Annotated in this window: 88 protein-coding genes, 2 tRNA genes and 1 pseudogene (2 of these 91 only partly in view); 38 read left to right on the forward strand and 53 right to left on the reverse strand. The window is 40.0% G+C overall.

Annotated elements, in window-relative coordinates; genetic code table 11:
• Positions 1-371 carry the 5' portion of a cation:proton antiporter gene (locus ABD769_RS06735; protein WP_344850501.1) on the reverse strand. Its footprint begins 808 nt before the window's first position, so 371 of the gene's 1,179 nt are visible here — the first part of the coding sequence; the start codon lies at positions 369-371; its stop codon lies beyond the left edge, outside the window.
• A gap of 68 nt (positions 372-439) precedes the next feature.
• Positions 440-961 carry an acyl-CoA thioesterase gene (locus ABD769_RS06740; RefSeq protein ID WP_344850503.1) on the reverse strand — a complete coding sequence of 174 codons (522 nt, stop codon included), beginning with the start codon at positions 959-961 and terminating at the stop codon, positions 440-442.
• 188 nt (positions 962-1,149) lie between these two features.
• Between ABD769_RS06740 and ABD769_RS06745 the strand changes: the two genes are divergently transcribed.
• The gene (locus tag ABD769_RS06745; protein ID WP_344850504.1) at positions 1,150-2,637 is read left to right on the forward strand and encodes an alpha-amylase; all 1,488 of its coding nucleotides are present in this window, start codon (positions 1,150-1,152) and stop codon (positions 2,635-2,637) included.
• A gap of 564 nt (positions 2,638-3,201) precedes the next feature.
• On the opposite strand, the gene ABD769_RS06750 is transcribed toward ABD769_RS06745, so the two are convergent.
• From ABD769_RS06750 to ABD769_RS06775, 6 genes are all read right to left on the reverse strand, one after another.
• Complete coding sequence (locus ABD769_RS06750; protein WP_344850506.1) at positions 3,202-4,128, reverse strand: hydroxypyruvate isomerase family protein; 927 nt, start codon at positions 4,126-4,128, stop codon at positions 3,202-3,204.
• A 20-nt stretch (positions 4,129-4,148) separates the two neighbouring features.
• On the reverse strand, positions 4,149-5,144 hold the full coding sequence (locus ABD769_RS06755) for an FAD:protein FMN transferase (RefSeq protein ID WP_344850507.1): 996 nt from the start codon (positions 5,142-5,144) through the stop codon (positions 4,149-4,151).
• Positions 5,145-5,153: 9 nt separating this feature from the next.
• A complete protein-coding gene (locus ABD769_RS06760) occupies positions 5,154-6,473 on the reverse strand; it encodes a Gfo/Idh/MocA family oxidoreductase (RefSeq protein WP_344850509.1) in 1,320 nt (439 codons plus the stop codon).
• Between the two features lie 33 nt (positions 6,474-6,506).
• The gene (locus tag ABD769_RS06765) at positions 6,507-7,466 is read right to left on the reverse strand and encodes a formylglycine-generating enzyme family protein (RefSeq protein ID WP_344850511.1); all 960 of its coding nucleotides are present in this window, start codon (positions 7,464-7,466) and stop codon (positions 6,507-6,509) included.
• 163 nt (positions 7,467-7,629) lie between these two features.
• On the reverse strand, positions 7,630-8,907 hold the full coding sequence (locus tag ABD769_RS06770; protein WP_344850512.1) for a type IX secretion system plug protein: 1,278 nt from the start codon (positions 8,905-8,907) through the stop codon (positions 7,630-7,632).
• Positions 8,908-9,267: 360 nt separating this feature from the next.
• Positions 9,268-11,175, reverse strand: coding sequence for an ABC-F family ATP-binding cassette domain-containing protein (locus ABD769_RS06775; protein ID WP_344850513.1), 1,908 nt, complete (start codon positions 11,173-11,175; stop codon positions 9,268-9,270).
• A gap of 180 nt (positions 11,176-11,355) precedes the next feature.
• Between ABD769_RS06775 and ABD769_RS06780 the strand changes: the two genes are divergently transcribed.
• The 3 genes from ABD769_RS06780 to ABD769_RS06790 all read left to right on the forward strand — a co-directional run bounded on the left by ABD769_RS06780 (position 11,356) and on the right by ABD769_RS06790 (position 13,846).
• Positions 11,356-11,766 carry an Rrf2 family transcriptional regulator gene (locus ABD769_RS06780; protein WP_344850515.1) on the forward strand — a complete coding sequence of 137 codons (411 nt, stop codon included), beginning with the start codon at positions 11,356-11,358 and terminating at the stop codon, positions 11,764-11,766.
• Positions 11,767-11,840: 74 nt separating this feature from the next.
• The gene (locus tag ABD769_RS06785) at positions 11,841-12,491 is read left to right on the forward strand and encodes an NAD(P)-dependent oxidoreductase (RefSeq protein WP_344850516.1); all 651 of its coding nucleotides are present in this window, start codon (positions 11,841-11,843) and stop codon (positions 12,489-12,491) included.
• Positions 12,492-12,817: 326 nt separating this feature from the next.
• Entirely contained in the window at positions 12,818-13,846 is a 1,029-nt protein-coding gene (locus ABD769_RS06790) for a quinone-dependent dihydroorotate dehydrogenase (RefSeq protein WP_344850518.1), read from the forward strand.
• Between the two features lie 166 nt (positions 13,847-14,012).
• Here ABD769_RS06790 and ABD769_RS06795 read toward each other — a convergent pair whose 3' ends face one another.
• The 5 genes from ABD769_RS06795 to ABD769_RS06815 form a co-directional block, all read right to left on the reverse strand.
• Complete coding sequence (locus ABD769_RS06795) at positions 14,013-14,363, reverse strand: peptidase associated/transthyretin-like domain-containing protein (protein WP_344850521.1); 351 nt, start codon at positions 14,361-14,363, stop codon at positions 14,013-14,015.
• Between the two features lie 65 nt (positions 14,364-14,428).
• A complete protein-coding gene (locus tag ABD769_RS06800; protein ID WP_344850523.1) occupies positions 14,429-14,812 on the reverse strand; it encodes a hypothetical protein in 384 nt (127 codons plus the stop codon).
• Positions 14,813-15,321: 509 nt separating this feature from the next.
• Positions 15,322-15,492 carry a hypothetical protein gene (locus ABD769_RS06805; RefSeq protein ID WP_010602219.1) on the reverse strand — a complete coding sequence of 57 codons (171 nt, stop codon included), beginning with the start codon at positions 15,490-15,492 and terminating at the stop codon, positions 15,322-15,324.
• A gap of 35 nt (positions 15,493-15,527) precedes the next feature.
• Positions 15,528-15,601: transfer RNA gene (locus tag ABD769_RS06810), tRNA-Cys, on the reverse strand.
• 59 nt (positions 15,602-15,660) lie between these two features.
• Positions 15,661-16,407, reverse strand: a complete 747-nt coding sequence (locus ABD769_RS06815; protein ID WP_344850529.1) for a TrmH family RNA methyltransferase — start codon at positions 16,405-16,407, stop codon at positions 15,661-15,663.
• On the opposite strand from ABD769_RS06815, the gene tamL reads away from it, so the two are divergent.
• Positions 16,392-18,824, forward strand: a complete 2,433-nt coding sequence (gene tamL, locus ABD769_RS06820) for a translocation and assembly module lipoprotein TamL (RefSeq protein WP_344850531.1) — start codon at positions 16,392-16,394, stop codon at positions 18,822-18,824. The genes ABD769_RS06815 and tamL overlap by 16 nt on opposite strands.
• Here tamL and ABD769_RS06825 read toward each other — a convergent pair whose 3' ends face one another.
• From ABD769_RS06825 to ABD769_RS06855, 7 genes and pseudogenes are all read right to left on the reverse strand, one after another.
• Positions 18,825-19,391 carry a 2'-5' RNA ligase family protein gene (locus ABD769_RS06825; RefSeq protein ID WP_344850532.1) on the reverse strand — a complete coding sequence of 189 codons (567 nt, stop codon included), beginning with the start codon at positions 19,389-19,391 and terminating at the stop codon, positions 18,825-18,827.
• Positions 19,392-19,522: 131 nt separating this feature from the next.
• Positions 19,523-19,918, reverse strand: coding sequence for a hypothetical protein (locus ABD769_RS06830; protein ID WP_344850535.1), 396 nt, complete (start codon positions 19,916-19,918; stop codon positions 19,523-19,525).
• 363 nt (positions 19,919-20,281) lie between these two features.
• Positions 20,282-20,812 (reverse strand): hypothetical protein, encoded by a 531-nt coding sequence (locus ABD769_RS06835; RefSeq protein WP_344850536.1) that lies wholly within the window; start codon positions 20,810-20,812, stop codon positions 20,282-20,284.
• A complete protein-coding gene (locus ABD769_RS06840; RefSeq protein ID WP_344850538.1) occupies positions 20,809-23,241 on the reverse strand; it encodes a patatin-like phospholipase family protein in 2,433 nt (810 codons plus the stop codon). The genes ABD769_RS06835 and ABD769_RS06840 overlap by 4 nt, the downstream gene beginning before the upstream one ends.
• A pseudogene (locus ABD769_RS06845) lies at positions 23,157-23,630 on the reverse strand (TspO/MBR family protein). Before ABD769_RS06845 ends, ABD769_RS06840 begins: the two are co-directional and overlap by 85 nt.
• 43 nt (positions 23,631-23,673) lie before the next feature.
• Positions 23,674-25,023, reverse strand: coding sequence for a M28 family metallopeptidase (locus tag ABD769_RS06850; protein ID WP_344850539.1), 1,350 nt, complete (start codon positions 25,021-25,023; stop codon positions 23,674-23,676).
• Between the two features lie 145 nt (positions 25,024-25,168).
• Entirely contained in the window at positions 25,169-25,789 is a 621-nt protein-coding gene (locus ABD769_RS06855) for a peptidase M16 family protein (RefSeq protein WP_344850540.1), read from the reverse strand.
• Between the two features lie 249 nt (positions 25,790-26,038).
• Here ABD769_RS06855 and ABD769_RS06860 point away from each other — a divergent pair, with 249 nt between their 5' ends.
• Positions 26,039-26,734 (forward strand): LytR/AlgR family response regulator transcription factor, encoded by a 696-nt coding sequence (locus ABD769_RS06860; RefSeq protein WP_344850542.1) that lies wholly within the window; start codon positions 26,039-26,041, stop codon positions 26,732-26,734.
• Between the two features lie 6 nt (positions 26,735-26,740).
• A complete protein-coding gene (locus tag ABD769_RS06865; protein WP_344850544.1) occupies positions 26,741-27,115 on the forward strand; it encodes an Hpt domain-containing protein in 375 nt (124 codons plus the stop codon).
• 44 nt (positions 27,116-27,159) lie between these two features.
• Here the strand turns inward: ABD769_RS06865 and ABD769_RS06870 are convergent, their stop codons facing one another.
• Positions 27,160-27,996, reverse strand: coding sequence for an alpha/beta fold hydrolase (locus tag ABD769_RS06870; RefSeq protein ID WP_344850546.1), 837 nt, complete (start codon positions 27,994-27,996; stop codon positions 27,160-27,162).
• 368 nt (positions 27,997-28,364) lie between these two features.
• On the opposite strand from ABD769_RS06870, the gene ABD769_RS06875 reads away from it, so the two are divergent.
• On the forward strand, positions 28,365-30,443 hold the full coding sequence (locus ABD769_RS06875; protein WP_344850548.1) for a CehA/McbA family metallohydrolase domain-containing protein: 2,079 nt from the start codon (positions 28,365-28,367) through the stop codon (positions 30,441-30,443).
• A 916-nt stretch (positions 30,444-31,359) separates the two neighbouring features.
• On the opposite strand, the gene ABD769_RS06880 is transcribed toward ABD769_RS06875, so the two are convergent.
• From ABD769_RS06880 to ABD769_RS06920, 9 genes are all read right to left on the reverse strand, one after another.
• Complete coding sequence (locus ABD769_RS06880) at positions 31,360-31,869, reverse strand: hypothetical protein (protein ID WP_344850549.1); 510 nt, start codon at positions 31,867-31,869, stop codon at positions 31,360-31,362.
• A complete protein-coding gene (locus ABD769_RS06885) occupies positions 31,862-33,130 on the reverse strand; it encodes a hypothetical protein (protein WP_344850550.1) in 1,269 nt (422 codons plus the stop codon). The genes ABD769_RS06880 and ABD769_RS06885 overlap by 8 nt, the downstream gene beginning before the upstream one ends.
• A complete protein-coding gene (locus tag ABD769_RS06890) occupies positions 33,127-34,416 on the reverse strand; it encodes a condensation domain-containing protein (RefSeq protein WP_344850552.1) in 1,290 nt (429 codons plus the stop codon). The genes ABD769_RS06885 and ABD769_RS06890 overlap by 4 nt, the downstream gene beginning before the upstream one ends.
• A 253-nt stretch (positions 34,417-34,669) precedes the next feature.
• Positions 34,670-35,884 (reverse strand): glycosyltransferase, encoded by a 1,215-nt coding sequence (locus ABD769_RS06895; protein WP_344850554.1) that lies wholly within the window; start codon positions 35,882-35,884, stop codon positions 34,670-34,672.
• A 10-nt stretch (positions 35,885-35,894) separates the two neighbouring features.
• On the reverse strand, positions 35,895-37,094 hold the full coding sequence (locus ABD769_RS06900; protein WP_344850556.1) for a glycosyltransferase: 1,200 nt from the start codon (positions 37,092-37,094) through the stop codon (positions 35,895-35,897).
• A 12-nt stretch (positions 37,095-37,106) separates the two neighbouring features.
• Positions 37,107-37,871 (reverse strand): alpha/beta fold hydrolase, encoded by a 765-nt coding sequence (locus ABD769_RS06905; protein WP_344850558.1) that lies wholly within the window; start codon positions 37,869-37,871, stop codon positions 37,107-37,109.
• A complete protein-coding gene (locus ABD769_RS06910; RefSeq protein ID WP_344850561.1) occupies positions 37,859-38,158 on the reverse strand; it encodes an acyl carrier protein in 300 nt (99 codons plus the stop codon). The genes ABD769_RS06905 and ABD769_RS06910 overlap by 13 nt, the downstream gene beginning before the upstream one ends.
• The gene (locus ABD769_RS06915) at positions 38,146-42,387 is read right to left on the reverse strand and encodes a beta-ketoacyl synthase N-terminal-like domain-containing protein (RefSeq protein ID WP_344850563.1); all 4,242 of its coding nucleotides are present in this window, start codon (positions 42,385-42,387) and stop codon (positions 38,146-38,148) included. The genes ABD769_RS06910 and ABD769_RS06915 overlap by 13 nt, the downstream gene beginning before the upstream one ends.
• 195 nt (positions 42,388-42,582) lie before the next feature.
• Complete coding sequence (locus tag ABD769_RS06920; protein WP_344850566.1) at positions 42,583-49,620, reverse strand: SDR family NAD(P)-dependent oxidoreductase; 7,038 nt, start codon at positions 49,618-49,620, stop codon at positions 42,583-42,585.
• Between the two features lie 909 nt (positions 49,621-50,529).
• On the opposite strand from ABD769_RS06920, the gene ABD769_RS06925 reads away from it, so the two are divergent.
• The 6 genes from ABD769_RS06925 (at position 50,530) to ABD769_RS06950 (ending at position 65,978) form a co-directional block, all read left to right on the forward strand.
• Entirely contained in the window at positions 50,530-51,234 is a 705-nt protein-coding gene (locus tag ABD769_RS06925; protein ID WP_344850568.1) for an RraA family protein, read from the forward strand.
• Positions 51,235-51,267: 33 nt separating this feature from the next.
• A complete protein-coding gene (locus ABD769_RS06930) occupies positions 51,268-54,186 on the forward strand; it encodes a glycoside hydrolase family 2 TIM barrel-domain containing protein (protein ID WP_344850570.1) in 2,919 nt (972 codons plus the stop codon).
• 130 nt (positions 54,187-54,316) lie between these two features.
• Entirely contained in the window at positions 54,317-55,594 is a 1,278-nt protein-coding gene (locus tag ABD769_RS06935) for a glycoside hydrolase family 2 protein (RefSeq protein WP_344850572.1), read from the forward strand.
• 197 nt (positions 55,595-55,791) lie between these two features.
• Positions 55,792-57,231 (forward strand): beta-galactosidase small subunit-related protein, encoded by a 1,440-nt coding sequence (locus tag ABD769_RS06940; RefSeq protein ID WP_344850574.1) that lies wholly within the window; start codon positions 55,792-55,794, stop codon positions 57,229-57,231.
• A 153-nt stretch (positions 57,232-57,384) separates the two neighbouring features.
• A complete protein-coding gene (locus tag ABD769_RS06945; RefSeq protein ID WP_344850576.1) occupies positions 57,385-64,947 on the forward strand; it encodes a tandem-95 repeat protein in 7,563 nt (2,520 codons plus the stop codon).
• A 59-nt stretch (positions 64,948-65,006) separates the two neighbouring features.
• Positions 65,007-65,978 (forward strand): PorP/SprF family type IX secretion system membrane protein, encoded by a 972-nt coding sequence (locus tag ABD769_RS06950; RefSeq protein WP_344850578.1) that lies wholly within the window; start codon positions 65,007-65,009, stop codon positions 65,976-65,978.
• A gap of 95 nt (positions 65,979-66,073) precedes the next feature.
• Here the strand turns inward: ABD769_RS06950 and ABD769_RS06955 are convergent.
• From ABD769_RS06955 to ABD769_RS06975, 5 genes are all read right to left on the reverse strand, one after another.
• A tRNA-Arg gene (locus ABD769_RS06955) sits at positions 66,074-66,145 on the reverse strand.
• A 287-nt stretch (positions 66,146-66,432) separates the two neighbouring features.
• Complete coding sequence (locus ABD769_RS06960) at positions 66,433-67,524, reverse strand: sensor histidine kinase (protein ID WP_344850580.1); 1,092 nt, start codon at positions 67,522-67,524, stop codon at positions 66,433-66,435.
• A gap of 233 nt (positions 67,525-67,757) precedes the next feature.
• Positions 67,758-68,492, reverse strand: a complete 735-nt coding sequence (locus ABD769_RS06965) for a LytR/AlgR family response regulator transcription factor (RefSeq protein WP_344850582.1) — start codon at positions 68,490-68,492, stop codon at positions 67,758-67,760.
• Between the two features lie 87 nt (positions 68,493-68,579).
• A complete protein-coding gene (locus ABD769_RS06970; RefSeq protein WP_344850584.1) occupies positions 68,580-70,253 on the reverse strand; it encodes a MutS-related protein in 1,674 nt (557 codons plus the stop codon).
• A gap of 76 nt (positions 70,254-70,329) precedes the next feature.
• Positions 70,330-70,470 (reverse strand): hypothetical protein, encoded by a 141-nt coding sequence (locus tag ABD769_RS06975; protein WP_344850586.1) that lies wholly within the window; start codon positions 70,468-70,470, stop codon positions 70,330-70,332.
• Between the two features lie 940 nt (positions 70,471-71,410).
• On the opposite strand from ABD769_RS06975, the gene mgtE reads away from it, so the two are divergent.
• On the forward strand, positions 71,411-72,787 hold the full coding sequence (gene mgtE / locus ABD769_RS06980; RefSeq protein WP_344850588.1) for a magnesium transporter: 1,377 nt from the start codon (positions 71,411-71,413) through the stop codon (positions 72,785-72,787).
• Between the two features lie 9 nt (positions 72,788-72,796).
• Complete coding sequence (locus ABD769_RS06985; protein ID WP_344850590.1) at positions 72,797-73,411, forward strand: HAD hydrolase-like protein; 615 nt, start codon at positions 72,797-72,799, stop codon at positions 73,409-73,411.
• Positions 73,412-73,814: 403 nt separating this feature from the next.
• Here the strand turns inward: ABD769_RS06985 and ychF are convergent, their stop codons facing one another.
• A complete protein-coding gene (ychF, locus tag ABD769_RS06990; protein ID WP_344850591.1) occupies positions 73,815-74,915 on the reverse strand; it encodes a redox-regulated ATPase YchF in 1,101 nt (366 codons plus the stop codon).
• 200 nt (positions 74,916-75,115) lie between these two features.
• Between ychF and ABD769_RS06995 the strand changes: the two genes are divergently transcribed.
• Positions 75,116-75,577 carry a hypothetical protein gene (locus tag ABD769_RS06995; RefSeq protein ID WP_344850593.1) on the forward strand — a complete coding sequence of 154 codons (462 nt, stop codon included), beginning with the start codon at positions 75,116-75,118 and terminating at the stop codon, positions 75,575-75,577.
• A gap of 71 nt (positions 75,578-75,648) precedes the next feature.
• Here ABD769_RS06995 and ABD769_RS07000 read toward each other — a convergent pair whose 3' ends face one another.
• Both ABD769_RS07000 and ABD769_RS07005 read right to left on the reverse strand, forming a co-directional pair.
• Entirely contained in the window at positions 75,649-75,972 is a 324-nt protein-coding gene (locus tag ABD769_RS07000; protein ID WP_344850595.1) for a DUF3276 family protein, read from the reverse strand.
• Positions 75,973-76,051: 79 nt separating this feature from the next.
• A complete protein-coding gene (locus ABD769_RS07005) occupies positions 76,052-77,842 on the reverse strand; it encodes an ABC transporter ATP-binding protein (RefSeq protein WP_344850597.1) in 1,791 nt (596 codons plus the stop codon).
• 525 nt (positions 77,843-78,367) lie between these two features.
• On the opposite strand from ABD769_RS07005, the gene ABD769_RS07010 reads away from it, so the two are divergent.
• The 4 genes from ABD769_RS07010 (at position 78,368) to yajC (ending at position 81,313) form a co-directional block, all read left to right on the forward strand.
• The gene (locus tag ABD769_RS07010; protein ID WP_344850599.1) at positions 78,368-79,456 is read left to right on the forward strand and encodes a Glu/Leu/Phe/Val family dehydrogenase; all 1,089 of its coding nucleotides are present in this window, start codon (positions 78,368-78,370) and stop codon (positions 79,454-79,456) included.
• Positions 79,457-79,506: 50 nt separating this feature from the next.
• Positions 79,507-80,457: a transcription antitermination factor NusB gene (gene nusB, locus ABD769_RS07015; protein WP_025143849.1), complete on the forward strand. Its 951-nt coding sequence runs from the start codon at positions 79,507-79,509 to the stop codon at positions 80,455-80,457.
• A gap of 1 nt (position 80,458) precedes the next feature.
• Positions 80,459-80,917, forward strand: a complete 459-nt coding sequence (locus tag ABD769_RS07020) for a DUF1573 domain-containing protein (protein ID WP_344850602.1) — start codon at positions 80,459-80,461, stop codon at positions 80,915-80,917.
• A gap of 69 nt (positions 80,918-80,986) precedes the next feature.
• Positions 80,987-81,313: a preprotein translocase subunit YajC gene (yajC, locus tag ABD769_RS07025; RefSeq protein ID WP_344850603.1), complete on the forward strand. Its 327-nt coding sequence runs from the start codon at positions 80,987-80,989 to the stop codon at positions 81,311-81,313.
• A gap of 51 nt (positions 81,314-81,364) precedes the next feature.
• Here the strand turns inward: yajC and ABD769_RS07030 are convergent, their stop codons facing one another.
• A complete protein-coding gene (locus ABD769_RS07030; RefSeq protein WP_344850605.1) occupies positions 81,365-82,309 on the reverse strand; it encodes an energy transducer TonB in 945 nt (314 codons plus the stop codon).
• Positions 82,310-82,478: 169 nt separating this feature from the next.
• Between ABD769_RS07030 and ABD769_RS07035 the strand changes: the two genes are divergently transcribed.
• The 4 genes from ABD769_RS07035 to ABD769_RS07050 all read left to right on the forward strand — a co-directional run bounded on the left by ABD769_RS07035 (position 82,479) and on the right by ABD769_RS07050 (position 85,412).
• Positions 82,479-83,426 carry a CdaR family protein gene (locus ABD769_RS07035; RefSeq protein WP_344850607.1) on the forward strand — a complete coding sequence of 316 codons (948 nt, stop codon included), beginning with the start codon at positions 82,479-82,481 and terminating at the stop codon, positions 83,424-83,426.
• Positions 83,426-84,043: a dephospho-CoA kinase gene (coaE, locus tag ABD769_RS07040; RefSeq protein WP_344850609.1), complete on the forward strand. Its 618-nt coding sequence runs from the start codon at positions 83,426-83,428 to the stop codon at positions 84,041-84,043. The genes ABD769_RS07035 and coaE overlap by 1 nt, the downstream gene beginning before the upstream one ends.
• Before the next feature lie 43 nt (positions 84,044-84,086).
• Positions 84,087-85,028, forward strand: a complete 942-nt coding sequence (locus ABD769_RS07045; protein WP_344850611.1) for an exonuclease — start codon at positions 84,087-84,089, stop codon at positions 85,026-85,028.
• Positions 85,029-85,268: 240 nt separating this feature from the next.
• Complete coding sequence (locus ABD769_RS07050) at positions 85,269-85,412, forward strand: C1orf53 family protein (RefSeq protein WP_158674084.1); 144 nt, start codon at positions 85,269-85,271, stop codon at positions 85,410-85,412.
• 80 nt (positions 85,413-85,492) lie between these two features.
• Here the strand turns inward: ABD769_RS07050 and ABD769_RS07055 are convergent, their stop codons facing one another.
• The 5 genes from ABD769_RS07055 to ABD769_RS07075 all read right to left on the reverse strand — a co-directional run bounded on the left by ABD769_RS07055 (position 85,493) and on the right by ABD769_RS07075 (position 88,869).
• The gene (locus ABD769_RS07055; protein WP_344850614.1) at positions 85,493-86,095 is read right to left on the reverse strand and encodes a Uma2 family endonuclease; all 603 of its coding nucleotides are present in this window, start codon (positions 86,093-86,095) and stop codon (positions 85,493-85,495) included.
• A gap of 5 nt (positions 86,096-86,100) precedes the next feature.
• Positions 86,101-86,700, reverse strand: a complete 600-nt coding sequence (locus tag ABD769_RS07060; protein WP_344850616.1) for a Uma2 family endonuclease — start codon at positions 86,698-86,700, stop codon at positions 86,101-86,103.
• 157 nt (positions 86,701-86,857) lie between these two features.
• Complete coding sequence (locus ABD769_RS07065; protein ID WP_344850618.1) at positions 86,858-87,574, reverse strand: ZIP family metal transporter; 717 nt, start codon at positions 87,572-87,574, stop codon at positions 86,858-86,860.
• Positions 87,575-87,577: 3 nt separating this feature from the next.
• Positions 87,578-88,141, reverse strand: a complete 564-nt coding sequence (locus tag ABD769_RS07070; protein WP_344850620.1) for a phosphatase PAP2 family protein — start codon at positions 88,139-88,141, stop codon at positions 87,578-87,580.
• On the reverse strand, positions 88,138-88,869 hold the full coding sequence (locus ABD769_RS07075) for a class I SAM-dependent methyltransferase (protein WP_344850622.1): 732 nt from the start codon (positions 88,867-88,869) through the stop codon (positions 88,138-88,140). The genes ABD769_RS07070 and ABD769_RS07075 overlap by 4 nt, the downstream gene beginning before the upstream one ends.
• A 314-nt stretch (positions 88,870-89,183) precedes the next feature.
• On the opposite strand from ABD769_RS07075, the gene glmM reads away from it, so the two are divergent.
• The 6 genes from glmM to ABD769_RS07105 all read left to right on the forward strand — a co-directional run bounded on the left by glmM (position 89,184) and on the right by ABD769_RS07105 (position 96,682).
• Positions 89,184-90,569: a phosphoglucosamine mutase gene (gene glmM, locus ABD769_RS07080; RefSeq protein ID WP_344850624.1), complete on the forward strand. Its 1,386-nt coding sequence runs from the start codon at positions 89,184-89,186 to the stop codon at positions 90,567-90,569.
• Positions 90,570-90,700: 131 nt separating this feature from the next.
• Positions 90,701-91,849 carry a cysteine desulfurase family protein gene (locus tag ABD769_RS07085; RefSeq protein WP_344850627.1) on the forward strand — a complete coding sequence of 383 codons (1,149 nt, stop codon included), beginning with the start codon at positions 90,701-90,703 and terminating at the stop codon, positions 91,847-91,849.
• A gap of 947 nt (positions 91,850-92,796) precedes the next feature.
• Positions 92,797-93,000, forward strand: a complete 204-nt coding sequence (locus ABD769_RS07090; protein WP_344850630.1) for a hypothetical protein — start codon at positions 92,797-92,799, stop codon at positions 92,998-93,000.
• A gap of 76 nt (positions 93,001-93,076) precedes the next feature.
• On the forward strand, positions 93,077-93,976 hold the full coding sequence (locus tag ABD769_RS07095; RefSeq protein WP_344850633.1) for an MBL fold metallo-hydrolase: 900 nt from the start codon (positions 93,077-93,079) through the stop codon (positions 93,974-93,976).
• 272 nt (positions 93,977-94,248) lie between these two features.
• Positions 94,249-95,571, forward strand: a complete 1,323-nt coding sequence (locus ABD769_RS07100) for a cytochrome ubiquinol oxidase subunit I (RefSeq protein ID WP_344850635.1) — start codon at positions 94,249-94,251, stop codon at positions 95,569-95,571.
• A gap of 106 nt (positions 95,572-95,677) precedes the next feature.
• Positions 95,678-96,682, forward strand: coding sequence for a cytochrome d ubiquinol oxidase subunit II (locus ABD769_RS07105; RefSeq protein WP_344850637.1), 1,005 nt, complete (start codon positions 95,678-95,680; stop codon positions 96,680-96,682).
• A 202-nt stretch (positions 96,683-96,884) separates the two neighbouring features.
• Here ABD769_RS07105 and ABD769_RS07110 read toward each other — a convergent pair whose 3' ends face one another.
• Positions 96,885-98,432, reverse strand: a complete 1,548-nt coding sequence (locus ABD769_RS07110) for a M20/M25/M40 family metallo-hydrolase (protein ID WP_344850639.1) — start codon at positions 98,430-98,432, stop codon at positions 96,885-96,887.
• Between the two features lie 438 nt (positions 98,433-98,870).
• On the reverse strand, positions 98,871-99,716 hold the full coding sequence (gene accD / locus ABD769_RS07115) for an acetyl-CoA carboxylase, carboxyltransferase subunit beta (RefSeq protein ID WP_131532007.1): 846 nt from the start codon (positions 99,714-99,716) through the stop codon (positions 98,871-98,873).
• Between the two features lie 311 nt (positions 99,717-100,027).
• Here accD and fbaA point away from each other — a divergent pair, with 311 nt between their 5' ends.
• From fbaA to ABD769_RS07130, 3 genes are all read left to right on the forward strand, one after another.
• Positions 100,028-101,107 (forward strand): class II fructose-bisphosphate aldolase, encoded by a 1,080-nt coding sequence (gene fbaA, locus ABD769_RS07120; protein ID WP_113947070.1) that lies wholly within the window; start codon positions 100,028-100,030, stop codon positions 101,105-101,107.
• A 140-nt stretch (positions 101,108-101,247) separates the two neighbouring features.
• The gene (locus ABD769_RS07125; RefSeq protein ID WP_344850647.1) at positions 101,248-101,754 is read left to right on the forward strand and encodes a low affinity iron permease family protein; all 507 of its coding nucleotides are present in this window, start codon (positions 101,248-101,250) and stop codon (positions 101,752-101,754) included.
• Positions 101,729-102,151 carry a GNAT family N-acetyltransferase gene (locus ABD769_RS07130; protein ID WP_344850649.1) on the forward strand — a complete coding sequence of 141 codons (423 nt, stop codon included), beginning with the start codon at positions 101,729-101,731 and terminating at the stop codon, positions 102,149-102,151. The genes ABD769_RS07125 and ABD769_RS07130 overlap by 26 nt, the downstream gene beginning before the upstream one ends.
• A 160-nt stretch (positions 102,152-102,311) precedes the next feature.
• Here ABD769_RS07130 and ABD769_RS07135 read toward each other — a convergent pair whose 3' ends face one another.
• From ABD769_RS07135 to ABD769_RS07160, 6 genes are all read right to left on the reverse strand, one after another.
• Positions 102,312-103,172, reverse strand: coding sequence for a hydroxymethylglutaryl-CoA lyase (locus ABD769_RS07135; RefSeq protein WP_344850651.1), 861 nt, complete (start codon positions 103,170-103,172; stop codon positions 102,312-102,314).
• Between the two features lie 274 nt (positions 103,173-103,446).
• Positions 103,447-104,766 (reverse strand): NAD(P)/FAD-dependent oxidoreductase, encoded by a 1,320-nt coding sequence (locus tag ABD769_RS07140; protein ID WP_344850653.1) that lies wholly within the window; start codon positions 104,764-104,766, stop codon positions 103,447-103,449.
• 450 nt (positions 104,767-105,216) lie between these two features.
• Entirely contained in the window at positions 105,217-108,198 is a 2,982-nt protein-coding gene (gene secDF, locus ABD769_RS07145; protein WP_344850655.1) for a protein translocase subunit SecDF, read from the reverse strand.
• Between the two features lie 424 nt (positions 108,199-108,622).
• The gene (locus ABD769_RS07150) at positions 108,623-109,126 is read right to left on the reverse strand and encodes a dihydrofolate reductase (RefSeq protein WP_344850656.1); all 504 of its coding nucleotides are present in this window, start codon (positions 109,124-109,126) and stop codon (positions 108,623-108,625) included.
• A 76-nt stretch (positions 109,127-109,202) separates the two neighbouring features.
• Positions 109,203-109,574, reverse strand: coding sequence for a four helix bundle protein (locus ABD769_RS07155; protein WP_344850658.1), 372 nt, complete (start codon positions 109,572-109,574; stop codon positions 109,203-109,205).
• A gap of 102 nt (positions 109,575-109,676) precedes the next feature.
• Positions 109,677-110,471, reverse strand: coding sequence for a thymidylate synthase (locus tag ABD769_RS07160; protein WP_187591051.1), 795 nt, complete (start codon positions 110,469-110,471; stop codon positions 109,677-109,679).
• Between the two features lie 221 nt (positions 110,472-110,692).
• On the opposite strand from ABD769_RS07160, the gene ispE reads away from it, so the two are divergent.
• The 3 genes from ispE (at position 110,693) to ABD769_RS07175 (ending at position 113,540) form a co-directional block, all read left to right on the forward strand.
• Positions 110,693-111,496, forward strand: a complete 804-nt coding sequence (gene ispE / locus ABD769_RS07165; RefSeq protein WP_344850660.1) for a 4-(cytidine 5'-diphospho)-2-C-methyl-D-erythritol kinase — start codon at positions 110,693-110,695, stop codon at positions 111,494-111,496.
• 307 nt (positions 111,497-111,803) lie between these two features.
• Positions 111,804-112,223: an OsmC family protein gene (locus ABD769_RS07170; protein ID WP_344850662.1), complete on the forward strand. Its 420-nt coding sequence runs from the start codon at positions 111,804-111,806 to the stop codon at positions 112,221-112,223.
• Positions 112,224-112,373: 150 nt separating this feature from the next.
• Positions 112,374-113,540 (forward strand): trans-sulfuration enzyme family protein, encoded by a 1,167-nt coding sequence (locus ABD769_RS07175; RefSeq protein WP_344850664.1) that lies wholly within the window; start codon positions 112,374-112,376, stop codon positions 113,538-113,540.
• Positions 113,541-113,576: 36 nt separating this feature from the next.
• Here ABD769_RS07175 and ABD769_RS07180 read toward each other — a convergent pair whose 3' ends face one another.
• Positions 113,577-114,863: a hypothetical protein gene (locus ABD769_RS07180; RefSeq protein WP_344850666.1), complete on the reverse strand. Its 1,287-nt coding sequence runs from the start codon at positions 114,861-114,863 to the stop codon at positions 113,577-113,579.
• A 310-nt stretch (positions 114,864-115,173) separates the two neighbouring features.
• Here ABD769_RS07180 and ABD769_RS07185 point away from each other — a divergent pair, with 310 nt between their 5' ends.
• Positions 115,174-115,343, forward strand: partial view of a DNA alkylation repair protein gene (locus ABD769_RS07185; RefSeq protein WP_344850668.1) — the beginning only. It continues 511 nt past the right edge of the window; 170 of the gene's 681 nt are visible here — the first part of the coding sequence; the start codon lies at positions 115,174-115,176; its stop codon lies beyond the right edge, outside the window.

Genomic DNA, 115,343 nt, shown 5'->3' on the forward strand with positions numbered 1-115,343 from the left:
GCAATACAGGTATATAAATCGTGGTGGGTAATCTGATAAATAATGGTGGTAATTACACTAATGGTACCCAGCAAAATGGTTAAGGCCGATAAGAATGCACTTTTGATGATCTTGTTTTTCTGCTGATCGTACTTGAGTTCGAGCGAGCCTTCAAAAACAATCAGAATTAAACCCACTGTACCTAAAGTAGGCAGGATGGATAGAAAATTAAAGGTCTGTATTTTAAGATAATCGACAAGGAAACGTAAACCGATACCCAATAAAAGCAGCAATAAAACCGACGGCACTTTGGTTTTACTGGCCACTAAATCAAACAGATAAGAAAAAATTACTAATCCGCTTAAAATAATAAGAATGGTATAAGTTGTCATATTTTTCAGCGTAGGTAAGCCGCTAAAATAAAACAATCAAGGCAAGCAAACAGAATTTAATGTAAAAATTATGCTTTAAAAAAAAGAGCTTTTAATTCGCTGGCATCATCCGGACTCATTTTTCCACCTAAAACCAGTCGCAACTGCCTGCGGCGCAGGGCTCCGTCAAATAATTCAATTTCCTCTGCAGATTCGGGGATCACTTCTGGCACCGGAATGGTCCGCGCACTCTGATCTACCGCAACAAAAGTATAATAGGCTTCGTTACTTTTCTGGCGGGCACCGCTCGGGATATTCTCCGCCCACACATCCAGACGCACCTCTACAGAAGTATTAAATGCCCTGGTCACTTTAGCTTCAATGGTTATTACATCGCCTAATTTAATGGGATGTTTAAATGATACATTATCAACGGAAGCCGTAACTACAATGCGGTTACAATGTTTCTGAGCAGAAATAGCCGCCGCAATATCCATCCAGTGCAGCAAGCGGCCGCCCATCAGGTTATTTAAAGTATTGGTATCATTTGGCAGTACCAACTCGTTCATGATGGTAAAACTTTCTCTCGCGAATTTCTTTTTTAAGCTCATTTAAGCGCAAAAGTAACAAAAATGCGTGTTAAATCTTACTCAAAATAGATTCCGGCAGATTTAAATGGGATTTTTCTGAGGATTACATACCGCTGTAGAAATTATAATCTTCATCAGGGCGTAAAGTCAGCGGCGGGTAATCAAAAAACAATTCAATCCCAATCCTGTTATCATAAAAAATCAAATTAATGCAAAACCAAACCCTGCTCCAGTTTTTTCATTGGTACTATAACGAAGAACAAAATTTGTGGACTAAAGTAGCTTCCGAAGCCGCACACTTAAAAGAAACAGGGATTACTGCTGTCTGGCTTCCACCGGCTTATAAATCAAACAATGCCGCTTACGATGTAGGCTATGCCACTTATGATTTATTTGATTTGGGTGAGTTTGACCAAAAGGGCGGGGTGAATACCAGGTACGGATCAAAAGACGAATATATAAAGGCCGTGGGCGCGCTGCATGATCATGGCATAAACGCTTTAGCGGATGCCGTTTTTAACCATAAGGCCAGTGGCGATGAAGTGGAAAAAGTTAAGGTAAGAACGGTAAATCCTGATAACAGAAACGAATTTACCAGCGATGTTTTTGAAATAGAAGCCTGGACAAAGTTTACCTTCCCGGGGCGAAAAGGCAAGTATTCTGAATTTATATGGGACCACAATTGTTTTAGCGGGGTAGATTGGGCAGAAGATCTTCAAAAACCAGCCATTTACTCCATTCAGAATGAGGTAGGCGAAGGTTTTGAAGAAGTACCGTCAACCGAGCTGGGCAATTACGATTACCTGATGTTTAACGACATTGATTACCGCAACCGTGCTGTGGTAGAAGAACTGAAATACTGGGGCGAATGGATAGTAGAAACAACTAAAGTGGATGGCTTTAGGTTAGATGCGGTGAAACACATTAACCCGGGTTTTATAACCGAATGGATTGATCATCTGAACCAGAAATTTAACCGTGAGTTTTTCATCGTTGCCGAAGACTGGAACGTGGTGGATATAGAAGGACAGCTGGCATACATTGAGCTTACGGGCGGCCGCACGCAGATATTTGATTCGCTTTTGCACCATAATTTTTTTGTGGCCAGTAAGGACGAAAGTTTCGATATGCGAAACATTTTTAAGGATACTTTGGTTGAGGTGAAGCCCGAACTGGCGGTTACTTTTGTGGATAACCACGATTCGCAACCTTTACAGGCACTGGAATCTTATGTCGATTTTTGGTTCAGGCCGTTGGCTTACGCCATGATTTTATTGCGTTTGCAAGGCATTCCCTGTTTGTTTTTCCCTGATTTATATGGCGGTATTTATGATGATAAAGATAAAAATGGAGATGAGGTACATGTAGAACTGGTTGCCATCCCTGCGGTAGAAACGATGAGTAAAATCCGCACCGCTTTAGCTTATGGAGAACAGCGCGATTATTTTGATCACGGCAATTGTGTAGGCTGGACAAGGGCAGGGGATGAGGAGCACGAAAACAGCGGACTCGCGGTATTATTAAGCACAGGTGAAGAAGGTTTTAAGGAAATGGAAGTAGGTAAGCATTTTGCCGGAAAAACTTTTGTGGATGCGCTAGGTTATAGGGAGCAGGGGGTGGTGATTGATGAAAACGGCCGGGCGGAATTTCATTGCAATGCAGGTAGTGTATCGGTTTGGGTGTTGAAGGTGGGGTAGGAGGTTCTAAGAGATTTATGAGTGGTTTGTGGAGACACAGACCACGGACTTTTTAAACTATCTCCATGGTTTGCTTCTTCGATAAATCGTAATTTCGACCGCAGTGGAGAAATCTTTTAGCATAGTTCAGAGATCTCTCTCCCGAATATTCGGGATTGTACTTCTGTCGAGATGACGATTTTTCTCATGATAATATTATTTCGGATCGGAGTAAATGATTTTACAGGGCTATTGGCGTCTGCAAAGAAACCCCTAATCACAGCACTGCCCTGAATTAAATAAACCTGATCGGAACGAACATCCCGGTTTTTGATCCGATCAAATTGGCAGTGCACTTACATCGGGATAAAGTGTAGCGCAGGACTGCCGGAACCGAATCTGTAGAAACCTGCTTTCCAAATCATTTTAGTTTTGAACCTTTGTTAAGCCCATGGTCCATGTCCTCAAAGAATATTTATCAAACGGATCGGATTGAAATTATAATTAGATAGAGGTCTGTGGGGACACAGACCTTGGCAAAGGTGATCTTAATTAGTTTTATAAACAATATAAATTCCTAACATACTACAAAAAATTATCCTCAGCCCGATATGCCGAAATTACTGCCAGTTCGCCTTCTTTTCCGGTTTTAGAATTACCATGCTCCATACCCATCACGCCCTTATAGCCTTTCTGGTGTAAATGTTTAAACAGGTTTTTATAATTAATTTCCCCGGTTGTTGGTTCTTTCCGGCCCGGGTTATCACCAATCTGGATGTAGGCAATTTCATCCCAGCAGCGGTCGATGGTTTTAATTAAATCGCCTTCGGTGCGCTGCATGTGGTAAATATCGTAAAGGATTTTACACGAAGGACTTTTAACCGCCTTGCAAACCGCATACGTTTCGTTGGTTTTCTGCAGGAAAAGTTCCGGGGTATCGCTCAATGTTTCCAGCACCATAATCAATCCATGCGGTTCGAAAATTTCGGCACCGGCACGCATGGCATCAATTACATTGGCAAACTGGTTGCCGTAGGGTAAATTCCTTTCATAAAAGCCAGGAACCACGGTAAGCCATTTGGCATTGCAGCGTTTAGCCGCTTCGACCGATTTTTTGCAGGTCTCGATAAATTTATCCTTGAATTCCTTTTTGCCTGTAGTTAAAGAGGTTTTCCAGTTATCGCCGCCATCTACCACGAAAACACCCATGCGCATGCCCAGTTTCGCCAGTAAATTGCCGATTTTTTCCTGTTCTTCAACAGAACGACCAAGGTAGCCATTATCTTCAATAGAACGGAAACCTTTATCGTACATAAACTGGATCTGATCTAAAAAACTCTTGCCCGCATGGTTCTCGAACATGCCCTGGTGCGGTGCATAATCAAGGTTGAACGTTTTGTCACTTAGGCTTGTATCTTGTTTTTCAACAGCAAAGGTGTTGGTAAATCCTGTTCCTGTGGTAATGGCACCGGCAGTAAGCAGGCTATTTCTTATAAATTCACTTCTTTTCATCGGTTTGATTTTAACAGATATCAGCGTGTAATTAATTTTTTAAATCCTGTTGTTAGCGTATCGGCTACTTTGCCATCTTTTTGGTGATATACAAAATAAGCTTCAAGATTTTTTCTGCTTTCTACAAAAGCCATGGCATCTTTAAGGTGCATGGCCATTAAGGCATTATCGTAGCCATCGGCAGTAATGGCATCATTGGCATAAACCGTAACACTGATCATTTCATTATCTAAAGGATAACCGGTTTTAGGATCAATCAGGTGCGAAATTTTTTTCCTTCCGCTCTGGTGGAATTTCCGGTAATTGCCCGAAGTAGTGATGGCTCCGGAATTAATTGCCGCAATGTACCTGATCACCGGCGTTCCGTCTTTATCAGGTCCTTCGATACCAATTTTCATGGTTTCACCATTGGGTTTCGGACCTGAAATCCTGATTTCGCCACCCAGTTCGGCAACATATTGTTTAATTCCTTTTTGCTCGAGATAAGCGGCAATTAAATCGACGCTGTAACCCTGTGCAATTCCATTTAAATCGATGTGTATGCAAGGTTTTGATTTGCTGAGCCATCCATCCTTTAATTTCAGGTTTTTCATGCCCACACAATTCAGGATCGATTTAATGGTAGCGGGATCAGGTTCTGATTTTTCCTCTTTCGGTCCGAAGCCCCATGCCTGTACCAGGGGAGCTACCGTAATATCGAAAATGCCTTTGGTATCTTCATTGATCTCAAAACTTCTTTTGAGCACATCGTTCATGAAACGATCGGCTTTGAGCTGCTTTTCGGTGGCGTTAAACTGATTTATCAATGATCCCTTTTTGTAAAGCGACATCGATAAATCAATTTCATTTAATAAACTGTCGATACCCTGTTTTGTCGCCAAACTATCATTGGCATAATACATTATAGCATAATCGGTTCCCTGAGCATAACCATTGATTTTATACTGCCTGATTTCTTCCTTCCAGGAAAAAGCCAGCATCAACGGTAGCAGGAGAAACAAAAATCTATAACGCATCTTTTAGAATTAAAGCACTTTTGCCTGTCCTGGCATAGCGATAGGGTATAAACCATTTGCATCAGGCATTAACCTTGGGTTGGCATCCCAGGCAAAACGCTCAGGCAATAAACTGTTGTTGGCGGCTAATGCTTCGTCCCACTTAATGGTTTGACCAGAGTAGGTAGCATAACGGCCAATAATGGCAGAGAACGTGCTGGTTGCAGCGTAATCTACATTGCTGAATTTATATTCTCCTTTAGAAACTGCATCGAACAGCTCGTCGTGTTCGGTTTGGTAAGGATTGGCGTTGCCTTTGGTATTGTGGTTATACAATTCCTTGCCTTTATAATCTTTCATAATGGCCTGGTTACTTCCCGACAGGTAAATTTTACCTTTTGTGCCCTGGAAACTTTCATCCACACGGTTGCTGATGCCTTCAAAATGCCTGCACTGGCTGTTGATTACGGCACCATCGGCATAAGTTAACTCGATGGAGTGGTTATCATAAATTTCGCCATAATCTTTGCCGGTTCTCCAGGCACGGCTTCCTGTTCCCTGTACTGAAACCGGGTGTGCATTTTTGATCCAGTTGGCAATATCGATATTGTGTACGTGCTGCTCTACAATGTGATCGCCGCATAACCAGTTGAAATAATACCAGTTTCGCATCTGGTATTCCATTTCGGTTTGGTTTGCCGTGCGTGGACGAACCCAAACCCCACCGCTGTTCCAATACACCTGGCCCGACATGATATCGCCAATAGCGCCATCGTTAATGCGTTTCATCGACTCGCGGTAATTGGTTTGATAACGGCGCTGTAAACCCACTACCACGTTTAATTTTTTCTTTTTGGCCTCTTCGGCAGCGGCTAAAACCTTTCTGATTCCCGGTGCATCAACTGCAACCGGTTTTTCCATAAAGATCTGTTTATTCTGTTTTACCGCTTCTTCGAAATGGATAGGACGGAAACCCGGAGGGGTGGTTAACAGCACCACATCGGCCAATGGAATGGCTTTTAAATAAGCATCGAAACCTACAAACTGGCGTTCTTTAGGAACATCTATTTTTGCCCCGAATTTCGAGCTTAATGATTGATAACTGCTATCCAAACGATCCTGAAAGGCATCGGCCATGGCTACCAGTTTAATGTTGAATTTGGTGCTCAATGCCTGAAAAGCTGCTCCGGTACCACGATCGCCACAACCAATTAGGGCTATTTTAATGGTATCTGATCCTGATGCGTAAGCGCCGGCCAGTGGGATGCTGCTTAACATGGCTCCGCCGGCAAGCATGGCGGTTGCTTTTAAAAAATCTCGACGATCTTGTTGGTTGATTGGTTTTTTCATGTGTTTAGTTTTTTGTTTTGGTTAGATGGTTGGTTAAAAGTCTTTTATAGGTTGTTTGTTATAATAAGCATCGATTTCTTCTTTTGATGGCGTTTTAGCTGGTCGTACTAAACGCATGCCTACAAATGGCGCTTCAGGGAACCACCAGTTGCTTTTAGGAATTTGTGGATCAAGTTGTTTCCATGATGGATCGGAAGCCAGTCTTGCTGTTGAGGTCAGATTTTCTGGTTTTTCATCATAAGAACCACCACGAACCGCATTTGGATAAAGTTTTTCGGGCTTGGCTACCGGGTTTTCAGTGGTTTTGTCTTTGCTATAAAAATCGGCAATGTACTGGTCGTAAGTCCATTCGCTAACATTTCCGTGCATATCGAACAAACCCCACGCATTTGGTTTTTTCAATCCTACCTGATGGGTTTTATTATTGCTGTTATCCTTAAACCAGGCATAATCATCCAGTTTGGAAGCATCGTTCCCAAAAGAATAAGCGGTTTCGCTTCCCGCTTTGCAGGCATATTCCCATTCGGCCTCGGTTGGTAAACGGTAAAATACACCGGTGCGCACATACAGCCATTTACAAAACTGGATGGCGTTGTATTGGGTCATGGCTACTGCCGGCTGATGCTCTTTGCCCATGCCAAAGGTCATGTCCAGATAAGGTTTGGTTGGGCGGGTTACGGCATCAACTTCAGCTGGTATAGCGCCTTCACTGGCTTTTTTTTCGTAATCGCGGTAAAGAAAAGGTTCGAAAATATCCCAGGTTACTTCATGTTTCCCGATCCAGAAAGCATCGAGTTTAACTTCGTGTACTGGTTGTTCATCAGCTTTACCTGCTTTACTTCCCATTTTAAATTTACCTGCCGGAATGGCCTGCATATCGAATTTTAATTTGGTTCCGTTAATGGATTGGGTGTACGAACCGGTTGAGTTTTGCGCAAAAATTTGCACACAGGGACTGATGATTAATGCAGCGGCAATTAACTTCTTAAACATAATTATTGGTTAGAAACAATACTTTCTTAGTATTTATCTGGTTAATTCTGAAATACTAAAGTAAATAACCACATTTAAAACAAAGAAAATTAATGTAACAATAAAGGTAAGTATTGTAACATTAAAAGTCAAGTTGACAATTAATATGCGCTGTAGAAATTGCTTATCTTCTGTCGGTTACCTTATTGCTTAAATTGGCGAAGCCGATTAGTGTATCCCAACGGGCACCGGGGCGGCGGTAGTAAACAAATATCTGGTAGCTGTTTTCCGTCTGGAAGAATGCACCTTCGAAAAACCTGGTTTCCATTACTTTGGTGTCTTTGTTAAACCAGGCGTATTCATAATCGTATAATCCTTGTTTAAGCAGGATATTGCCATAAAACTGCTTTCTGTTGGCATCGTAAAGGAGCTTGTTTTCGCTGCTCATGGTGTAATTGTTAAAGCGGCCCACCACATAAGCATCTCCGTTTGCGCTGGGGGCAGGAGTATTTAAAGTAAACAGCACGCCCATATATTCTGATTCTGTTTTATCGTCACGTCCATCGGTATTGCGGATAAAAAAGTTTCCGTTTTCATCGTACTGGTTGGCGAAAGCACCTGCCGTTCTTGGTGCATCCTGAAAAAGCATCACGTTTACCGATTCGTTATCGCGATAAATATCTTTAACATTATCAGCTTTATACCTTAAGCTCCGGGTATCAAATTTCCTGAATTCATTATCTCCCCAGAAATCGTTCGTATTAAGGTCGTTATAAACCAGTTGATTGGGCCTTACAAAAGAAGGCTTTGTATTCAGCTGACTGGTATTGGGGTTAAAATTCTGCATCACCACAGCTTTTAAATCCTGATAGGGGTTTTGGATCGGGAAGGTATGGTTAATGGTAAAATTGATTTTCTGCTTGTAATTCCTGTTTTCTACCTGCAGCGAGTTGGTTACCTCTGCAGCTACAGCCACCTGACTATCGAGCACATAAAAACGCTGCGAAATTACGGGTTTATTTTTGTCGCCATCCAGGTACACTTTTAACACATAATTCCCCCCAATTTTAGGCTGGATCTGCGTATTGGGCAAGCTGATTTCGTAATGGGTATATTTTCGGGTGGTGTTGGATGAATAACGGTAATTTATGATGCGATCGTCGTTAAAACTGCCTAAATAATCAATGCTCGAAATCTGCGAAGGTTGCCATTCTGCACTGCAGTGCTCAATGGTGTACCAGTAGTTTTGGGTTCCGGCAAGCAGATCGTCGAAAGAAAAAGTGATGGTTTCTGACGAATTAAGCATAATTACCGGTATGCTTTGTTCTTTATTACTGTTGTAGCAAAGCACGGTTTTAATATTTGGAAGATAAATTTTATTCTCGCTGGTAAACTTCTGATCGTTTTGCGCAAAAGCCAAAGTAGAGAGGAAAAATAAAACCGGAATTATTAATTTTTGCATGGTTAAAAGTAAAGTTTTATTGGGAAGTGGCAAAATATCTGCGTGGTGTCGGATATTTCTATCTGACACATAGTTATTATGTTTTTTGAAATAGGCCACGGATGCGCGGATTAACACGGAGGATTTGTTTTTTGAGCACGCCTTCCCTCAATACATCATTTCGAGCAGAGCGCAGCTTAGCCGAGAAATCTGTCTCGAAGTAGATCTCTCTGTTCCGCTGCGCTTCAATCGAGATGAAGAAACGAAGGGTTTATTCTTTCCGTGCCAATCCGTGTCTCCGTGGCAAAAAAAAATGCAAAAAAAAAACCGTCCCGATGTAAATCGGGACGGCTGTGTATCTGAACAAAACTTCAGGTTAGACTAACCCTCCAGCTCCATAATTTCGGCGGCCAGGGTTTCCCATTTAGTTTGATTGTTATCTAAATCGTCTTTAACTGCTAAATAACGTTTATTGGTTTCTGCCAGTTTATCTGCTTTGCTATAAACTTGCTCATCAGCTAGTTCTGCTTCAATGTCTTTAACATTTTGTTCCAGCTCAGCAATCAGTTTTTCTGTTTTTTGTAGCTCATCATTCAGTTTTTTTAACTGATTAATGGTATTTGGTGTTGCAGGTTTTGGTGCTTCCTTTTGTTTTTCAGGCATTTTAACCGGAATAGGTTTAGCCACAGGAATAATGCGTTTGCTGTTCCACTCTTCATATTCGGCGTAAGTACCAGGATATTGTTTAATTTTTTCGCCTTCAATAAACCAGATTTTATTGGCTACATTATCAAGGAAATACCTATCGTGAGATACGGCAATAAAAGTACCTTCAAACTGTTGCAAAGCCTGGATCAGGATGTTAACCGACTGGATATCCAGGTGGTTGGTAGGCTCATCCAGAATCAGGAAGTTCGAATCGGTTGTTAATGATTTCGCCAGTGCCACACGCGATTTTTCACCTCCTGAAAGCACTTTTATTTTTTTGAAAACATCATCACCAGTAAACAGGAAACAGCCTAAAATGCTCCGTAATTCGGTATCGGTATGTTTTGGTGCAAAAGCCTGTAATTCTTCTAAAATAGAATTTTCGAGGTGTAGCGATTCTAACTGGTGCTGCGCAAAGAAAGTAGTCGTTACATTATGACCTGTTTCACAGAAACCCTCAAATTTTTCGGCACCTGCAATCATTCTCAACAGGGTAGATTTACCTTTACCGTTTGCTCCGATCAGGGCAATTTTATCGCCTTTTTCGATTACACCCTCTGCATCGTCTAAAATATGTACATTCGGATAGCTTTTATTGGCGTGCTCAATGCGCACCACGTGCCTGCCCGAGGGTTTAGAAAATTTAAACGCAAAGTTTACCGTTGGGTTATCATCATCCACATCATCAATGCGCTCCATTTTATCCAAAGCCTTCATCCGCGACTGCGCCATTTTTGCTTTAGAAGCTTTAGCCTTGAAACGTTCAATTAAACGCTCTTCCTGCTTAATTTTAGCCTGCTGGTTTTTAAATTCACCTTTCTGGATTTCGCCGCGTAAAGCCTTTTCCTCTACATAAAAGCTATAATTACCCGCATACACGGTTAATTTCCCCTTACGCGATTCTACCGTACGGTTTACAATTTTATCCAGAAAATACCTGTCGTGAGATACAATTACAATCGCTCCTTCAAAACCCATTAAATAATTTTCCAGCCATTTAATGGAAGGTAAATCCATGTGGTTGGTCGGCTCATCCAGTAAAAGGATATCAGGTGTTTGCAATAAAATTTTGGCCAGCATTACACGCATCCGCCAACCTCCCGAGAAGGTATTTAACGGACGCAACTGATCAGCCGTGCTGAAACCTAAACCGGCCAGGATTTCATTTGCACGATATTCGATATTATAACCGTCTAAAGCTTCAAATTCCTGTTGTTTATCGCTCAGTTTAAATAAAACCTCTTCGCTATAATCGGTTTCGATTTTTTTAAGCAGTTCTTCAATTTCATCGTGCAGCTGGTTCTGGCGCTCAAAAGCTTCCATGGCCACGTGCAAAATGCTATGGTGTGATTCGTAAGAAAGTAAATCCTGATTTAAGTAACCGATTTTCAAGTCTTTCGACATAGAAACGGTACCCGAAGTCGGAGCATATTCGCCTACAATTATTTTTAAAAGTGTTGATTTTCCTGTTCCGTTGGCACCAATTAAGCCTGCTCTATCGCCGGGTTTAATGTGCCAGTTCGCGTCATCGTACAAGGCCCTTGAGCCAATCAGGAATGTTAAATTATTTATTGAAATCATTTCGGCTGCAAAAGTACGAAATTTAAAGGCTTTTTTTAGGGGGAAACTTAAATAGGGGATACCGCTCCTTTTTCCTGTAATTCTGAATGCAATGAAAATCTTTGATCGCGGAATTACAAAATAAATTTTGATTTCAATAAAACCTTCTTACCTTTGTACTGTAATAAAAATAATTACAGAATGAGCAGCAGCCGGTTTCCCATTTCCTTACACATTTTAACTTTGCTAAATGAGGCGAAAGGTGGTGTGGTGAGTTCCGAATATCTGGCAGGAAGTATCAATATAAATCCTGTTTTAGTGCGCAAAGAAATTATGAATTTGCGTAAACATGGTTTCGTTGATAGTAAAGAAGGAAAGGGTGGAGGTTCATTTCTGGCTAAAAATGCTTCAGATATCAATTTGGGCGATGTTTATAAAGCAGTAAGAAGCAATCATGTTTTGGGCCAGAGCAAAAATGAGCCAAATCCGAAATGCCCGGTTGGAAGACAGATCAACCAACATTTAGACTCGCTTTACAGCGACGCAGAGAATGCATTAATTGATAATTTATCGAAACAGACACTGGCAGATTTTGCATTAAAATTTGAATAAAAATTTTTTGTTAATAACTGTAATAAAAAATATTACAATTTAAAAACAGATTTATAAATTAAAAATTGAATAACATGAAAGTAGCATTAATTGGAGCATCAGGCTTTGTAGGTAAAGCCATCTTAAACGAATTGGTAAGCCGTGGAAACGAAGTAACCGCCATTGCACGTGATACTGCAAAAATTGAAAATAGTGATGCCAAAGTAAGTAAAGTTGCCGCTGATGTTCTGGATACAGAAAAACTGGCTGAGGCTTTAAAAGGTGCAGATGCCGTGGTAAGTGCATTCAATGCCGGCTGGACTAATCCCAATTTGTATAATGATACCGTAGAGGGCGCAGAAGCCATCCAGAAAGCAGTAAAAGTAGCTGGTGTTAAGCGTTACATTTTTATCGGCGGTGCAGGTACTTTACAAATCGATGGACACCAGATTGTGGATGGACCAGATTTCCCTGCAGAATATAAACCAGGCGCAACTGCAGTAAGAGATTACTTTAATACCTTAAAACAGGAAACCGAATTAGATTGGTTGTTTTTTAGTCCGGCGATTGAAATGCACCAGGGAATTACCACCGGTCGTACAGGGAAATACCGTTTAGGTAAAACCAGTCCCGTTTTTAACGACGAAGGCCGCTCTATTCTTTCGGTTGAAGATTTAGCGATCGTTATTGCTGATGAATTGGAAAGTAAGGCCCACCACAGGGAGCAGTTTACGGCAGCATATTAGGAGGATTGGTCATTGGTTTATTAGTAAGTAGGTAGGGTGCCTGGGTTCATGGTTTGATGGTTCATAGTTGATGGCACAAATACCTGTCGCAAGTGGGGCGTTGGTAATTGAAAATTGATTATCGGTGATTATCTTTTATGAAAGTCAAGCCATCACCAAACGTTGGATATTATACTAATATTTATCCACCCTGACCAATAAACGAATGGCCATTGAACTAATGAACCTTTTATAATTACTATTAAACTTACGTGTTATGAAAGGTTCATCATCCATTTTCCATTTTCAATCTTCCATAATTTGTATTAAGTTCTTATCTTCGTGGCATGTATCGCCTTATTAAACCACTATTCTTTAAATTTGACCCTGAAAACGTACATTATTTTGTCGTAAAGCGGTTAAAATGGTTTAATGATAAGTTTCCATTGGGTAAAACCATTATCAGAAGCAGCTTTGATGTTCACATTAAAGGTTTAGAACGCGAAGTTTTTGGCATAAAGTTTAGAAACCCTGTGGGCCTGGCTGCCGGATTTGATAAAAATGGCGAATATGTGGAGCCACTCAGCAATTTAGGTTTCGGTTTTATCGAAGTAGGCACGGTTACCCCAATGCCTCAGCCTGGTAATGATAAACCCCGTATGTTTCGCTTACCTAACGATGAAGCGCTGATTAACCGGATGGGTTTTAACAATAAAGGCGTGGATGTAATGGCCGAGCGTTTACGCTTGCTAAAAGATAAACATCCCGATATTGTTGTGGGTGGAAACATCGGCAAAAACAAGGCTACCCCAAATGAAGATGCGGTAAGCGATTACATTAAATGTTTCGACCGTTTGTTTGATGTGGTAGATTATTTTGTGGTAAATGTAAGTTCGCCAAATACCCCGGGCCTGCGTGAGCTGCAGGAAAAAGAACCACTTAAAAAGATTCTGAATACTTTACAGCAGCGCAACCGTAAAAATGATATTTCACGCCCGATTTTATTAAAAATAGCACCGGATTTAACTGATGCACAACTGGATGACATCATCGAAATTGTTGCTGAAACCAAAATTGCAGGCATTATTGCAACCAATACCACCATTAGCAGGGAGAATTTAGCTACAGCTCAGGAAATAAAAACCGAAACAGGTGGTTTGAGTGGTAAACCTGTTAAAGAACGCTCTACCGAAGTAATCCGCTACCTTTCAGAAAAATCCAATAAAGCTTTTCCTATTATCGGTGTGGGTGGTATCCATTCGGCTAAAGATGCCAAAGAAAAGTTAGATGCCGGCGCTTCTTTGGTGCAGTTATATACCGGTTTTATCTACGAAGGACCAGGATTGATTAAAAGTATCTGTAAAGAATTGGTTTAGTAGCTTGTTCTATGCAATCAGGTTAAATTTTAGAAAAAAGCATACCTTATGGCCCTGTTAATCGATTACAAGTTTACTTGATTTCATTGATATTACCACGCCAGTTAAAATATTTAATTTTCTTTTTAGATTATTATACTTTTATTTTGAGGTATCCTTTGTTAATTTATTGACTAATTATTTTTTCTTCTTTTAGGCTTATAAATAATGTATCGTTTCTTCCTTCTATAAAAGCATAATTCACGCCTTTTTCTGGATGTATTCTTGCAATATAAACTGAACCTATTTTTTTGCTTTTAATAATTACATCAAGGTATCGTCCATTTATCATTTGATTTATTCTGAAGTATCCTTGATCATTGGTAATAGAAAATACAGTTTTGTTATTAGGATCTACAACTTTAATTCCTTTTAACGGATTTCTCCCTTCATTGTATATGTATCCCTGTATATATGATGGTGATTTTGATGAACACGCAAACAAAATCACGATAAAAAATATCATTATTGATCTCATACTAAAATAACCCGAATTTAAGTTTAACCAATAAGCCCTAATATATTTTTAAGGTTACCATAGATTTACTGAGTTTGATTGTTTACTTTTAAATAAATTGTACCAATATCGATTGTATCCTTATTCGTATCATAGGTTTTTAAGTTAATTTTTTTTGTATCATATCCTTTTTTCTTTATGATAATCATTGAATTAATTTCTTTAATAGATTTGATAAAATTTTGATAGTTTTTCATTTCAATTTTTGGTAATATAAATTGACCTTTATTATTGGTTGTCACATTTCTCGGACTTAATACATCCAGTGAATCATAAACTATAGAAACATTAGGCAATGGTGTTTTATCATCACGTATTAGGCCTATCACTGATTTTCTATAGATATAAGATGCAGTATTGCACGATGAGAATAGCCCTAATAAAATTGTCAGGTAAAATTTTATTTTCATATAATTTTAATTTTGGTTAACCAGGTACGCCCAAGTGAATCTTCAGGTGCTATGATTTACCCTGTGATAATAATCTTCAACATATTTCATCCATGCTTTAGTGGAAAATCATTTCCTGAAATTGATTGCTATTTAAAAAAAAACGCTATCGATTTTTATTGTGTCATTACCACCATCAGAAATGAGCGTATCAGATATTAATCTAAGTTTTATCTTCTGACGTTAATGCCTGGTTACGATTGCTTAAACAGCTGCTTTCTGTTATCAAGATAAACAAATTCCCTGATTATTGGCTTAATAAATGAGAGATTGTTTGCCTTGGGAAGTACAGAAATCTTAAATAATGGGAGGCAATTGTTAATAGGTGGGATAAAGAATTACGACCATTAAAAAGTTAAGGATAAAGCATGATGAGTCTTAATCTTTTTAGTTGCAAGTAAATTTTAAGGCATAAAAAAAGCATCCTTTGATCAGAAGGATGCTTTAAGTTTTTTTAGATTCTCTAAAAACTATTTTGCTAAACCAGCTAAAACAGCATTGTTTTTAGCTAACTGATCGTTTTTAGGTTGTGCAGAACGGCTACCTAACTCAATGTTAGTTGCTCTCTTTAAAAATGCTACCTCCTGGTGAGCTGTATTTTTATTTCTTCTGTCTTTTCTTTTTAATCTGGTAACTGCCATGGTAATAACCTTTTATTATATTTTATTTGTACAAATGGAGGTCGAGAGCGGATTCGAACCGCTGTAGAAGGTTTTGCAGACCTCTGCCTAGCCACTCGGCCACTCGACCTTTAAATTCAAGGCTGCAAAAATAGCAATTATTAGTTAGCCCGCAAATAATATCTCAATTTAATTTCGAACTCGCACTAACTCAGCACAAAAGATTGCAGCACTTACTGCCACATTTAGCGATTCGGCTTCACCAATCCTGGGAATGGTAACCGGTTTATTTATTTTTTTAATCACTTCCGGCGAAATTCCCTTCCCTTCATTACCTAAAATTACCAATCCCTCGTTGCCCCATTGGGTTTTATAAATTGATTCGCCATCTAACAGCGCTCCGAATACAGGCAGCGAATTATCACTTAGAAAAGCAGGTAAATCTGCCTCAAAAATATTTACCCTCGCTAATGAGCCCATGGTAGCCTGTACTGTTTTGGGATTAAATACTTCTACACAATCTGCAGAACAAATGATGTTTTTAAAACCAAACCAATCTGCGGTGCGTATAATAGTGCCCATGTTGCCCGGATCCTGCACGCCATCTAAAACCAAAGTGAACTGATTTTTCAATTCTTTCTGATCTAATTTCTTGTTTTTAGTGATATGAACCAATGCTAAAAAGCCCTGTGGCGTTTGCAGCGTACTAATCTTGTCTAATTCAACGTTGTTTACTTCAAATAAGTTTATATTTGCGGGCAATTTGGGTAACAAATTGTATTGTTCGCTGTTGTAAAATATGGTATGAATGTGGTAACTTGACTGAATAAATTCTTTTATGGATTTTATGCCTTCAACAATAAATAAACCATGCTCTTTACGGTATTTTTTTTGATGTAACGACTTTATAAAACTAATCTGTGATTTTGAAAGCATACCAATACTTAATAAATATTAAACTGAAAAGCACTGCAATATTACTATTTATTATTGTTTTAATTCAGGCCTGTTCATCAACAAAATACATTGCCGACTACCAATCGATCGTAAAAAAGGTTACAATAGATAGTGTTGACAAGAAATTTGAGGAGCAAGCTTATAATTATGTTCAGAAAGATCTCAGGCCTGCTTCTAAACTGAGTATTCAGGTGCCATTGTATAACCTGTTTAATACTAAAGACGGTAGGTATAAAACAACTGATATTAAGCCTTTTGGTACACCTCCAGCCATTTTGGACAGTACTTTGGTCGAGATTTCAAGAACCCAGATACAGAAATTTTTAAAAAGTAAAGGATATCGTCAGGCAGAGGTAACATCAGCGATCAAGGTAGAGAATAAGAAAGCAGAAGTAATTTTTAGTGCCAAACCAGGCCCGGCTTACTTTATTGATAAACTTACTGATTCCATTCCAAATACAAATATTAAAAACCTTTACGAATCCAATAAGGCAAGCGTAACGCATTTACATAAGGGCATGCAATATGATGAGGACTCTCTAACCTACGAAAGGGAACAGATTTACCGCATCATGAAAGAGAATGGTTATTTCTATTTTTTAAGGCCTTATGTAAATTTCGACGTTTATGGTGCAGAAGCTACTTCTAAAACCAATAAAATTGATTTGAACCTGAATGTAACTGATCCGAATGATGGTCCGCATAAGCAGTTTAATATAGGCTATACCCACATGATTATCGCACCAAACCCTGATGGTTTTCCTGATTCTGTGCGTTATAAATTAAATAAGGATACTATTAACGGGATCATCTTTACCGATTTCTCCAAACGTTACCGTAGAAACCCGATTGTGAGGTACGATTTTTTAAAACAAGGCGAACTTTACGATATCCGCAATGAAAACCTGACTTATGATCGCTTATATGAGCTGAATATTTTTAAAAATGTAAAAATCGATTATTTCAGAAGGGATAGTACGTCAAATAAAGTTAATACTGTAATCCAGCTTATTCCGCAAAAGGTAATGAGTAACCGGGTAGAGGGGGAGGTACCATTTAATGGTGGTACAGTAGGCTTTAACTTAAGTAATACTTATACCAATAACAATATTTTCAGGGGTGCTGAACGGTTCGAACTTCAGGTAAAAGGTGGTTTACAATCCAGGATAGGCAATGGAGCTAAACCATTCAGTGATATTTACCAGCGCGATTTTTCGATCAGTGCAAGTATTACGGTGCCAAGATTGATGATTCCTTTCTACAATCCGGTGCTGGGCGGTAATGGAATGCCACACACTACTTTTGCATCAAGCTACATTTATGCGCTACAAAAAGATGTTTCGGTAAGGAGGATATTTATAAACTCAGTTACTTATGATTGGTTTGAAACCAAATCAAAGTTACACTCTTTTACACCATTAAACTTTGAATACCGTTTTGGTAACTTGGATACTGCAAATATCGATTTAGCTACCAGGCTTAATAATCTTTATTACTCTGCACTGCTCGATCGAAAGGATTTAACACTAGGTATGAAATATACTTATACTTTAAACGCTGACAAATTAAATCAGCTTAGAACTTTTGTGTATTTACGGGCAGGAATGGATATTGCAGGTAATATGCTACAGGGGATATCCAGATTAGCGGGCTCTAAACATGATCCTGCCAATGATGATCCAGCCAAGATTTTGGGGTTGCCATTTAATCAATATATGCGACCGGAAGTTGATTTAAGATGGTACAAGCATTTAGGGGGCGAAAGGCAGTTTATTGCACGTTTAAATGCAGGCGTGGCTTATGCTTACGGAAATTCGGTGTTAACTGGTATTCCTTTTGAGAAACAGTTTTTTGCAGGTGGATCTAGTGGCGTAAGGGCCTGGCAGGCTAGAACGATTGGACCAGGTAATTACAATCGTGAAGTGATCGCAAGTGATGCATATCGAAAAGCATTTTTTGGATTAGACCAATTGGGTACCATGCGGATTGAAACAAATTTTGAATATCGTTTCACTGTTGCCAAGAATTTTTTGGGTGCTACATTAAAGGGGGCAGCATTTGTTGATGCAGGCAATGTTTGGAATATTCGCAAAAACGAATCGGTTAGTTCCGGCTTTGATGAATTAGATGAACTAACAATATTTAGGGTGAGTAAATTGGCTAAGCAACTGGCTGTAGGTACCGGCTTAGGCTTAAGGTACGATGTGCAATATTTTGTATTTAGATTTGACGTTGGCCTGAAACTTAAAGATCCTCAGTTTTCGGGATCCGATCAGTGGGTGATTAGTAAGTTTTTCACCGGTGCAAGAGATTTCAAAAATAATTATAATGCAACACACGGCCCCGATACCTATCGTTTCATTCAGTATAACTTTGGTATTGGTATGCCGTTTTAATTAACCGAAAAGACTTAATGCTTTAGGTTTGGTAGCCGGATCTTTAAAAGAAAATTCTTTAAAAGGTTGCCACCTTTTATTCTGGTGTTTATAAACAGAAAAAGAAGAAACGGAGAATTCGCGCTTAAATTTCCGGTCTTTAAAATCATCTGCGATTTGTTTAAAAACTGCTTTTATATCTCTGAAAGCCAAAGTTAAATGCGGATTAAACTTTTCTTTTTTCTCAATTAGTTTTAAGGGCTGTAATTCTTTTGAAATCTGCTTTTCCAAGGTCATAATGCCTTCGTTGCGTTCTACATCAAGGTAAAATGTATGTTCGGGAAAGGAATTGAAGTTTTTAAGCACTTGTGTAAACGGAACATTAAAAGAAGCATCTTCCAGGGCTTTGAAAAAACGTTTTTCGGCTTCCTGGGATGATAACATAACCGGTGGATATAGAGTAATGTGTGCCGGCCGCTTTAGCGATTCGTGTACGTTAAATTTCTCTGAAATGTAGTGTCTGATCTCATCAATATCTTCTATAATAGAAACCGGAGGAACCAAACATACTAAATATAGATTTTCCATGGAACAAATTTACTAAAAATATTAGCATAAATTAGGGTGCGTAATAATTATTTTATAGATTTCTCCACTGCGGTCGAAATGACGGAACTATGTAGCTTTGATTTGTGTATCCGCGAGCCTATTTTTATTGATTACTTAAATTCATTTGCCACAGATGCACAGATTAACACGGACAGTTTCTCAAGCGCCATGGTCTGTTTCTCAAGCGCCATGGTCTGTTTCTCAAGCGCCATGGTCTGTTTCTCAAGCGCCATGGTCTGTTTCTCAAGCGCCATGGTCTGTTTCTCAAGCGCCATGGTCTGTTTCTTAAGCGCCATGGTCTGTTTCTCAAGCGCCATGGTCTGTTTCTCAAGCGCCATGGTCTGTTTCCCAAGCGCCATGGTCTGTTTCTCAAGCGCCATGGTCTGTTTCCCAAGCGCCATGGTCTGTTTCTCAAGCGCCATGGTCTGTTTCTTAAGCGCCATGGTCTGTTTCTCAAGCGCCATGGTCTGTTTCTCAAGCGCCATGGTCTGTTTCTCAAACGCCATGGTCTGTGTCCCCACAGACCATTTTAAATTCTATCGCCGTGGTTCGTGTCCCCACAGACCATTTTAAATTGGGATTCCTCGTAACGGACTGATGTTTAATAAACCCGACCGGCAGCGTTACCCCGATTGAAGTTCAATTTAATTTATCGGTTATTTATCGGGGTTAAGCCAAGGGCGGGACTGGCGGAACTGAAGCACTACAAGCACTGCTTTTCTAAAAAAAAATAAATAAAATCTGCACTACAAATCAACTTTCGTTTCTCTTTTTTACACTTGCTTAATTCTCAAACCTTGCAGTAAAGATTGCTTAGCCGCTGAAAAAGCCGTCTCGCAATGACAATTTACGCTGATCATTGAAAAACATCAGACCAGATTCTTCAATCCATCAAAAATACTTTCGAAAAAGGTAGAAAGATTGAGTCCGTTGCTGTGGTTAAAATAAACAAATACCAAAAATACAATTACCACAAATATAATGAGTTTGCGGAAGGCAAAGGCAATAATGATCAGTGCTATCGGGATGATAAAAAGCCATAAACTGTTAATTGCATAAGGACTTAAATCGGTATCTTTTTTATACACGTAAACCAGCTTGCTGTGCGTACCGGTATCGTTCTGGTGTTTGATGTAGACAAATGTAGATTTATCGATTGGTAATGGCAGTACTGCAATACCATCATTAAACTTTAAGATTTGTGTAAAACCACTTACGCTAAAGGTGTAGGTGCCATTAATATTCTCATTTGGGGTATTTAATGAATCGGCTGCAATAATGGCGAGTTTATTATTTTTGAGCAGATTTTCTTTTACCAGAAAATTGTTGATGGCTGCATTTTGGGCAAAGCCAAAAAAACCGATTAAACACAAGGATAATAAAAGTAAGATTCGTTTCATTCGATAGAACGTTTATTGTAAATTAAATAACCGATGTGCAATAATACACCATTTCTTTTAATCGCATCATTATATAAATTATAACTTAAGCTTACGGGGCCAAGCGGTGAATGATAAACTAAACCTGCCGTACCTGCATAACGTAATTTGGTAATGGCTTTTGCATAATCTACATTCTGGAAACCATTCAGCTCAAACTCTTTATGAGGCAAAAATAAATATCCTTCTAATCTAAAATCGAGATTTTTTTTAACATTATAAATGTTTTTTATTCCACCGGCCGCATAAGTAGTCGCCCTGAATTTATCGAGGAAGAGCGATCTGCTGTCTTGCAATGGATAAAAAGCCGGAGCGGTTAACAAGGTAGCATAATAATTACTAAATAGTGGCTGATTGGAAATAACTCCCTCTACGATATAACCTAATGTATATTTTTTAAGGTGTAAAAAATAATTTTCCTGGGTGAGTTTTATACTGCCCCAATGGTGCAAACGACTAAATTCAGCGACTTTAACAAAGCCAGGGGTATTGCGGAAAATATTGCCGGGATCGTAATTTTCGCGACCGGTAGTATAATTAATACTTAACGAAAAACTCTGCCCGTTTGTGGCATATTGTTTTCGGTTGAGCGAGTTTTTCTCAAAATTTAATGTGCCCCTGAAACCGTTAAAAATGGTTTCATCTAATACATCGCCCACGTTAAAGGTATTGTTTGGACTATAGTGGTCGCTATTGTTGATAAAGGTAGAGTGAAGGACAATTTTGGTGTTGTAATTTAATGGCATACCCACCATCAGATCAATTTTCCGGTCGGATTGTTCGATATAAATGGGGCGGGGGTTTTCGATAAAAATCTGACTGGTGTTATAGTAATTCCAGTGGTTATAAGTTAGTTCTGCAGCGAGAAATAAGGGGAGTTTTGTTGGATAATCTACCCGGCCGTTAACCTGAACAGATTCGTAAAAACGGCCTGAATAAAAGCTGGTGCCAAAGGTGTAAGATTTTCTGTTGAGGTAATTGTATTGTGCACCTAGAAAAACATTGCTGATGGGCCTGGTCGAAATATTACCGCCCAGATCGAGTTTAAAACTTTTCTTGGGTTGTGCCACTACTTCAAAGGTATAGCTATCAGTTGCGGCCTGGTAGGATATTTTAGGATACACAGTTTCAAAAGTCTGGTCGGCAACCAGTTTATAATAACCACGCCTGATATCTTTGAGATCGAAAGTGCTCTGGTCGCTTTTAAAAAGCCTTTCCACATACTTTTTTTGCTGTGCGTTAACACCTGATACGGTAACATTGCTAAACTTTAACTCAGGTTTTCCTGCATTAAATTTTGCTCTTCTTTTTGCCAGTTCTTCGTCGCTTACCCGTTTGCTGATCAGAGCTTTAATTCTCGGCATATCGGCCATGGTTGCATCGTATCCCTTTTTAATCAGCTCTGCCACCGGTGCGAAATTGGTTACACTGTAACTGGCCAGATCGGGCTGGATGTACACCCCGTTTTTGCCGATCATGGTAGAATCTGATTTAGAAAGAAACATATACACCAAAAAGCGGTTCATTAAACGGTCGTCGATATTTTTAGGGTATTCGTTATAGGTTTTAGAAGAAACGTTGGCTCCGATTACGAAATCGGGTTTAAAATCCCTCTCCATTACATCTGCAGGAAAATTATTGTACAGGCCACCATCAAAAACATATTTTCCGTCGAGTTTAATGGGGCGGTACACAATGGGAACAGTCATGGTAGCCCTTACGGCTTCGGCCAAACTGCCTTTACTTACGGTGATGCTTTTTTGCGACAATACATCGGCCACCATACAGCGGTAGGGTACAAAAAGGTTATCGAAGTTATCTTTAGAAACGGCAGAGGCCTGAGAAAAAAGCTCTAAAAAAGCAAAATTTAGGGGGATATCGTTAATGAGGTTAGAGCGGAAACTAAAATGGAAGCCGGTATCGATAGCCACTTTTGCAGTAAGCATAGAGGCATTTGGTGCATTTTTCTGAAAATAATAGGTATAATCGCTGGTGTACCGTCCGTTAACCCAATTTTGAAAGTCGTTACTGAGCGCAATTTCTTCAATTTGTTTCGGGCTATAACCTGCCGCATACATGGCCCCCACAATACCGCCCATTGAGGTTCCGGTAATGTAATCGATGGGGATATGGTTCTCTTCAAGGGCTTTTAAGGTACCGATGTGCGACAATCCTTTTGCGCCTCCACCACTAAACACAAGGCCAACTTTTTGCGCCTGCAAATGGTTACAGTACAAAACGAAAAGGATCAGCAAAAATCTTTTAAAAGTTACCACCCCTAAAAATAAGGGTTTTTCTTTTAAAATCAGTTCAATATGAAAATGTTGTAGGTTAAAAATGTTGCAAAACTTACCCAGATAAAATATGGAATAAATATTAATCCTGCCCATTTATTGATTTTATAAAAGGTGATGGCATTGATTACAATAAACAGCAGCAGTAAAATGATTTCGGCGAGGGCAAAACCCACTTCGTGCAGGTAAAAGAAAATGAACTACCAGGCTAAATTTAAAATTAACTGGATGAGGTAGATGGCTACCGTACGTGGAAAATGCACTATTTTATCACGTTTAACCCAAACCAGGTAAGCTGCAATGCCGATTAGTAGGTAAAGTGTTGTCCAAACCGGGGCAAAAAGCGAGTTTGGAGGATTAAAAGAAGGTTTGTTGAGCGTTGGGTACCAGGTTTTAACAGATTGAGCGGTTGCCCACCCACCAAGGGCACCTACGCCCAAAGTAATGGCTATATTAACAATAAAAGCTACCGGTTTAAATTTCATGCTGTAAATTTGAGTTTAAACATTGGTAAAACCTAAAATGTTTTTACCTGCCAATGCCCGGAACAACGGGTAAACTTTCATTGTCTTCGTTTCCAACACTTTGTACGGCAAATAAATAATTGTCTTTACTGTAAGGCAATCTTAATTCGGTGGCAGTGGTGAAAAACTTCTTCTCCCAAACCGGGCTGCTGGTTTCGCGCATTAATACATAATAGCCTTTTACAGTACCATTTACAGGCGCTTTCCAGTACAGATATGTAGAATTGCTCAGGTTTTTAACATCTACTTTTACCTCGGCAGGTACAGATGGTGCTTTCGCCAGATTGGCCAGAACGGCAATATTTACGCCGGTGTTTTTGCGCAGGTACTCAAAATCCATAAATTCCTGTAAATCGCCATACCTGATTCCTTTTTCTGTTCTCAGATCCTGGTGCTGGTGGTCGAAATTTTCGTTCATTTCGGTAATGCGCACGGCGGTAAAGCCATTTTCTACAAATGGCGTATGGTCGCCGCCCCGTAAAAACCTGTCGTTCCTGTAAATCAGTTTTACTTCGAGCTGATCTACATAACGCTCGCCGATTTCTTTAACATAACGTGCCAGCTGACGGCTTTTTCCGTCATTTTCCAAACCAAACTGGCGGATGCTTTTTGCATTTTTATCTAACTCGTAACCTGGTAAGCCTTCACTAAAAACCCGTAACCTGGTATTGTCTATAATCTGGGTTTCGCTGCTGTTGTTACTGCCAATCATGTCGTTGTTCAGCATGGCATCTACATTCCAGTTTTCTTTTTTTGCCTTTGCAGCCATAAAACCCGATCCCAATAAAGACTGTTCTTCGCCACTTACGGCTACAAAAATAATGGTAGCAGCAAATTTATACTGGCTCATAATCCTTGCGGCCTCAATTACGCCGGCCACACCGCTGCCATCATCGTTAGCGCCCGGTGCATCGCTGGTTCTGTTCATTACATCGGTAACCCGGCTATCGAGGTGACCGCTTACCACATATACGCGTTTATCGTTTACATCGGTACCTTTTAATACGGCAACAGCGTTACCCAATAAAGTGGGCTGATCTACTCTTTTGCCATCGGGTTTAAAGGTGGTGGTATCTAAATAGGCAGTTAGCCGGCCATCGCCCTGTTTTGCAAACTGGTTAAATTTGCTTACTACCCAGTTTCTTGCTGCACCAATGCCTTTGGTTTTGCTTTTAATATCGCTTAAGGTGTTCCTTGTGCCGAATGCAACCATTTTTGAGATATACGACTTTAAAGAATCCTGATTAACCGCTTTAACCATTTTATCGATATCCTGATTGCGGATAACCACAGTTTGTGCTTTGATAGATAAACTTATTGAAGCAAAAAGTATAATTGAGTAGATTTTTTTCATCTGTATTACCAAAAAAATAATTAGTTAGCTAATATATTGAATGATAACTTAAAAAATCGGGTATAAATATGTTTTTCTGTAACATTTTAAGCATAAAAAAGCCCCTTGAAATTAATCAAGGGGCCTATATTTGTTTGGTTTATTATTATTTAGCTACTGTTGAAGCAATTTCATGTGTTTTGCTCCAGTTGCCGAAAGCTTTTTTAGCTGATGATTTAGCTGTGCTTAATTCTACATCACCTGCAATGGTTAAAAACGTTTTTTCAGGAGAAATCTGGCTGTAAAAGCTTTTTACGTCAGCAAGGGTTAAAGCGTTGATAGAAGCTTCATTTACAGATTGATCGTAATCATAATCGTGTGCTTTAAGGCTGGTGATCAATTTAGCTTTTGCTGTATTGAAAGTTGTCTGATCGATTGTTGCATTTTGGATTAAAGCAGCCATTTCAGTTAAATCTTTGTCAAGATCGGCACTAGCGGTAGCCAGTTTGCCGCTGTTATCATTAAAACTGATGTTCGTGTTTTTGTTCACGTTTTCGTTTAATACTGCATTTAATAACTCCACTACGCCATCTTTTTTATTGTCGAATGCTTTGGCATCTAATGTAAAACTCGAGTAAGCTTTTGGCGATCTGTCATTTTCAGAAATGATGATGTTCATGCCATTTTTGAGTTTGTAGCTTACCGGCTCTTTAAAGGTTTGTGCTTTAGCAGTATAAACCGAAATAATTGAGAGGGTTGAAAGTGCAATTGTTTTAATGGTGTTCATTTTATTTTTTTTAAATAATAGGGTTAACTTTTGTTGGATGATGTTGAACAAATCTAGGGCTGATTAGCTTCCGGGCCAATATTATGGCGTTAGAAAGGCAGGAATCATAGACGAACGGGCGTATATACGTGACGAAAGCAGGAACGGATTTCTGCAAATATAGATTTTATTCATTTTGTTCATTATTTATTCATCAGAAATATTCCTGCTGGTTATGCTTAGTTTTATTTGTGACGTTAATCTGATACTATGAACTGCTTAATCGTTGATGACCATGTAATTGCAAGAAATACGATCAGCCATTTTTTAAAGATTGACCCGTCTTTGAAATTAATTGCCGAGTGCGAAAATGCGGAAGATGCCTATCAAAATCTTGCCATCCATAAAATAGACCTTTTGTTACTGGATATAGAGATGCCGGGAATATCTGGGATAGAACTGGTTAAAGGACTGGGAGAAAAAAGACCGTTAATTGTATTTATCAGCTCGAAAAAGGATTATGCTGCAACAGCATTCGACCTTAATGTTGTCGATTTTATTTCCAAACCAATTACACCCGACCGGTTTTTAATGGCGGTTAAAAAGGCAAAGGAAATTTATCACCTGAGCAACCTGTTTGTAGGCAATAATCCTGATGATTTTGTTTTTATCAGGGATTCTGGAGTGATCAGGCGGATTAAGCTGGATGATATTAATTACCTGGAGGCGCAGGGCGATTATGTGAAAATTTATATGGCCGAAAAAACCTATTCTATCCATTCCTCTTTAAAATCAATCGAAGATAAACTGCCTGTTAAAAATTTTGTCCGGGTTCACCGTTCGTTTATTATCAATATTGGTAAAATAGATACCATAGAAGGCAATACTTTAATTATACATAAGCAGTTTGTTCCGGTATCGGATGCCTATAAATCTGTTTTAAATAAACGGATGCACATTTTATAACGGTTTATGAAATTAAGTGAAAAAAAGCATACTCAAACTAAAGCCTGCCAAACCATCAATTTAAGCTATTTGAAAGAGATTAGCAGGGGTGATGCTGGTTTTGAGCGCGAAATGGCCGAAAAGTTTATCTCGATTATAGCTGATGAGTTAATTCATTTAACCAATAGCCTTGAAAAGAAAAATTATGAAGCATTAAAGCGTACAGTGCATAAAATGAAATCAACAGTTTATTTAATGGGTTTAAAACCAAAATTAAATGCTGCGCTTGAAGCTGTTGAATATGATAACCTCACTCACAATCAGTTTAAACAGCATGTAAATCAGATTGTATCGGTATGTGAAATGGCCAAAGAAGAAGTCAGGATGTTTTTGATTGATTGATGATCACATTAACCCTTCTCTGGCTTTATTATTTTTAGCCTGGATTATGAGGCAAAAAGGTGACCGGATGTAGGGATCGGTTTTGAATCGCCAATAAATTCTTTTATCTCTTTGATGGTTTCTTCCGGTGCGCTAATGTGCGGAAAATGACCGGTAGCTTTCATAACTACTAAAAAGTTTTCGGGTGTATTTTTGTAGATGAATTCGCCTGCTGATAAAGGGGCTATGATATCGTTTGAGCTTTGTAGCGTAAGACTTGGCACTTCGAGATTTTTTAACTTATCCCTGTAATCGGCTTTAAAAGTAGCCATTGCAAAAGCCAGCGCCACGCTTGGATCGGTAGCTTCGAAACACTCCTGTAAAAAATCGGAGAGTTCTGGTTTCGATGGGGTATCCATTACCACGGGAGCCAGTTGTTTGCTCCAGCCCACATAATCTTCAGCTATATGTTCAAAAATGGTTTCAAGGTCTCCCACATTAAAGCCGCCAATATAATCATGATCATTTAAATACCGCGGCGATGGTCCGATAAATACTAATTTTTTAAATGCTTCAGGAATCTGCAGAGCCGCAATCATGCCAATCATGCTGCTTACCGAGTGGCCGATAAAGATTACGTTACTTAACTCCAGGGCCTCAATAATATCAATCACATCGCAGGCATAACCTTCTAAGGTAGCATACTTGTGTTTATCATACTGGCTGAGGTCTGAGTCGCCTGAACCTACATAATCAAACAGGATCACTTTATAGTCATCCATAAAAGCATCGATGATGAATTTCCAGGCACTTTGTGCACAGCCAAAGCCATGCGCAAACATGATTACCTGACTACCTTCGCCAAGTATTTTTACATTATTTCTGATGAGTATAGGATGCAAGATGTTTGATTTTTAAATTCTGATTCAAGTTAAACATTGTAACTGTTTTTTTATAAAAAAAATAAAAATGAACAAAAGTAACGGGCATTTTTGTGAACAGGTTTTTTTAGTCCTAAGTCTGGAGTCTATAGTCCTCAGTCGGGCCGATCTATGTGTTAACCACAAGGAGAAAATAATCAATAATCATTCACTATTGCTTAATGAATAATCGCCGGGCGAATGGCGCTGAGCGGATTAGAACTATTGACCAATTAAGTAAATCTCCTCAGTTAACCGATTAACCAATTTATGCAGTTAACCAATTTATTAATCTTAACAACTTAACAATATTAATCCTTATCTTGCTTTAGTAAAACGTTTAACCAAATATGAAGAATTCCATTGCATTACTGCTTATTATCTGTTTTTCAGCTTTTTATGCTAAAGGTCAGGTGAATTTAAAATCATTTAAAAATAATGGGGCTACCGTCTCTTCCAATAAAAAAGAACTGGTGCTAAACTGGCCCGTGGGTGATGGTGCTTTTGGTAAAATGATTTTAAACCTCGATCAGGCGAAGCCTTTATTCAGCAGTTTGCAACTGGGGAAAAAAGGTGCTTTAAAAGAAATTGCTGCCAACCTCGATCCTGCATTTGTTTTACGGGTAGGCAAACGTACTTTAAGTCCCGAAAGTGGCGGTTGGGATGTATTTTTCGATCGGGTACCTACGAGGCCGTACACTACGAATGCATTAAAATTTGAAAAGGGAGCGGCCAGCGTTTCGAGCAATGGCTCGCAAACGGTGATAAAGATAAACGGCATTGAAAGCGAAAACTTTAGGGGTGCTTTAGAGATAACGCTTTATAATGGCAGCCCTTTATTTAACATAGCGGCTGTGGTATCTACCCAAAAAGATTCTACAGCAATTTTATACGATGCCGGATTGGTGAATAAAAAAGAGATATGGAACAATGTTGTTTGGAGTGATGTAAAAGGAAATCTGCAGACGGAAAAAGGTGTTAAAACCGACGCCGCTAAAAACCTCGAAGTAAAATACCGTACCGTAATCGGCGAAAATGCTGGTGGAAGTTTAGCGGTGTTTCCGGCACCGCATCAATATTTTTATCCGTTAGACGAAGCCTTTAACCTCAAATTTACCTGGAAAGGCAGCAATTATTTAAACCTGATCCCTGATTATGGTATCGGCATCCGCCAGGATCCTTTGGGCGATAAACGTTATGTGCCCTGGTTTAATGCGCCGCCAAATACCCAGCAAAGACTCAATTTTTTCTGTTTATTGAGTACGGGCAAAGCAAATGCCGTTTTAACAGAAGTTAAAAAGTTTACCCATAACGATTCTTATGTTGCATTGCCCGGTTATAAAACGATGGCCAGTCATTTTCATAATGAATTTATTTCTGATGTGGTGTTAAGCGGAAAAGCCGTTCCGGAAAAGCCCGAATTTGTTGAAGTGCTTAAAAAAACGGGCTTAAATATTGTGAAGCTTGCCGAGTTTCATGGTCCGGGGCACCCGAAAGGACCAGATTCGGTTCGTTTAAAGGAATTAGATGCCTTGTTTAAACAAACCAAAAGGTTATCTGACCCAAATTTTTTATTACTACCGGGAGAAGAAGCCAATAATTTTTATGGCGGGCACTGGCTGGCCTTTTTTCCTAAACCGGTTTATTGGGTGATGTCGCGGAAGGGCGATCTTCCTTTCGAAAGCAACGATCCGAAGTATGGAAAAGTGTACCGCATAAATGATAAAGCCGAAATGCTTAAATTACTGGAGCAGGAGCATGGTTTGGCCTGGACGGCACATGCGCGTACCAAAGCCTCAACAGGTTACCCCGATAAATATAAGGAAGAGGATTTTTTTAAATCGGAAACCTTTATGGGGGCTGCGTGGAAAGCTATTCCGGCAGATCTTTCATTGCCTACCTTAAGTAAAAGGGTGCTGAACCTGATGGATGATATGGCGAACTGGGGTTTGAAAAAACATGTGATTTCGGAAGCAGATATTTTTACGATTACAGAGCAGAATGAAATGTATGCACACTTAAACGTAAACTATTTACAGTTAGATAAGGTGCCAGATTATGCTGATGGCTGGCAACCTGTACTGGATGTAATAAGGAAAGGAAAGTTTTTTGTATCTACCGGAGAAGTATTGATTCCTGCGTTCAGTATTAATGGAAAAGGTGCGGGAGAAACATTGAAAATTGATCAGAGTGGCAAAGCAACAGTAAATATGCAGTTAAACTGGACGTTTCCTTTAAGTTTTGCAGAAATTGTGTCAGGTGATGGAGCGAAGGTTTACCGCAAACGCATTAATTTAAATACAACGCAGGCTTTTGGTAAAAAGGATTTCAGCTGGCCGGTTGATTTGAAAGGACGTAAATGGGTGAGGGTAGAAGCCTGGGATATTGCCAGTAATGGTGCTTTTACGCAGATGGTGTGGTTAGAGTAACAGTTTTTTAGGTATTTTAACCACAGATGAAAAGGATGCACACAGATAAGAAAATGTTGAAATATTTATTTATACAAGGTAAGGAATTTAAGGACACAAGCGCTTAAATGTTCTGATATGTCTTATATGGTAAAACAGAATGCAGTTAAAAATATCATTGATTAACTAATTGCTGCTGTCATTCTCAACGCAGCGAAGAATCTCTGACCAACGAAGGACAGGTTGTGACCTTCCCGCTAAGTAAAGTTCGTATGTTAATTAAACAGTAGTGCTGGTAGGAAACATATTCTTCACTGCGCTCAGAATGACAAAAGTAGTCTATTACATCATCCTTGTTTGATAGGAAGATGGATGAGAAAGTCGATTTTATCGCCATTAATGTATTACTTTGTGTATTACAAATGCACACCTCATTCATCAATGTTACAAATGAAGACTATTTTATGTAATGGTTGTTTTTAATTGCTGCTGTCATTCTGAGCGCAGCGAAGAATCCCTGACCAACGAAGGACAGGTTGTGACCTTCCCGCTAAGTAAAGTTCGTATGTTCATTAAACAGTAGTGCTGATAGGAAACAGATTCTTCACTGCGCTCAGAATGACAAAAGTAGTCTATTTACATCATCCTTGTTTGATAGGAAGATGGATGAGAAAGTCGATTTTATCGCCATTAATGTATTACTTTGTGTATTACAAATGCACACCTCATTAATCAATGTTACAAATGAAGACTATTTTATGTAATGGTTGTTTTTAATTGCTGCTGTCATTCTGAGCGCAGCGAAGAATCCCTGACCGACGAAGGAAAGGTTGTGACCTTCCCGCTAAGTAAAGTTCGTATGTTCATTACAGAGTAGTGCTGATAGGAAACAGATTCTTCGCTGCGCTCAGAATGACAAAAATTATTTAAAATAATACTAAGTTGTCTCAATCTTAAACTTCCTGATGGCCAGGTAGAAAAAAGTAATAGAATATAAGCCGGCCAATAAACCTGCGCAAATAGCGGATAGAGTAACCCCGAAATCGTGATTGGGCGGAAAAGAGAAATGCAGGGTAAGCATCAAGGTAAATACAATCAAAATGCTATACAAACCATTCAGTCCTGCTTTTTTCAAAATAAAGGGATAGCCTGAAATTTTTACATTTTCTTTGTAATAGATGGCACCTGTGTGTTGCAGTTCCTTTATTTTCTTTAAAATATCAAGCGTAATCATAAAAGGAAGTAATAAAGACATGGGCAGTAAAAACCTGGCCAGATTTTGCTCGCCGCTAAATAAATGTACCGAGTTCTGCGCTTTAAAAGCAAAATAAGGTATTATGGTGTTCAATACCATATTCGGGATGAGGTGGATAAGCAGGTTTTTTCGCACAAATTTCTTCCAGTTGGATGCTTTGGCCTCCTCGTCGTATTCTACAGAATCAGACATTTGCAAACTCATTTAAATTTTCCTTAATCAGTTCCATCGCCCGGTCTTTAATCTTCCAGGCCTCAAATTCCCTTAAAAATGACTCGTTGGACATGAAAGAGAAATCCAATTGTCCGTTAAAGGTACTGCAGACCAAAGTATTGGCATTTTTCCACGGAAAAGCAACCGTTGGACTGTAAATGGTTTCGATAGAAAAATTTTGGTAATCCTTTGGTATGTTTAAAAGCCCCATGTTACTTAAAGTTACATCATGAGTGCCTTTGGTGGTTTTTAAAAAACCGATCATTTTATTTACGGATGAATGGAAATATTCGCTCATGCTTAACAGGTCGTACACTTTCATTTCAGCTATTTTTGCATCGAGATCGCTTTTTAATAACTGTGCTTTTGCCCAAAAACCATTTTCTATCGGGTCGAGTTTAAGTTCTGCAATAGGCGCAAAAGCAAACATGGTATCCTGTTTTATGGCTGCTACAAAACGCCTGATATCAACCGGACAGATGACTTTGCCATGCGCTTTGGTACCTTGAACTTCTTTAAAAGCTTCCATAAAAGCCACACAGATGGCGGCGTGTACCGTAGTGTTTTTTTCTTTGCATTTCTGCAATAGTTTTTTGGTATTTTCGGCACTGAATTTCCAGTGAACGGTGTAATTACTCCGGTCTACATGGGTATTGGAAGTAGCCTTGAAAAAGAAAAATAAACGGCCAAGCGCTGCAAAAACCTTTCCTTTAAAATGACCAAGTTTAGTGATGGAAAAATCTTCGGGTAAAAGATCTTTTACGGTATGAAATGAGGGATAGGGGATAAGATCCTGTTCGGGATTATCGGTCAATGTCATTAGTTCGCGCAGCAGATTTAAAATGGTGGTTCCATCGCAGATACAATGCGGAAGCACGAGCAGAAGATCAGATACTGTTTCGCCTTTTAACCAAACCAGCCTCGCCAATGGCTGGTTTTGGGCGTCAAAAAGTTTGTACCATTCGGTTTTGGATTGGGTGAGCCAATCATTTTCGGTTAAACGTTCTGTAATCCTAACTGGTATTTTACCAATGTTCTCGTTCAGTACAAAGTAAGGCTCTTTGCCTGTAGCATCAATGTTCATCTGCAGCAGCGGATGTTTTTGCTGGATTTTATGCAATGCACGGTGCAGGTTTTCTTCGCTGATGGTTCCGGATATTTTAGCCGTAAAAACACAGTTTAAAGGTGTTTTCGCATCCACATGCATAATCCGTTCTCCTAAAATTAATCTTCTTTTCATGCGGTTGCGCTTAAAATTTCGAGGGGTTGAACTACCTCGGTTTTGAGAATTTGGATTACTTTGTCTTTAATTGCTTCTGCTTCGTTAAAAGGAAGATAACCTTCGCTGGCCACAAAAGTAAAGTCCATCAGGTTGCGGTAGGTAGATGCAATCATGGTGGTGGTATTGCCCAAAGGCCCCATTACGGAAGGACTGAATATACTTTCTACTTCAAAGTTTTGATATTGATGTTGGATATCGATTTTACCAAGGTTAGAAAACATACAGTCGTTGCTCGATTTGCCATATTTTAAGAAATTGGTGAAATTTTTAAGCGCAGGGTGGCAGGATTCCATCATCATCATCAGGCTATACGGGTTAAGTTTGGCCGATTTATCGTTCACCTCTTTTTGTAAAGCTTTCACATTTTCCAAAAAGTCTTTTTCAGGCGACAGGGAAAGCACGATCATTAAACCAAAGGCAAAAATGTGGTCTTTTTTAATGATCGGATTAAAGTTTCTGATATCAACGGGAAGAGATATTTTGTTGAATGCTTTTTCTTTCCTTACCGCTTTAAATGCGGTTAAAACAGCAGCACTTAACAATGTGTTTACGGTAAACTGATTGGTTTTGCAGAAAGTGATAATTTCTTTGGTAAATTCCTGATCAAATCTCCAGCGGAGCATAAAATCCTTTTTACGCTCAACGGCTACTTTTTTTATGGGGATCATCCACAGGGCGAGCGTGGCAATTTTACCGATCAAACCGTTTTTGGTGCGGTTGCGGTAACTGTTCAACACTTTTGCCGGAATCACATCTTTCACGCCCATAATCGGGATTTCCCTGCCAATATCGGTATCCGGATCATCTAAAAGCTGAAGCAGTTCGGTTAAAATTGAAAGGGTAGCAGTGCCATCGCAAAGGCAATGGTGATACACCATTAAAATTTCGGAAACATTTTCCCCTTTTACCCAGGTAATGCGGCAAAGCGGCGCGGTTGTGGCATCAAAAAGGGTTTTCCACTCGTAAGTAGATTCCTGCTCCCAATGCTCATCATTTAATCTGTCCACAATCCGAACAGGAATCCTAAAATTTTCGGTAAGATTGGTTACAAACCAGGGTTTTTTATCTTCATCAAATCTTATCGCCGCCGTTAACCATGGATGTTTTTTCTGGATTTTGAAGAGGGCAAACCTTAAGTTGTCTTCCTTTATTTCTCCTCTGATTTTAAAGGGCATTACGATGTTAAACGGGCTTTTGCCGTCTCCGTATAACATCCTTTCGCCAAATAGCAGTTTTCTTTTCATTTAGGTTAGTGTTGTATTCATAAAAAGTCGTCATTTCGAGCGGAGTGCAACGCAGTCGAGAAATCTGTCTCGAGGTAGATCTCTCCGTTCCGCTGCGCTTCAGTCGAGATGACGATCGCGGGGAGCGATTATCTCCAGAAGCAATCTTACAGCAATCGCTATAACCTATAGTAGTAAGATTGCTTCCTCGGCTGAAAAAGCCTCCTCGCAATGACGGCCGTTCTTTGTAATTTACCTCCAGAGTTGTCAACTTCTAGGCAAGCGGGCCATCAAAGTTGACAACTCTATTAACTTCTGCAAAATCCTCCAGTAACTGCACCGCTTTATCATTGCCACCGGCTGCGATAAATGTTTCTCTTATTTTTTCTGCGGCCTGGCGGTATTTCGGATTTTCCAAAAGCTCAAAAACGGTATTTCTTAAATCGCTGATGCGTAAACGTTTGTAACGGATGCTTACGCCACAGCCTGCGCCCTCAATTAATTTAGCCGTATGAAAATGATCGTAAGCGATAGGTGTAATCAACATCGGTAAACCATTGGTGAAGGTATCATTTACGGTATTAAAACCTCCGTGGCAAATTACCGCATCCATGTGTGGCATTAATTCTGATTGTGGAACAAAACCGTTTACAATGAAGTTATCAGGCCATTTTTCAAAAATATCGGGATTGGTTGCGGCTACAATGGTTACGGGCTGGTTTTCGAAAGCTGTAATCAGTCTCTGAAAGAATTCTTTACGGATATCAACCAATAAAGTACCTAGTGAAACAAATACTTTTGGCGTAGTGGCCTGGCTTAAACGTTCCCAATCGAATGGTGCTAAATTTGGCCTGCCTTTTACAGGACCAACAAAATGCATGTGCGGTGGTTTTTCTTCAAAACCGGCAAAAGCCTGCGAGGTAAAAACCATATTCAGCTCGTGGGAGTGAATGTGGATATCATCACTGTAAATGCCTACTTCCCTTTGTAAACCTTTAATCAGGTTTTGCTGCCATTCGAATATTTTAGGTGCACTGTTGGCGGTATCGCCCATTACATCAGGTGGCACAGGGGTAGTGGTAACCGATGGAATACCTTTTAAATGTGCGCTTAATGCACCTGCAAAGGTAATGCAGTCGTTAATGATCACGTCGGGTTTCCATGCATCAACAAAGTTGTTCAGGCCTTTCATCATCATTTTGGCAAAAGGTACATAGGTTTCTTCGAGGGCCAGTTTCATCACCTCGGGACCAGAACAGGCAGGGCCATCATCCTGACGTTTTAAAATGCGTTGTATTTCATCAGCATACTCCGCCAGATCTTCTTCAGGGTAAATAAATTCGCCACCCTCTGGTAGGTGCACCTGAGCAAGCGGCGTGATACCCAGCCATTTTACCTCATGGCCACGGGCCAGTAAACTTGCACCAATGCTTAATGTTGGGCTTATATGACCGAAAAAAGGCGGGACTACGAAAAGGAATTTTGACATAATGTATAATTTAACTGATGAATACGTTTGAGGTTTTATTGCTTAAAGCTTCCAGTAAATCGGCGGCACTTTCTGTTCCACCAGCCTGGATAAAAGATTGTTTGATCTGCGCTGCAGCTATTTTATAACTATCGTTCTGCAGTACTTTATTTACGGCTTCTTTAAGGTGACTGGCTTTAAAACGGTTAAAGTTTAAACGTTCTCCGGCACCAACCCTGAAAACACGTCCGGCTACATGGCTTTGGTCGTAAGCAATCGGGATGACAACCATGGGCAGTGCATTCATTAAAGTTTCGCAAACGGTATTGTGTCCGCCATGGCAAACCACAGCATCAAGGTGCGGTAAAAGTTCCAGTTGCGGTACCTGGCGCTGCACGGTAAAATTAGCAGGCCATTCTTCAAATAAAGTCGGATCGGAAACCACCACCACGCGCAGGTCTTCGTTTGCAAAAGCCTCGATTACCTTGGCAAAAAAAGCTTTTTTATGTTCGTGATCGAAGGTGGTACCAATGCTCACCAATATTTTGAGCTGGCTGGTATGAAATGCTTCCCAACGAAAAGGAATAGAGGTTTTGCGACGGTTAAAAACAGGACCTACAAATTTAAAGTGTGCTGGTAAATCCATCTCCCCGAAAAAATCGCGGGAGGTAAATACCAAAGTAGCAAGATCTGAACAGGCAATGGAACTGCTCGCGGTAATGCCGAATTCTTTTTGTAGTTCCACAATCTGGTTCACTTCCCACTCGTGCACTTTTGGGAGCTCGTCCATTACTTTTATGGCTGCAGGGGCAGTAACCGAAGTGACATAAGGATAGTTTTTATTGGTTGCGGCAATGGCACCGGCAAACATCTGGTGATCGGTAATTACCACATCAGGTTTAAACTGATCGAGCAGACCGGCAATGCCTTCGTAACTGTGTCTGTTTAGCGGGATCAGTACTTCTTCATAGAGAAACTTGATGCTATCGATGCCATAAACGATTTTTTTAGTGATGATATCGAGGTACTTTTCTGAATCTTTTTTCTGCTGATCGTTCTGGTCGTAACTGATTACGAGCAATTCGCCACCTTCGGGCAGTTTATCACCCAGCGATTGATCTAAAGTAATCCATGCTACACGGTGGCCTCTATCCAATAAAGCTGCACCCATACTCAAAGTTGGGTTAATATGGCCGGTTAGGGGAGGAACTACAAATACGAATTTTGCCATCTGTGTTTAATTTTATTTTTCCTGGAAGAAGTTTAATAATGCTTCTGCAATAACTAATGGTTGCTGGATCGGGATATTATGATCGCCCGGAACGGCAATTAAATCTGCATTTTCGATCAGCCCGTCAAGGTATTTTCCTGCGTTTAAACAATTAGAATCGGTACCATATAATAATAGGGTAGATTGTTGTATGGTTCTAATTGCCTCATTGCTGAAAAAGTCTTTTTCAAGCTCCATATCGGTTTTAATCGAAGTTTGATAAAAGAGGTACTCGTACATGCGGTGGTTGCGTTCCATTTGCCTTTTACCCATTTTTACTTTAGTGGTGTCGGTAAAATTTTCGACGTAATGTTCCAGAAACTCACGACTGTACTCATCAATAATGCCCCTGGTTTTATCATCGTTCGGATCTGGTGCTTCTATTATGGCAAGCTTGTTAATCCGCTCTGGAAAGCGGATGGACATTTTTAAGGCAATCAATCCGCCAAAACTATAACCGCCCAAATGCACTTTTTGAAGATTTAATGTCTCCATTAAGGCAAACAGATCGTTGGTCATGCTCTCCAGATCGTATCCTTCTAAAGCCTTTTCGCTCATGCCATGAGTTTTTAAGTCATAAAGTACCACATGATATTTGGTAGCCAGCAGCGGTGCGATATTAAAATAATAGACAGAAAGGTTACTGAACATCCCATGAACGAGCACGATGGTTTCAGCAGCACCTTTATTGAGCTCCTGAATATGAACCGATTTGCCGTTTACCGTTACGATTGGCATTCTTCGATATAAGAGATGATCATGCCTAAGTTTAAGTTGATCAGCTGATCTAGATCCATTGATGATAACCAGCCCGTAAAATCGATCTGCTCACCAAAATGTGCCTTGATTTTTTCGGAAAAAGATACGATTTCGATGCTATCCATTTCCAGGTCCTTGGTGAAAGAACTTTCTGGGGTGATATCCATTTCTTCAACAAATTCTTCGCCGATTACTTCAGTGATAAATTTTTTCATGAGGTCGAAAATTTCTTCGCTGCTCAGTTTCGTAGTTGCTACAGTGTCCATCCGATGATATAGTTTTTATGTTTGATTGTTTTGATTGTGATGTTATTGATGCGTAATTCTTCGCCGTTGATTTCTTCAACGGTATAGGCTTTTGGATTGCCTTGTAAACCTTTGCCCAGGTATTTTCCATAGGCTTCTTTGGCTACCCAGAAACGGGTTGCCCATTCGATTTTGTCGAGGTTTTGCAGCAGGGCCATTTCGTGATCGGTAAACACAAGATCGAAGAAACCGGCGCTCCGTTCTTCAATATGTTCGATATCTATACCAACAGGTTCGTTAAAACGCGCTATGCCTACCGCATCTGTACCTTTGTGTGCGATGGAAATATTAATATTATCGGTTAAACCACCTTTAACATAAGGTTTGCGGTGTTCATCCGAATAAATTTCGAAGGTAATGGGGTAACAAGCCTGGTTTTTCTGAGTGTTCAGTAGATTCCTTACCGCATCTTTCGCTGCCACGCGACTGATCATCCAGGTTCTTCTTTTATTGGGCAAAAGGTTGTTGTGGTGTTTCTTTTCTGTTTGGTTGAAATATCTTTTCAGGATAAAATCCCACGATACCACACGCGTGTAAGCGTTACCGAAAAGAAAAACACCTGGTGCAACCTCTTCCGATAAACGGTTATGAAGTGGCGACATCGATACGTTCCAAAGGGGTTCGTCTATTTCCAATCGGCGGTTCTGCCAGCCGGTGATGATGAGCCAGGTAAGACCGTCTCTTTTCATGACGATATCGGCAGTGGCAAATTCGTCGTTGATTTCGGTAAGTACACAGGTACATTCGAAAGTGCCTTTCTGATCGGCCATATCGCCAAAAAATTCTATTTCCTGTATTTTAACCGGGAAAGCAATCCGATCCTTTTCTAAAGTGAGCTGTAACCACAAACCAAACAACTGACCGGCATTATCGAGCAATGAACCTTTTCCACCCGCGGCTTCAATAATACCGGTAATTCCTTTTTCGCCAACGGCAACCAGTTTTTTGATGCCCTGATAATCCGGACCATGAAACATGTGGGCATCGTAAATCTGTTCCGATGTACGGTCGATATCCAGTAACTTTCCAATGTCGAAAGATTTGGCTGGAGCAGGGTTTAACTGCGTCGCCAATTGTACTTCTGCATTAGCAAAGCGCTCTAAATTAAGATAAACCCTTTGTTCGTCTTTCCATTCGCCGGTTACGGTTTCCTGGAAAGGTTTAACCACATTCATCCATTGGAATACCCGCATATTCATAATTTTATGCACTTTTTCTTCGGGCGATTGGGCATTGGCTATTTCGGCAAATACTTCAAAAATCATGGTCATTGGGATTACCGGATCCATATCTTCAACCGTTGGCCAGCCCTTCGGTTGTCTCAATAGCGAGTGATCGATGAGGTAAGGACAGTTCTCAAGGCTCACATCAAGTTTTTGGCTAAAAGGTTGTCTTACTGGTTTTATTGGCTTGGCTGGCGCCCAATTGCTTGGCTGATCGACTTGTACAGCTGCATTTTCGAATAGTTCGATCATTTCGCTCTGCATGTTGATCATCTCCATTACATTTTCGTTAAAGGCCTGTAAAACCGGATGTTTAGCCTCCACAAATGTTTTTGTTTTTGATTGTGATGGCTGAGGCTGTTTAATGGTTAAACCTTTAAGCGTTTGCAGGTTATGGATCATCGGAGAACCGAGTTCGAGTTTAATACCTTTGTTTTTTTGCGGTGGGGTTGATTTGATGTTGCCCAAATAATTGAGGCCAATTTCTTTTCCTTCAACAAAAAGCGCGGCCAAAACCCTTTGCAACTGTGTGATGCCCGAACGGATCGGCACATTGGCACTGATGGTGCTGATTTCTTTCCCCCTTAAAGTATCGTCAATAAAACCGACCAAACCACCTGAGCCCACCTGAATAAAAACACGGGCACCTTCTGCATATAGTTTCTCGGTAAGCTCTCGGAAACGCACCGGTTTGATTAAATGTTCGGCACTTAACTGACGGATGGCTTCGAAACCTTCGGGATAAGTTTCTAAAGTAGTAGCCGACCAAAGTGGTATAGTGGTTTTCCTGAACTGCATGTCCTGCATACCCTCGAGGATCAGCCCCAGTTTATCGGCCACAAATGGCGAGTGGAAACCTGATTGGAAAGGTAAAATCTGATGAAAAATCTGTTTCGCTTTTAATACCGGCACCAGCTCATCAAGCGCATTTTTACTGCCACAAAGAATCACCTGTTGCGGGCAATTATCGTTAGAAAGGTACAAATCCGGTATGCTTTCAATTATGGGTTGAAGTGTATCTAAACCACAACCTACAGCAATAAAGCGCGAATCTTTCAGTTCAAAAGTTTCAGGGTTAAGCACATTCAGTAAATTCATAACAGAACTTTCTTTTGCCAGTTCTGAAGATCTTGCGGCAAGCCATTCGCCAAGGCTGTGCCCAGCATTCATATCAGATTTAATGCCCAATTGCTTTAACGCCTGATCTAAAACACTGCTTTTGTTCAGGATATTGAGCGCCTCGCTTAAAAGGCCATCCTGTTTTTCGTTTTCATCGATACCGATTTTGAAATAATCGGCTACAGACTTAATTTCTCCACCCGCAAGCCCATCTAAGCCGGGGAAAACGAAAGCTATTTTGCCATTGTTGGCCAATAATGGCGAGTTGGTGTACCAGATGTCCTGTTTATTTCTCCAGGGAGAATTTTTAGCCACAATTTTTAAGGCTTTTTTGATCCTTTCGGGACTTGGGTTGAATAATACCAGACGGAAATTGCCCTGTCCCACGCTATAATCACCATTTTCGAGCGATTGGATCAAACTTTCGTGACTTGGCCGTGCAATTACCAATACTTCGTCTTTTTTAGGCGTATCGTAAGCGGTTAATACCACGTGGGCATTAATTCCCCCGAAACCAAAGGCATTTACGGCCGCTAGTTTTGGCAAACCTGATTGATTCCAGTCTGCTGCTTTTTGCACGGCAGAAAAACGGGTTTCTGCCAGTTGCGCAACGGGCTCATCACAATGTAAAGTAGGAGGTATGATGCCGTGATACAGTGCCAAGCTCGATTTAATCAAGCCGGCAATTCCTGCAGCAGGCATCGCATGACCGATATTTGATTTAACCGAACCGATACCCGCTTTTGGCAGATCTGCATCCTGACCAAAAAACTGTTTCAGCGTCTCTACCTCGGTTTTGTCGCCAAGTGGTGTACCGGTACCGTGAGCTTCTAAATAACCAATATTTTTACTTTCTAATCCGGCATTTTTCCATGCTTCGGTAATGGCTTTTAACTGGCCTTTAACCGACGGACTCATTACACTGGTGCCGCTGCCATCGCTACTGATGCCCACGCCTTTAATTACTGAATAAATTTTATCCTGGTCGCGGATGGCATCTTCGAGGCGTTTAAGCACCACAAAACCACAGCCTTCGCCAATAATCAGGCCATCGGCATTCTGATCAAAAGGTTTGATTTTTTCCTGTTTGGATAAAGCACCCAGTTGTGAAAAAATACTCCAGAAAGCCGCATTCTGACCCAAATGTACACCGCCGGCAATAATCATATCGCAACGGCCGCTATTCAGTTCCTGCACGCCATGATCAACTGCGATGAGCGAACTGGCGCAGGCTGCATCTAACGTAAATGCCAAACCACCTAAATTAAGTCGGTTAGCAACTAAAGAAGCTACTAAATTAGGGATCAGGCCCATTGCGGTATCGGCGCTGAAACGGCCTTTACGCAATTGGAATTCGTGTTTTACCTTTTCAATTTCAGCCTCGCTAAGTTGGGGCATCAGGTCTTTCAGTACACTCGAAATCTGCTCGCCGGTGCGCACAATTTCGATGGCACGGGTTGCCCCGGGGCCTACGTAATTTCCTTTGCCGATAATGATCCCGGTTTTATCAAGGGAATATTTTTTTTCGAATACCGATGCATCTTCAAGTGCCTGATGAACCAGATCGAGGGTTAACAGATGATCGGGTTCGGTACCTTCAACAGCTAAGGGTAAAATGCCGAAACGCTGCGGATCGAACTGATGATCGGGGATAAAACCGCCCCGGTTGCAGTAAAAACGATCTACTCCGCTTACCGTTTTATCAAAATGCACAGGATCAATCCGGTCAGCCGGAACCTGTTGTGTAGAATCTACCCGGTTAATGATATTCTCCCAAAAGGTCTGCATATCCTTTGCACCCGGAAAAATGCATGACATTCCAATAATTGCTACATCGCTCTTCTTCATCTTGTTCGCTTAGGGGATATTTCTTAGTTCCATTAATATCTATTTGTACTAAAATTTTTAGGCTGCTTAACTAACGCGGTCGTCATGCTGAATTCATTTCAGCATCTTTCCTGCTGGATAGACCCTGAAATAAATTCAGGGTGACGACTATGAGCTAAAAATGTTGAACAGAGATCTTTTAAATTCACATCAATTCTATGTCCAGGTGTTTCCAGCCATGATTAATACCTGGCTTTCTTTACCATATTTTAGTTCGTTAAGGAAAGTTTCCATTCCATCCTGTAATGGGATCAATGCAATTCCCCTGCGCTGGTATTCTTTCTCCAGCGTTGGCGAAACCATACCGGCACCTTTCCACGGGCCCCAGTTAATGGCCATTACCTTTCCTTTAATTTTCTGTTTTAAAGCCCAGGCATATTTGTCCATTACGCTGTTTGCTGCAGCATAATCGGTTTGTCCGCGGTTACCATAAACAGAAGCGATGCTCGAGAACAGGATCACAAACTGGGTTTCAGGTCGTAATTGCTCTGCAAGCACCCTTAACGGGGTTACTTTGGTATCGAAAACACGTCCGAAGGATTCGGATGTTTTGCTGTGGAACAATTTATCTTCCAGTAAACCTGCGCCATGTACCACGCCATCAATACGGCCATAATCTTGATAAACCTGGTTGATTAAACGGGTTAAAGCTTCTTCATCTTTAAGATCAAGCGATTCGTAAACTACGGTAGAACCACCTTCTTCTAAAGTTGCAATGCAACGTAAAATCTGGTTGTTTTTATAAATCCGGTTGGTTTCCTGTTCAATTTCTGCAGGTTTTTTAATTTCTCCCTGTTTAATCAGGTATTGTCTGATCTCATTTTTTGTTTTTAGCGAAGCACTGGCTTCATTTGCCGAGGCGATCGGGTTTGCCGAACGGCCAACCAGGATGTATTTACAAGGATAATCTTTGGCGAAATGGATCATCAGTTCAGCTGTAATGCCTTGTGCGCCACCTAAAACCATCACCACGGCATCTTTATCCAAGTGGATGTGCGCATCGGTTTCGGTACTTAACTGGTGGGGCACCAGTTCCATAATGTGCCTTTTGTTATCGTTGTAAATAATCTCCGAAGGTTTATCCGGATTCAGTATTTCGTTTAAGGTAATGTTGGTGATTTCATCAGGCGACATTTTGGTCTCGAGGCTGATGAAGCGGCATTTGGTATGTTCGTACTCGCGGTCTAAACTTTTAAAGAAACCGGAATAACCCTGGTAATGCCTCAGGAAAGAAATATCCGATTGCTCGTTAAAATATTGTTTGGTATCTGCAATGAGGTACACCCATTTTACGGTATCAAAATTTAGTTTTTTTATGGTGGCGAAATGATCGAGAATACCCACTTTTCGCTGTGCTTCGAACATGTTCAGGATGATAAGCCCCTGGTAACCATCTAACGAAGCTTCGAAATTTACCAGATCGGCAATTGCACCATGTTTTTCGAGTACTTTTTTAATTTTAAGTGCTTGTCCGCCACCGTCGTCGGTTAAGGCAAAATGCTGTCCTTTTAGTATTGCTGCTTCGGTAATGGTGAGTGCAGCAGGAGTTAGCTCAAATCTCAAACGCGATAATTTTTCTTTAACGGTTTGATCATCAATGCTCTCCTCAATAAGCTTTTTTGCTTCTGTAAGCACCTCCGAGCTTTCCGCTTCAACATCGGCAATCCAGTTAACCAGGGCATTTAAAGTTTTAATTGCGGCCAGTTTCTCCATTAAATCATCAGCCTGGTCGCTTTGCGAACCGAAACCGATTTTTTCTTTAAGAGAGGCAATAATTTCCATCCTTTTGATCGAATCGATGCTTAAATCGGCCTCAAGATCTAAATCCATGCCCAGCATTTCTTTAGGATAGCCGGTTTTTTCACTTACCACATCAAGAATGGCTGATTTTAACTGATCGATTGAAAATTTTGCCGGTTCGGCCAGGCTTACAGGCGCGGCTACGGGTACTGGTGTGCTAACAATGGCTGGTTGCGCGGTATTTTCGGTAATCCAGTTTACTAAACTGCTCAAAGTTTTCAGTCCGGCGAGCTGTTCCATAATTTTATCTTCCGGAAGGTTCAGTTGAGAGAAACCACCCAGTTCGGTACGTAATGCACCGATAATTTCAACACGTTTGATCGAATCGATACTTAAATCGGCTTCAAGATCCATTTCCATGCCCAGCATTTCCTGTGGATAACCGGTTTTATCGCTTACAATTTGTAAAAGCACCAGTTTCAGGTCTTTTGCTGCTATTACAGGCGCAATTACTTCAATAGTTTGTGCCTGAGGTACCTCTTGTTTTACCGTGATCTGGTTTTCAATCCGTACGGGTTGAGGGGGCTGGTATGATGTTAAAGGCTGATTGATAATCTGCGACGGCATTGCAGGTGCCTGCCCCAGGAAGGAAAGCATTACATCGCGTTGCGCCTGAATCAGCATTTTCATGCTGTGCAGGTATTCCTGCATCATCAGATCTTTGGCCGAGCCATTAACCTGTTGATTTTCAGTTTGGGTAGAGGTGTTGTTCATAAGGATAATCGGTTTAGTAATAGGTGATGCACCATTTGCCGGAAGTTTACCTGTTGACGGAACAGCGTGTTGACCGTTCACGTACCAGATAGCCGGACTTTTTTTATAATTGGAAGGTTCGTTTAGTTTGATTATTTTAACTGAACGGCCTTCGAATAATTTTTCGAGTTTAATTTCTCTGCCAGTAGCCATATAGCCCGCCAGCGTGCCCAATAAGTTGCTTAATTTATTCTGCCCCTGATCTTCAGTGTGGAGGATTACTTCATCCTGGCCAATACAGGCTTTGGTTAAACCACTTAACACCTTGCCGGGGCCTACTTCTACGAAAATCCTGGCTCCTGCGGCATACATATTCCTAAGCTCATCAACAAAAAGGACAGGTTTGATCAAATGGTCGGTTAAACGCTCTTTTACAGCAGCGGCCTCAACAGGGTATGCTTTTGCAGTGGTGTTAGACCATACCGGAATTTTAAGATCATTAAAGTTTACAGCCGAAAGTACCTGCTGGTAAAGTACTTTCGATTTTGCAACCAACGGACTGTGGAAAGCACAGGCTACCTCGAGCGGACGGAAAGATATTTTGGCCTCTTTTAAAACCGCTGCTAACTGGGTAATACCTTCTGTACTGCCCGCAATGACACATTGTGTTGGAGCGTTAAAGTTTACCGGATAAACTTCTTTTATATCGTTCAGGTATTGTGCAAGGTTTTCCTGTTTGGTACTTACGGCAAGCATGGTACCCGGATCGCCATTTTCGACTGCATTTAAAATGGCTAAAGCTCTTTCGGCACTGAGGTGCACCAAAGCTTCTTCTTCGAAAGCACCGGCAAAACAAAGCGCAGGCAATTCGCCGTAGCTGTGACCAGCAACCATGTCAGGCACAATGCCCAATGCTCTCAAGAAGTTAGCAATGGCCAGATCAACAATACCCAATAACGGTTGTGCCATGCGGGTATCTTTAATCTGTTCTTTTTGTGCTTTGGCATCGGCATCATTAAATACCGTGTTCGGGAAAAGGACTTTTTCGTATTCAGGATAAGCCTTCAAAAGTTTTCTCATTTCAGGGAAAACCACAAAAAGATCTCTTGCCATATTTACCCGCTGGCTGCCCTGACCAGGAAACATAAAGGCAACTTTACCATCCTGTTTTTTGGTAAGGTAGGTATCTTTGCTTTCAACGCCGGATAAAACAAGGTCGATTTTCATGACCAGGTCTTCGGCATGGTTGGCTACAATACTCAATTGAACAGGTTTGGTATCTGCAGTGGCCAGGCTGTAGGCAATATCTTTCAGTTCGATCTGATCGTTCAGTTCTAAAAGGTTTTTAACTGAAACCAGGTGATTTTTAGCTTCCTCGTAAGTATCGCCCCTGAAAACAAAAAGTTCGGACGGCCACGATTTTAAGATTGAATTTTTGTCTTCTGTATTTTTTGCACTTTCCAGTACAGCATGGAAGTTTGTTCCGCCAAAACCGAAAGCACTAACACCAGCATAACGTTTTTCTTCCATCCATAAGCCAGCCTCGGTATGGAACGCAAAAGGACTGGTTTGTGCATTATAAAAGCTATTCGGTGTTTTTAAGTTAATGGTTGGAGGTTTAATGCCGTGATAAACCGATAGCGATGCTTTGATTAAACCGGCAATGCCTGCAGCACATTTGGTATGGCCAATCTGTGTTTTTACCGAGCCTAAATGTGTTTGCCCCGCTGTTGCGCCCGATTGGTTAAGCATATCCGTTAATGCACTGATTTCTGTTTTATCGCCAACTACGGTTCCTGTACCATGTGCTTCTACCAAACCGATTAACGAAGGAGTGATACCTGCCTGGCTATAAGCCCTTTCTAAAGCATTTACCTGTCCGTTTTTGCGTGGCGCAGTTAAACCCAGGCTTTTTCCGTCGCTCGATCCACCCACACCTTTAATAATAGAATAAATGGTATCGCCATCGCGTAAAGCATCCTCGTATCTTTTTAATACGATCATGGCAATACCTTCGCCTAGGGCAATTCCATCTGCTTCGGCATCAAAAGTGGCACATCTTCCTTTTTTAGAAAGGGCGTGTGTGCTCGAAAACATCAGGTAATCGTTGATTCCGTTGTGCAAATCGGCTCCTCCAGCCAAAACCATGTCTGATTTTTCTAAGAATAACTCCTCGCAAGCCAGGTCGATTGCTGCTAAAGATGAAGCACAGGCAGCGTCAACAGTATAGTTTCTGCCACCAAGATTTAACCTGTTGGTGATTCTTCCCGAGATTACATTGGCCAAAATACCCGGGAACGAATCTTCAGTGGTTTTTGGTAAAGCGGCATCTACCTCGGCCGGCATTTCACCAAAAATCTGTTTGTAATATCCCCTGAAACTGTAGCTGTTGGCAAGGTCGTTTCCCCCTTCGGCACCAATAATTACCGAAACATTTTCGTTATCTACACCGCCATCGGCATAACCTGCGTGCTGCATGGCCTGTTTGGCCACCATTAAGGTAAGCAGCTGTGTTGGCTCAATAGCAGCAAGCGATTGTGGCGGGATACCGAATTCAAGCGGATCAAAATCAATCCTCGGGATAAAACCGCCCCATTTAGAGTGCGACATATCACCAGCTGTAGAGTCAGGATTATAATAAAGTTCTTTGTTCCATCTTTCATCCGGTACTTCGGTTACCGAATCTTTACCTAAAATAATGTTGCGCCAGTATTCTTCTAGGTTTTTAGCCCCAGGGAAAATACAGGCCATACCCACAATGGCCACATCAAGCGCTTTTGCCTTATTAACCGGAGGAGCAGGAAGTACAGCATTTAATATATGTGTATAATTTTCATCAGCTACATCCTGGTGAAGATCAAGCAGCGACATCACCTTTTTGTGCATAGGGGCAATCTGACCGATCATGTACATGCCCAGATCGGTTTGTCCGGCCTCATCTATTTTTACCAGTTCATCACCACGTCTTTCGATTCCTTTTGCAGCAATGCGCAAACGACCTACATTAAGCGACTCGAGTTTTGCCCAGATTTCTTTTTTATCCAATCCTTCTGCCTGAAGTTTTTGTTTCTCTTCGTTAAAGAAAGTGGCGAATGAAGAGTTCAGGCAGCGGGTTTCGTGTCCGGGAGCAGTTTCGAGCAAGACAGTTTCGTTTGCCTGCATGGCTTCCTGCTGGAATTTATCTAAAATAGCACCTGTACTTACCGCTTCTTTAGTGTATAAATAAGCTGTACCCATTAAAACACCTATTTTCATGCCTTTAGCAGCTAAAGGAGCAGCCATTACCGAAATGAAAGCAGTAGAAAAAGCATCGTGAATTCCACCGGCAAAGAAAACACTGATCTGATCTGCATTTTCTTCTTTTAATAAACGTTCGATCTGTTTTTCCCATAACACCATGCTGGATAGGGGACCAACGTGACCGCCACATTCGCGGCCTTCAAATACAAAACGTTTGGCACCTTCTTTCAAAAACATATCTAAAAGAGAAGCAGATGGCACATGCAGAAAGGTTTTAATCCCTGCTTTTTCAAAAGGTTTGGCTTGCGAAGGGCGGCCGCCAGCAATTAATAAAACAGGAGGTTTTGCGCTTAATATATATTCCTGTTGCTCATCCCTCAATTCCTGTGGAGCAAAACCCAAAATGCCCACACCCCATGTTTTTTCGCCTGCCAATTTTTTGGTTTCCTCAATCAGGTTTTTTGCCGATGCGCCTTTTAATAAGGATAAGGCTATAAATGATAAGGCACCAGCTTCGGAAACGGCATTGGCAAATGGGGCGACATCACTTACTCTGGTCATGGGTCCCTGTGCAATAGGATAGGTGATATTCAAATCTTTGGCCAACGAATTGTTTGCCTTTATGATATTGATGGCTTTGGCTTGTTTTAAATGGCCATAAATGGCTTCCTTTATGCCAAAAACTAATTTATCGAGCTTTTTATATTTGCTAACCAGATCAATCGATAAGGCAATATCCTGACCCATTGGCAGATAATCTGTTTCCAGGTTATAACCTTTAAAGTATTTTTGAAGACCGTTGTAATCGATATTTTCAGCCAAAGCAGGCGAATTCGGGCGGGAAAGTACGCGGCAGCTATCGATCAGTTTGGTTTCTGTTCCGCTTAATTTGCTGCAAACTGTTTTTAAATCTTCGGGTACAGAAGATTCGGGGAATAAAGCCAGCTGACTATCTAAAATGATTCCTGCTGCACCCTGTGCCATTAAAGAGGCAGCCGTATGAATACCCACACCACCCTGAACCCACACGGAAATGCTAACTTCTTTAATGATCCGTTGAAAAAGCACAAAAGACGATTCGTAAGCTACACGGCCGGCACCTTCATTTCCTTTTACGATAACGCCGTAAGCGCCATTTTTTTGTGCAGCCAGGGCCGATTCGAGATCGAAAACCTGGTAAATGATTTTTGCAGCTGTTTTGCTTTTTAAGGCAAGATCAAAGGGAGTAATAATCAAGCTCACCTGTGCAGGCAGATCGATGTTTGCTACGGTAGCTGAGTTGATACTTACACCGAAATCTGATATACCTGCTTCCAAAAGTGTTTGAAGGGCTTTTTCTGCTTCATTTTTACAATGTCCAAGACTAAGCACCGGAAAGCAATCTGCTTTTTGTAAATTGGAAACCAATCTTTTATCAGGGATTTCGAATGGAGTTACTCCAATAATGGCGTATTTGTTCATGGCTTTAGATTTTAATCTTTCTAATCTGTTTGGTGGATTTTTCTAAGCGAAACATAATGGTTCTTTATGCCTGCCGTAATACACAATAGAACTGCTTTTTATTGCTGCTATTAGTGTGTATGATTAATAATACTAAGGTACGAATTGATTATGGCAGATTGTTTTAAGTAGCGGGGAATGAATGAATTGAACATAAGTATTCAAATAATGTGCTTTGTGAACAAAAATGAATTTTATGAACAGAGAAGTCTTTTGAAATGTGATTTTTATTGTTTTTTTACTTCATAAATTGATAAAAAGATCCAAATATTAGCTAAATGTTAAATTTTATTGAATTTTTAACTTATTTCACTTTGAATGACTTACCTATTTCTGAATGAAAGCTCAAGTGTCTGTTATTTGTTTTTTTTTATCGTTTTAAGTGCCTTTGTTTTTGTGTTTTAAATAAATAAAAGCTTCATCACGATGGATTTTGATCCAATATTTTCTCATCTGATCAATAGTCTTTTAAAAATCCGATAAGAATATCTTTGTAGTTTTAATTAGTTTATGTCGTATTTTCTGGCTTAAATTTTAACAGGATTTGGGTTGATTAGTTTACTGGTCATTGGTTCATTAGTCATTAGTTAATTGGTCATTGGTTGATTGGTCATTGTTTCATCGGTCATTTGTTTAATTGATTATTTTGCTACCAACTAAGTCCTTTATTCACAATGTGCTGCGTTCATTTAAATTTACGCTTTAGCTTTGCTTAAAATGAATTAAATTGTCAGTATTATTCTTTTTGATAATGTTTTTATGTTAAAAAAGTTTAATAAGTAGATAACTATGCTTAAATATTTTCTTTTGTTATTCTACATTTTTGGCTAATTAATTTTCATAATACAGCATCCCAATATTTAAAAGAAAATGACAGCTAAACGCACAGAGTGGAAAAATGACGATGAGCTTCTCGAAATTATAAGAACAGAACTTTATACCGCTGTAATAGGCGATATTATGGATAAAATGGGACTGCTTCATCAGTTTTTGCCACCAGAGATACAGCCCCTTCATCCTGATATGTTTATTGCAGGCAGAGCGATGACAGTGCTCGAAGCCGATGTATTGGAATGTGGACCATACGAAAGCAGTAATCCGATTCTAAAAAAGCCTTTCGGTTTAATGCTCGAGGCATTGGATGACCTGAAAAAAAATGAGGTTTATATTTGTACCGGATCTTCGCCTGATTATGCCTTATGGGGCGAACTGATGAGTACAAGGGCACAGATTTTAGGCGCTGCAGGTGCTATAGTGGATGGTTATTCGAGAGATACCAAAGGGATATTACACCTTAATTTTCCTGCGTTTTCCTATGGTAATTATGCTCAGGACCAGGCGCCGAGAGGTAAAGTAATCGATTTTAGGGTGCCTGTAGAAATTAAAGGCGTATTGATTAATCCCGGTGATATTGTGGTAGGTGATATAGATGGCGTTTGCATTGTACCAAAACAACATGAGGTAGAAGTAGTAAGCCTGGCGCTTGAAAAGGCCAGGGGCGAAAAAATGGTGCAGAAAAAAATACTCGAGGGAATGAGCGCCAAAGAAGCGTTCGAGAAATACGGGATTATGTAAAAGGGAAATTCAAAAAATAAATCAAACACACAAATGAAACTATTTTATAGAATTTTTACAGCTTTAATGCTTTTCGTAATTGCGGCACATGCGCAGATACAAAAAATAACTTATACCACAGCCGGTAAACAATTACTAAAACTCAGCCGCATCTCGCCGGCGGCATCAAAGCAGCCCGATAAAATCTCGCTGGATGGCACCTGGCAATTTTCTGCCGATATCAATTCATCACCGGCCGATAAAAATATTCAGGTCCCCGGAGAATGGGTAATGCAGGGTTTTGAAGTCAAAAATTCAGTTTATGCAGGTTATAAAAAGAGCTTCGAAATTCCGGAAAACTGGAAAAACAAACGCATTAAACTCCGTTTCGATGCCGTTTACAGCGAAGCAGAAATCTGGGTAAATGGAAAGGAAACAGCTACTCATTTGGGCGGTTTTACGCCTTTCGAAATCGACATCAACAATGTGGTGAAATGGGGAGGCAGCAATGAACTGCTGGTAAAAGTAAAATCAGAAAGTAAAGCCGATTCTTTAGCCAGTGCATCAACCTACGCTGTTCATCCTTTGGGCGGCATTTCACGAAAAGTATATGTAATGGCACTGGAGCCTGTAAACTTTGCTTATGCCGATGTCAAAACCATTTTAGATCAAAACTATGAAAACGCCACATTAAGTGCTGATGTTATTATTGCAAACGAACAAAACGAAAAAACTAATAACCTGACAATCAAAGCAGAACTTTTTAAGGCAGACGGGACTACAAAAGTTACTGAAAAAACGACCGTTGTTAACAATGCTATCGCCAGGGCTGAGTATTTGCAGCAGAACATCAGTTTTGATGTTATAAAACCGGCCAAATGGGATCCGGAGCACCCCAACCTGTATCTTTTAAAACTGAGTATTTTCCAAGATGGAAAAGCCGAAGATGTGATTACAAAAAGTATTGGTTTCCGTCAGATTGAAGTTCGTGGCAACAGGGTTTTTGTAAATAATATGCCCGTTAAGCTGCGCGGAATCTGTCACCACGAAACCATGCCTTTACGTGGCCGTTCGGTGGGCGATAACATGTGGGAAAAAGATGTAGAACTGTTTAGAGCAGGCAATGTAAACTATTTCCGTACCTCACATTATCCCCCGGCCGAAGAACTCATTGATGCCTGCAATCGCCTGGGGATGTTTCTGGAAGTGGAAGCACCTTTTTGCTGGGCCGAAAATACCGATGTACCCGCTGGTACCGAAATTTATCAAACACTAATGGTTGATCAAACCCTGGATATGGTTAACTATTTCAGGTCTGATCCTGCAGTGCTCACCTGGTCAATCGGTAACGAAAGTGGTAAATACAAGGAATATTTTAAAGAAACTGCAAAATTGGTTAAACAATTCGATCCAACACGTCCGCGTAATTTTAGCCAGTACGGACCAGATGCAGATGAAGGTGATCTCGAAATTACCAACCACCATTATCCTGATCCAACAGGCCCGCAAACCTACCGGAACTACAAACGTCCGATCGTTTTTGATGAGTATGTCCATCTGAATGCCTACAACCGTTTAGAACTCGTTACCGATCCTGGCGTGCGTGATGCCTGGGGAATCGGGTTTGAAGCCATGTGGGAAAACATGTACCGCACCGATGCAGTTTTGGGTGGCGCCATTTGGGCGGGTATTGATGATACTTTCTTTTTGCCTAATGGAAAAACAGTTGGTTATGGTACCTGGGGACCGCTTGATGGCTGGAGAAGACCCAAACCAGAATACTGGCACATGAAAAAAATCTATTCACCTGTAAAAATTAAACTGGCCGGTAACTGGAATAATGGCAAAGTAGCAGTTGAACTGGAAAACCGATTGCTTTTTAGTAACCTGAACGAATGTAAAATTGAATGGAATCTGGCTAATGAAAGTGGATTGATTACTGCCGATTTAAAAAGAAATGGTAAAACAACAGCTAATGTTTCGGTGAGCAAAAAACCGTTGCCAACCGATAAAATGACGATCAAAGTTTATGATCCCCGTGGCGTACTCATTGATATTTACCAGTTTGCGGTTGTACCAACGGTTAGCGATGTAACTACAGTAACAAAAACAGCTGGTCAACCCTGGATTTATACCCAATCGGGCAATAGCCTGACGGCCAAAAACGGGAACTTAAATGTTCAGTTCAACCTTATTAATGGCGATGTAGAACAGGTAAGCAATAATGGTAAGCCCGTTTGGAATACCGGCACAAGGTTAATGGTTTTACCTTTAACAGGCGAGGGCAGGGGAACCCAAATGACAGGCGAGAGCCAGCAATTTGATCCTTTTACCGATGTGTGTAAAAACCGGATCGTTAAAGAAATTAAAATGGATAAAGCTAAAAATGGCTTTACCGTGCATGTAACCGATGCCTATAGCGAAGCCAGTGGTACTACCAGTTATATCTTTTCTGCTGATGGTAAAGTGAAAATCGATTATAAATACACCATTAAAAAAGAAATTAATCCCCGCCAATGGGGTTTAGTATTTGGTTTGCCAAATAATTTTCAGGAATTAGACTGGAACAGAAATGCACAGTGGGATTATTACCCTGCCGATCATATTGGCAGGCCGGTTGGTAAAGCATTATTAACCTCTGCTAACGATGTTTCAGGGCCGGCAGGGCCTTCCAAATTACCTGCCACACCCTGGAGTTTAGATCGGAATGATTTGGGGACCAACGATTTCCGTTCTACAAAAATGTATATCAATTTTGCCCGGTTAAGCAATGGAATTTCTTCTTTTAAAGTAAATTCCAATGGAGAACAGCACATCAGGGCCTGGAAAGAAACGCAGGGCATTAAAACTTTAATAGCAGGTTACAGCAATATGGGCGCTGAAAGGTTTTTTAGAGGGCATGCAGAAAAAATGGACCGTCCTTTAAAATCAGGTGATATAATCCAGGATAGTATAACGCTTCAGTTAAAATAAAAGTGACAGATCACAGCGATAATTATTTGCGGTCCCTTATCCCTAACCTGGTTCGGAATTTTAATCCCCTAAGCTTTACGCGGAAGTGACGAACTGGCTCAGACAGGCAACATCCTTATTAAACAACATCATGTTAATAAACAAAATATACAATCATAAAGCGTACAAACTATTGCTTACTCTAGCGCTGTTTATTGGTATTACATTACCGCTATTGGCACAAAATAGTGGCATCGCCAGTACGCTTTCACCAATTCCATCAACAGTACAAAGCAGTAATAAACTGGTTATTTCTTTAAATGGCGATTGGAAATTTGAACAGACGGGCAAAAAGGGCAACATTAAAGTTCCGGGCGAGTGGGTAATGCAGGGTTACACCGTTAATGCAGGTGAAACAGCCACCTACAGCCGTGAATTCCACATCCCGGATGCATGGAAAGGAAACCGCATTAAACTCCGTTTTGATGGGGTAAGTTCGCACGCGATCGTTAAAATCAACGGAAAAAAACTCGCCGGACATGAAGGTAGTTTCGTTCCATTCGAAATTGATATTACCGATGCACTTAAAACCGGTGCAAACCTGCTGCAGGTTGAGGTACAAGCCAATACCATTAGCGATATTTTAGCCTGCACTTCTCAGTATGCAGTACACACCGTTGGCGGTATTTTGCGTAACGTTACTTTGTTTGCATTACCAGAAATACACCTGGCAGATTTAACAGTGGTAACTACGCTTGAAGATAATTACAGCAATGCCACACTTCATCTTAAGGCTTTAATCAATAACCAGGGGCAACATGCTACATCTGGTTTGGCGCATTATACTTTAACTGATGCCAGTGGTAAAATCATTGCTGACTTAAAAGCACCATGGGCCGCAATATCCGGGCAGCAATCTGCTTTGCTTAATACCGATATTGCGGTAAAAAATGCAATAAAATGGAATACCGATCAACCTTACTTATATACTTTAACCACAGCGTTAATTGTTGATGGGAAAACAACAGAAAGCCATCATCAAAAAATAGGGTTCAGGCAGGTTGAAGTAAAAGGTAACCAGGTTTTTGTAAATGGGATGCCCATTAAATTAAGAGGGGTAAACCGCCACGCTGTACATCCACTCACCGGGCGTGCCATCAGCGATGATCTGGAACTGAAAGATGCTGAATTATTTAAACAGGCCAATTGCAATTACATCCGTACTTCCCATTATCCCCCAAGCGAAAGGTTTTTAGCCATAGCAGATAGCATCGGTTTATTTGTAGAAAACGAAAGCTCTTTAACCTGGATTCAGCACGGTGCCTCACCCATCTGGAAATTATGGAATTATAAAGACGAGAAGTTTTATCCTTATATGCTTGCTGCCAACATTGAAAAAATGCAGGCAGGCAAAACCCTCCTTCGGTAATCATCTGGAGTTTAGGTAATGAGAGTTACTGGAGTCCGCTGTGGGATAAAGTATATCGCGAAGCCAAAAAACTAGATCCCACAAGGCCAATTTCCTTTCACGATCAGTGTTGGGGCGGTTTCAATAACGGAGGCAACAAGGTTGATATTGCCAATTACCACTATCCGGGTATCAATGGTCCGGCGGCGACAGATACCATGAAAAGGCCCACTTTATTTGGCGAATATGCCCATATCAGTACCTACAACCGCCGCGAATTACTAACCGATCCCGGTGTCAGGGCGGCTTACGGTCCGTCATTGGTTAAAATGTACGATAGCATGTACGTGCACAAAGGCAATTTGGGCGGAGCCATTTGGAGCGGCATTGATGATACCTTTCACTTACCAGATGGCAATATAGTAGGCTATGGTCCCTGGGGACCAATTGATGCCTGGCGCAGGTTAAAACCGGAATATTGGGGGATGAAAAAGGCCTATTCACCTGTAGTGGTCAAAAATGTACATCAACCTACCCTGAAAAATGGTAAATTGGTACTGGAAATCGAAAACCGCCACGATTTTATCTCGCTCAGCGAGGTAGAAATTAATGCAAAAGTAGATGGTATGGATATTCATTTAACATCGGCCATTAAACCACATCATGAAGGTATGTTGGAAATACCTGTAAAAGAAGATACAAAAGAAGTGTATATTTCCTTTAAAGATCCATCGGGTAATGTGGTAAATGAAGAACTTATTGTTTTAAAATCAACAGAAGAGCCGCTTGATACAAAGAAGCTTCCGCTAAGCTATACCGAAAATGAAATGGCTTATTTTGTAACGCAGGGATCGGTTAATTATACCATTAATAAAATTACAGGTGTTATATCAGGTGCCACAAACAATGGTGTAAAAGTTTTAGAGCAGGGGCCTGTGTTTAGTGTGGTAGCCATGAACAGCGAAGATGGAGGTAAACCCAATGTGGCCGGCGAAACTTATCAGAACAATATCCATCCCGTTAAAAATTATCCGCTCTATACCATTTTTGCAAATGCCATTAAAGTAAAGCAAAGCAGCGACTCCATCATTTTTATTATAAAAGTAGCCTATACCGACGGAGAAGGCAATTTAACATACACTTTTTCTGCCAATGGAAATACGCGGGTAGATTATGAGGTAAAAACCACTTCAGAAAAACCTTATCAATATGGCATGCTATTCCAGTTGCCTAAAGCTTTTGATGTGTTAGGCTGGAAGCGTAAAGGCGAGTTTACCGTATATGCAGCAGAAGATATTGCACGCAACAACGGAACAGCTAAATTAAATGCAAAATGGCTGCCTGCGGTTGAAGAATTTGGAAAACCGGGCGCTACACTCTGGAAAGATGACGCCAATGAAATGGGATCGAATGATTTTAGATCCACTAAACAGAACATTCTTCAGGCAAAATTAAGTAACGGCAATCAGGCGATCGTAATCCATTCTAACGGAAGGCAAGCCTCACGGAGCTGGTTGCAGGATGAAAAAATACAATTACTGGTTGCAGATTACTGGAACAATGGCTCTGAACCTTTTTACGGTTCGCCATTTACCGATGGGCGGATCAACATTAAAGGAAAAATGCTTAAAGGAAGTGTGAATTTTAGGTTGCAATAAGCTCATCGTCATTGCGAAAGGGCTTTTTTCAAATAGCGATCTTTCTATAATGTAACCCCAGGACAGGTAGCTCAACAACTGATAAAGAATAAAAAATAATAAACCAAATGTTGGCGGCAACACCAACAAAAGAAAGATAAAAACAACAGCAAAATGAAAATAACAGATGTAAAAGTATGGCTGGTTGAGGGGGTAAAATACAACTGGACATTATTAAAAATATATACCGATACCGGGCACACGGGAGTAGGCGAGGCCACAAACTGGCCGGGCAGTCCGATTGTTTTTGAAGCCGCCAAACATGTTGGTCAGCGGATTATTGGTTTAGATCCGATGAAAACCGATTTTATCTGGACCAAACTCTACCGGGATTTAAACTGGATGGGCCCTTTTGGTGCCAGTATGTGTGCCATTAGCGGTATCGATATGGCCCTGCTCGATTTAAAGGCAAAAGTATTAGGCGTTCCATGCTATGAGCTTTTAGGAGGTGCTTTCAGAACAGATATCCTGCTTTATGCCAATTATTGGTTTACTGGAGGCGGTCATAACACTGAAGATTATGCCACACAGGCCAAAAAAGTTAAAGCAGCAGGTTTTACAGGATTAAAATTCGACCCGTTTGCACACAATACAGCAACGCTTAATATCCAGTCAAATGGTAACTATACCTTCGTACCATCAGCCAATTACAACGGCACAGTTCCTGTAATTACCTACACGGTTTCTGATGGAAACGGAGGTGCCACCAACGGAACATTAAGCATCACTGTAAGTCCCGTTAACGATCCGCCGATAGTTGCCGATATTGATAAAACAGGTGTAAATGCAGGGGCAGAAGATACTCCGTTGGCATTTACTACAAATAATTTTACCGATAAGTTTACCGATATTGATGGCGACGCATTGGTTAACATCAGGATTGAAACTTTGCCGGCAAATGGCAGGTTGCAAATTAACAACGGAGGTACCGTTACTGATGTTACCGCTGGACAGGTAATTCTGCTTGCAGATTTAGACAAGCTCACCTTTGTGCCGGATGCCGACTGGAACGGTACAACCAGCTTTAAATGGAACGGATCTGATGGCTCGTTATATGCCCTTACCGCAGAGGATGTATTCGTCGAAATCAAAGCCGAAAACGATAGTCCCCTCGTTAATAACGAAACGGAAACCATCCCCGAAGACTCACCCGGAATTATCAAAACAGCTGCTGCAGGCTTGTTAAGCAATGATAGCGATGTAGATGGAAATCCTTTGTCCATTACTTCTTTCAGCATAGCTGGATTTGGCACTTATCCTGTAACACCGGGTGTACCAGGCGCATTTGATATTCCCAATGCAGGCAAAATCACCATCGAAAGCACCGGTGCCTACAGCTTCGTTCCTTTAGCAAATTATAACGGAAATGTGCCGGCAATAACCTATGTTGTTAACGATGGCCAGGGCCAGACCAACTCTACAGCCAACGGAACATTAAATATTAATGTAACAGCGGTAAACGATGCACCGGTAGCACAGGCAGATAATGGCACAACCAGCGAAGACCAGGTTTTAACAGTTAATGCGCTGGCTGGTTTATTGGCTAATGATACCGATGTGGATGGTCCGGTTACGGTTACTGGTTTTACCGTATCGGGTATTACAACAGTGGTATCGCCGGCTACAGAGGGCAGCGTTATTATTCCAAATGTGGGTACCCTTACCATCAGGGCCGATGGAAGTTATACTTTTGCCCCTGTAGCCAACTATGCGGGCAATGTGCCTGCCGTTTTGTACACCATTTCCGATGGAACATTAACGGCCACAGCAAACCTCAACATCAGGGTTACAGAAGTAAACGATATTCCTGTAGGTAATCCGGATGTAGCCACCATTTTAGAGGATGGCAATTTGGCTAAAACAGCTGCAAACGGCGTGTTGAGTAACGATACCGATGCAGATGGAGACGTATTAACGGTAACAGGCTTTACCTATCCCGGCATAGGAACTGTGGTGCCGGTAACCGGGCAGGCATATTTAATGCAGGATTTAACCGATCCGTTAAATCCCATTGCCTTTGGCACCCTTACCATCAACACCGATGGCAGTTACAGTTTTACACCTGCGCCAAATTACAGCGGAGCCTTGCCGGTAGTTACTTATACTTTAAGCGATGGCCGTGGTGGTACAGCTACCTCAACCTTAACCATCACTATAACACCGGTAAACGATGCTCCTGTAGCTAAAAACGATAATGGCGTAACCGATGAAGATGTGCCGTTAACCATAACCGCAGAAAACGGGTTGTTGAAAAATGATACCGACGTAGAGAAAGATGCCTTAACCGTTACCGGTTTTAGTGTTGCAGGAATAACCGATACGCCAACTCCGGGCCAGCCATTTACAATTTCAAATGTGGGTACTATCACCATCAATACCGATGGCAGTTATACTTTTATCCCAAATGCAAACTATAATGGTGATGTGCCATTAATTTCTTACAGCATAACCGATGGAAAGGGAGGCGTGAGCACCGCAACACTAAGCATTAAGGTAAATTCGGTTAACGATGCACCAACAGGAACCGCCATTCCTACAGAAATTATCACCAATGAAGATACTCCGCAAAGTGGCAGGATTAATGGTGCTGACGTTGATGGAGATCCTTTAACCTATACCTTATCATTACCACCAGCCAATGGTACAATTGTATTTAACGCTGACGGCACTTACGTTTATACACCAAATAAAGATTATAACGGACCAGAAAAAATTGAGGTAACCATAAAAGATAATAATGGTGGAAGTGTGGTCATAACCGTTCCGATTACCGTAAATCCGGTTAATGATGTACCTGTAGCTACGGCTTTGCCCATCACCACCCCGGAGGATACTCCCAAAATCGATAAGGTAACTGCAACCGATGTGGAAGATAACCTGGCTGGTAAACCTTTAAGCTATGTTGTTACCACGCAACCTGCGCACGGTACAGTAACCATCAATGCCGATGGAACCTATACCTACACCCCGGTACCTGATTATAATGGTGCCGATGCATTTGTAGTTACGGTTACAGATAGTGATGGAGCAACTACAGCGGTTAACATCCCGGTAACAGTTACTTCAGTAAACGATGCGCCTGTAATTAGCGCCGTCTCAGCTGTTAATACGCCGGAAGATACCCCTCAAAACGGAAAAATTACCGCAACAGATGCTGATGGCGATATTTTAACATATACCGTAAGCACTCAGCCAATGCACGGGAAGTTAACCTTTAATTCAGACGGCACCTATACCTATACCCCGGATCCAAATTATAACGGTCCGGATAGCTTTACTGTAACCGTAAGCGATAACAATGGCGGAACCGTAAACGAAACCATTCCGGTAACTGTAACGCCTGTAAACGATGTTCCTGTGATCAGCTCGCCGGCCATGATCACAGCTGAGGACACCCCTAAGAGCAGCACCATTACCGCTACCGATGTGGATGGCGATGCCCTGACTTATTTGGTAACTACCCGTCCATCACACGGAACGGTAATCCTCAATGCTGATGGCACCTATACCTATACGCCAAATCCGGATTATAATGGTAACGATAGCTTCTCCGTAACGGTAAGCGATGGCAAGGGCGGATCCGCAAAGGTAACCATCCCGATTACAGTAACTCCTGTTAATGATGCTCCTGTGGCCAGCTCGCCAGCCATTAGTACAGCAGAAGATAAACCTAAAACAGGAAAAATCACCGCAACAGATGTGGATGGAAACACGTTAAACTATACAGTTTCTACCCAGCCACTGCACGGAACGGTAATATTAAACGCTGATGGCACCTATACTTACACTCCAAAACCAGATTATAATGGTCAGGATAGTTTCACTGTAACGGTAAGCGACGGCAATGGAGGCACTATCACCGTAACCATTCCGGTAACTGTAACTCCGGTAAACGATGCCCCTGTGGCAAGTTCTCCAGCCATTACCACGGCAGAGGATAGCCCTAAAACAGGTGTCATTACCGCAACCGATGCGGATGGCGATGCTTTAACTTATGCGATAACTACCCAGCCATTGCACGGAACAGTAATATTAAATGCCGATGGTACTTATACCTATACCCCAAATCCGGATTATAATGGTCAGGATAGTTTCACTGTAACGGTAAGCGACGGCAATGGAGGCACTACCACCGTAACCATCCCGGTAACTGTAACTCCGGTAAATGATGCCCCTGTGGCCAGTTCTCCAGCCATTAGTACCACAGAAGATACCCCTAAAACAGGTACCATAACTGCAACTGATGTGGATGGCGATGCCTTAACCTATGCGATAACTACCCAGCCATTGCACGGAACGGTAACATTAAATGCCGATGGTACTTATACCTATACCCCAAATCCGGATTATAATGGTCAGGATAGTTTCACTGTAACGGTAAGCGACGGCAATGGAGGTACTACCACCGTAACCATCTCGGTAACTGTAACTCCGGTAAATGATGCCCCTGTGGCCAGTTCTCCAGCCATTACCACGGCAGAGGATAGCCCTAAAACAGGTACGATTACCGCAACCGATGTGGATGGCGATGCCTTGACTTATGCGATAACTACTCAGCCATTGCACGGAACGGTAACATTAAATGCCGATGGCACTTATACCTATACCCCAAATCCGGATTATAATGGTCAGGATAGTTTCATTGTAACGGTAAGCGATGGCAATGGAGGCACGACCACCGTAACCATTCCGGTAACTATAACTCCGGTAAATGATGCCCCTGTGGCCAGTTCTCCGGCCATTAGTACCACAGAAGATACCCCTAAAACAGGTACTATAACTGCAACTGATGTGGATGGCGATGCCTTAACCTATGCGATAACTACCCAGCCATTGCACGGAACGGTAACATTAAATACCGATGGTACTTATACCTATACCCCAAATCCGGATTATAATGGTCAGGATAGTTTCACCGTAACAGTTAGCGACGGCAACGGAGGCACTACCACCGTAGCCATCCCGGTAACTGTAACTCCGGTAAATGATGCCCCTGTGGTCAGTTCTCCAGCCATTAGTACCGCAGAAGATACCCCTAAAACAGGTATCATAACTGCAACTGATGTGGATGGCGATGCCTTAACCTATGCGATAACTACCCAGCCATTGCACGGAACGGTAACATTAAATGCCGATGGCACTTATACCTATACCCCAAATCCGGATTATAATGGTCAGGATAGTTTCATTGTAACGGTAAGCGATGGCAATGGAGGCACTACCACCATAACTATTCCGGTAACTATAACTCCGATAAACGATGTACCGGTAGCCAGTTCTCCGGCCATCACCACCAACAAAAACACACCGGTTAATGGCACCATTACCGCAACCGATGCAGATGGCGATCCGCTTAGCTTCGCGTTAACCACGCTTCCTGCACATGGTACTGTAGTAGTGAATCCTGACGGAACCTATACTTACACTCCTGCTAACAGCTACAGCGGTACAGATGTATTTACGGTAACAGTGAGCGATGGCAAAGGCGGTACTACCACGGTAACCATTAACGTAACCGTTAATCCAACCAATGTGGCGCCAGTTGCTTCTGCACCGGCCATCACCACCAACAAAAACACACCGGTTAATGGCACCATTACCGCAACCGATGCAGATGGCGATCCGCTTAGCTTCGCGGTAACTACACCTCCTGCACATGGTACTGTAGTAGTGAATCCTGACGGAACCTATACTTACACTCCTGCTAACAATTACAGCGGTACAGATGTATTTACGGTAACAGTGAGCGATGGCAAAGGCGGTACGACCACGGTAACCATTAACGTAACTGTTAATCCAACCAATGTGGCGCCAGTTGTTTCGGCACCTGCCATTACTACTCCGGAGAATATACCGGTTAACGGAACAATTACTGCAAGTGATGCAGATGGTGATCCACTTACCCTTACTGTAAGTACCCTACCAGCGCACGGAACGGTAACCGTAAACCCTGATGGTACCTATACTTATACCCCAACTGCGGGTTACGTAGGTAACGATACCTTCACTGTAACGGTAAGCGATGGCAAAGGTGGTACCACAACGGTAACTATCCCCGTAAATATAACCCTGGTAGCAGCACCAGCCATAAACTTTACCAAAGTAGCCACCAACAGCGTAAGCAAAGTTGGCGATGTAATCAATTACAACATTGTAGTAACCAACACGGGTAATGTAACTTTAACAAATGTTGCGGTAACCGATGCAGGTGCCGATGCAGGATCAATCACTCCTGCAGGCATTGTCAGCTTATTACCAGGTGCAAGTGTAACCGTAACCGCTAAACACACCGTTACTTTAACCGAGGTGAACGCAGGTTCGTTTACCAACCAGGCTTCGGCAACTGCACAAACGCCGGGTGGTACAACAATCAGCAAATTATCTGATGATCCGAATACACCTGCTGCTGGTGATGCAACCATAACGGTAATTGCTCCGGCATCTGCCATTACCCTGGTTAAAACGGGTACGCTAAGTGCAGATGGAAACAGCATCACCTATAACTTTATTATAAGGAATAGCGGAAATGTTACCCTGCACGTGGTAAACTTATTGGATGCCAAACTTGGATTGAACAAAACCTATTCTGGCAATGTTGCTCCGGGCGGTACCATTACCGATACTTATGTTTACCAGTTAACCCAGGCCGATAAAGATGCGGGCAGCGTAACCAACTCTGCTAATGTGAGCGCAAGGACACCGGCAAACCTTCCGGTAAGCGATGTTTCCGGTACAGCCGAGAATAATGATGCCCCAACGGTAACACAGGTTCCAAATGCCGGATCAATTGCCCTGGTTAAAACGTCGGTATTCAATGGCAATAAAGTAACCTATACCTTCACCATCAAGAATACAGGTACCATCACTTTAAACACCATTACCTTAACGGATGCCAGACTGGGCTTAAACAATAAGGTGGTTACCGTTGCCGGCGGGCTTGCCCCGGGTGCAACCACAACCGATGTGGAGGTGTACACCTTAACCCAGGCTGATAAAGATTTAGGTACGGTAACCAATACCGCAACCGTAAATGCTAAAACCCTGGGCGGTGCAAATGTATCAGACGTTTCCGGAACAGCCGAAACCAACAATACACCAACCGTTACAACTTTCCCTAAATCGCCGGCAGCTGTTGATGATAAGGCGCAAACCGTGGCCAATGCACCGGTGGTGATCAATGTACTGGCAAATGATGATCCGGGCAACTCAACCTTCGATAAATTAACAGTCGAGATTGTAAGCCAGCCTAAATACGGTACCGTAAAAGTAAATGCCGATGGTACGGTAACTTACACCCCGGATCCGGGTTATGTGGGCGATGATGTATTTACCTACCGTGTAAAAGATGCTTACGGCTATTACACCAATGTTGCATCCGTAACCTTAACGGCAAACTTCACCGGTATTACCATTCCAAACCTGTTTACGCCAAACGGCGATGGCATTAACGATACCTTCGAGATCATTGGCCTAAACCAATACCAGGCCAGCGAACTGCAGATCGTAAACAGATGGGGTAATGAAGTATTCCATGCCAAAGGTTACCAGAACAACTGGACGGGCGAGGGATTAAACGAAGGTACTTACTACTACTTATTGCGTGTTAAAAAGGCAAACAGCGAGGAGTTCGAAGTGTACAAAGGTTACATCACATTAATCAGGGCGTTTAAAAAATAGGATAAGACTTAGTTCGGCCAGGTTTCTAAAACCAGGCCGAACACTAAGATGTTAAGATAATGAAGAAATTAATATGGTTAATAGCAGGTTCGTTTTTGTTGCTTTCGCGACCGGTATCTGCACAACAGGATGCCCAGTACAGTCAGTACATGTTTAACGGAATTTACATTAATCCGGCCTATGCGGGCTATAAAGAAGTACTCAATGTGCACAGCTTTTACCGTAGCCAGTGGACGGGCATTACCAGAGCACCAAGGAGCATGTCGCTTGCAGTAGATGCCATTGCCAACAGCGGTAACGTAGGGCTTGCCCTCCAGGTGGCCAGCGATAAACTGGGTGCGCAGAACAACCTGAGTATTTATGGCAATTACGCCTACCGCATCAGGATGAACGACGATGGCAGCTCGAGGTTAGCTTTAGGCCTTGGGGTAGGGATGGTGCAATTGGGTATCGACGGCTCCATGCTCAACCCAAATAATCCGGAGCCTAACCAGCCTGTAGGTATGCAGAGTACCATTGTGCCCGATGCGAGGGCAGGGGTGTACTTCGCCAACGATAAGTATTATGCCGGTTTCTCGGTAGATAACCTGATTGCCACTTACATCAATATCGACCGCTATGCCTTTATCCCACAGCCCAAACCACATTATTATTTAACCGCCGGGGCATTGTTCCCACTTAACGAAGATTTTCAGATCAAACCTTCCTTCCTGTTAAAAGACGACCGTGGCGGCCCGACCAGTTTAGATGTAAACGCATTCTTAATGATCAAAGATTTCCTTTGGGTGGGCGGATCTTACCGTACAGGTGTAAAGTTGTACGATAAAAGCTATCTTCAAAAAGACCTTACCCCGCGAAATTCAGCGGTAGCAGCAATCCAGGTTTTTCCATCAGAGAAAATCAGGATCGGTTATGGCTACGATTTCTCCGTTGGTCCGTTGCAGGGCTACAGCGGCGGAACGCACGAAATTTCGCTATCTTATTCATTCATTAAACCAAACATCAGGATTAAATGCCCGAGGGTGTTTTAGATTCGAGTTGGTATATCTTCAGGATTGGTTATCGAACGAGTTATGTAAAACAAAAAACGAGACAAACAGCATGAAAACTGATTTGCCTCGTAAGGTGCTCCCGACGAGATTCGAACTCATATCGATGGTACCGGAAACCATAATTCTATCCATTGAACTACGGGAGCAAGGCTGCAAATATAGGATTTGAAAACATATTTTTTTGACATTTAGATAAAAAAATACACTTATTTCCGCTTTGGTTTTATTAGGCAAAGTTTTTAATGAAACCTCAAACGAATGATCATTTCGATCTGGCCTGGGCTTATCATAATATTGGCCAAAATTATTCAATATCAACTAATTTTAGGTTAGAATGATCTCAAGGGCTCAACCACAATTTGATACGATATTTGTTGTGCTTAGTGATCAAAGGATTTTTTAATTACCAATATTTGGTGTGCTAAGCTAAATTTTACTTATCAGGTAAAATAGAAATGGGGATATTTATCGAAACCCTGTAGAAGTTACTTTCCGGCCCATGATGAAATGACACCTGATCACCAAACGCAAATTTTAGACGTTTTATGATGTTGGTGAGTCCGTTGTTTCCATTATTTTCGCCCTTATTGTACCCTATTTTGTTTAAGGTTTCTATGGTTAGGATATCATTAGTACATAAAACGGATATCCTTGCGGGGAAGTTTTCATCATAGCTATTTCCGTGCTTGAAGATATTTTCAACCATCGTAAGTAGTACCAACGGCAAAAATCTGAGTTCCATTGCATCTCTGTCAAACCGAGTTCTGATATTCAACTGCTCAGATGATCTTAACCGATAGATATGAATCAGTTTTTCAATCTGAGAAATTTCATCTCCCAATAAAATGTATTCATTACTATCGGAAGATGCAATTGCATATCGCATCATATCTGAAAGGGAAATTATTACTTCTGCGGCCACACTGCTGCACTTGACAACATTATGGTACACGAAATCCAGCGTGTTGAATAGAAAATGTGGGTTGATCTGTGCTTTTAAATAGTCGTTCTGGGCAATGGAAAGAATTCTGCCCATTTGCTCTTCTTTAATAATGTTGTTAAGACGCAGTTCTTCTAACAAGGTGCTTTTTCTTTTTTCCCTTATATAGTTCATCAGAAAATAGTATGCTGTTGAAAATGCCGTAAAATATATACAGCGGTAAAGTTCTTTGAGCATGAATTTTTCGTCCAGTTCAACACTTTTAATATGGGTAATGTAGTGGAACCGGATCAGCAGGACATCAGTTAGAAAATTCAGGTATATATATGTGCCTATAGCCAGGATAAAAAAAACAGGGATTTTGAGTGGTATCAACTTCTTTTCCTTAAGACACCATGGGAGTCCGACTTCTGCAATGATGTAGAAATAGCAAATTATGGTGAAATAGTGAACAGTATAGGTGAGCGGCCTGCCATATATTCCAAATACCAGCCTAACTACTACAGTTTCGTAGAAGATAAATAAGGTCCAGATTAAGATATGTATCCATTTTTTTCTGACCCAAAGTAATGCAGTCTTAATCATGCAATATTCCTTTTATATATACAATATTTGGCTTCCTGTATAGCCTGTTATAATAAATTATGGATAATCGATAGTTTCATTCAAAAAAAAATATGAAAGCTAATTCCGTTAAACTTATCCGCCGCAGAATATTTTTCTTCAGTTCCAAAAAAGGCAGTGGACATAAAAATGAAACAGAACCTACGATTGCCACGATCTCACTGACCCTTACTGGTGTCATTTGATATATACCTTTATTGATTTCTGCGTTTTGGTTTGATGAGATTCGTATTAATGAATTCATCAAAACTTTTCCGATAGTGATCCCCTATGAAGATTTTAATACCATTGACCATTTTGATCATGTTTCCATCAATATACTCGATATATTCCTGAGCTATGATGAAACTTCTCTGAAATTGTAATAGCCCCTTTCTGGGTCTTATTTTCTGAGAAAATTCTGTAAGGGACATATAGGTCATGATACTTGCAGAGGTTGTGTGCAACTGGATATAGTTCAGTTTACTCTCTACAGCAATAATTTCGCTAACATTTACCCTGATCAGCCTGTGGTCATCCTTGCTTTTTACAAAAACAAAATCTTCCTCAATCTGAAGTTCAGAGGTTCTGCTACGACTTGGGAAGAGTTTTTGAAAAGTACTTATAAACTTGCCAACAGAATATGGCTTTAATAAAAAAGTATCTGCATCAGCTTCAAAAGCATTATAGCCATATTTTGAATGGGCCGTTGTGAAAACAAGTTTTTTTGTGTTTTTTCTGATCTCTACAGCCAGTTCAAGACCTGACATTCCGGGCATATCGATATCCAGTAGTATCAGGTCTAATACCGGCATTTCACGGATTTCTAAGAGCGCTTTTGTAGGATCTGTAAAGGTCTGTATCAGATTAAGTTCAGGGATTTTATCGATATATCCGGTAAGGCCTTCAATTGAATGTAGTTCATCATCTACGATAATGCATTTATACATATAGTGTCAGTTCAGACACAAATGTAATAATCCGTTCACAAATAGCTAATTGCCGTTACGGAAAGCCTGTTTTTCTACATGGATAGGTTATTTCGGAATGTTAACAGGATTGTTGTTATTAAAATCTTCAGCCAGTTGGGATGCTTCTTTAATGATCTGGTTTGGATATCCGGACATGGCCAGTATTTTAATGGCATTTCTGGTTTTCAATGACCCTTTCTTTAGCCGATGATCAAAGTTCATCTGATCATTCAGGATTGTTTCGGTAAAATGGTATAGATCGAATTCTTCACCAAGAAGTCCGGACAGTTCTACATCATGGGTAGAAACAAATACAAGATTGCCGGAATTTTTAAGGTAAGACAAGATCGCCTTTGCGGAAGAAATTCTTTCAGAGGTATTGGTGCCTTTGAAGATTTCGTCGATCAAAAATATGTTCAGGTACCCGCTTGTTGCATTATCGATCAGTTCCTTCATTACGTTTACCTCCTGCAGATAATAACTTTTACCCTCGAAGATGTCGTCATCGATTCTGATAGAGGAAAACAGTCTTAGGAATGGGGCGCTGTAATTTTCGGCATAACAGGTATAGATGGTCTGGGCCAGCAATGAATTGATGGCAAGCGCCCTTAAAAATGTTGTTTTTCCCGACATATTAGAACCCATTATCAGTATTCCCTTTTCTGATACGTCCAGGGAATTGGGTACACAACCTTGAACGAGCGGATGAACGGCATCTTTTATTGAAAATCTCTCTCCCGGTGCTACGAAAAAAGGTTTACATACCTTTTCAGCACCAGCTCTCAGTGAGGCCACCGAAATCGCCATGTCGATCCCACCGATATATTCGAAAATGAGTGAAACCTGTTGCTGATTTTTTTCTATTGATCTGATAAGACCGAATATGGTAAAGAGGTCGACAAGAAATATTGCTTTCAGGATTTCAAACAGATAAATGGGTATCTGGCTGATATCTGCCGTACCGGTTGGATTAGTCTGAACAAAGAGTAATCGGATCTTTCTTTGGATTTTTTTGAATACCGCTGCTCCCTTTATTGGCTTTTGGTCAAAAGGAAGGTTTTTTTTTGATAACTTCTGAGCCACCTTTATCAATATATCCAGTTGTATAAGTGATCTGGTGAAGGATAAAATATGTCGCTTGTTCCAATAGTTGAGATAGGTAACATTATAGGCAACGATAAAAATGGCAACCAGAAATGCTATGGGAAATTTAAAAGAAATAAGAATGCAGGCTACCAGTGCGAGTATATCAAGTATTATATAGCGAAACCATTTGGGTTTTTCTATCAGCTCGTCTTTTAGTAAAAGCGAAACGGAATAAGCATCCCGCGATTCCAATCTGTTCAATTCAAGCTGGACTTCTTCCCTTAACGCTGGGTTTTCTGAGAAAAAAACGGCCTGTTGATCAAGTTTTTTTAATTCATCCAGGTTATCTGTCGGGTTTTGCAGCTTATTGAATAAAAACTGTTCACCAATTTTACTGGAGGTATGGTTGATGTGGACAAAAAGCTGAAAAAAATCTATGTCTGAAAGCGTTTGAGCAGTTAACTGATGGAAGTCACCTAACTTTTTTACGGGACTGTACCAGCCCAGCTGAACAATATCCACGGTGTCTTCCTTAGCTTTCCCCCAGTTTTTCTTCAGATTCGCCAGCAGTTTCACTTTGGATCTTTTTTGATTGTTGACCAGGAAAAAAAGGAGCAGCGCTAAAAAAGATACTGTAGCAAATACATAGATCATAATCGTATAATAGTCATCACAATTTACTGAACAGATCCGGAACCTCTTTAATTTTATTTAATTTTTTTTCCAAAACTCAGGCCTGGTTTAAAAACTGACGTGCATAGCCTGATACTACCCGGTCCGGGTCATTAATCAGTGAAGTCCAGATAGATTGTTTCTCATTGGTTATATGTCCCAATGTATCATAAGCCTTGATCCTGATGTTTTCTTGCATTTTTGTTGGTTAAAGAGCTACAACGATGATTACGATCCCGTCGATAACCAAAATAGCTTCTGCTGGTGCAACAGATTCGTTCGAACTGAAAACTCTGTTTTCTAACTCAGGCATTTTAAATTTCATAATGTTTAATTTGAGAATTTCCCTACTATCAATGCAACATGCTTATGGCCTACTTTCAGGTTTTATCAGGCCAGTTTCCATTTAACGTTGTACTACTATATCAGCAGCTGTCGTTCAACAGTCAACTGAATAAATATCGCAGAAAGAAAACCTCATTTAATACCCCTTATTTAAAAAGTTAGTTATTGTATTCGAAATAAATATTTTTGGGGAAAGAAAGTTTGGTAAGGCGCATAGTCCAAGCTATATCGTCCTATACTTAAAAAAGAAATACAGGTAATCCATCAATTTCCTTCAGGCTATGGGAATCATGGTTTTGGTCTTGTCAATTACCACTCATTCCCAGTGAAGTTTTTATAATAGGTGTTTTTAGTCAATTTGATAGTCCATCGGTTTTGACCGAAAACCATATTTCAGTCTAACAAATATCACCCTCATCTAAATATCGAATTATTGCAAGTATTACTATGATTCTACGAATTCCTGGTTGTTTACATCAAGTATAAAATCTGAATAAAATGATCGGAGAAAATTATATAGAAAAATCAAATACATTTTACCGAAATATAAGGCAAATTTTAATCAATAATCACATCTTAAATTTGCTTCCACTCAACCTGATGTTTTTTATGTTAAAATAATATTAAATCATTTCCCTAACATTCCCTGCATGTTGGCTTTATGCACCTGTCTTTTTAAATTAGCCTGTTTAATACACGGATTTTAGGGGCTTGGGTTGGCTTTTTAGGAAATAAAAATGCACCTTTGCGAACCGTAATAGAGGTTTAGGCATGTAATAAATTAAATTTGATGTATGGAAGAAATAGTTGTGGAAGAAATTCAGGAACTACTTGAAAAAGAGAATGATAAAGCTTTAAAGCAATATCTCGATCAACTGAATATTTCGGATGTTGAAGAACTGATTGATGAACTTCCACAATATGCAGCTAAATTTATCGAAACCCTATCCCTCAACAGGGCTGTAAACGTATTCAGGATCCTGGATTTTCCTACCCAGGAGCGTATTATTAAAAAACTTTCGGGCAATAAACTGAACCAGATCATCAAAGACCTGCCACCAGACGACCGTACGGCACTTTTTAGTGAGTTAAAAGGCGATGTGGTAAAAAAGATGATTACCCTTTTACCCCCCGAAGAACGTAAAGAATCGCTCGCACTTTTAGGTTATAAAGAAGATAGTATCGGTCGTTTAATGACGCCGGATTACATCGCTGTAAAACCCGAATGGTCCATTACCCGCGTTTTGGCACACATCAGGCGTTATGGCAAAAACTCCGAAACCATCGATGTGGTATATGTCATTGATAAGGACGGGGTATTATTAGATGATATCCGTATCCGTGAGGTTTTACTGGCCGATCCGGAAGCCATTATAGGCGAACTTACCGATAAACGTTTCATTGCACTAAAAGCTAACGATCCGCAGGAAGATGCGATCAACATCTTCAGGATGAATAACCGTGTGGCTTTACCCGTTGTGGATGAAAGTAATATCCTGTTGGGAATCGTTACCGTTGATGATATTTTGTGGATTGCGAACGAAGAATATACAGAAGATATGCATAAAATAGGGGGTACCGAAGCCCTTGATGAACCTTATCTCGATATTCCGATCTTAAAACTTGTAAAAAAACGTGCTGGCTGGCTGATTGTGCTGTTTCTTGGCGAAATGTTAACCGCAACCGCTATGCAGCATTTCGAAATCGAACTCGAAAAAGCAGTGGTTTTATCGTTGTTTATTCCATTAATCATGAGTAGCGGGGGGAATAGTGGTTCGCAGGCTTCTACCTTGATTATTCAGGCCATGGCCCTTGGCGAAGTTACCATAGCCGAATGGTGGCGCGTTATGCGCCGCGAGTTGGTATCGGGCGCTTTACTTGGCATTATTTTAGGTACAATTGGTTTTATCCGCATTATAACCTGGCAGGAATTGCATCTTTACAACTACGGTCCACATTGGTTTTTAATTGCCACAACCATATTTTTTACTTTGGTTGGCATTGTGTTGTGGGGCAGTTTAATCGGTTCGATGATGCCTATTATTTTGAAAAAACTGAAACTTGATCCGGCCACTTCTTCAGCGCCATTTGTAGCAACCATGGTAGATGTAACCGGGATTGTAATCTACTTTAGTGTTGCCGTATTGATTTTAAAAGGCGTTTTACTTTAAACTTATATCATGCAGAAGAAAATTACCACACTTTTTACCGATATCGGCGGCGTTTTATTAACCAATGGCTGGGACAGGCAGGCAAGGGGAGAAGCAGCCGTACTCTTTAACCTCGATTCTGTTGATCTCGAAGAACGTCATCACCTTACTTTCGACACTTATGAAGTGGGTAAACTAACGCTTGATGAATATTTAGAAAGGATTGTTTTCTTCGAAGAACGTAGCTTTAGTTATGATGACTTTAAGGAATTCATGTTCAAAAAATCACTTCCTTATCCCGAAATGATCCGGTTGATCTGCGAACTTAAAAAGAAATACAATTTAAAAGTAGCCGTAATCAGTAATGAGGGCAGGGAATTGAATCAATACCGCATCAACACCTTTAAACTGAATGAATTTGTCGATTTTTTTGTGTCGTCAAGTTTTGTGCATTTCCGCAAGCCAGATGCTGATATTTTTAAAGTAGCCATCGATATTTCGCAAAGTGATGTAGAAACCAGTTTGTACATTGATGACAGGATGCTTTTTGTGCAGGTTGCTGAAGGTTTGGGTTTGAGGGGCATTCATCATAGCAGCTACGAAGATACCAAAACACAATTAGCCGCTTACGGGTTGGAGGTTTAAGTTTGTAATTATTCCCGCAGATTTCACTAATTCGCGCAGAATCAATAAAAAGTACCTTCATTGCGAGGAGGAACGACGAAGCAATCTTTCCTGCTTGTGATACATTCAAGAAAGATTGCTTCGTCGGCTGAAAAAGCCTTCTCGCAATGACGAATTTGGCGGCTTATTGTTGTGCTATAATTCCTCTGTAATTTATGCAATAAATTATTCCTAGAAATGACAGTAACTTTTGAGGTTGTAAGCATTAACCATCTTTCATTCATATTGACTTTTACAGAATAAATTACTACCTGTAAACATAGTTCCGTGTAAATCCGTGCATCCGTGGCAAAAACCTTGGCAAAAAGCACTATAACAAAAAAGCCACTCGCAAGAGTGGCTCTGTGTAATTTATATTTAGCTTTTAAACATTAAACCTGAAGTGCATGATGTCGCCATCCTCCACTACATAAGTTTTTCCTTCTACACCAAGCTTACCAGCATCTTTACAAGCATTTTCAGAACCCAGCGTTACAAAATCGTTATATTTAATTACCTCTGCACGGATAAAACCCTTTTCAAAATCAGTGTGGATTACACCTGCAGCCTGTGGTGCCGTAAAACCTTTGGTAATCGTCCAGGCCCTAACTTCTTGTACACCAGCTGTGAAGTAGGTGTAAAGGTTTAATAATTTATAAGCCGCGCGGATCAGTTTATTTACACCAGATTCAGTTAAACCTAAATCGGCTAAAAATTCCTGACGCTCTTCGTAGCTTTCCAGTTCAGCAATTTCCGATTCAATTTTTGCAGAAATTACCAGAACTTCTGCATTCTCATCAGCAACATTTGCCTTTACTAAATCAACATATTTATTGCCTGTAACTACAGATGCTTCATCAACATTACAAACATACATCACCGGTTTTTGGGTAAGTAAACCTAAATCTTCAATAAAATCGAAATCTTCCTGTGCCAAAGGTGCAGTACGGACAGATTTACCGCTTTCTAGGTGTGATTTAACTACGGTTAGAATTTCGTAGGTACGTTTAGCATCCTTATCACCGCCGGTTTTAGCCATTTTCTCTACCTTTTGAATCCGTTTATCAACCGTATCCAAATCTTTAAGCTGTAACTCCGTATCAATAATTTCACGATCGCGGATCGGATCAACAGAACCATCCACGTGGATAACGTTTCCATCATCAAAGCAACGTAAAACGTGGATAATGGCGTTTGTAGCACGGATGTTCCCTAAAAACTGGTTTCCCAGGCCTTCACCTTTCGATGCACCTTTTACCAAACCGGCAATATCTACAATCTCAATGGTATTGGGTTGCACCTTATTTGGCTTTACCAGCTCAGCAAGTTTAGTTAAACGATCATCAGGTACTGTAATTACGCCAACATTGGGCTCAATTGTACAAAAGGGAAAGTTTGCTGCCTGCGCCTTTGCATTTGATAAACAGTTAAAAAGAGTCGATTTTCCCACATTTGGTAAACCAACTATACCACATTGTAATGCCATTATTTATTAGTCTTTAAGTCTTTAGTACACAGTCTTTAGTCGGTAATCGCTTTATCCATCAAATCATCCATCTTACATTTTCAGTATTACATCTCCGCTAAAACCGCGCAAAGATAAGCTTTTAAAACCTTTATTTAAACCCTTGCTATTGTATCAAATCTATATTTTATCTATGTTTAGCCGAAAATACAGATACATAAATGGAAGATTTTGAAAAAGAAGTGCCTCAGGAAGTAAAATTAATCGTTACCGAAGAAATGCGGAGTTACTTTTACGATATGAGTAAATGGGCCCGGTTTTTATCAGTTGTGGGTTTTGTTATCTCGGCATTTCTAACCTTAGGCTCGTTTGGTATAGGGGCTGCAGTTACTGCTAATCCAGGAATGCTCAATCAATTAGGTCCGTTAGCTGGCATCGGCGCTACAGGGATTACCATATTTTACCTGCTACTGGCTTTGTTCTTTTTTTACCCGAGTTTATTGCTGTTCCGTTTTTCTACAAAAGGTAAACAGGGAATTTTGTTCGGCGACCAGGAAAATTTAAACGATGCCATTGCCCATGTAAAATCGCTATTTAAATTTTGGGGAATCCTTACAATCATATTTATTGCAAGTTACTTCCTGCTGCTATTGGCGGTGCTCGCAGGCGGAGGCATAAAATAAAATATTACGCACACAAAAAAGCCTCCCTGTTTTTTAAAATCAGGAGGCTTTTTTTATTGAAATTATATTACTTAAAAAGTAAAATCGTCGTTTGATCTGGTACTATGTTCTCCATTTTCAGAGTATTCATAGCGTTTTTCAACCACATCCTGGTGGGTTTTGATATAATCAACAGTTTCGTTTAATCCTTCTGTAAATTTTTCAAAGTCTTCTTTATATAAAAAGATTTTATGTTTTACAAACACACCGTCTTCTAATCTTTTCTTGCTCTCGGTAACTGTTAAATAATAATCACCCGATCTAGTAGCCTTCACGTCGAAGAAATAAGTTCTCTTACCTGCTCTTACTTTCTTTGAAAAAACTTCTTCTCTTTCCTTGTTGTCGAATTCTCCCATGGTTGGTATTGATGTTGGTTTTTGGTTTCGGTAAATATAAAGCAAATATTTAAAGTTCAAAATACAATTTTAATACAATTTAAATCGTTCGCGTTTCCTCCTCCAAAAGCTGGTTGTTATAAAGCTCCGTATAGCTGCCGTTTTTACTAAGTAATTCATTGTGTGTGCCTTGTTCGATGATTTTTCCATTATCAAGCACTAAAATCTTATCCGCATTTTTAATGGTAGAAATCCGGTGGGCAATTAAAATACTTGTTTTTCCGGCCATAATTTTGCCCAGGTTTTGCAATATTTCTTCCTCCGTTTTGGTGTCAACAGCCGAAAGACAGTCGTCAAATATTAAAATCTTTGGCGATTTAATCAGTGCTCGGGCAATAGAAACCCTTTGTTTTTGTCCGCCAGAAAGCGTAATGCCACGTTCGCCAAGCATCGTTTCAAATTTTTCTTCAAAACCGATAATATTGGTATAAACCGACGCATTTTTCGCAGCTGTATGCACTTCTTCATCGGTAACCGTATCTAAACCAAAGGCTATGTTGTTCTTTATCGTGTCCGAAAACAGAAAAACCTCCTGTGGTACAAAACCAATCTGGCCACGGTAATCTTTCAAATTTAGTGCTTTAATATTTTTGCCATCAATGTCAATTATTCCATTTTCTACATCATACATCCGCATAATCAGGTTGGCCAATGTCGATTTTCCTGAACCTGTTTTCCCGATAATTGCTACAAATTCGCCACAGTTAATCTCAAAACTTACGTCTTTTAGGGCTTCAATGCCTGTATCCGGATAGGTAAAACTTACTTGATCGAATTTGATATTGCCTGATAAAGTCCTTTCCGAAGTTTCTTTTGACTGAATATCAGATGGGATATCCAGAAATTCGTTAATCCTTTTCTGCGAGGCTGCAGCCCTTTGGATCAATGAGGTTACCCAGCCGAGCATCGTTACCGGAAAGGTTAACTGATTGATGTAAATGATAAATTCCGCAATATTTCCTGCCGTAATGCTGCCATTCATTACCTGGATGCCACCTATATATATGGTTAAAATCGTACTTAAGCCAATTAATAATAGCATGGTAGGATAAAACAACGCCGATACTTTAACCAGGCTCATCGAGTCCTTTTTGTAATCATTGCTCTGGATTTCGAACATATTACGCGTATAATCTTCACGCACGTAAGATTTGATGATTCTGATGCCCGAAAAACGTTCCTGTACAAAACTCGAAAGGTCTGATAAGCGTTCCTGTATTTTTCCGCTCTTTTTAAAAATCAACGTATTTACGTAATAAATAATTACCACCAAAAAGGGAAGGGGCAATAAACAATACACAGCCAGTTTAGAATTTACGTCAAACATCGACCAGATAATGAGTACCGATAGCACAAACGTATTAATGGTGTACATAATTGCCGGACCAACGTACATCCTCACGCGGTTAACATCCTCTGTAGCGCGGTTCATTAAATCGCCCGTATTATTCCTGCGGTAAAAGCCCAGGCTAAGCTCCTGGTAATGCTGATAAATATCGTTTTTCATGTCAAATTCGATATGCCGCGACATTAAAATAATGGTTTGCCGCATAAAGAATAAGAAAAGTCCACGCAATAAATAAAGCACAATAACCAAAAGGCCGAAATATAAGAGGTTGCTGCTAAAAATATCGTAAATAATCGCCTGACGATCAAAACCATGAAAAAGATTAAAAATCTGGATGTTTTCCGTAATCAGATCCACGGCGTAACCAATCACCTGTGCCGGCACCACACCAAAAATATTAGAAATCACCACGAAAATACTTCCGGGGATAATCCACCATTTGTATTTGAGAAAGTATTTGTTTAATCGGCTCAGATGTTTCATGTTGTACAAACTTAGATAATTTTGTTATTTCATGCGGCATATTTATACATTCAGACTTAAGCTTTAAAAAATAATGACAGTTTGGGATGTAAAAGGGAAGATGTGAAATGGAAGGTGTAGGATAACTCAGCTGTGCTCAGGTGGCTTAGGTGGTTCATTATTATTCAGAAAAGCAAGGTTCGGTGCTTTTGGGGTACTTCAGTCCTGCTATCGCTTCAAGTCCTCTCCCGATGCTAATTTAGTGCCGATTCATCGGTAACGAATCGGGATGCGGGCTTTCCGCTTGATCAGGTTTATTTAAAATAAGCCTGTAGGTTTTGTCATCCTGAGGCACGAAGGATCTTCTTGTTCCAAGCCCAGGTTCGTGTCTCTACAAACAAACGTAATTTACCCAAATAATACTTTTTTGAACAAATAACTTTGTTTATTTAATCCCGTTCGAATTAATTTTGTTATAGTTTCGTTAAATACGTGTAATAATGGTTTTTTATTTTAATTTTGCAGCAGGTTAGCCGAACGTTTAATATGCCAGCAAATTCTCCGTCAGATTCATCAATTTTAGATCAATTAAGTGCTTATGGGCATAAAAAATTGGTTTTCTGTAATGATCCCGATACAGGTTTAAAAGCAATTATTGCTATACACGATACCACTTTAGGCCCTGCTTTAGGCGGAACACGGATGTGGAGTTATTCTACCGAAAGCGAAGCCCTGGAAGATGCCCTTCGTTTATCACGCGGAATGACCTATAAAGCCGCCATTACAGGTTTAAATCTTGGTGGTGGAAAAGGCGTTATCATCGGCGATTCGAGAAAAGATAAAACAGAAACTTTAATGCGCAGCTACGGCAGGTTTATTAAAAACCTGAACGGCGAATTTATTACAGCTGAAGAAATGGGTACTAACACACGCGATATGGAATATATCCGTATGGAAACCACCCATGTTACCGGTGTTCCCGAATCAATCGGTGGTGCAGGTAATCCCGCTCCTTTTACAGCACAAGGTGTTTATTTAGGTATTAAAGCCAGCGTTAAAGAGGTTTTTGGTACCGATATGCTGGCCGGCCGAACCATTGTAGTACAAGGAATTGGTAACGTTGGCGAACATTTGGTTGCTTTGTTAAGAAAAGAAAATGCCGAAGTACTCATCAGTGATATTAACCAGGAGCAGTTAACCTATGTTGCAAGGAAATATAAAGCTAAACCAATAGAGGCAGATAAAATTTTCACTACCGATGCCGATGTTTATGCCCCATGTGCCATGGGTGCTACGGTTAACAACAAAACCATCGAAAAAATGAAATTTGCAATCATTGCAGGTTCAGCAAATAATCAGTTAAAAGATGAGCTTTTAGATAGCCAATTACTTTTGAAAAAAGGAATTTTATTCGCACCGGATTATTTAATTAATGCGGGTGGGTTAATTTCATGCTATTCTGAACTAACTGGTTTTGGTAAAAAACGTACCGTACAGCTTACCGAAAATATTTATGATGCTACCCGTAGCGTAATAAAATTAAGCAAAGCTGAAAATATTTCAACAAATATTGCCGCAAACCAGATTGCCGAAAAACGGATTGCAGATGTTAAAAAAATTAAATCGTCATATTAAATCATAATTATTAAAACAGGTTTTAAAAAACCACACTCGTTCTTACATTCATGTTAAACAGAAGGCACTTAAGAATCAAAGCTTTGCAAAACATTTTTGCATGGCACATGGCAGACAAAAAAGACATTAAAGGTGATTTAAAAACCTTAATGCAAAGTATCGATAGCGTGTACGAAATGTACATCTGGATGCTCTCTTTAATGGTAGAAGTTACCGAATTTACTGCTAACGACGCGGCCGAACGCGCAAACAAATTCATTAAAACAGCAGAGGATATCAATCCGAACATGAAATTGCTACACAATAAGTTTAGCATTTTACTGCAGCAGAATCCAGAATATGTTTCTGCAATTAAAAAGTACAAGGTAGATTGGGGTTTCGATCCGGAAATCCGTAAAACGGTGTACAATTCTTTAAAAGCATCTAAAGAATATGCCGATTATCTTGCTGATCCAAACGAAAGTTTAGAATCGTCAAAAGACATTATTAAATACATTTTCAGGAAAATCATCTTAAAAAATCAGGCAATTTTGCAGGTTTTTGAAGAGAAATTTATCAACTGGCAGGTAGATCATGAAGTAATGAAAGGTATGGTGGCCAAAACCCTGAAAAACTTTACTTTCGACGATCCATTTAAAAACAAACTGACCGAAATTAGTGCTGATTGGGTGGAAGACAGTAAATTTGTACAGGATCTTTTCGTACATACCTTACAAAACGACGCCAAATATCAGGAAATGATTGCCGACAGAACTAAAAACTGGGAATCAGAACGTATTGCGCTTATGGATACCATTTTGATGAAAATGGCCATTTGTGAGCTGTTAAATTTCCCGTCTATTCCGGTTAAAGTAACCATCAACGAATATTTAGAGTTATCAAAAGATTACAGTACACCGAAGAGTAATTCATTTATAAACGGTATTTTAGACAAAATTTTAGGCGATCTTAAGAAAAATAACACCATTAAAAAGATTGGCCGCGGATTAATCGAAGAATAACATGAAAAGAACATTTATCCTGGCTATAGCTGCACTTTCATTTGCAGCATGCCGCAATGCAAATAATCAGACGTCAGAAACTAAATCGACAGTTTCTGTAGGTAACGATACTTCAAAAACGGCTAAAGTGGCCCCTGCAGATGCACCCGTTATTGTTTTTGAACGTGATATTTACGATTTCGGTAAAATAGAGCAGGGCGAAAAAGTGCTACACGATTTCAAGCTTAAAAATACAGGTAAAACCCCTCTTATTGTTACCAATGCAACAGCAACCTGTGGTTGTACTATTCCTCAAAAGCCAGGTCAGCCAATCTTACCAGGTAAAGAAGGTATTGTTAGCGTAGTTTTTAACAGTGAGGGCAAAATGGGCATGCAGGATAAAGTGATAACCATTACTTCAAATGCAAATCCTACTGTTTCTACTGTTCATTTGGTAGGAGAGGTACTTGCCAAAAAATAATTTGGTTGATGATGATAAGCGTTAAAGCTTTAATATCAGCTATTTAAAACACAAACAAAAAAATAAGAAATGACATCAACAGTAATTTTACAGGCAGCAGGAGGATTTGATCCAAGACAATTAATCATGTTTGGAGCAATTGCACTGGTATTCTACTTTTTTATGATCCGTCCTCAGCTTAAAAAAGCTAAAGACCATAAAAAATTAATCAGTGAATTGAAAAAAGGAGACAAAATTGTAACCACAGCAGGTATCCACGGCCGTATTGCCGATATGAACGAAACTACTTTCTTAATCGAGGTTGAAGGTGGTGTAAAAATCCGTTTTGATAAATCTGCCGTTTCTTTGGATGCTACAAAAGCAACTACAACGCCTGCAGCAGCTCCTAAAGCTTAATATTTAAAACAAAATAGTAAAAACGCCATCCTTTGTGATGGCGTTTTTTGTTTAGCGCTGTGCCAAATTAATGTTGATATTATATTTTACCCTTACCGGAATACCATGCTGCTTTCCGGGTATCCATTTTGGACACTCATTTAAAACCCTCACTGCTTCTTCCTGAGTACCATAACCTAAGCTGTTTTTAAACTCATAATCCGTCAGGCTGCCATCTTTCTCTACTACAAAAGTGATATATAACCTGCCATTTACCCTGTTTCTGAGCGCTTCGGAAGGGTATTTATAATTCCGGCCCAAATATTTATAAAATTCGGACATTCCGCCCTTAAATTCAGGTTGTTGCTCCATTTTATCATATTGTATCTGGTTTCCATCTGCCAATGTACTTGTTCCTGATTTAAAAACGCCATGCTCATAAACTTCTTCATAACTGGTTTTTATGCCGGTTCCTTTCCAGGTTCCGTCTTTATAACCATTAACATAATTTCCTTCCTCCGTAAACCCTCCTTTATCCGTTTGTTTATACAGTCCGTTACCATCTTTGATAAACTGATTGCCTAAAGAATCTATTCCGGTTACCCATTTTCGCTGTTGCTTGCCAGGATTGTTACCCTGTTCATCATACAGAAAAACGTTTTCAAGTTTCCCATTGTCGTAATAATAAGAACATTCACCAACCAGCACTCCATTTTTAAAATTAACTTTTGAAGTAAGAACCCCCTGTTTATTATAACCCTGAAACAAGCCTCCATAAACAATATTTGGATCAAATTTCGAAATGCTTGCCAAAGTTTTTTCCGTATTATCCGGATAAAATTCATACAGGCGGTACAGCGATGGGGTATCCGTTTCTTCTATTACCCTTCGGTAATCATAATTGCTTTTATTTTCGGTAACCATGCCTTTTTTAAAATAAGTAACCATTGTTCTCTTTTGGGCGTAGGTAGTGAAGAAGAAGGTAGTTGTAAGCAGCGTTAAAATATATTTTTTCATGATAGTATAATATCTACTACGAATATAGTTATCTAATGTTATTTCAATACAATTAGTGCATTAATTTCTCAATAAATGGATTAGTTTTTGAGCGGCTGTTTAGTTTTGTTACATTTGACAATATTGCTGTAAGAAGTAATTTTTTTACATCATTTTTTTACATTGTGTTATGCCCTTCATCAGATTAACGAAGATTGAAAAAAGACGTGTTTTTAGTTTACTGGCCTGCCTGCTGCTTGCCGTAGCTGCATGGCTTTTTATGGCACTTAACAACAAGTATATTTATGTAGCTAAAACGGTTCTGGTTTTTAAAAATGAACCTACCAAAAGGGCATTTTATCCCTTACAGTCTGATACGATAGATTTACAGGTGGAGGGAACAGGTTGGCAGCTATTATTTGCCCGATTAAGAATCAGTCCGCCTTCTGTAAACGTCAATTTAAGCCAGCTTAATTCAAAAGATTTTATTGTTTTTTCCGATCAGTTGTTCAATATTAACAGGCAGCTGGAAAGTACACAAAAAGTAATTTCTGTTAAGCCCGATACGCTTTATTTCGATTTTACCAAACGCGTAGTGAAAAAAGTACCTGTAAAACTGGTTGATAAGCTGGGTTTTGTAAAACAATACGGCATTGCAAGCGAAGTGATGCTTAATCCAAAATATGTTAAAGTGGCTGGCCCGACAGAGGAACTTGCTAAAATAACTTTTTGGCCAACCGATACATTGAAATTGGATAAAATACAGAGCAGTATTACTACAAGGGTAGCTTTACAGCACAGTATCCATAAAAATGTGAGTATTTCTCCCTCATCTGTAGAGGTGAAATTACCCGTTGATGAATTTACAGAGAAAACCATCGAAGTTCCTTTAAAAGTAATCAATAATAAGAACTATAACAGTATAAGGCTTTACCCTAAAAAGGTAAAAGTTTCCTTTTTAGTGGCCTTAAGTAATTACGATCAGGTTGATGAAAGTTTTATTACCGCCACTATAGATGTAGATGAATGGCAAATTTTAAAACACCGGCAGTTTACCGTGAAGATCACCGAGTTTCCTGATTATTGTAAGCTGGTGAATGTAGTTCCATCCAAAATTGATTTCATAGTAGAAAAATAATGTATAAAGTAGGCATAACAGGTGGTATAGGCAGTGGAAAAACAACGGCCTGCAGGGTTTTTGAAGTATTAGGGATTCCTGTGTTTTATGCCGATACCGTGGCTAAAGAAATCATGACCCAAGATGTGTTATTGATAGAAGGGGTTAAAACGGCTTTTGGTGATGAAAGTTATTTTGAAGACGGAAAACTCAATAATAAGCACATTGCCGGCATTGTTTTTAATAATGAAAAAGCGCTTGCTCAATTGAATGCTTTGGTGCATCCGGCGGTTTTCAGGGCTTTTGACGCATGGGAATCCACCATTCCCGCTACAGTTCCTTACACCTTAAAAGAAGCTGCAATTTTGTTCGAAAGTGGCTCTTATAAATTGTGCGATACGACGATTCTGGTTACAGCCCCTTACGAAATCAAAATAAAACGTTTAATGCAACGCGATGGTGTTACTGAAGAACAAGTGAAAGCCCGCATGGATAAACAGCTTAGCGATGAGGAAAAGTCAAGGCTGGCCGATCATTTTATCTTGAACGATGAGCAGCAATCTATCATAGAGCAGGTTTTAGCTTTACATCAACAATTTCTTAAGTTGGCTACAGCATTTAAAAGCGATAATTTTTAATCTCCTTAAATCATACCATCCTTAAATCCTATTCATCTTAATAATGATTTTAGAAGATTTTATTACCATTACCCCAACGGGTTTATATTGTATTTACGGCGATTTTTACCTCGATCCGCAACAGCCAGTTAAAGAAGCAGTTGTTTCACACGCACATGGAGATCATGCCATTGGAGGAAGCCAGAATGTATATTGCACAGCGGCAACGGCAAGCTTCATGAAGCATCGTTACCGCAAATTTGCTGCTGTCGATTTTTTTACCAAAAGCTATCATCAAACCTTTAAAATAAAAGATGTTTCCATTACTTTCTATGCAGCTGGACATATTTTAGGTTCTGCGCAGGTTTTAATGGAATACAAGGGCGTTAAATATCTATACACCGGCGATTATAAAATAGAACCCGACACAACTTGTGAGCCTTTTGAATTTATGGAGGCTGATGTGTTGATCACAGAGAGTACCTTTGCCGATCCCGAAACCAAGCACCCCTCACCAGTTGATGAAATTAAAAAACTGAACACAACCAATGCGAATATCATGCTTGGTGCTTATGCCTTGGGTAAAAGTCAGCGGATTATTCAACTGCTGAACGAACATTGCCCAACCAGGAACATTATGGTTCATTTTAGCATTATGCCCTTCAATAAAATATATGATGATTATGGCATAAATTTGGGCAATTATAAAATGTACGATAGGAAAGTGATGAAAAACCACCACGAACAACAGGTATATATAGTTCCGCCTATGGTTTTTCATAGCTATCACAAAGCAATTAATGTGGTACGGGCCTTTGCGTCCGGCTGGAAAAACCTGCAGCAACAAAATGGAATTTCGCTGTATATTTCCGATCATGCCGATTGGAGTGCTATTTTAGAAACTATCGAAAAAGTAAAACCCAAGCAGGTATGGACTTTGCACGGTGATGGTAAGCAACTTAAAGACTATTTTAAAGATAAACTGGAAGTTAAAATACTTAATTAGTGAATGATTAATGAATGACTGAAGGATGGAATAACCGAATGAATGATTTAATGAATGAGAGAATGACTGAAGGATGGAATAACCGAATAAATGATTTAAGGAATGATTGAGTGGTTAAAGGTAAAATATTCTATCATTCAAAATTCACCAATTCACTCATTCAAAACTTTGGGCATAAACATTCTATCATTCAAAATTCAGTCATGCTACATTCTCTAATTCAATCATTCAAAATTAACAATGAAAGAAGGCGAAGATTTCTATTTTAATGAAGATGGACTGATGGTTTTTACCGAAGCCTATCATCTAAAACGAGGATATTGTTGCAAAAACAAGTGTAAACACTGTCCCTGGGGATTTGGGAAGAAAAAGGAGAAGAAGTAATTCAGTTGGCAATTATTTAAATCAATTTACAGTTGTAATTGCAGTGGTATTTAACTTTGAACCCAAAATTCAGGCTTGGATTACTTTTTATCAAAGCGAACATGATTGTAAATATCATTTAAGGCTACATCAAATTCCATCGAAATTAAACTTAGGGTATCAGATATTTCCCTGTGCTCGTTAAGTTTCCAGTTATTTTCATCGTCAATGTAAAAGGCCTGAACACAAACCGATTCAGAATCGATCATAATGTATTCTTTTAATGAGGGAATATCTTTATAAAGTGTGAATTTCTTCCCCTTATCATAATTTTTAGTTGAAGGAGATAAGATTTCGATGATTACCGTTGGTAAAATCGAGGTGTCTTCATCAAATTCGCTATGTGTTAATCCATTACAATAAATGGATATATCAGGATAAGTGAATAACGTATTTTCAGGAATGTTCATTCGCATATCACTCCCATAAGGTCTGCAGGGTTTGCCCTTTAGTTTATTGCCTATTTCTATAAAAACATTGCTGAAAATCTCATTATGATTATTACCAGCGCCCGACATGGCAAATATCTCACCTTGGTAATATTCATGTTTAACTGTTGCTTCTTTTTCCATCTCCAGGTATTCTTCAACAGTGTAACGTCTTTTTTGATAGGCAACAGCCGGTTCATTTACAATCTCATCCATATTGCTTAAGCCTTAAAATTAACATATTTATAAATATCGCTTAGCGCTATATTAAATCCCATTGATACCAAAGTTAAGGTATCAGATATTTCTTTGTATTCAGTAAGCAACCAATTCTTTTCATCATTCACATAATAAGCCTCAACCGAGACAGATTCCGAATCGATCATGATATATTCCTTTAATGAAGGAATGTCTTTATACAGTTTGAATTTTTTGCCTCTGTCGTAATTTTTTGTTGAAGGCGAAAGAATTTCAATAATTACTGTTGGTTGCAGTATGGTGTCTTCATCTTCACTTAAATGTTTGATTTCGTTACAATAGACGGAAATATCGGGATAAGTAAATAAGGTGTTTTCAGGGATATTCATTCTCATATCGCTTCCGAAAGGAATGCATGTTGAACCTTTTAGTTTAGAAAAAAGAAGTCCGAAAACATTTGAAAATATAAGATTATGGTTAAAGGTCGCACCAGACATTGCAAATATCTCACCCTGAAAATATTCGTGCTTTTCTGTTGATTCCTTTTCCATCGCTAGGTATTCCTCAACGGTATAACGCCTTTTTTGACAGGCTACAAGAGGCTCATTAACAATCTCATCCATAAACGAATTTACCTGATTTAATTGTATTGTTCGCAAAGATTAAACGGTTAAACGTTTAAAAACGACTACAGAGTTAAGTTAACTTTTTGAAATGATTAATCGGGTAACTGTTTAAATTGGTGAACTGAAAATTGCCAACTGTTAATTAAAAACTTAACTAATGTCCCGCAAAGAAACCAATCAGTGCCACGCCAATCCCCAATAATACAGCTATCATTTTTCGTGTGTTGATTTTATGATCGGCACTCGATTCGAATAGGATGGTAGTAGAGATATGCAGGAAAATACCGATAACAATACCCATGATTTTATTAAAGTAAGCATCTAAACCACCAATGGTACCATTGCTTAGTCCCACGCTTACATAAAAACCAATTGGAGCCATTACGGCAAATAAAATGAGATAAAGTACGATGCTGCTCTTTTTAAAATGATTTTGCATTAATATACTGGCCAATGCAAAAGCCGCCGGGATATGGTGTAGCGCAATGCCAAAAATCAGTTCATTATGCTGTTCTTTTGCTAATGGCATCCCTTCTAAAAAGGCATGTAAACATAAGCTGATCATAATGCCGAAAGGAAAAACATGTCCGTCGTGGTGTTTATGGATGTGTCCATGTTCCACGCCTTCTGAAAACTGCTCTAAGAAAATCTGCAACAAAAAGCCGATCAGGATAAACACACCAATCTGCCACTTATCCGGTCCGCTGTAGGCATCCGGAATTAAATGTAAAACGGTAATCGCAAACAAATAAGCCCCGCTGAAAGATAAAATCAGTTTCAGTAGTTTAGATTTATCACTCTTTACCAAAAAAATAGCTGTTCCACCTAAAAAGGCACAGAAAAAGAGCACACAGAGTTTCCAGATTTCCATAGGTTAAAAATCAGGTTGTAATTTTTTAAATATTCGCGAGCAGATAAACCCGATTGTAATGCCCAGCAAAGCACCGGTGGTTACATCAACAGGATAATGTACACCCACATAAACCTGCGCGAAACTGATAATAAACGCCCAGAATAAACCAATGGGTAAAATAGGTTTCCACCTGCTGTAAAAAACGCATATTAAAAACACGGCTATCGCAAAATGGTTGGTGGCATGTGCAGAAGGAAAACTCAATCCGCTGCCGCAGGGTACCCGGTGGATAATATCGTTAGCCAGGCTCATATCATTACAGGGCCTCACCCTCGAAACCCATGGTTTTACCACCCTAGATGCAATTAAATCGCCCATGGCAAAGGTGAAAAGTACCATGCCGATAATGTAATAACCTTGTTTTTTGTACTGTTTAATACAAAATACAATGATAAAAAGATAAAGCGGCGACCAAAAAAAACGGTTACGCATTAAAGGCATCAGCCAATCAAAAAAGCTGTTTGAAAGTCCGCGGTGGATTTTCAGAAACAATTCTACATCAAATTGCTGGATGCTTTCTATCATGCTTTTTTACAGATTAAAATTAAGCGGTCGGAGGTAGATTGGTCAAAATCGTCTAAAGCATAACTGCCGAATGTTTTTTCGATCAGCATTCCTGCTTTGGTAAGCATGCGTTGAAAATCTTCAAAACTAAATGCCTGCACCCGTTCTTCGAAATTATATACCTTATGTTTGTCTTCAAAATTTATCTTTTTGATAATTTTTCCATCAACAACATTTTTGGTAATGTTGAAAGTGATGCCGTCGAGAGATTTAACTTCACAAGAGTTTAAATTGCGGATAATTTTTTCGGTGTTAAAATAATCCAGCACCAATATACCATCGGCTGTTAAACATTTTCTAAAGGTTTTAAGGGCATTTACATGGTCTTTCTCGGTATCAAAATAGCCAAAACTGGTAAACAGGTTTAAAGCCACATCAAAATAGTTGATGTAAAACAGCCTGCGCATATCGTGCACCAGAAAATGCAGTTTGTTGTTTTCGAACTGTTTGGCGTATTTGATGCTTTGTTCAGAAAGATCAATCCCGGTAACATCAAAGCCTTTTTTATTCAGATAAATCGAGTGTCGGCCTTTGCCACAGGCAATATCCAGCATTTTTGCATCGGTTTTTGGATGGAGGTATTCCGTAAGTTTATCGATGAAAAATTCGGCTTCAGCATCATTTCGTTGTTGATATAGAATATGATAATATGGCGAATTAAACCAATATTGAAACCACTTGCGCTGCATATAAAAGCCGTTTTTATCTTAAAAAGATGCAAATATAAGGTTTTACAACCGCTAGTAAAGTCAGAATGTGCTTTTATGCAATAAAGTTGCAAGAATATTATGATTTGATTTTTTTACAACTAAAAATAAACGCTAAAAACGAAAAATATTTTTGAAGGTAAAACACACGTTTGATTTTAATAACCTTGCTAATTCTACCAAATACATCGTGTACCTAGATATAAAAACAATGTAAATTTGCAGCGCAAAACGTTGCTGAATAGCGGCTATCTTGTTTTTTTTGTTATTTTTGAGCCTCAAATAAATTATACACGGTGACTTTAATAAAATCGATTTCAGGAATACGCGGAACCATAGGCGGAAGGGCTGGCGACGGCTTAACGCCATTTGATATTGTGAAATTTACAGCGGCTTTTGGTAGCTGGGTAGTACAAAAAACAGGCAATAAACGGATAGTTTTAGGTCGCGATGCCCGTATTTCGGGAGAAATGGTAAATAACCTCGTAATCGGGACTTTACAGGGCTTAGGCATTGAAGTAATCGACCTGGGTTTATCAACTACGCCAACTGTAGAAGTTGCAGTACCGGATGAAAATGCAGGTGGAGGGATTATTTTAACAGCCAGCCATAACCCGAAACAATGGAATGCTTTAAAATTATTAAACGCCAGCGGCGAATTCATCAGCGATGCTGACGGTAAAGAGGTGCTGGATTTAGCAGAAAGTGCTGATTTTGATTTTGCTGATGTAGATAAATTAGGGAAAGTAATTAAAAACGATTCTTACCTTCAAAAACACATCGATAAAGTTTTAGCATTGCCTTTGGTAGATGTTGAAGCCATTAAAAAAGCCGATTTTAAAGTTGTAATCGACTGTGTAAATTCTACAGGAGGTATTTTTATCCCAGCATTATTAAAAGCTTTAGGTGTTAGCAAAGTAGTTGAACTATATTGTACGCCAGACGGACATTTCCCACACAATCCTGAACCGCTGCCAGAAAATTTAACCGAAATATCGAAAGAAGTTCAAAAACAAAATGCCGATTTAGGTATTGTGGTTGATCCGGATGTAGACCGTTTGTGTTTTGTAAACGAAGATGGAAGCATGTTTGGCGAAGAATATACTTTGGTTGCTGTTGCCGATTATGTATTAAAAAATACACCTGGAAATACGGTTTCTAACCTTTCATCAACCCGTGCATTACGCGATGTTACCGAAAGGGCAGGATCAGAATACAATGCTTCGGCAGTGGGCGAGGTGAACGTGGTAAACAAAATGAAGGCTACAAACGCGATTATTGGTGGCGAAGGAAACGGTGGTATCATTTACCCTGAATCGCATTATGGCAGAGACGCTTTGGTAGGTATTGCTTTATTTTTAACACATTTAGCTAAATTTGGCAAATCAATCTCTGTTTTAAGGGCAAGTTATCCTCAATACCACATTTCTAAAAATAAAATTACCCTTACGCCTGAAATGGATATCGATAATTTGTTGAAACAGGTAGAAGAAAAATACAAAAACCAGCCATACAGTACTATTGATGGCTTGAAAATAGAATTTGATAAAACCTGGGTACATTTACGTCGTTCGAATACCGAGCCGATCATCAGGATTTATAGTGAGGCTGAAAATGAAACCATTGCCGAAAATCTGGCAAATAAGATTATTTCAGACATTAAAGAAATATTACACCTTTAATCCTCAAAAGGATTTTAGGCTTAAGCATAACGGTCAGGACTTAATAAAACGATTAAGTCCTGATCATTTTAAACAGAGAAGTTGATTAGCAAAACCCCTCTGCAACACACTAACTTTAAATATTCGTAGAAATGAAAAGGGTCTATTTAGATAATGCGGCCACAACGCCTTTAGATGCGGCAGTAATTGCGGAAATGACAAATGTGATGGAAAACTATTTCGGTAATCCATCTGCCATTCATGCGCTTGGTCGCGAGGTGCGGACGCTCGTAGAAAAAGCCCGTAAAACCGTTTCTGGTCTGTTAAACGCATCACCTTCCGAAATATTTTTTACTTCTGGTGGTACCGAGGCCGATAATACTGCTATTCGTTGCGGTATTGCCGCATACGGTATTAAACATGCTATAACCTCTAAAATTGAGCACCACGCTGTTGAACATACGCTAAATACGATGCTTAAAAATGGTGAGATCGATAAATTAAGTTTCGTTAACATTGATGAAAAAGGTAATGTTGACTACAATCATTTAGAAGAACTCCTTCAAAACAACGAACGCACTTTTGTTTCGTTAATGCATGCCAACAATGAGTTGGGCACCTTGACTGATATGGTTAAAGTGGGTGATATCTGCGAAAAATATAATGCCATTTACCATGCCGATACGGTGCAAACCATGGGCCATTATCCACATAATGTAAGGGAGCTCAAAGCACATTTTATTGTTTGTGCGGCACATAAACTCCACGGACCAAAAGGTGTTGGGTTTTTATACGTAAACAGTAATATCAAAATCCCACCGATGATTTACGGGGGTGCGCAGGAGCGTAACATGCGTGGCGGTACCGAAAACGTATATGGTATTGTTGGCCTGGCCAAAGCTTTAGAAATAGCTTATGCAGAAATGGCCGAACACCAGGCGCATATTCAGGGCTTAAAAGATTATTTAAAAGAACAGTTAATTGCAGAAATCCCGGGTATTGGCTTTAATGGTGAAACCTATGCCGATAAAAGTTTATATACAGTGCTCAATGTTTCTTTCCCTGAAATGGATATGGCCGATATGTTGTTATTTAACCTGGATATCAATGGTATCTGCGCTTCGGGCGGTAGTGCCTGTTCATCCGGCTCAAATATCGGTTCGCATGTGTTAAACGGCATCAATGCCGATCCAAACCGTCCGTCGGTGCGTTTTTCGTTTAGTAAATATACCACTAAAGAAGACTTGGATTATGTAATCGAAAAAGTTAAAATGGTAGTGAAGCAGAATGCTTTAGCATAAAATATCATTAACCAAATAGTAGAGTCCCGGTGCAGATCGGGACTTTTTTTATGGGCAAAATAATTCAATAATGATTTTTTGGAAAGCAGGTCTAGCTTTCATTTTAATGTTAGTCCTGCTTTTCGCTCATACGCCCGCAGGCCTTAGGCGCCTGGCCGGTATCCGCTTTAATCAGGTTTAGGTACAGCTTTATTGCTGATATTTGCGGTTTAATGGCATGATGCAAAGTGGGATTTTTAGGCACCCTGCAACCCCAAATAGGATTACCGGCCGTGCCACCTAAACCTGATCGGAACGGACACGAGTGCAACGAAGTAAAGTGCAGAGCAGGACTGCATTTACCTAAATGCATCTGCAATTGATTTCCAAAAAAAACACGCTTTTAAAATTTTAACACATAATTACCAAACAGCTGAAAATTAACTTGCAAAACCCAATAATTAACCTTATATTTAATTAAACATAAGGCAATCCACGCCATTTTACCTGTTGTTCCTGAACGAAACCTTATCAAACACCTCTTGGTATAAGGTTAAGCAAATTTTAAAATAGCTTTAATATTATTAAAATTGTTAACCCTGAAAGCCAGCCTGGTTTTCAATAATTTATATCATCATGGAAACGAACCACAACACTCAAAATCTGGAAAACGCTAAACTGGAAGAAAAATTAAATGAAGAAAGGAAACACATCTACAAGTTTATCTTCAATCCCTTTTCTTTTGAATCTTCGAACCATTTTAATAAAATCCACAAAAGGAGGTTTCATTCTTTTGGCTGCATCCATGAATTAGGAAAATTGCCCGGGGCAATGTTGTAATCGGGAAAGGTAAAGTTATATTTCCTTTACTGGAAATAGTCTGCAGGTATAAATCCCATTCTCAAAACAACTATTAAAAACAATCTTATTTTTCGCTTGTTGCTATAGTACATCAATTTACAATTACTATGGAAACGAATAAAGAAAAAGGTAAAGTTGTTGAGAACGATTTACTGGATAATACCGCCGAAGATATTAAAGAGGATAGAACACTGGATGATAACAAATCATCGAAAGTAACTACCAATCTGTTCAACAAAGATAAAGACCGCAAGAACAATAGTTTTGGTCCGGGGCACGAGCCAGGCACTACGCCGGGATCGGGAATATAAATTTTGTTAATTCACGATCAAAATCATTAAATTTAAACCACAGCATTTGCTGTGGTTTTTTTAGCTTAATCCCAAAATGGAAAGAAGAAATTTTATCAAAAATTCGGCATTGGCCATGGCCCTGCTTTCAATTTATAAAACAAATGTTTTTGCACAGCAAGACTTATTCCGTGCCTATAATTTTAAACCACTTCGAAATGATGTGGGTATATTTATTGAGCAGGGCGGAACCATTGGCTGGTTAAATTCGAGCAATGGTTTTGTGGTGGTAGATGCGCAATTCCCGACAACAGCACCACACGTGATTGAAGAATTAAAAAAATTGGGCGAAAAACCTTTCAAATACCTGATCAATACACATCACCACGGCGATCATACCGCCGGGAATATATCATTTAAAGGATTGGCAGAAAAAGTTGTTGCGCATCAAAATTCGTTGGTTAATCAGAAAAAAGGTGCAGAAAAGGCAAATAATTTAGATAAACAGTTACTGCCCGATACTACTTTCGGTACAAAATGGAGCGCAAAAGTAGGCAACGAAAATATCAAAGCTTATTATTATGGTTCTGGCCATACCAATGGCGATGCCGTTTATCATTTCGAACATGCCAATATTGTACATGTTGGTGATCTGGTTTTCAACCGTAAATTTCCATACATTGATAGAGAAAATGGTGCACACATTGGTAACTGGATTACTGCTTTAGATAAAATCCAGAACCAGTTTGATAACGATACGCTGTTTATATGGGGGCACAGCCTCGATCCGGAAAAAGTAACCGGAACCAAAGCCGATGTTAAAGCTTACCAAAATTATCTTCAGAGCCTGCTAACTTTTGTGGGTGGCGAAATCAAAGCAGGTAAAAGCAAAGAAGATATCCTTAAAGCAACTACTATTCCAAATGCACCCGAATGGCAGGGTGAAGGCATCCAGAGGAGCTTAACCGCTGCTTATGATGAGTTGAAAGGGGTTTAATTCTCATATTCAAAAATAAAAGTCGTCATCTCGACCGGAGCATGGCGGAGTGGAGAGATCTATCTCGAGACAGATTTAGCTTCGCTGAGCCTGCGGGTTCTCGACTGCGCTTCGCTCCGCTCGAAATGACGGTAACTATTAAGGATCATTTGCCAAATCTTTTTTCAATTTATAAACGTTCTATATTTAAAATAATCCTTTCTACGTCATTGAATTACCATAGGCTTTAGTGTTTAACAACTATATTTGTTACAATTCAAAATCTACAGCCCATGGATGATTTTATAGCAGCCCGTTCGCAAATGGCCTTATCGTTAGGCTTTCACATTATTTTTTCCTGTATCGGCATGGTGATGCCTTTCTTTATGGCCGTATCGCATTATAAATGGCTTAAAACAAACGATGAGGTCTATAAAAACCTGACAAAGGCCTGGAGTAAAGGGGTAGCCATATTTTTCGCTACAGGTGCGGTATCAGGTACCATGCTGTCGTTCGAACTGGGACTGCTCTGGCCAAAATTTATGGACCATGCCGGACCGATATTCGGAATGCCTTTTTCGCTCGAAGGAACTGCCTTTTTTATCGAAGCAATAGCTCTGGGTTTTTTCCTTTACGGCTGGAATAAATTGAATAAATGGTTCCATTGGTTTACAGGTATGGTAGTAGGAGTAAGCGGACTGGCCTCGGGCATACTGGTGGTTGCCGCCAACGCCTGGATGAACAGCCCGGCGGGTTTTGATTTTGTAAATGGCAAATACCTTAACATCGATCCTATACAGGCCATGTTCAATAAAGCATGGTTCAGTCAGGCTTTGCACATGTGCCTGGCTGCATTTACCGCTACAGGCTTTGCAGTGGCAGGCGTGCATGCTTTAATGATCTTACGAAATAGAAATGCCGCATTTCATTTAAAAGCCTTTAAAATAGCAGCTGTTTTTGCCTGCATTGCTGCTTTGTTACAGCCATTAAGCGGCGATATATCTGCAAAAGACGTTGCCAAACGTCAGCCTGCAAAACTGGCGGCAATGGAAGCCTTATATCAAACCGAAAAACCTGCACCTTTATTGATTGGCGGCATTGTAAACGAGAAAGATAAAACAGTGAAAGGAGCGATCAAAATTCCGGGCGCATTAAGTTTTCTGGCGCATGGCGATTTCAAAGCGGAAGTTAAAGGGCTGGATCAGATTCCTGAAAACGAACATCCTCCGGTTGCAATAACGCATTATGCTTTTCAGATCATGGTAGGTATCGGTACCTTACTGCTTTTGGTATCGTTAACTTATTTCTTCATTCTTTTTAAAAAGAAACCCTTAACCGAAAAACGCTGGTTGTTAAAACTATTTGTTTTTGCCATTCCCCTTGGTTATATCGCTTTAGAGGCCGGCTGGGTAGTTACAGAGGTTGGCAGGCAGCCATGGATTATTTATGGCATTATGCGTACCAAAGATGCGGTTACACCGATGCCTGGGATAGCTTATTCATTTTATATTTTCTCGGCTATTTATGTGTCGCTGAGCATTATCGTAACGTTTTTACTTTACCGGCAGATTAAAATGGTGCCATTGCTTTATAATAAAACAGCAACTAATAATTAATTAACCACAGATAAAAATGATGAACGCGGATAAAAATTTAATGGCTGTGGCTAAACTATTCAAGATCTGTGTTTATCTGTGCAAATCTGTGGCAAAAATATAGACTATGGAATACGTTGTAATTACATTTTTATGCATGGCCATCCTGCTCTATTTTTTATTAGGCGGGGCCGATTTTGGCGCCGGGATTATTGAACTCTTTACTTCAACAAAAAACAGGAGTAAAACCCGGAAAACCATGTACCAGGCCATTGGTCCGGTTTGGGAAGCCAACCACATGTGGCTGATCATTGCCATTGTAATCCTTTTTGTAGGTTTCCCCTTTATTTATACCACTATGTCGGTTTACCTGCATATTCCATTGGCTATTATGCTTATCGGGATTATCGCCCGCGGTACAGCTTTTGTATTCCGCCATTATGATGCTGTAAAGGATGATATGCAGTGGTTGTACAACCGTATTTTCAGGTACTCGAGCTTCGTTACCGCTTTATTTCTGGGTATTATCGCCGGAAGCCTGATTTCAGGGCATATCGATACGCAGGCGACAGATTTTTATACGGCCTATATTTCTGGCTGGTTAAACTGGTTTTCAATCGCTGTAGGCTTCTTTACGGTTGCGCTTTGTGGTTTCCTTGCGGCCATTTATCTTATCGGCGAAACAAATGAATACCATGATAAACGCCGTTTTATTAAAAAGGCCGAATTTATGAATGTAGCTGCGGTAGTTTTTGGTGCCCTGGTATTTATCGCTGCACAACGTGATAAAATTCCGTTGATCGATTGGGTGTTTAAAAGTACAGTTGGCTTATCTGCCATAATACTGGCCAGTTTATCCCTTGTTTTATTATGGTATCTGTTGATTAAAGGCAAAACCAAAGTTTTACGCATTTTAGCGGGCTTCCAGGTAACGATGATCCTGTTGGCGATTAGTTATGCCCACTTTCCAAATTTTATCCGTTTAAAGAGTGGAGACGCGATTTCGCTATTGGAAACTGTTGGACCAGAGAAAACCATTTATAGTTTGGGCCTAGCCCTTTTATTGGGGAGCGTGCTGATATTGCCTTTTTTGGGGTATTTGTTTTATAAATTTCAGAAGAAAGAGGAATAGGTCTTTTAGCATTCTCTTGTAAGCTGTAGATGGCTCGAAATAAAAATCGTCATCTCGACTGAAGCGCAGCGGAATGGAGAGATCTATCTCGAGACAGATCTCTCGGCTACGTTGCACTTCGCTCGAGATGACGATACGTGAGTTATAAAAAAAGAGCACCTGTTTCCAAATGCTCTTTTATAAAACTATTCAAAATTATTGTCTACAATCCACCTTTTCTGTTCGATTTGGTTTGAACCGGCCAGGTTGCTGGCTTGCCGGTACGTTCGTTAACTGGTAAATCGGTTGCTTTTTCGGTAGAAGTTTTTTCAGGATCTTCTGATGCCATATAAACCATAATGGCCGCTAAAATTACATTGCTTCTGATTTCGTCGAAAACCAGTTTATCATAACTGTCGCGGTTGGTATGCCAGGTATAAGTGCCGTAATCCCAGCTGGTAGAACTTAAAGAGTAACCCAAGGCTCCGGCTGCCACAAAAGAAGCAAAATCTGATCCGCCTGCGCCCGGTGTTCCCGGGAAACTGGTTTTGATCTGGTTTTTAATGGTATCAGGTACTGCGGCTAGCCAACGGGTGATGTAATCTTTTGATTTGGCAAAACCCTGTCCGCCAATGTTAACCACGCGACCTGTTCCGTTATCCTGGTTAAATAAAGCCTGGAGATTGTTCACAATTTCCGGGTGATCTTCTACAAATGCCCTTGAGCCGTTTAAGCCCTGTTCTTCACTTCCCCAATGGCCAACCAAAATGGTTCGTTTTGGGTTAGGATAGATTTTCTTTAAAATGCGCATGGCTTCCATCATTAATATGGTACCAGAACCATTATCGGTAGCACCACTTGCCCCATCCCACGAATCGAAATGAGCCGAAAGCATTACATATTCATTTGGCTTTTGTGTTCCTTTTATCTCTGCAATGGTATTAAAGGTTGGTACAGCACCTGATTTCTTCGAATCTGCCTCGATTTTAAGCTTAGGCTTATCGCCATTTAAGGCCAAACGGTAAACCAGGCCATAATCTTCTACAGATAGATCCAAAGTAGGCACCTTTGTGGTATTTGCACCAAAAATTTTATCTACACCAAAGCCTTGCGACCAGTTATTGATCACCACCGCTACTGCACCTGCGTTTTCTAATGCTACAGGAAGTGTTTTAGCGGTTAAACCGGTTTTGGCCAAACTGGCTGCCCATGCTTTTGCAGCTTCGGCTTTTTCTTTTTTAAATTTTTCGAAAAGATCTTTTGTGGCAAATTCTTCCCAGTTTTTTTCTGGTCGGCCAGAAAGCTGGTTCATCGAAATGAGTACGATTTTACCTTTTACATTGGGTAACCATTTTTGAAAGGATACCGAATCAGTAATTGCCGGAAGGATAATGGCTTCTGCATTAATGGCTTTTCCATTGGTAGATGGACTCCAGGCCAGTTGCGTACCTTCTAGAGTACGTACCCGTGGACTTACCAGATCGATATGGGTAATACCCCGTTCCCAGCCGGCCCATTCGCCCCATTTTTCGTTTTTGGCAGAGATGCCCCAGTCGCTGTATTTTTTTACGGCCCAATCGTTTGCCTGTTTCATTTGTGGCGAACCAACCAAACGCGGACCAACAACATCAAGTAATTCGTGAGCAAGTTTCTCTAATTGAGAGTTTTCGTTCACTTCTTTAACAATATTGTCGATTATTTTCCGGTCTTGCGCAAAAACACTGGCCGAAGCACACAGGAATAGTGCAGAAAATAGTAGTTTTTTATTCATAATTAGTTAGGGTTGATTATTTGATGTGCTAATTTATGAAATAAGGGTAGGATTGAGAGATGTTAATGGAAATGTTGCAGTTGAGCTGCGGTATTAGCTGTGATCAGCTGACACAAGTGAAGTCTTGAAATGTATTCACTAGGTTTAAGGGTGAGATGGAACATCTGACCTCACAAATGAGCTCAGGATGATAGTGCAGGGTGGGGTGATAGCAGCACTCGCCAGGAAAACTGCCTTCCCATAGAATTGCAGGCCTGCAAAATATAAACCTGATTGCCGCGGTCCCGATGTAAAATCTGGAGAAGCAAAAAGCAGGACTGAACTAACCTAAGTTATTCAAGCCCTGCTTTTCTTATTATAGTTTAACAGTTAATTTGTCATTTGTTTATTGGTCCGTTTGCACTAATTAACCAATGCCTAATGATCTACAGAACCAATCTAATTATTCATCATCTTAATAAAAGCGCCTAATTTAGCTTTCATGGCTCTTCTATCTACAATAAAATCGAGGAAACCGTGTTCCAGAACGAATTCGGAAGTTTGGAAACCTTTCGGTAAATCTTTTTTTATAGTTTCTTTAATTACCCTCGGGCCGGCAAAACCGATCAATGCGCCTGGTTCTGCAATATTGATGTCGCCAAGCATGGCATAAGATGCCGTTACACCGCCCGTAGTCGGATCGGTTAATAAAGAAATGTAAGGTACTTTAGCCTGCCCCAATAAAGCCAGTTTGGCCGATGTTTTAGCCATCTGCATCAATGAAAATGCGGCTTCCATCATACGTGCACCACCTGATTTGGAAATCATCAGGAAAGGAACTTTATGTTTAATGCTGTAATCGATAGATCTTGCGATTTTTTCGCCTACAACTGAGCCCATAGAGCCGCCGATGAAAGCGAAATCCATACAGGCAATAACCAGATCCTGACCTTCAATTTTACCAACACCAGCACGGATAGCATCTTTTAAGCCGGTTTTAGCCTGACTTTCTTTAATCCTGTCGGTATAAGGTTTGTTATCGTTAAAATTTAAAGGGTCGCCTGATGTTAGGTTCGGGAACAGCTCTTTAAACTCGTTATTATCAAATAAAACCTCGAAATATTCTTTTGAACCTACTCTCAGGTGATAATCGCAGTAGTGGCAAACGTATTTGTTTTCCTGAAGTTCTGCCTGATGTAGCGGTTTCTTACAATTTGGACATTTATTCCACAAACCATCCGGTGCTTCCTTTTTCTCTTCAGTTGTGGTAATGATACCTTTATTCTCTCTTTTAAACCAAGCCATATAATTTTTTAAAGAATTGGATTGCAAAGAAACGAAAAATAAAATAAACTCGAACCTTTATTAGATGTAAAAAATAGTTGATGGTTAATTGATTGATCGTTGATAACCAATAGCCGGAGTAGTTTAAAACTGGCATTTGCCTGTTGCCAGCTGTAAATTGAAAAGTGTAGTGTGTCTTTTTTACACTAAGGATAATGTGTTTTTTACACTAAATAGGCCTTATTTTGCTGTTAGGCAAATAATTCTGTTGTTACAAAAGCTTGTAATGTTAATTTTTTTTATAACTTCGGACTTAATAAAATTAACAAGAAATGAGTTTAAAAGGCTACAAAGGCGTAATTTACGGAGATGCCGTTCAAGAATTGTTTGAGCAGGCTAAAAAACATCAGTTTGCTTTACCAGCAGTAAACGTAACCGGTACCAATACGGTTAACGCGGTATTGGAAACTGCAAAGGCAGTAAATTCGCCTGTTATGATTCAGTTGTCAAACGGAGGAGCACAGTTTTATGCTGGTAAATCGTTAGATAATGAGAAATTGCAAGCATGTATTTTAGGAGCTGTATCGGCTGCTAAACATGTACATTTATTGGCAGAGCATTATGGCGTTGCCGTGGTTTTACATACCGACCACGCCGCTAAAAAATTATTGCCATGGATTGACGGACTTTTAGACCACGGTGAAAAATTCTTCGCTGAAACCGGAAAACCTTTGTTTTCATCACACATGCTTGATTTATCGGAAGAGCCGATTGAAGAAAACATGGAAATTTCTGCAAAATATTTGGAGCGCATGGCTAAAATGAACATGACGATCGAAATCGAACTTGGTGTAACCGGTGGTGAAGAAGATGGCGTGGATAACAGCGATGTAGACAGCTCGAAATTATATACACAACCTAGTGAAGTAGCTTATGCTTACGAAGAATTAAGTAAAGTTTCTCCACGTTTTACTGTAGCTGCTGCTTTTGGTAACGTACATGGTGTTTATAAACCAGGTAACGTGAAATTGCAACCGGTAATCTTGAAAAATTCTCAGGATTTCATCAAAGAAAAATTCAATTTAACTGCAGAGAAACCGATCAATTTCGTTTTCCACGGTGGTTCTGGTTCTTCTCAGGAAGAAATCAGGGAAGCAATTTCTTATGGAGCCATTAAAATGAATATTGATACTGATATGCAATGGGCATTTTGGGAAGGTATTTTAGAATATTACAAAAAGAACGAAGCTTATCTTCAGGGCCAGATTGGTAACCCTGATGGCGATGATAAACCAAATAAAAAATACTACGATCCACGCGTATGGTTGCGTAAAGGTGAAGAAACTTTCGTGAAGCGTTTAACTACTGCTTTCGAAGATCTGAACTGTATCAACGTAAATGATAAACTATAAGTTTTGATTGGTTTGGAAGGCTGAATTTACATTCAATCATCCAAAAAATCAATCATTCAATAATTAACAAAAGCGCCATAAGGTTAAAAACTTATGGCGTTTTTGTTTGTTTTTGGTTATATTTAAGCAAACAAAATGTGATGGCAAAATCTAAAAACGATACCAAAAAAAATAATTTTTTTGAGAAATTCGCTAATGCAGCGACCAAGTTTACCGGTAGTTCTGCTGCATTTATCAGCGCAACTGCTATTGTTGTAATTTGGGCGTTGAGCGGGCCAATATTTAATTATTCTGAAACCTGGCAGCTGGTAATTAACACCGGCACCACGATTATTACCTTTTTAATGGTTTTCCTGATCCAGAAAGCACAGAATAAGGATGGAAAAGCAATTCAGTTAAAATTGAATGAACTGATTGCTGCGCAGCAGGGTGCAAGTAACCGCATGGTGGATATTGAAGACCTGAGCGAGAAAGAATTGGATCAGTTACATAAATTTTACGTTACGATTGCTACGCTTGCGAAAAAAGAGGCCGATATTCATTGCTCACATTCAATCGACGTTGCGAAAGAATTAAATGAATTGAAATTAAAATCGAATAAACACTTTAAACACCACGATAATGAGTCTGCACGTTCAAAAAGTTAACCACCCAGAAGATTTAGATAAAGTATTTGCTATCCGTAAAATTGTATTTGTAGACGAACAGAATTGTCCGCCGGAACTGGAATGGGAGCATGAAGATGAATCAACACATTTTTTAGCCACGAATAACGGACAACCTTGCGGTGCCTGCCGTTGGCGCAAAACTGATTTAGGTTATAAACTGGAACGCTTTGCCGTTTTAAAGGATTTTAGAGGACAGGGGGTTGGCCGTGCATTAATTGCCGAAGCTTTATCCGATCTGCCTGAAGATGCACATTATATTTATTTAAACTCACAACTGGATGCCATGAGTTTGTATGCCAAATTTGGTTTCGTGGCCGAAGGCGATCAGTTTGAGGAAGCTGGCATACAGCATTTTAAAATGGTAAAGAAGGTGTAGGAACTTTAACCACGTATGCATATGTTAGTTATCGTCATCTCGACCGGAACGCAGTGGAGCGGAGAGATCTATCCTTGAGATAGATTTAGCTTCGCTGAGCCTCCGGGTTCTCGGCTTCGTTTCACTCCGCTCGAAATGACGAACCTTAAGAAAAACAAACCTACCCAAACACCTTCCCCGATAAGGCCATAGCCTCATTCCATTTATCCATATTAAGATTCAACGTTTCTCCTTTTGCATTTAAAAAGCCAATAACATCTTCGGTAGCAATATTGCCCGTAAGGTCATCATCAGCCATTGGGCAACCGCCAAAGCCCTTTAACGCCGAATCAATGCGTGTTACGCCTGCCTGATAAGCAGCTTCAATTTTTTCGAAGCGTTCGGCAGGAGTAGAGTGTAAATGGATGCCAACTTCTATATTATTAAACTTAGAAATTAATTTTGGTAATATACTTTCTATTTTTTCCGGAGTAGAAACGCCCACGGTATCGGCCAGTGATAAAATTTCTACACCTTTACTTACCAGCACATCAGCCCATTTTTCTACAATTTCGTAATTCCATTCGTCGCCATAGGGATTTCCAAAACCCATTGATAAATAAACCACTGCTTTTTTATTCTTCTTATCACATAAGTTAAGCATCTCCTCAACGGTAGCTAAAGATTGTGTAATGCTCGAATTGGTATTACGCTGCTGGAAAGTCTCAGAGATCGAAAAAGGAAAACCAAGGTAATAGATCTCCTGATGCTTTACTGCATCTTCTACACCCCTTAAATTGGCTACAATGGCCAGAAGCTTGGTAGAGGTGCTGCTTAAATCCAATTGTGCTAAAACTTCTGCTGTATCTGCCATTTGTGGAATGGCTTTAGGCGAAACAAAACTGCCAAAATCGAGCGTATCAAATCCTACCTGAAGCAAAAGATTTAAATACTCGGCCTTAAGCGCTGTAGGTACAAAATCGTGCAAACCCTGCATGGCATCGCGTGGGCATTCTACTAATCTGAATTTATTTTGGCTCATATTGGCTAGAAGAATTTTTAGCAAAATAAGGAAAGATTTGGTAACTATGGTTCATGGTCAATGGTTTTATTGGTTTATAGTTAGATTGTTCATTGCCATGGAGCATATATTTAATGCAAATTAATTCATTTAACCGTTACACTATGATCCATTCTAATTATCAACTATAATCAATAAGGCAAACGTAATAAGCAGCCAGGCCATGAACCAACAAACCATTAACTATGATCTATTAAGGCTATCGCTAGGTACCAATAAACAAATGACGAATGAACTAATGAACCTCACTCGGCACTTCCTCCCTGTAATCCACACTTCTGTCTTTTGCAAAGGTTCTGATAATTAAACGCGTACCTCTATCGTAGCTGAAATAACTCCAAAGCCAGTTTACGAAAACAATAATTTTATTACGGAAGCCTACTAAGGTCATTAAGTGTACAAACATCCAGGTAAACCAGGCAAAAACGCCCTGAAAACGGATTTTACCAATATCGACCACTGCTTTATTACGGCCCACGGTAGCCATTGAGCCTTTATCGAAATATTTAAATTTCTCTAAAGGTTTATTTTTTTTGATATTGAGCAGATTTTTGGCCAGATGATGTCCTTGCTGGATGGCTGCAGGCGCAACCCCCGGGTGGCCGTTGGGTGTTTCTTCGTCAATAATGGCGGCAACATCACCAATGGCATAAACATTCTGATAACCGACAATTAAATTCTGGGTATCGGTTTTTAATCTTCCTCCGCGAACTACCTCGGCTTTGTCTAAACCGGCCAATACTTCACCTTTAACGCCGGCACTCCAGATTACTGTTGAACTTAAAATAGCTGGTTTATCCTGTAAAGTAAGGGTGTGCCCGTCATAACCAAGTACACGGGTTTCGTTCATCACCTGCACGCCCATATCGGTAAGGAAATCTTTTGCTTTTTTCTGTGCCTGTGGCGACATTACACCCAATAGTTCGGGAGAATTCTCTACAAGATAAATATTTACTTTGCTGAGATCCATTTCGGGATAATCGTTCGGAATAACATGTTTTTTAAGCTCGGCAATGGCTCCGGAAGTTTCAACCCCTGTTGGACCGCCCCCTACCACAACAAAGTTTAATAAGGCGCTCTTTTTATCAGCATCTTTTTCGATCAGCGATTTTTCGAAATTCTGTAAAATCAAACTCCTTAAATCCAATGCTTCGGGGATCGATTTCATTGGCATTGAGTTGGCCTCGATTTCTTTATTGCCAAAGAAATTACTGGTAGAGCCTGTGGCGATAACCAAATAATCGTAATTGATCCTGCCTATATCGGTTTGCAAGCAGTTTTCTGCTGCATTTACTTCGGTAACTTTAGTTACCCGGAAAATGAGGTTTTTTTGTCCTTTAAAAATCTTGCGTAGGGGAAAAGCGATAGAATCGGCTTCTAAACCACCCGTAGCTACCTGATAAAGTAATGGTTGAAAAGTATGATAGTTATGTTTATCGAGCATAACCACCTGAAAAGGTTTGTTTTTTAAACGTTTAGCTAATTCTATCCCGCCAAATCCGCCACCAACAATCACTACTCTAGGGTATTCGCTTTTAGGAAGTTGTAAATCCATTATGTATCGGTTTATCTATAGCTAACGTAACAAAAAGGTAGCCAAAAGGTTTAAAAATTGAGGTTTTGGCAGCTATTTCGGATGAATGATCAATATATAACGTTGTGATGACGAAGGTGGGATTTTGCAGGTTTTTAGTATTGTCTTAAATGAATTAAACCTGATAGGAATGGAAATCCTTTTTAATTTGCAGCAACCCTGAACATGCTGTTATGCTGAGGCACGAAGCACCTGCAACCGATGAAACAGATGCTTCGTACCTCAGCATGACAGTGCTTAATTAAAAAGATTGAAATGTATAGCAGGACTATCGAAACCGAAGAACCACAGGATTTGCTTTTCAAAATAAATGAAAAGCTTTGTTTCTTTTGACTTTTAAACCTCGCAGGTTTGGCACAAAAAAAGCGCCCCGATAAATCGGAGCGCTTACATATTTTAAGATTTTGGATCTTATTTTTTCTCTGCAGAGCTACCCAAATCGATTACGATAGGAGTAGAGATACATAATGATGAATAAGTACCAATGATACGGCCGATTAACAGGGCGAAGATAAATCCGCGAATGCTATCGCCACCGAAAATAAAGATTACCAATAACACGAAGAATACGGTTAATGATGTTAAAATGGTACGGCTTAGAGTACTGTTCAATGCGAAATTGATCAGGTTGTTACGCTCTTCGCCATGTAAATCTTCTTTACCAGCTTCTTTTAGTTTCTCACGGATACGGTCGAATACAACAACTGTTTCTGTCATGGTATAACCCATTACTGTTAAAATTGCTGCGATAAAATCCTGACCGATTTCTAACGAGAATGGCATGATACCATCTAAAATGGTGTAGAAAGATAATACCATTAAAACGTCGTGGAATAATGCGATTACCGCACCTAAACCATATTGCCATTTTTTAAATCGTACTACGATATAGATAAACATGAATAAACATGAGATCAATACGGCGTAGAAAGCACCGTTTACGATATCGCTGGCGATAATCGGCGTTACCTTTTGCGAACTCACGATTTCATATTTAGAGCCTGCCAAACCTTTATTTAAAGCATCTTCTACAACTTTATCAGTTTTAATGTCCTGATCTTCGATGTGGAAAGTAGTGGTAATTTTAACCTGACTGTCTTCACCAGCAGTTTTAACCTCTGGTGTTTCGTTACCGAAAACAGGGGTTAATTTAGATTTTAAATCTTCAGTGTTTACCGCTTTATCGAAGTGAACTAGATAAGTTCTGCCACCTTTAAAATCAACCCCAAGGTTTAAACCACCATTTTTGAAGTACATACCAATACCGGCAACGATGATGATGGTAGAGATGATGTAATAAATTTTACGACGGCCAACAAAATTGAAAGCTAAGTTTTTAAATGCATTACGGGTTAAGCTGTTATCGAAGTTGATTTCGATTTTGCGATCCAAGAACGATTGGAAAATTACCCTTGAGATAGCTACAGCAGCAAATAACGAAGAAAGGATACCGATACACAATGTAGTGGCGAAGCCCTGAACCGGACCACTACCAAAAACATAAAGGATAGCACCTAAAATGAATAAGGTAACGTTTGAGTCGATGATAGATGGCATTGCATGTTTGAAACCTTCTTTAATGGCAGCAGCCACACTTTTACCATGTGCAAGTTCTTCACGTACACGTTCGAAGATCAGGATGTTCGCATCCACAGATAAACCGATGGTTAACACGATACCGGCGATACCAGGTAAAGTTAATACAGCGCCTAACGATACCAAAATACCGATTACGAAGAATAAGTTGATTAACAATGCAAAGTTAGCAACCCAACCTGCACGGTGATAATACAACGCCATGAAGATTAAGATTACGATAAACGCAATTACGAAAGAGATTAAACCATCGTGGATAGCTTGTGCACCTAAAGTAGGACCAACAATGTAACTACCGGCAATACGTGCAGGAGCAGGTAATTTACCCGCTTTTAAGATGTTTGATAAATCTTTAGTATCTGCCTGTGTAAAGTTACCGGTGATTGATGATACACCACCAGCAATTTCGTTTTGTACAGTTGGCGCAGAATAAACCTGGTTATCTAATACAATAGCGATTGATTTTTTATTATTTGGATCAGCAGCAGCTTCAGCAGTAATTTTTTTCCATTTAGCAGAACCTTCGCTGGTCATGTACATGGTTACTTCTGGTTTACCTTTCTGATCAAAGTCAGCACGAGAATCGCTGATTGCCTCACCACCTAAATCTGGTTTACCATCAGCACTTACTACTTTAATAGCATATAATTCGAAAACTTTAGAACCTTCTCTTGGTTTAACGCTCCACATAAATTTCATCGTAGATGGAATTGCAGCAGCAACCTCAGGCATTCTTAAGTATGCATTTACTTTTGCAGTATCTTTTTGTAACGACATACCAACAACTGCACCCGGCATTAATTGTTGCTGTCCGTTTTGTCCCTGATAGATAGGAAGGTTAAGCACTGCGTAAAGCGGGTTAGATTTTAATAACTCAGCTCTAACCGCTGTAGAATCTTTTTTACCTAAACCGGCGAGTTTACCACCTTTAGCTGTACTGTCTTTAGCAGCAGCTTTTTCTAAACCGGCAAGTTTACCACCAGCAGCCGGAGCAGCAGTTGTATCTTTGGTTGCAGGAGCATCAGCTTTTAAGGTTGCAGCTAACGTTTTATTAATGTTTTCTAACAAAGGTGCAACTTCCTGTACCTGATATACCTGCCAGAACTGTAATTCGGCAGAACCTTGTAAAAGTTTAGCAATACGCTCTTTATCCTGCACACCTGGCATTTCGATAAGGATACGGTTACTGCCTTCTTGTTTTTGCATGTTAGGACTTACTACTCCGAAACCATCAATACGCGAACGTAATACAGTAAACGAACGATCGATAGCACTGGTTGCTTCTTTTTCTAAGAAAGATTCAACCTCGCCATTGCTTGCGTTTGGTTTTAATTGCGAAGCATTGTCCTGATTTGAAAAATAATCAGCAAGTTTTACACCCGGACTTAATTTCTCGAATTCGTTAACGAAAATTTTGATGTAGTCTTTACCGCCAGCGTTTAACTGGATCTGTGCGTTTTGAACTGCTTTATTGAAATTGGCATCAGTAGGGTTGCCCGCTAATGATTTAACCAGTTCAGCTAACGATATCTCCATCGTTACGTTCATTCCGCCTTTTAAGTCTAAACCCAGGTTGATTTCTTTGGCTTTTACTTCTTGATAAGTAAACCCAACAACCGGATAAACTTTCTCGGTACTCATCGAATCTAAGTAAGCCTTTTCTTTGGCTAAGTCACCTTTCGCATAGTTTTTTGCGTCTTTTTCTACCTTGGATGCTACCAAAGTAAAAGAAAGTGCATACGCACAAACGATAGCCAATACTATCGCTATAAACTTAATAAAACCTTTTCCTTGCATTGTTTGTTTAAAATAATTTGTCTTTCGCTGTTTTTTAACAAGTCGGCAAATCTAATTAAATTTTTAAATTATAGAACCCCTTAATTGATAAATTATTAACAATAATTTTTATCGGGTGGTAATCCTGCAGAATTCATTAGGCCGGATTTATTTCAAAGGGCTAATTTTAGGTTAAAACTAATTTGGAAAGAAATTTCAGTGGGCTTTGGGTTTGGTTCGGTCCCGCTAATGTTTCTGCCCCGATAGAAAAAATCAGGGGCATCCACGTATATCGGGTTTAGCTGGCAGGGGTAGAGGTGCTTCTTTGAGATTACGTCATTGGGAGCAGGAACGACGAAGCAATCTTAAAACAATTGCTGTTTGCTAAAGCATTAAGATTGCTTCATTGGCTGAAAAAGCCTCCTTGCAATGACGACCTAACAAATTAAATCCTTTCCAAAACCTCAAATGTATAATCGTATTTATTCTTTTCGTCTGCTTTATGGGTTTCGCTACTGATTACTTTCCATTCTTTCCTGTCAATTTCAGGGAAAAATGTATCAGCATCAAAAGTATGATGGATGGTGGTTAAATATAATGTGTCCGTTTTTGGTAAGGCCTGACGGTAAATTTCCGCTCCACCTACAATAAATACTGGTTTTTCTTCTGCTTGGGTAATTTCTAAAGCTTTGTCCAAACTGTTTACTACTTCAACACCTTCAATTTTTAATTCAGTATCTCTTGTAATTACAACGTTCCTGCGGTTTGGCAATGGTTTACCCACAGAATCAAAGGTTTTACGGCCCATTATTACCGTATGGCCAGAGGTAGTTTGCTTAAAGAATTTTAAATCGGCCGGCATGTGCCACAAAAGCTGGTTGTTTTTGCCTATTGCGTAATTTTCGCCAATGGCAACAGCTATAGAAATATTTTTTGGTTCATTAGTCATTAGTCATTTGTTTATTAGTGCCGGTATGGTGTATCAGGCATAGTTTTCTATATATGATCCCAGTTACACCGGCAAATTAAAATTTGTTTAAAGTTTTGCCTATATACTTAATATAAGCATTCAGTTTTAAGTGAATAGTTTCTAGTTCGGCATAAAGTTCTGAGTAACAATCTTCAGATATTAAATTTCTATTCTTTGATTTCCTAAGAAATGATTTTACTTCTAAAAGAGAACCCCTGCTATAGTAACAGAAATTTTTGTTCTCTTTAAAATGATATCTGCCATACCCTTCTGCAATGTTTGCACTGATAGAATCTGCCGCTCTGCATAGCTGCTTTCCAAGGGTGTCTTTTGCGAAATAATCCCAGGCCAAAACAATATTCCAGATTTTATCCGAGATTAATTCTGATAAAATATAAACTTCTAAATCCTCTAATTTATAACTCATGATTTCTCTTGATTTAAGTAAATTACAGGGATGATCTTAAAAAAAGGTTTTAATTCTGCACCCAAACGAATTAACCAATGGCTAATGACGAATGAACAGCTGTTATACTGCCACTATCCCCTTAATATGCGGATGGGCCTCGTAATTCTCCAATGTAAAATCTTCAAACTTAAAATCAAAGATGCTTTTTACATCAGGATTGATTTTCATAGTTGGAAGCGGTTTAGGCTCACGGCTTAACTGTAAGTTGGCCTGTTCGATATGGTTATTGTATAAATGCGCATCGCCAAGGGTGTGGATAAAATCTCCGGCCTGTAAACCGCAAACCTGTGCCACCATCATGGTAAGTAAGGCATAAGAGGCAATATTGAAAGGAACGCCCAGGAAAATATCGGCACTGCGCTGGTATAACTGGCAGCTTAATTTACCATCGGCTACATAAAACTGAAAAAAGGCATGGCATGGAGGTAAGGCCATATTTTCGATTTCGGCAACATTCCAGGCAGAAACAATAATCCTGCGCGAATCGGGATTGTTTTTGATCGTATTGATGATGTTTGTAATCTGGTCAATATGCTGTCCGTCAGGTGTTGGCCAGCTTCTCCATTGCGAACCATAAACCGGTCCAAGGTTGCCGTTTTCATCAGCCCATTCGTCCCAGATGCGTACACCATTATCTTTAAGGTATTTAATATTGGTATCACCGGTTAAAAACCAGATCAGTTCGTGTATAATCGATTTTAAATGCAGTTTCTTCGTGGTTACCATCGGAAAACCCTCCTGAAGGTTAAAACGCATCTGATAACCAAAAACGCTTATGGTTCCGGTGCCGGTACGGTCGTGCTTTTGAGCGCCATGATCAAGCACATGCTGCATTAAATCTAAATATTGTTTCATACACCCCAAACCCCTTTTGGGGCTTTTAAATTTTAAATAATTAATAAAATACAAATATCTAAAATTTATCAGGTGTTGTAAATCATCACAGAGTCTATTTATTAACATTTACATGTAATCCCGAGGTGAAGTCGGGACCTGCGGAAAATTTGTATGTTTGCAAAATGAGACGCTTGCTGGTTTCGGCACAATGTACTCAGGACTTAAGACTCAGGACTAACATGCTATCTTTCCCCAACGCAAAAATAAACCTTGGTTTAAATATCACCGAAAAACGTGCCGATGGTTACCACAACCTCGAAACTGTTTTTTATCCGGTCAATATTAAGGATGCCGTTGAGATTACGGATGCTGAAATCACTTCCTGCAAAACTCACGGTATTGATATTCCGGGAAATCCTAACGATAACCTGTGCTTTAAAGCCTATCAGTTAATCAAAAAAGATTTCGATATTCCTTCACAACGCATCGATTTGTTAAAAAACATTCCGGTAGGTGCGGGTTTAGGTGGTGGATCTGCAGATTGTGCTTTTCTGATCAAATTATTGAATGAAAAGTTCAGTTTGGGATTGTCTGTTGATAAAATGGAAGATTATGCCCGCCAGCTCGGTGCCGACTGTGCATTTTTTATCGAAAACAAACCGGTTTATGCTTTTAACAAAGGTGATGAATTTGAAAAATGCGAAGTAGATTTGTCAGCCTGGTTTAAAGTTTTGGTAAAACCACCCGTACATGTAAGCACAGCCGATGCGTATGCGCATGTAAAACCTCAAAAACCTTTGCAATCGTTAAAAGAAATCATACATTTGCATCCAACAACATGGAAATATAAGGTTATTAACGATTTCGAAATATCCGTTTTCGCAAAATATCCCCAAATTCATCAAATAAAAACCAGTTTATACGATGCAGGCGCAACATTCGCTTTAATGAGTGGTAGCGGTTCGTCGGTTTTTGCACTGTTTAGCCATCCGGTTAAATTGCCAGAACTGGAAAAAAACAACTTAGTATTTTATGGTATTTAGGCAAAGCGTATGGCGCGTGGCGTTTGAATAGCGAATAAGGTTGGAAGGTTGAGGGTTGGACGATTTTGGGCGTTAAGTATGTCTTGCGCATCAAATTTGATATCCCGATACTATTAAAGGTTGAAAGGTTGAGGGTTGGAAGGTTTAAGGCGTTTAGTATGTCTTGTGCCTCAAATTTAATATCTCGATACTATAAAGAATAAAATTTAAATACAGGTGGATGGAAGAGAGCGTAAGGTGTAAGATTTAAAGTGGACTTAGGTCTCATATCTAACATCTCATATCTCACATCTCAATACGGTACAACATGAACATTAATCTAGTCCGCAAGAGCGGTAAATTTAATTTTGAAGCAGAGAACGAAAGCGGTTTTACTGTAGAGCTGGATGCAAAAGCTGCGATAGGTGGCGAGGGAAAAGGTTTCAGGCCAATGGAAATGTTACTTATTGGTTTAGGTGGCTGCAGTGGTATTGATATGGTAAATGTATTAACGAAGCAGAAGGAGCCCCTTGATGATGTTAAAATCGCCATAAATGCTACGCGTAAAGAAGAGGAAATGCCTCCGATTTTTGATGTAATCGATATCCATTTTGATCTTTTTGGCGATTTAAGCGTGCAAAAGGTAGAACGTGCCTTACAAATGACTTTCGATAAATACTGCTCGGTGTCGAATATTTTAGGCCGCTCAGCAACAATTAACTTTACTTACAAAATAAATAAGGTGTAGGTGGAGGTTTAAGGTGTAGGTGGAGGTTTAAGGTGTAGGGTTTAAGGTTGAGGGGCTAAACTCATATCTAATGTCTAACATCTCAAATCTCATTCTAACATCTCAAATCTGATGTCTCACATCTCAATACTCATAACTTGACACTAAAAAATGAAATCCGAAAATTTTGAAACCATAGCTATACGCACTCAAACCGAACGCAGCTTGCATAAAGAGCATTCATCCCCAATTTATCTAACTTCGAGTTATAAATTTGAGGATGCTGAAGAAATGCGTGCCTTATTTGCAAACGAAAAAGAAGGGAATGTTTATAGCCGTTATTCCAATCCGAATACATCAGAGTTTATCGATAAAATGTGCCTTTTAGAAGGTGCTGAAGATGGTTTCGCAACAGCTACCGGCATGGCGGCTATTTTTACCACTTTTGGTGCTTTCTTAAAAAGCGGCGACCACCTGGTTTCGAGCCGTTCGGTTTTTGGTTCTACACATCAGTTGTTAACCAATGTTTTCTCTAACTGGGGTGTAACTTTCGATTATGCAGATTTAGACAAACCACAGGACTGGGAAGCGCTGATTAAGCCCAATACCAAAATGATTTTTGTCGAAACGCCCTCAAACCCGGGTATCGACATTATCGATCTTGAATTTTTGGGCGATCTCGCTAAAAAACACAACTTATTATTGGTAGTTGATAACTGTTTTGCCACACCTTATCTACAACAGCCTATTAAATACGGTGCACACATTTCGATCCACTCGGCTACCAAATATATCGACGGACAAGGCCGTGTGTTGGGTGGGATTATTTTAGGTACAAAAGAGTTAATTGCAGAGGTGGTGGGGTTTGCCCGTCACAGCGGACCAGCACTTTCGCCTTTTAACGCCTGGATTTTATCTAAGAGTTTAGAAACTTTGGCCATCCGTATGGACCGCCATTGTGAAAACGCTTTAAAAGTGGCCGAATATTTAGAAAAGCACCCAAAAATTAAACTGGTTAAATATCCGTTTTTGCCTTCACACCCGCAGTACGCAATTGCTAAGAAGCAAATGAAACAGGGTGGTGGTATTGTAACCATCGTGGTTGATGGCGGCATAGAGGCGGCACGTAAATTTATGGACCGTTTAGAGATGTTTTCTATCTCTGCAAACCTGGCTGATACACGTTCTATCGCTACGCATCCGGCAACCAGCACGCACAGCAAACTTACTGAAGAACAACGTAATGAAGTAGGTATTGAACAGGGATCTATCCGTTTATCAATCGGTTTAGAGCACATTAACGATATTTTAGCTGATATTGAGCAGGCATTAGCTTAAACCTGCAATCAGAATATATAAAAAAGGGAGGTGTTTTTAAACATCTCCCTTTTTGTTTTTAGTGATATTACTATTCGTATTTCGAGAAATCAACAGCAAATATGCAGCGGTTAACCTGGCTGCCGTTTTTAGCACCGGCATTAGGTTCAACTCGGTTAAGCTCCACAAATAATTGTATTGCGTTTCAAGATATAAAGATTCTGCGCCATAAGGCCATCTGTACCTCGTGGTATTGGTATCTCCATCAGTATATCTCGCTAAACGGGCAGTAGAGCCGTACGATTCACTTGGCGATCCGGTGCAGGAAAGCCAGGTTCTGTTTCCTTTTCTGAAAACGCCCTGAATGCCATGGGCATGATCCGATGTAAACAAACTGTTTTTAGGGATTACCGTTTGGATACCCAAGTTTTGAAGTTCGCCGGCAGCATTAATGGGAAACCCGAATATTTTAGGCACAATAGAAGCATCTGCGCTTCCGGCATAATATTGCCCTGTCCACAACTGATTGTTTTCGTAATTTACCTGTACGGTTGAAAAGGGCTCGGCATCATTGATTTTATAATAACCCACCTGAGGAAGGATGTAACGGTAATTAAATGCATAAAGATTGCCGCTGGCATCTTTACCACACTTATTTTCGGTACCGGTTCCTGAATTTACTTCGATAATCTTATCTAAATCGAATACCCTTAAACCTAGGCTTGTACTGCTCAGATAGATTTTACCGTTGAAATATGCAATGCCGCCGGCATGAACATTTAAAGGCGCATAAGAACCATATTGAGTGTAATCCAAATTACCGGTAGGCAGGGTAGGTTGTACCAGTAAAATGTGCCTGTAGGTTAAATAAGTAGCCGAACTTGGACTAATGTCAATCAGCGTTATCCTCGATCCCTTGCTCTCTGCCGCATCTTTCGCGTACCAGCTTACCAATAAATAACGGACGCCATTCCTCGTGAAACCCGAAATTCCCTGCGGGCGCCAGATAGAGGTGGTTTCATCGTCTTCATTCCATCTGATGCCCCTTACCCGGTTTTCTTCCGGCACATTGAAGCCATATACTTCGGTATAAGCGCTTCCGCCAATTGCCTGACGGTTTTTGTCGATCTGTGTCGGGTTTAAAAACGCAAAGCCTGTGTTGATGTAGGCTGATGTATTGGTATAGGCATTTACGCTTGCTGCGGGACTTGCGGCTGCAGTTGCCATTAACGTATTTTTATTTTGAAGAGTGGTGCTCAGCTGATTTTCCGGCAAAGTGTTTTTCTTGCAGGAAAATGCGAACAGGCATGACGCGACTAGCATCGGGATAATGGTTTTTTGCATGGTTTTTTATCAGGTTGATTGTTATGGTAAAATTGGAACAAGTTTAAAAGGTTGATATAAACTTAAACCCGCAAAGGTGTTAAGGATTGGTTATTTTTGATGCTTGCTGAAAGATTGTATTATCGGTTAATGTAGAAAGTGCATCTACTCCTGTGGCTGTTTGAGATACTGATACTGAATTTAAGCATCTTTTAATATGAAAAACCCTGAAATAAATTCAGGGTGAGGACTATGGATCGGACCATATTCCGAAGTTTACGTATTGAGAACCAAACTTCGGAAGTTTCCCTCAAAAAACTAAATTCGTGTTATGAACGATATCGATTTCATCCTTTCAGAGCTGCAATCCATCAGTGAACCTGATTACCTAAAGAAAATGGCCCGCTTTGGGATCGACATTTCTAAGGCTTTTGGTATCCGCGTGCCCAATATCCGCAAGCTGGGTAAGCAGATTGGTAAAAATCAGGAGTTGTCTTTATT

This window comes from Pedobacter jeongneungensis, from assembly GCF_039538295.1.
In the GTDB taxonomy this organism is placed as follows: domain Bacteria; phylum Bacteroidota; class Bacteroidia; order Sphingobacteriales; family Sphingobacteriaceae; genus Pedobacter; species Pedobacter jeongneungensis.

Excerpts from the sequence above, each read along its gene's own strand:
- ABD769_RS06740 (WP_344850503.1), bottom strand. The coding sequence starts at position 961 with ATGAGCTTAAAAAAGAAATTCGCGAGAGAAAGTTTTACCATCATGAAC.
- ABD769_RS06745 (WP_344850504.1), top strand. The coding sequence starts at position 1,150 with ATGCAAAACCAAACCCTGCTCCAGTTTTTTCATTGGTACTATAACGAA.
- ABD769_RS06750 (WP_344850506.1), bottom strand. The coding sequence starts at position 4,128 with ATGAAAAGAAGTGAATTTATAAGAAATAGCCTGCTTACTGCCGGTGCC.
- ABD769_RS06755 (WP_344850507.1), bottom strand. The coding sequence starts at position 5,144 with ATGCGTTATAGATTTTTGTTTCTCCTGCTACCGTTGATGCTGGCTTTT.
- ABD769_RS06760 (WP_344850509.1), bottom strand. The coding sequence starts at position 6,473 with ATGAAAAAACCAATCAACCAACAAGATCGTCGAGATTTTTTAAAAGCA.
- ABD769_RS06765 (WP_344850511.1), bottom strand. The coding sequence starts at position 7,466 with ATGTTTAAGAAGTTAATTGCCGCTGCATTAATCATCAGTCCCTGTGTG.
- ABD769_RS06770 (WP_344850512.1), bottom strand. The coding sequence starts at position 8,907 with ATGCAAAAATTAATAATTCCGGTTTTATTTTTCCTCTCTACTTTGGCT.
- ABD769_RS06775 (WP_344850513.1), bottom strand. The coding sequence starts at position 11,175 with ATGATTTCAATAAATAATTTAACATTCCTGATTGGCTCAAGGGCCTTG.
- ABD769_RS06780 (WP_344850515.1), top strand. The coding sequence starts at position 11,356 with ATGAGCAGCAGCCGGTTTCCCATTTCCTTACACATTTTAACTTTGCTA.
- ABD769_RS06785 (WP_344850516.1), top strand. The coding sequence starts at position 11,841 with ATGAAAGTAGCATTAATTGGAGCATCAGGCTTTGTAGGTAAAGCCATC.
- ABD769_RS06790 (WP_344850518.1), top strand. The coding sequence starts at position 12,818 with ATGTATCGCCTTATTAAACCACTATTCTTTAAATTTGACCCTGAAAAC.
- ABD769_RS06795 (WP_344850521.1), bottom strand. The coding sequence starts at position 14,363 with ATGAGATCAATAATGATATTTTTTATCGTGATTTTGTTTGCGTGTTCA.
- ABD769_RS06800 (WP_344850523.1), bottom strand. The coding sequence starts at position 14,812 with ATGAAAATAAAATTTTACCTGACAATTTTATTAGGGCTATTCTCATCG.
- ABD769_RS06805 (WP_010602219.1), bottom strand. The coding sequence starts at position 15,492 with ATGGCAGTTACCAGATTAAAAAGAAAAGACAGAAGAAATAAAAATACA.
- ABD769_RS06815 (WP_344850529.1), bottom strand. The coding sequence starts at position 16,407 with ATGCTTTCAAAATCACAGATTAGTTTTATAAAGTCGTTACATCAAAAA.
- ABD769_RS06825 (WP_344850532.1), bottom strand. The coding sequence starts at position 19,391 with ATGGAAAATCTATATTTAGTATGTTTGGTTCCTCCGGTTTCTATTATA.
- ABD769_RS06830 (WP_344850535.1), bottom strand. The coding sequence starts at position 19,918 with ATGGCGTTTGAGAAACAGACCATGGCGCTTGAGAAACAGACCATGGCG.
- ABD769_RS06835 (WP_344850536.1), bottom strand. The coding sequence starts at position 20,812 with ATGAAACGAATCTTACTTTTATTATCCTTGTGTTTAATCGGTTTTTTT.
- ABD769_RS06840 (WP_344850538.1), bottom strand. The coding sequence starts at position 23,241 with ATGGGCAGGATTAATATTTATTCCATATTTTATCTGGGTAAGTTTTGC.
- ABD769_RS06850 (WP_344850539.1), bottom strand. The coding sequence starts at position 25,023 with ATGAAAAAAATCTACTCAATTATACTTTTTGCTTCAATAAGTTTATCT.
- ABD769_RS06855 (WP_344850540.1), bottom strand. The coding sequence starts at position 25,789 with ATGAACACCATTAAAACAATTGCACTTTCAACCCTCTCAATTATTTCG.
- ABD769_RS06860 (WP_344850542.1), top strand. The coding sequence starts at position 26,039 with ATGAACTGCTTAATCGTTGATGACCATGTAATTGCAAGAAATACGATC.
- ABD769_RS06865 (WP_344850544.1), top strand. The coding sequence starts at position 26,741 with ATGAAATTAAGTGAAAAAAAGCATACTCAAACTAAAGCCTGCCAAACC.
- ABD769_RS06875 (WP_344850548.1), top strand. The coding sequence starts at position 28,365 with ATGAAGAATTCCATTGCATTACTGCTTATTATCTGTTTTTCAGCTTTT.
- ABD769_RS06880 (WP_344850549.1), bottom strand. The coding sequence starts at position 31,869 with ATGTCTGATTCTGTAGAATACGACGAGGAGGCCAAAGCATCCAACTGG.
- ABD769_RS06885 (WP_344850550.1), bottom strand. The coding sequence starts at position 33,130 with ATGAAAAGAAGATTAATTTTAGGAGAACGGATTATGCATGTGGATGCG.
- ABD769_RS06890 (WP_344850552.1), bottom strand. The coding sequence starts at position 34,416 with ATGAAAAGAAAACTGCTATTTGGCGAAAGGATGTTATACGGAGACGGC.
- ABD769_RS06895 (WP_344850554.1), bottom strand. The coding sequence starts at position 35,884 with ATGTCAAAATTCCTTTTCGTAGTCCCGCCTTTTTTCGGTCATATAAGC.
- ABD769_RS06900 (WP_344850556.1), bottom strand. The coding sequence starts at position 37,094 with ATGGCAAAATTCGTATTTGTAGTTCCTCCCCTAACCGGCCATATTAAC.
- ABD769_RS06905 (WP_344850558.1), bottom strand. The coding sequence starts at position 37,871 with ATGCCAATCGTAACGGTAAACGGCAAATCGGTTCATATTCAGGAGCTC.
- ABD769_RS06910 (WP_344850561.1), bottom strand. The coding sequence starts at position 38,158 with ATGGACACTGTAGCAACTACGAAACTGAGCAGCGAAGAAATTTTCGAC.
- ABD769_RS06915 (WP_344850563.1), bottom strand. The coding sequence starts at position 42,387 with ATGAAGAAGAGCGATGTAGCAATTATTGGAATGTCATGCATTTTTCCG.
- ABD769_RS06920 (WP_344850566.1), bottom strand. The coding sequence starts at position 49,620 with ATGAACAAATACGCCATTATTGGAGTAACTCCATTCGAAATCCCTGAT.
- ABD769_RS06925 (WP_344850568.1), top strand. The coding sequence starts at position 50,530 with ATGACAGCTAAACGCACAGAGTGGAAAAATGACGATGAGCTTCTCGAA.
- ABD769_RS06930 (WP_344850570.1), top strand. The coding sequence starts at position 51,268 with ATGAAACTATTTTATAGAATTTTTACAGCTTTAATGCTTTTCGTAATT.
- ABD769_RS06935 (WP_344850572.1), top strand. The coding sequence starts at position 54,317 with ATGTTAATAAACAAAATATACAATCATAAAGCGTACAAACTATTGCTT.
- ABD769_RS06940 (WP_344850574.1), top strand. The coding sequence starts at position 55,792 with ATGAAAAGGCCCACTTTATTTGGCGAATATGCCCATATCAGTACCTAC.
- ABD769_RS06945 (WP_344850576.1), top strand. The coding sequence starts at position 57,385 with ATGAAAATAACAGATGTAAAAGTATGGCTGGTTGAGGGGGTAAAATAC.
- ABD769_RS06950 (WP_344850578.1), top strand. The coding sequence starts at position 65,007 with ATGAAGAAATTAATATGGTTAATAGCAGGTTCGTTTTTGTTGCTTTCG.
- ABD769_RS06960 (WP_344850580.1), bottom strand. The coding sequence starts at position 67,524 with ATGATTAAGACTGCATTACTTTGGGTCAGAAAAAAATGGATACATATC.
- ABD769_RS06965 (WP_344850582.1), bottom strand. The coding sequence starts at position 68,492 with ATGTATAAATGCATTATCGTAGATGATGAACTACATTCAATTGAAGGC.
- ABD769_RS06970 (WP_344850584.1), bottom strand. The coding sequence starts at position 70,253 with ATGATCTATGTATTTGCTACAGTATCTTTTTTAGCGCTGCTCCTTTTT.
- ABD769_RS06975 (WP_344850586.1), bottom strand. The coding sequence starts at position 70,470 with ATGCAAGAAAACATCAGGATCAAGGCTTATGATACATTGGGACATATA.
- mgtE (WP_344850588.1), top strand. The coding sequence starts at position 71,411 with ATGGAAGAAATAGTTGTGGAAGAAATTCAGGAACTACTTGAAAAAGAG.
- ABD769_RS06985 (WP_344850590.1), top strand. The coding sequence starts at position 72,797 with ATGCAGAAGAAAATTACCACACTTTTTACCGATATCGGCGGCGTTTTA.
- ychF (WP_344850591.1), bottom strand. The coding sequence starts at position 74,915 with ATGGCATTACAATGTGGTATAGTTGGTTTACCAAATGTGGGAAAATCG.
- ABD769_RS06995 (WP_344850593.1), top strand. The coding sequence starts at position 75,116 with ATGGAAGATTTTGAAAAAGAAGTGCCTCAGGAAGTAAAATTAATCGTT.
- ABD769_RS07000 (WP_344850595.1), bottom strand. The coding sequence starts at position 75,972 with ATGGGAGAATTCGACAACAAGGAAAGAGAAGAAGTTTTTTCAAAGAAA.
- ABD769_RS07005 (WP_344850597.1), bottom strand. The coding sequence starts at position 77,842 with ATGAAACATCTGAGCCGATTAAACAAATACTTTCTCAAATACAAATGG.
- ABD769_RS07010 (WP_344850599.1), top strand. The coding sequence starts at position 78,368 with ATGCCAGCAAATTCTCCGTCAGATTCATCAATTTTAGATCAATTAAGT.
- nusB (WP_025143849.1), top strand. The coding sequence starts at position 79,507 with ATGTTAAACAGAAGGCACTTAAGAATCAAAGCTTTGCAAAACATTTTT.
- ABD769_RS07020 (WP_344850602.1), top strand. The coding sequence starts at position 80,459 with ATGAAAAGAACATTTATCCTGGCTATAGCTGCACTTTCATTTGCAGCA.
- yajC (WP_344850603.1), top strand. The coding sequence starts at position 80,987 with ATGACATCAACAGTAATTTTACAGGCAGCAGGAGGATTTGATCCAAGA.
- ABD769_RS07030 (WP_344850605.1), bottom strand. The coding sequence starts at position 82,309 with ATGAAAAAATATATTTTAACGCTGCTTACAACTACCTTCTTCTTCACT.
- ABD769_RS07035 (WP_344850607.1), top strand. The coding sequence starts at position 82,479 with ATGCCCTTCATCAGATTAACGAAGATTGAAAAAAGACGTGTTTTTAGT.
- coaE (WP_344850609.1), top strand. The coding sequence starts at position 83,426 with ATGTATAAAGTAGGCATAACAGGTGGTATAGGCAGTGGAAAAACAACG.
- ABD769_RS07045 (WP_344850611.1), top strand. The coding sequence starts at position 84,087 with ATGATTTTAGAAGATTTTATTACCATTACCCCAACGGGTTTATATTGT.
- ABD769_RS07050 (WP_158674084.1), top strand. The coding sequence starts at position 85,269 with ATGAAAGAAGGCGAAGATTTCTATTTTAATGAAGATGGACTGATGGTT.
- ABD769_RS07055 (WP_344850614.1), bottom strand. The coding sequence starts at position 86,095 with ATGGATGAGATTGTAAATGAACCGGCTGTTGCCTATCAAAAAAGACGT.
- ABD769_RS07060 (WP_344850616.1), bottom strand. The coding sequence starts at position 86,700 with ATGGATGAGATTGTTAATGAGCCTCTTGTAGCCTGTCAAAAAAGGCGT.
- ABD769_RS07065 (WP_344850618.1), bottom strand. The coding sequence starts at position 87,574 with ATGGAAATCTGGAAACTCTGTGTGCTCTTTTTCTGTGCCTTTTTAGGT.
- ABD769_RS07070 (WP_344850620.1), bottom strand. The coding sequence starts at position 88,141 with ATGATAGAAAGCATCCAGCAATTTGATGTAGAATTGTTTCTGAAAATC.
- ABD769_RS07075 (WP_344850622.1), bottom strand. The coding sequence starts at position 88,869 with ATGCAGCGCAAGTGGTTTCAATATTGGTTTAATTCGCCATATTATCAT.
- ABD769_RS07085 (WP_344850627.1), top strand. The coding sequence starts at position 90,701 with ATGAAAAGGGTCTATTTAGATAATGCGGCCACAACGCCTTTAGATGCG.
- ABD769_RS07090 (WP_344850630.1), top strand. The coding sequence starts at position 92,797 with ATGGAAACGAATAAAGAAAAAGGTAAAGTTGTTGAGAACGATTTACTG.
- ABD769_RS07095 (WP_344850633.1), top strand. The coding sequence starts at position 93,077 with ATGGAAAGAAGAAATTTTATCAAAAATTCGGCATTGGCCATGGCCCTG.
- ABD769_RS07100 (WP_344850635.1), top strand. The coding sequence starts at position 94,249 with ATGGATGATTTTATAGCAGCCCGTTCGCAAATGGCCTTATCGTTAGGC.
- ABD769_RS07105 (WP_344850637.1), top strand. The coding sequence starts at position 95,678 with ATGGAATACGTTGTAATTACATTTTTATGCATGGCCATCCTGCTCTAT.
- ABD769_RS07110 (WP_344850639.1), bottom strand. The coding sequence starts at position 98,432 with ATGAATAAAAAACTACTATTTTCTGCACTATTCCTGTGTGCTTCGGCC.
- accD (WP_131532007.1), bottom strand. The coding sequence starts at position 99,716 with ATGGCTTGGTTTAAAAGAGAGAATAAAGGTATCATTACCACAACTGAA.
- fbaA (WP_113947070.1), top strand. The coding sequence starts at position 100,028 with ATGAGTTTAAAAGGCTACAAAGGCGTAATTTACGGAGATGCCGTTCAA.
- ABD769_RS07125 (WP_344850647.1), top strand. The coding sequence starts at position 101,248 with ATGGCAAAATCTAAAAACGATACCAAAAAAAATAATTTTTTTGAGAAA.
- ABD769_RS07130 (WP_344850649.1), top strand. The coding sequence starts at position 101,729 with ATGAGTCTGCACGTTCAAAAAGTTAACCACCCAGAAGATTTAGATAAA.
- ABD769_RS07135 (WP_344850651.1), bottom strand. The coding sequence starts at position 103,172 with ATGAGCCAAAATAAATTCAGATTAGTAGAATGCCCACGCGATGCCATG.
- ABD769_RS07140 (WP_344850653.1), bottom strand. The coding sequence starts at position 104,766 with ATGGATTTACAACTTCCTAAAAGCGAATACCCTAGAGTAGTGATTGTT.
- secDF (WP_344850655.1), bottom strand. The coding sequence starts at position 108,198 with ATGCAAGGAAAAGGTTTTATTAAGTTTATAGCGATAGTATTGGCTATC.
- ABD769_RS07150 (WP_344850656.1), bottom strand. The coding sequence starts at position 109,126 with ATGACTAATGAACCAAAAAATATTTCTATAGCTGTTGCCATTGGCGAA.
- ABD769_RS07155 (WP_344850658.1), bottom strand. The coding sequence starts at position 109,574 with ATGAGTTATAAATTAGAGGATTTAGAAGTTTATATTTTATCAGAATTA.
- ABD769_RS07160 (WP_187591051.1), bottom strand. The coding sequence starts at position 110,471 with ATGAAACAATATTTAGATTTAATGCAGCATGTGCTTGATCATGGCGCT.
- ispE (WP_344850660.1), top strand. The coding sequence starts at position 110,693 with ATGCTATCTTTCCCCAACGCAAAAATAAACCTTGGTTTAAATATCACC.
- ABD769_RS07170 (WP_344850662.1), top strand. The coding sequence starts at position 111,804 with ATGAACATTAATCTAGTCCGCAAGAGCGGTAAATTTAATTTTGAAGCA.
- ABD769_RS07175 (WP_344850664.1), top strand. The coding sequence starts at position 112,374 with ATGAAATCCGAAAATTTTGAAACCATAGCTATACGCACTCAAACCGAA.
- ABD769_RS07180 (WP_344850666.1), bottom strand. The coding sequence starts at position 114,863 with ATGCAAAAAACCATTATCCCGATGCTAGTCGCGTCATGCCTGTTCGCA.